This is a genomic window from Sorangium aterium, assembly GCF_028368935.1.
In the GTDB taxonomy this organism is placed as follows: domain Bacteria; phylum Myxococcota_A; class Polyangia; order Polyangiales; family Polyangiaceae; genus Sorangium; species Sorangium atrum.
Genome location: NZ_JAQNDK010000001.1, coordinates 1,148,745 through 1,264,087 on the forward strand (window position 1 = coordinate 1,148,745; position 115,343 = coordinate 1,264,087).

89 protein-coding genes and 1 pseudogene (1 of these 90 only partly in view) are annotated in these 115,343 nt (G+C 72.3%); 36 read left to right on the plus strand and 54 right to left on the minus strand.

What is annotated here, in order from left to right; translation table 11 throughout:
* The first annotated feature begins 30 nt into the window (after nt 1-30).
* Nucleotides 31-1,239, plus strand: coding sequence for a hypothetical protein (locus POL72_RS04195; RefSeq protein ID WP_272093702.1), 1,209 nt, complete (start codon nt 31-33; stop codon nt 1,237-1,239).
* Nucleotides 1,240-1,304: 65 nt separating this feature from the next.
* On the opposite strand, the gene POL72_RS04200 is transcribed toward POL72_RS04195, so the two are convergent.
* Both POL72_RS04200 and POL72_RS04205 read right to left on the minus strand, forming a co-directional pair.
* Nucleotides 1,305-2,483, minus strand: a complete 1,179-nt coding sequence (locus tag POL72_RS04200) for a cytochrome P450 (RefSeq protein ID WP_272093703.1) — start codon at nt 2,481-2,483, stop codon at nt 1,305-1,307.
* 308 nt (nt 2,484-2,791) lie between these two features.
* Complete coding sequence (locus tag POL72_RS04205; RefSeq protein WP_272093704.1) at nt 2,792-4,135, minus strand: flavin-dependent oxidoreductase; 1,344 nt, start codon at nt 4,133-4,135, stop codon at nt 2,792-2,794.
* A gap of 56 nt (nt 4,136-4,191) precedes the next feature.
* Here POL72_RS04205 and POL72_RS04210 point away from each other — a divergent pair, with 56 nt between their 5' ends.
* Nucleotides 4,192-5,802, plus strand: a complete 1,611-nt coding sequence (locus tag POL72_RS04210; RefSeq protein ID WP_272093705.1) for a ferritin-like domain-containing protein — start codon at nt 4,192-4,194, stop codon at nt 5,800-5,802.
* On the opposite strand, the gene POL72_RS04215 is transcribed toward POL72_RS04210, so the two are convergent.
* On the minus strand, nt 5,763-7,235 hold the full coding sequence (locus tag POL72_RS04215) for a hypothetical protein (RefSeq protein ID WP_272093706.1): 1,473 nt from the start codon (nt 7,233-7,235) through the stop codon (nt 5,763-5,765). The two genes, POL72_RS04210 and POL72_RS04215, sit on opposite strands and share 40 nt — an antisense overlap.
* Nucleotides 7,235-7,948 (minus strand): hypothetical protein, encoded by a 714-nt coding sequence (locus tag POL72_RS04220; protein WP_272093707.1) that lies wholly within the window; start codon nt 7,946-7,948, stop codon nt 7,235-7,237. The genes POL72_RS04215 and POL72_RS04220 overlap by 1 nt, the downstream gene beginning before the upstream one ends.
* Before the next feature lie 336 nt (nt 7,949-8,284).
* Between POL72_RS04220 and POL72_RS04225 the strand changes: the two genes are divergently transcribed.
* Nucleotides 8,285-9,325: a hypothetical protein gene (locus tag POL72_RS04225; RefSeq protein ID WP_272093708.1), complete on the plus strand. Its 1,041-nt coding sequence runs from the start codon at nt 8,285-8,287 to the stop codon at nt 9,323-9,325.
* Between the two features lie 79 nt (nt 9,326-9,404).
* On the opposite strand, the gene POL72_RS04230 is transcribed toward POL72_RS04225, so the two are convergent.
* From POL72_RS04230 to POL72_RS04280, 11 genes are all read right to left on the minus strand, one after another.
* Nucleotides 9,405-9,941, minus strand: coding sequence for an FHA domain-containing protein (locus POL72_RS04230; protein ID WP_272093709.1), 537 nt, complete (start codon nt 9,939-9,941; stop codon nt 9,405-9,407).
* Between the two features lie 266 nt (nt 9,942-10,207).
* The gene (locus POL72_RS04235; protein ID WP_272093710.1) at nt 10,208-11,446 is read right to left on the minus strand and encodes a pectate lyase family protein; all 1,239 of its coding nucleotides are present in this window, start codon (nt 11,444-11,446) and stop codon (nt 10,208-10,210) included.
* A 358-nt stretch (nt 11,447-11,804) separates the two neighbouring features.
* Nucleotides 11,805-12,452 (minus strand): carbohydrate-binding protein, encoded by a 648-nt coding sequence (locus POL72_RS04240; RefSeq protein WP_272093711.1) that lies wholly within the window; start codon nt 12,450-12,452, stop codon nt 11,805-11,807.
* A gap of 104 nt (nt 12,453-12,556) precedes the next feature.
* Nucleotides 12,557-13,264: an SDR family NAD(P)-dependent oxidoreductase gene (locus POL72_RS04245; RefSeq protein ID WP_272093712.1), complete on the minus strand. Its 708-nt coding sequence runs from the start codon at nt 13,262-13,264 to the stop codon at nt 12,557-12,559.
* Nucleotides 13,265-13,376: 112 nt separating this feature from the next.
* Nucleotides 13,377-14,531, minus strand: a complete 1,155-nt coding sequence (locus tag POL72_RS04250) for a PAS domain-containing protein (protein ID WP_272093713.1) — start codon at nt 14,529-14,531, stop codon at nt 13,377-13,379.
* 87 nt (nt 14,532-14,618) lie between these two features.
* Entirely contained in the window at nt 14,619-15,347 is a 729-nt protein-coding gene (locus tag POL72_RS04255) for a TFIIB-type zinc ribbon-containing protein (RefSeq protein WP_272093714.1), read from the minus strand.
* Between the two features lie 100 nt (nt 15,348-15,447).
* The gene (locus POL72_RS04260; RefSeq protein WP_272093715.1) at nt 15,448-15,936 is read right to left on the minus strand and encodes a hypothetical protein; all 489 of its coding nucleotides are present in this window, start codon (nt 15,934-15,936) and stop codon (nt 15,448-15,450) included.
* 327 nt (nt 15,937-16,263) lie between these two features.
* On the minus strand, nt 16,264-17,475 hold the full coding sequence (locus POL72_RS04265; RefSeq protein ID WP_272093716.1) for an ABC transporter permease: 1,212 nt from the start codon (nt 17,473-17,475) through the stop codon (nt 16,264-16,266).
* Nucleotides 17,469-18,200, minus strand: coding sequence for an ABC transporter ATP-binding protein (locus POL72_RS04270; RefSeq protein ID WP_272093717.1), 732 nt, complete (start codon nt 18,198-18,200; stop codon nt 17,469-17,471). The genes POL72_RS04265 and POL72_RS04270 overlap by 7 nt, the downstream gene beginning before the upstream one ends.
* Before the next feature lies 1 nt (nt 18,201).
* Nucleotides 18,202-19,458, minus strand: a complete 1,257-nt coding sequence (locus POL72_RS04275) for an efflux RND transporter periplasmic adaptor subunit (protein ID WP_272093718.1) — start codon at nt 19,456-19,458, stop codon at nt 18,202-18,204.
* Nucleotides 19,455-20,972: a TolC family protein gene (locus POL72_RS04280; protein WP_272093719.1), complete on the minus strand. Its 1,518-nt coding sequence runs from the start codon at nt 20,970-20,972 to the stop codon at nt 19,455-19,457. The genes POL72_RS04275 and POL72_RS04280 overlap by 4 nt, the downstream gene beginning before the upstream one ends.
* Nucleotides 20,973-21,088: 116 nt before the next feature.
* On the opposite strand from POL72_RS04280, the gene POL72_RS04285 reads away from it, so the two are divergent.
* From POL72_RS04285 to ppnP, 5 genes are all read left to right on the plus strand, one after another.
* Nucleotides 21,089-21,835: a response regulator transcription factor gene (locus tag POL72_RS04285; protein WP_272093720.1), complete on the plus strand. Its 747-nt coding sequence runs from the start codon at nt 21,089-21,091 to the stop codon at nt 21,833-21,835.
* Nucleotides 21,836-21,860: 25 nt separating this feature from the next.
* Nucleotides 21,861-23,216, plus strand: a complete 1,356-nt coding sequence (locus POL72_RS04290; RefSeq protein ID WP_272093721.1) for an ATP-binding protein — start codon at nt 21,861-21,863, stop codon at nt 23,214-23,216.
* A gap of 559 nt (nt 23,217-23,775) precedes the next feature.
* The gene (locus POL72_RS04295; RefSeq protein WP_272093722.1) at nt 23,776-24,648 is read left to right on the plus strand and encodes a hypothetical protein; all 873 of its coding nucleotides are present in this window, start codon (nt 23,776-23,778) and stop codon (nt 24,646-24,648) included.
* Nucleotides 24,649-24,899: 251 nt separating this feature from the next.
* Nucleotides 24,900-25,988 carry a DUF2252 family protein gene (locus POL72_RS04300; protein WP_272093723.1) on the plus strand — a complete coding sequence of 363 codons (1,089 nt, stop codon included), beginning with the start codon at nt 24,900-24,902 and terminating at the stop codon, nt 25,986-25,988.
* A gap of 157 nt (nt 25,989-26,145) precedes the next feature.
* Nucleotides 26,146-26,427, plus strand: a complete 282-nt coding sequence (gene ppnP, locus POL72_RS04305) for a pyrimidine/purine nucleoside phosphorylase (protein WP_272093724.1) — start codon at nt 26,146-26,148, stop codon at nt 26,425-26,427.
* A gap of 13 nt (nt 26,428-26,440) precedes the next feature.
* Here the strand turns inward: ppnP and POL72_RS04310 are convergent, their stop codons facing one another.
* Complete coding sequence (locus POL72_RS04310; protein ID WP_272093725.1) at nt 26,441-30,301, minus strand: serine/threonine-protein kinase; 3,861 nt, start codon at nt 30,299-30,301, stop codon at nt 26,441-26,443.
* A 768-nt stretch (nt 30,302-31,069) separates the two neighbouring features.
* Here POL72_RS04310 and POL72_RS04315 point away from each other — a divergent pair.
* From POL72_RS04315 to POL72_RS04335, 5 genes are all read left to right on the plus strand, one after another.
* Entirely contained in the window at nt 31,070-31,960 is an 891-nt protein-coding gene (locus POL72_RS04315) for a serine/threonine-protein kinase (protein WP_272095910.1), read from the plus strand.
* Between the two features lie 846 nt (nt 31,961-32,806).
* Nucleotides 32,807-33,958: a CgeB family protein gene (locus POL72_RS04320; protein WP_272093726.1), complete on the plus strand. Its 1,152-nt coding sequence runs from the start codon at nt 32,807-32,809 to the stop codon at nt 33,956-33,958.
* 65 nt (nt 33,959-34,023) lie between these two features.
* A complete protein-coding gene (gene rlmN, locus POL72_RS04325; protein WP_272093727.1) occupies nt 34,024-35,187 on the plus strand; it encodes a dual-specificity RNA methyltransferase RlmN in 1,164 nt (387 codons plus the stop codon).
* 91 nt (nt 35,188-35,278) lie between these two features.
* Nucleotides 35,279-36,679, plus strand: coding sequence for an acetyl-CoA carboxylase biotin carboxylase subunit (locus POL72_RS04330; RefSeq protein ID WP_272093728.1), 1,401 nt, complete (start codon nt 35,279-35,281; stop codon nt 36,677-36,679).
* A 175-nt stretch (nt 36,680-36,854) separates the two neighbouring features.
* On the plus strand, nt 36,855-38,630 hold the full coding sequence (locus POL72_RS04335; protein ID WP_272093729.1) for a phospho-sugar mutase: 1,776 nt from the start codon (nt 36,855-36,857) through the stop codon (nt 38,628-38,630).
* A 14-nt stretch (nt 38,631-38,644) separates the two neighbouring features.
* On the opposite strand, the gene POL72_RS04340 is transcribed toward POL72_RS04335, so the two are convergent.
* The gene (locus POL72_RS04340) at nt 38,645-39,421 is read right to left on the minus strand and encodes a chlorite dismutase family protein (protein ID WP_272093730.1); all 777 of its coding nucleotides are present in this window, start codon (nt 39,419-39,421) and stop codon (nt 38,645-38,647) included.
* A gap of 491 nt (nt 39,422-39,912) precedes the next feature.
* Between POL72_RS04340 and POL72_RS04345 the strand changes: the two genes are divergently transcribed.
* Nucleotides 39,913-40,518 carry a hypothetical protein gene (locus POL72_RS04345; RefSeq protein WP_272093731.1) on the plus strand — a complete coding sequence of 202 codons (606 nt, stop codon included), beginning with the start codon at nt 39,913-39,915 and terminating at the stop codon, nt 40,516-40,518.
* 296 nt (nt 40,519-40,814) lie between these two features.
* Nucleotides 40,815-41,561, plus strand: coding sequence for an iron-containing redox enzyme family protein (locus tag POL72_RS04350; protein WP_272093732.1), 747 nt, complete (start codon nt 40,815-40,817; stop codon nt 41,559-41,561).
* Nucleotides 41,562-41,836: 275 nt separating this feature from the next.
* Here POL72_RS04350 and POL72_RS04355 read toward each other — a convergent pair whose 3' ends face one another.
* The 5 genes from POL72_RS04355 to POL72_RS04375 all read right to left on the minus strand — a co-directional run bounded on the left by POL72_RS04355 (nt 41,837) and on the right by POL72_RS04375 (nt 47,635).
* Complete coding sequence (locus POL72_RS04355) at nt 41,837-42,220, minus strand: response regulator transcription factor (protein WP_272093733.1); 384 nt, start codon at nt 42,218-42,220, stop codon at nt 41,837-41,839.
* Nucleotides 42,221-42,458: 238 nt separating this feature from the next.
* Nucleotides 42,459-44,069 carry a 3-dehydroquinate synthase gene (gene aroB, locus POL72_RS04360; protein ID WP_272093734.1) on the minus strand — a complete coding sequence of 537 codons (1,611 nt, stop codon included), beginning with the start codon at nt 44,067-44,069 and terminating at the stop codon, nt 42,459-42,461.
* Nucleotides 44,070-44,074: 5 nt separating this feature from the next.
* The gene (gene aroC, locus POL72_RS04365; protein ID WP_272093735.1) at nt 44,075-45,259 is read right to left on the minus strand and encodes a chorismate synthase; all 1,185 of its coding nucleotides are present in this window, start codon (nt 45,257-45,259) and stop codon (nt 44,075-44,077) included.
* Nucleotides 45,260-45,311: 52 nt separating this feature from the next.
* Nucleotides 45,312-46,241, minus strand: a complete 930-nt coding sequence (gene murI / locus POL72_RS04370) for a glutamate racemase (RefSeq protein WP_272093736.1) — start codon at nt 46,239-46,241, stop codon at nt 45,312-45,314.
* Nucleotides 46,238-47,635 (minus strand): homoserine dehydrogenase, encoded by a 1,398-nt coding sequence (locus POL72_RS04375; protein WP_272093737.1) that lies wholly within the window; start codon nt 47,633-47,635, stop codon nt 46,238-46,240. Before POL72_RS04375 ends, murI begins: the two co-directional genes overlap by 4 nt.
* A gap of 56 nt (nt 47,636-47,691) precedes the next feature.
* Between POL72_RS04375 and POL72_RS04380 the strand changes: the two genes are divergently transcribed.
* The 3 genes from POL72_RS04380 to ribA all read left to right on the plus strand — a co-directional run bounded on the left by POL72_RS04380 (nt 47,692) and on the right by ribA (nt 52,663).
* On the plus strand, nt 47,692-49,620 hold the full coding sequence (locus POL72_RS04380) for a type VI secretion system contractile sheath domain-containing protein (RefSeq protein WP_272093738.1): 1,929 nt from the start codon (nt 47,692-47,694) through the stop codon (nt 49,618-49,620).
* A 588-nt stretch (nt 49,621-50,208) separates the two neighbouring features.
* Nucleotides 50,209-51,660: an NAD(P)/FAD-dependent oxidoreductase gene (locus tag POL72_RS04385; protein WP_272093739.1), complete on the plus strand. Its 1,452-nt coding sequence runs from the start codon at nt 50,209-50,211 to the stop codon at nt 51,658-51,660.
* A 235-nt stretch (nt 51,661-51,895) separates the two neighbouring features.
* Nucleotides 51,896-52,663, plus strand: a complete 768-nt coding sequence (ribA, locus tag POL72_RS04390) for a GTP cyclohydrolase II (protein WP_272093740.1) — start codon at nt 51,896-51,898, stop codon at nt 52,661-52,663.
* A 110-nt stretch (nt 52,664-52,773) separates the two neighbouring features.
* Here the strand turns inward: ribA and POL72_RS04395 are convergent, their stop codons facing one another.
* From POL72_RS04395 to POL72_RS04405, 3 genes are all read right to left on the minus strand, one after another.
* A complete protein-coding gene (locus tag POL72_RS04395; protein ID WP_272093741.1) occupies nt 52,774-53,283 on the minus strand; it encodes a hypothetical protein in 510 nt (169 codons plus the stop codon).
* Between the two features lie 287 nt (nt 53,284-53,570).
* Nucleotides 53,571-54,434 (minus strand): phosphatase PAP2 family protein, encoded by an 864-nt coding sequence (locus tag POL72_RS04400; protein ID WP_272093742.1) that lies wholly within the window; start codon nt 54,432-54,434, stop codon nt 53,571-53,573.
* Nucleotides 54,435-54,486: 52 nt separating this feature from the next.
* A complete protein-coding gene (locus POL72_RS04405) occupies nt 54,487-55,065 on the minus strand; it encodes a TetR/AcrR family transcriptional regulator (RefSeq protein WP_272093743.1) in 579 nt (192 codons plus the stop codon).
* A gap of 354 nt (nt 55,066-55,419) precedes the next feature.
* Here POL72_RS04405 and POL72_RS04410 point away from each other — a divergent pair, with 354 nt between their 5' ends.
* On the plus strand, nt 55,420-56,622 hold the full coding sequence (locus POL72_RS04410; protein ID WP_272093744.1) for an acyl-CoA dehydrogenase family protein: 1,203 nt from the start codon (nt 55,420-55,422) through the stop codon (nt 56,620-56,622).
* A 148-nt stretch (nt 56,623-56,770) separates the two neighbouring features.
* Here POL72_RS04410 and POL72_RS04415 read toward each other — a convergent pair whose 3' ends face one another.
* The 4 genes from POL72_RS04415 to POL72_RS04430 form a co-directional block, all read right to left on the minus strand.
* Nucleotides 56,771-57,298 carry a hypothetical protein gene (locus POL72_RS04415; RefSeq protein WP_272093745.1) on the minus strand — a complete coding sequence of 176 codons (528 nt, stop codon included), beginning with the start codon at nt 57,296-57,298 and terminating at the stop codon, nt 56,771-56,773.
* A gap of 145 nt (nt 57,299-57,443) precedes the next feature.
* Nucleotides 57,444-58,019 (minus strand): glutathione S-transferase family protein, encoded by a 576-nt coding sequence (locus POL72_RS04420; RefSeq protein ID WP_272093746.1) that lies wholly within the window; start codon nt 58,017-58,019, stop codon nt 57,444-57,446.
* Between the two features lie 102 nt (nt 58,020-58,121).
* Entirely contained in the window at nt 58,122-58,793 is a 672-nt protein-coding gene (locus tag POL72_RS04425; protein ID WP_272093747.1) for a class I SAM-dependent methyltransferase, read from the minus strand.
* Nucleotides 58,794-58,919: 126 nt separating this feature from the next.
* Nucleotides 58,920-59,459, minus strand: a complete 540-nt coding sequence (locus POL72_RS04430; protein WP_308738106.1) for a DUF1348 family protein — start codon at nt 59,457-59,459, stop codon at nt 58,920-58,922.
* Between the two features lie 287 nt (nt 59,460-59,746).
* Here POL72_RS04430 and POL72_RS04435 point away from each other — a divergent pair, with 287 nt between their 5' ends.
* Nucleotides 59,747-60,133, plus strand: coding sequence for an MAPEG family protein (locus POL72_RS04435; RefSeq protein ID WP_272093748.1), 387 nt, complete (start codon nt 59,747-59,749; stop codon nt 60,131-60,133).
* A 39-nt stretch (nt 60,134-60,172) separates the two neighbouring features.
* On the opposite strand, the gene POL72_RS04440 is transcribed toward POL72_RS04435, so the two are convergent.
* From POL72_RS04440 to POL72_RS04455, 4 genes are all read right to left on the minus strand, one after another.
* Nucleotides 60,173-61,240: an MBL fold metallo-hydrolase gene (locus POL72_RS04440; protein WP_272093749.1), complete on the minus strand. Its 1,068-nt coding sequence runs from the start codon at nt 61,238-61,240 to the stop codon at nt 60,173-60,175.
* Nucleotides 61,237-61,812, minus strand: coding sequence for a TetR/AcrR family transcriptional regulator (locus tag POL72_RS04445; protein ID WP_272093750.1), 576 nt, complete (start codon nt 61,810-61,812; stop codon nt 61,237-61,239). Before POL72_RS04445 ends, POL72_RS04440 begins: the two co-directional genes overlap by 4 nt.
* 411 nt (nt 61,813-62,223) lie before the next feature.
* Nucleotides 62,224-63,759 (minus strand): dockerin, encoded by a 1,536-nt coding sequence (locus POL72_RS04450; RefSeq protein WP_272093751.1) that lies wholly within the window; start codon nt 63,757-63,759, stop codon nt 62,224-62,226.
* Between the two features lie 123 nt (nt 63,760-63,882).
* Nucleotides 63,883-64,047, minus strand: a complete 165-nt coding sequence (locus POL72_RS04455) for a hypothetical protein (protein WP_272093752.1) — start codon at nt 64,045-64,047, stop codon at nt 63,883-63,885.
* Between the two features lie 200 nt (nt 64,048-64,247).
* Here POL72_RS04455 and POL72_RS04460 point away from each other — a divergent pair, with 200 nt between their 5' ends.
* On the plus strand, nt 64,248-66,461 hold the full coding sequence (locus tag POL72_RS04460; RefSeq protein WP_272093753.1) for a hypothetical protein: 2,214 nt from the start codon (nt 64,248-64,250) through the stop codon (nt 66,459-66,461).
* Between the two features lie 52 nt (nt 66,462-66,513).
* Here POL72_RS04460 and POL72_RS04465 read toward each other — a convergent pair whose 3' ends face one another.
* Together POL72_RS04465 and POL72_RS04470 are read right to left on the minus strand one after the other, a co-directional pair.
* A complete protein-coding gene (locus tag POL72_RS04465; RefSeq protein WP_272093754.1) occupies nt 66,514-68,169 on the minus strand; it encodes a bifunctional metallophosphatase/5'-nucleotidase in 1,656 nt (551 codons plus the stop codon).
* Between the two features lie 196 nt (nt 68,170-68,365).
* A complete protein-coding gene (locus POL72_RS04470; protein ID WP_272093755.1) occupies nt 68,366-68,752 on the minus strand; it encodes a VOC family protein in 387 nt (128 codons plus the stop codon).
* A gap of 550 nt (nt 68,753-69,302) precedes the next feature.
* Here POL72_RS04470 and POL72_RS04475 point away from each other — a divergent pair.
* The 3 genes and pseudogenes from POL72_RS04475 to POL72_RS51130 all read left to right on the plus strand — a co-directional run.
* Nucleotides 69,303-69,614 (plus strand): hypothetical protein, encoded by a 312-nt coding sequence (locus POL72_RS04475; RefSeq protein ID WP_272093756.1) that lies wholly within the window; start codon nt 69,303-69,305, stop codon nt 69,612-69,614.
* A 13-nt stretch (nt 69,615-69,627) separates the two neighbouring features.
* Nucleotides 69,628-70,053 carry a DUF6968 family protein gene (locus POL72_RS51560; RefSeq protein ID WP_373372158.1) on the plus strand — a complete coding sequence of 142 codons (426 nt, stop codon included), beginning with the start codon at nt 69,628-69,630 and terminating at the stop codon, nt 70,051-70,053.
* 62 nt (nt 70,054-70,115) lie between these two features.
* Nucleotides 70,116-70,238 (plus strand): annotated as a pseudogene (locus POL72_RS51130) (transposase); the annotation flags it as partial.
* Between the two features lie 606 nt (nt 70,239-70,844).
* On the opposite strand, the gene POL72_RS04485 reads toward POL72_RS51130, so the two are convergent.
* From POL72_RS04485 to POL72_RS04515, 7 genes are all read right to left on the minus strand, one after another.
* Entirely contained in the window at nt 70,845-71,675 is an 831-nt protein-coding gene (locus POL72_RS04485; RefSeq protein ID WP_272093757.1) for a hypothetical protein, read from the minus strand.
* A gap of 269 nt (nt 71,676-71,944) precedes the next feature.
* Entirely contained in the window at nt 71,945-72,343 is a 399-nt protein-coding gene (locus POL72_RS04490; protein WP_272093758.1) for a DUF6531 domain-containing protein, read from the minus strand.
* Nucleotides 72,344-72,486: 143 nt separating this feature from the next.
* A complete protein-coding gene (locus POL72_RS04495) occupies nt 72,487-74,022 on the minus strand; it encodes a sensor histidine kinase (RefSeq protein WP_272093759.1) in 1,536 nt (511 codons plus the stop codon).
* 12 nt (nt 74,023-74,034) lie between these two features.
* Nucleotides 74,035-74,733: a response regulator gene (locus POL72_RS04500; RefSeq protein WP_272093760.1), complete on the minus strand. Its 699-nt coding sequence runs from the start codon at nt 74,731-74,733 to the stop codon at nt 74,035-74,037.
* The gene (locus tag POL72_RS04505) at nt 74,730-75,422 is read right to left on the minus strand and encodes a hypothetical protein (protein ID WP_272093761.1); all 693 of its coding nucleotides are present in this window, start codon (nt 75,420-75,422) and stop codon (nt 74,730-74,732) included. The genes POL72_RS04500 and POL72_RS04505 overlap by 4 nt, the downstream gene beginning before the upstream one ends.
* On the minus strand, nt 75,419-76,324 hold the full coding sequence (locus POL72_RS04510; protein WP_272093762.1) for a hypothetical protein: 906 nt from the start codon (nt 76,322-76,324) through the stop codon (nt 75,419-75,421). The genes POL72_RS04505 and POL72_RS04510 overlap by 4 nt, the downstream gene beginning before the upstream one ends.
* Entirely contained in the window at nt 76,321-77,040 is a 720-nt protein-coding gene (locus POL72_RS04515) for a hypothetical protein (protein ID WP_272093763.1), read from the minus strand. Before POL72_RS04515 ends, POL72_RS04510 begins: the two co-directional genes overlap by 4 nt.
* A gap of 357 nt (nt 77,041-77,397) precedes the next feature.
* Here POL72_RS04515 and POL72_RS04520 point away from each other — a divergent pair, with 357 nt between their 5' ends.
* On the plus strand, nt 77,398-78,573 hold the full coding sequence (locus POL72_RS04520) for an LLM class flavin-dependent oxidoreductase (protein WP_272093764.1): 1,176 nt from the start codon (nt 77,398-77,400) through the stop codon (nt 78,571-78,573).
* 191 nt (nt 78,574-78,764) lie between these two features.
* The gene (locus POL72_RS04525; protein WP_272093765.1) at nt 78,765-80,582 is read left to right on the plus strand and encodes a M23 family metallopeptidase; all 1,818 of its coding nucleotides are present in this window, start codon (nt 78,765-78,767) and stop codon (nt 80,580-80,582) included.
* Nucleotides 80,583-80,645: 63 nt separating this feature from the next.
* On the opposite strand, the gene POL72_RS04530 is transcribed toward POL72_RS04525, so the two are convergent.
* Together POL72_RS04530 and POL72_RS04535 are read right to left on the minus strand one after the other, a co-directional pair.
* A complete protein-coding gene (locus tag POL72_RS04530; RefSeq protein ID WP_272093766.1) occupies nt 80,646-81,257 on the minus strand; it encodes a hypothetical protein in 612 nt (203 codons plus the stop codon).
* 189 nt (nt 81,258-81,446) lie between these two features.
* Nucleotides 81,447-81,707, minus strand: coding sequence for a hypothetical protein (locus tag POL72_RS04535; protein ID WP_272093767.1), 261 nt, complete (start codon nt 81,705-81,707; stop codon nt 81,447-81,449).
* Nucleotides 81,708-82,077: 370 nt separating this feature from the next.
* Between POL72_RS04535 and leuA the strand changes: the two genes are divergently transcribed.
* Nucleotides 82,078-83,769, plus strand: a complete 1,692-nt coding sequence (gene leuA, locus POL72_RS04540; RefSeq protein ID WP_272093768.1) for a 2-isopropylmalate synthase — start codon at nt 82,078-82,080, stop codon at nt 83,767-83,769.
* A gap of 408 nt (nt 83,770-84,177) precedes the next feature.
* Complete coding sequence (locus tag POL72_RS04545) at nt 84,178-85,749, plus strand: glycoside hydrolase family 43 protein (protein WP_272093769.1); 1,572 nt, start codon at nt 84,178-84,180, stop codon at nt 85,747-85,749.
* Nucleotides 85,750-85,837: 88 nt separating this feature from the next.
* Here POL72_RS04545 and POL72_RS04550 read toward each other — a convergent pair whose 3' ends face one another.
* A complete protein-coding gene (locus POL72_RS04550; protein ID WP_272093770.1) occupies nt 85,838-87,922 on the minus strand; it encodes a TonB-dependent receptor in 2,085 nt (694 codons plus the stop codon).
* Between the two features lie 552 nt (nt 87,923-88,474).
* Between POL72_RS04550 and POL72_RS04555 the strand changes: the two genes are divergently transcribed.
* The 5 genes from POL72_RS04555 (at nt 88,475) to POL72_RS04575 (ending at nt 94,981) form a co-directional block, all read left to right on the plus strand.
* Complete coding sequence (locus POL72_RS04555; protein ID WP_272093771.1) at nt 88,475-89,635, plus strand: Kelch repeat-containing protein; 1,161 nt, start codon at nt 88,475-88,477, stop codon at nt 89,633-89,635.
* Between the two features lie 89 nt (nt 89,636-89,724).
* Nucleotides 89,725-90,471 (plus strand): RNA polymerase sigma factor, encoded by a 747-nt coding sequence (locus POL72_RS04560; protein ID WP_272093772.1) that lies wholly within the window; start codon nt 89,725-89,727, stop codon nt 90,469-90,471.
* A gap of 28 nt (nt 90,472-90,499) precedes the next feature.
* On the plus strand, nt 90,500-91,528 hold the full coding sequence (locus POL72_RS04565; protein WP_272093773.1) for a hypothetical protein: 1,029 nt from the start codon (nt 90,500-90,502) through the stop codon (nt 91,526-91,528).
* On the plus strand, nt 91,525-94,401 hold the full coding sequence (locus POL72_RS51135; RefSeq protein WP_272093774.1) for a CHAT domain-containing protein: 2,877 nt from the start codon (nt 91,525-91,527) through the stop codon (nt 94,399-94,401). Before POL72_RS04565 ends, POL72_RS51135 begins: the two co-directional genes overlap by 4 nt.
* Nucleotides 94,402-94,660: 259 nt before the next feature.
* Entirely contained in the window at nt 94,661-94,981 is a 321-nt protein-coding gene (locus POL72_RS04575) for a hypothetical protein (RefSeq protein WP_272093775.1), read from the plus strand.
* Nucleotides 94,982-95,304: 323 nt separating this feature from the next.
* Here POL72_RS04575 and POL72_RS04580 read toward each other — a convergent pair whose 3' ends face one another.
* The 6 genes from POL72_RS04580 to POL72_RS04605 form a co-directional block, all read right to left on the minus strand.
* Nucleotides 95,305-95,598: a hypothetical protein gene (locus POL72_RS04580; protein WP_272093776.1), complete on the minus strand. Its 294-nt coding sequence runs from the start codon at nt 95,596-95,598 to the stop codon at nt 95,305-95,307.
* Between the two features lie 103 nt (nt 95,599-95,701).
* Nucleotides 95,702-97,357 (minus strand): LamG domain-containing protein, encoded by a 1,656-nt coding sequence (locus tag POL72_RS04585; protein WP_272093777.1) that lies wholly within the window; start codon nt 97,355-97,357, stop codon nt 95,702-95,704.
* Nucleotides 97,358-97,617: 260 nt separating this feature from the next.
* Nucleotides 97,618-99,096 carry a cytochrome P450 gene (locus POL72_RS04590; RefSeq protein WP_272093778.1) on the minus strand — a complete coding sequence of 493 codons (1,479 nt, stop codon included), beginning with the start codon at nt 99,094-99,096 and terminating at the stop codon, nt 97,618-97,620.
* A 94-nt stretch (nt 99,097-99,190) separates the two neighbouring features.
* Nucleotides 99,191-100,738: an SDR family oxidoreductase gene (locus POL72_RS04595; RefSeq protein WP_272093779.1), complete on the minus strand. Its 1,548-nt coding sequence runs from the start codon at nt 100,736-100,738 to the stop codon at nt 99,191-99,193.
* A 30-nt stretch (nt 100,739-100,768) separates the two neighbouring features.
* Nucleotides 100,769-101,503: a 4'-phosphopantetheinyl transferase family protein gene (locus POL72_RS04600; protein ID WP_272093780.1), complete on the minus strand. Its 735-nt coding sequence runs from the start codon at nt 101,501-101,503 to the stop codon at nt 100,769-100,771.
* The gene (locus tag POL72_RS04605; RefSeq protein ID WP_272093781.1) at nt 101,500-108,189 is read right to left on the minus strand and encodes a type I polyketide synthase; all 6,690 of its coding nucleotides are present in this window, start codon (nt 108,187-108,189) and stop codon (nt 101,500-101,502) included. Before POL72_RS04605 ends, POL72_RS04600 begins: the two co-directional genes overlap by 4 nt.
* 414 nt (nt 108,190-108,603) lie before the next feature.
* Here POL72_RS04605 and POL72_RS04610 point away from each other — a divergent pair, with 414 nt between their 5' ends.
* Nucleotides 108,604-109,125: a MarR family winged helix-turn-helix transcriptional regulator gene (locus tag POL72_RS04610; protein WP_272093782.1), complete on the plus strand. Its 522-nt coding sequence runs from the start codon at nt 108,604-108,606 to the stop codon at nt 109,123-109,125.
* Nucleotides 109,126-109,185: 60 nt separating this feature from the next.
* Here the strand turns inward: POL72_RS04610 and POL72_RS04615 are convergent, their stop codons facing one another.
* Entirely contained in the window at nt 109,186-111,072 is a 1,887-nt protein-coding gene (locus POL72_RS04615) for a sialidase family protein (RefSeq protein WP_272093783.1), read from the minus strand.
* A 518-nt stretch (nt 111,073-111,590) separates the two neighbouring features.
* Between POL72_RS04615 and POL72_RS04620 the strand changes: the two genes are divergently transcribed.
* Nucleotides 111,591-112,208, plus strand: coding sequence for an ECF-type sigma factor (locus POL72_RS04620; RefSeq protein ID WP_272093784.1), 618 nt, complete (start codon nt 111,591-111,593; stop codon nt 112,206-112,208).
* Nucleotides 112,192-113,784 carry a serine/threonine-protein kinase gene (locus POL72_RS04625; RefSeq protein ID WP_272093785.1) on the plus strand — a complete coding sequence of 531 codons (1,593 nt, stop codon included), beginning with the start codon at nt 112,192-112,194 and terminating at the stop codon, nt 113,782-113,784. Before POL72_RS04620 ends, POL72_RS04625 begins: the two co-directional genes overlap by 17 nt.
* 88 nt (nt 113,785-113,872) lie before the next feature.
* Here the strand turns inward: POL72_RS04625 and POL72_RS04630 are convergent, their stop codons facing one another.
* Both POL72_RS04630 and POL72_RS04635 read right to left on the minus strand, forming a co-directional pair.
* Nucleotides 113,873-115,033 (minus strand): homogentisate 1,2-dioxygenase, encoded by a 1,161-nt coding sequence (locus POL72_RS04630; RefSeq protein WP_272093786.1) that lies wholly within the window; start codon nt 115,031-115,033, stop codon nt 113,873-113,875.
* Nucleotides 115,033-115,343 carry the final stretch of a 4-hydroxyphenylpyruvate dioxygenase family protein gene (locus POL72_RS04635; RefSeq protein ID WP_272093787.1) on the minus strand. Its footprint extends 841 nt past the window's final position, so 311 of the gene's 1,152 nt are visible here — the last part of the coding sequence; its start codon lies beyond the right edge, outside the window — the gene reads right to left on this strand; its stop codon occupies nt 115,033-115,035. Before POL72_RS04635 ends, POL72_RS04630 begins: the two co-directional genes overlap by 1 nt.

Consider the following 115,343-nt stretch of genomic DNA (forward strand, 5'->3'; position numbering starts at 1 on the left):
GGCATCGAGGCTCCGCCGACGAGGATGACCATGAGGAGCGCAGGCTATGTGGTGCTGTTCGCGATCGCCGGCTGCTCGCAGGGGGTGTGTCGGAGCATCGGGAGCGCGCCAGGCGCGGCGCCGAGCCCGGGAGCAGCTGCCGAGGACCCCGTGACGGCGGCCCTGGACAACAGCGGCGAGCAGCAGGCCCTGGACGAGGAGATCGCCCCGCTGCGCAAGGGCGGGCGCAACCTCGTCGCGGAGCCGCCGGACGACGCGGAGCAGGCGACGTACGCCGCATGGATCGCGGCGGCAGGGCTCGCCGCGCAGAACAGGCGGCCGCCTCCGGCTGCACCACCGGGGTTCGCGCTGCGGGCCGTCCCCGGGCGCGACCTGTGGGTGCTCTCCGAGGACGGCACGCGCCGCCGCGGGGCAGCCGCCGTCGTGCTGCGCGTAGGAGCGGCCATGCCGCTGCTCGTCGAGGCGCCGCACACGTTCTTCGATCAGGGGACGCTGCCCGTCGCGCTGGCCATCTTCGAGGCGCAACGGGCGCGCGCGCTGATCGTGAATACGTCGCACCGGTACGGCGGGCGACCCAACCCACGCGGCGCCAGCGTGGACGATGAGGGCGCAGGCGGCGGACGCGCAGACCTGGGTACCGCTGTCGGGGGCGGGCGCAGCCCGGGTCACACCGCGGAGGATGACGAGAGCTTGGAAGGCGCAGGTGGCAAGGACGGCGGTGACGGCAAACCCACGCAGGACGGCTCCCAGGGCATTGGCGGCAGCGCTCGTGGAGAGGACCGTGCTTCCCGAGAGCGGCTGATTGCGTCGCTCGCCTTCGCAGACGTCGCCCACGCCGAGCGCTCGTTCTTCCTTTCGGTGCACAGGGCGCTGCTCCAGACCTTCCCCGGCACGCCCACGGTGCAGCTGCACGGCTTTCAAGACCGCTCGGCTCCGAACGCCGCCGTCATCGCCAGCGCGGTGGGGCATGGCGCCGCGCTGGAGCGGCTGCTCACGCCTCTACGGCCGATCATCAACGAGGGAAAGGTCCTCGCCTACCCCACGGAGATCGACAGGCTGGGCGGTGCCACGAACGTGCAAGCACGCTGGTCGCGCCAGATGGGCGCGCCCTTCTACCATGTTGAGCTGTCCCGAACGCTGCGCGACAAGCTGGTCGTGGACACAGATCTCCGGCGCCGCTTCGCGGCGGCCTTCGCGGGGCTCACGGTCGGAACAAGTCAGACGCGCGACCCGGGGTGATCGCATCCGCACCGCTGTGGCTAGCTCGGGTCGCGCGCGCCGCGCGCCGCGCGCCGTCGCGAAAATTACACGAGCAACGCCGGAATCTGGTCGGGCCCGAACGCGGCCGCGCCGCGCGGCGCCGTCGAGAACGTCGGCCGCAGGGTCGGATCGGCCCGGAGCGCCGGAAACCGCTCGAGCAGGAGCGACACGCCGATCCTCGCCTCCATCCGCGCCAGCGGCGCCCCGACACAGTAGTGCAGACCGCCGCCGAAGTTCAGCATTCCCACGGGTCGTCGATGGATGTCGAAGATCTCCGGGCGGGGGTAGATCTCCTCGTCGTAATGGCGAGCCATCAGCGACAGGTAGAGGATCGTCCCCGCAGCCAGCGTTTCGCCGCCTATCGTCGCCTCACGCTCGACGAACCGCACGATGCCCGCCACGCTGCTGCACCAGCGGGTCGACTCCTCGATGGCCTGCGGCAGGAGCGAAGGTTGCTGCCGCAGCTGGTTCATCGACTCGGGGTGGGCGAGCAGCGCCACGAGCAGGTTGGCCAGCATCCAGCTGGTCGTCTCGTAGCTGGCGAGGATCAACGTGAGCACGACCCCCTCGCACGCCTCCACACCGCCCAGCCCCTCCGCGACGATCGCCCGCGCGATCTCGCCGAGCAGCGTATCGCTCGGGTGCGCCACCTCGCGCTCAGCGATCTCCCGGAGCTGCGCCTCCATCGCGGCGTGGGCACTCCGCCCCTCGGCCATGACGACGGGATCCTGCGGCATCACGACGCTGCGGATCATCTTGCGGATCAGCACGTCGTTCTCGGCGATCCGCTCCTCCGGGAGCCCGAAGAGGGCGCTCGTCACGCCCATGGGCATCGACATCGCAAAATCATCAAAGAGATCCGCCTGCTCCTTCCGCGCGAGCCGCTCCACGACCCTGCGCGCCACCGGGGTCACGATCGCCTCCTCGTAGCGGGAGATCACGCGTGGGGAGAGGACCGCGTTGAAGAGCCGCCGCATGCGCGTGTGCGACTCACCGCCGAGCGTCACGAGCGTCCCTTTCATGATCCCGTTGTCGTAGGCCCGGGTGCTGAAGGTCTCGCTGTCGCGCAGCACCGCGGTCACGTCGGCGCCGCGGAGCACGACTGGCACGCCGAGTCCCTCGTCGAAATAGACGGAGTGCTCCCTCGCCGCAGCGGCGAGGTGGATCGCGAACGCCGAAGGGTCTTTCGAGGTGAAAGAAAATAGATTCTTACGAGGCAGCATACATAAAACTTAGTATTCCATATCGAAACGCGAATCAAGCCGCTTTGCCGTGACCTCGACTGGGACATAGGTGGGGAAGAGCCGGTATTGCGGACGCTCCTCCCACGTTGGCTTCGAGCGCGGGCCCTGTGGGTGAGGCCCCCGGACGAGCCGAGATCCGTCCATGGTGATTCGTCGAATCCCTGGCGACGTCGAAAAGCTGCTCGACTCGGGAGCTCTGCTCGACCCGGGAGGAAGGCGGCGAGTGTCGCGGACCGGAGGCGCGGTTCCCCGATGGCGGCAGCGAAGCCCGCCGATCGTCGCGCCGATCACCGAGAGGATGAATGGATTCCATCGCCTGCTTCGAGAAAGCGCGCGCTCCACGACGGCCGGGCGTTGAGCTCCTCGACGTCGGTTCCAATCATCTTCGTGTAGCTGCGGCCCATCTCCTCCAGCTCTTCCCCGCTCAGCACGTCCTCGATCCGGGTGAAGCCCGCCGGCGCTCGCTGCTCCACCATCGAGAGGACCCGGTCGGCGCCCATCGCACGGTTCGCGAGGACGAGGGTGCTCGTCGGCGGACGGCGCGCGGCTTCATAGCCGGCGAGCGCCTCTTCGGGGGTGCTCGTCTGGGCGAGGTGCCAGGCCAGCACGCGAGCATCGAGGATCGCCTGGGAGGCGCCGTTGGAACCGACAGGGTACATGGGGTGCGCCGCGTCGCCGAGCAGGGTGACCCGGCCAGCGCCCCACGACGGCAGCGGATCGCGATCGATCATGGGATACTCGAAGATGACGGGCGCCGCGGCGATGAGCGCCGGAATGTCGAGCCAGGAGAAGCGCCACGCCGCGAAGTGGGGCAGCACGTCCTCCACGCGTCCTCGCCGGTTCCAGCTCCCCGGCGCGACCGCCGCCCCCTCGTGCAGCCGCACCTCCGCCACCCAGTTGATCGCGGCCCGCCCGCCGAGCTCCGCGCGGCGGGAGATCGGGTAAGCGACGAACTTGGCGGCCACGTTGCTGCCGGCCATGATCATGGTGCGCCCCGAGAGGAAGGGCTCGCCCTCGGTCACGCCACGCCACATGTGAATCCCGTTCCACCGGGGCGGCCCCTCCGCCGGGTGGAGCTGCGCGCGAACCACGGAGTGGATGCCGTCGGCCCCGACGAGCACGTCCGCAGGGGCCACGTGGCGCTCACCGGTCCGCCGATCCCGCACCGTGACCTGCACCTCGGATGCCGTCTGCTCGAACCCCTCCACCGCCGACCCGACGCGCACGCTGGAGGCCCCCAGGCGCCGCTGCACCGCCGCGAGCAGCATCAACTGGAGCTCACCGCGGTGGATCGACACCTGTGGCCAGCGATACCCGGCGGAGATCCCCCGCGGCTGGCCCCATATCCGGCCCCCGAACCGATCGTGGTGCACGACCTCGGCGGTCGGGATCCCTGTCGCCAGCAGCGCATCAGCGAGGCCAAGCTCGGTCAGCTCTCGCACGGCGTGAGGCAGGAGGTTGATGCCGACACCGAGCGGCCTGATCTCTCGCGCGGCCTCCACGACGCTCGCATCGATGCCGGCCGCGTGCAGGCTCAGGGCCGCCGTCAGCCCGCCGATGCCGCCCCCCGCGATCAACACCCGCATCGCGCGACGCTCGCACGGCGCGCCGGACGCGGCAACGGCGCTCATGGCGCCCGCCACCGCGGCGCCGAACCCGGGTAAGATCCTCGAAAGAGGGACATACCATGCGATTGCTCGTCTCGATGGACTCTTGGGGTGCGAGGCTGCTGTCGGTGCTGGCGATCGCGCCTGCGCTGAGTTGCGGTGGAACCGTCACGCCCGGTGAAGGCACAGGCGGAGGCACCTCCAGCAGCTCAGGTGAAGGCACCTCCAGCGCCACAGGCGAAGACACCGCCAGCAGCTCAGGCGAAGGCACCTCCAGCAGCTCAGGTGAAGGCACCTCCAGCAGCTCAGGAGGCCTGCCACCGGAAGGGTTTCCGTTCGCTTGCGACGATCCGGAGCCCATCGTCGTCGCGGACCGGAACACCGGGTACGTGCGCTGCGCCGGCGGCTGGATCCACCGCGCGGAGGTCGTCACCTGTCCGAGCCCGCTCCCGCGCGCCAAGGCCTGCGCGGACCCGAGCGGCGCGACGGGGAACTGCAAATCCGACGCCGACTGCACCGAGCAGCCACACGGCTACTGCGACGTCATGACCGGCGGCGAGGTGGCGCCAGGGTGCTTCTGCCAGTACGGATGCACGACCGACGCCGATTGCGGCGAGGGGCAGATCTGCCTGTGCGGCGATCCGGTCGGGCGGTGCGCGCTCTCGCGGTGCACCAGCGACCAGGACTGTGGACTGTTGCTCTGCTCCAGCTACGTCCTGCACCCCGGATGCGGCGGGACCGCCTTCGCGTGCCAGACGCCCGCCGACGAGTGCGCCAGCGACCAGGACTGCTCAGGGGACACGCAATGCTCGCTCGAGGCCCTGCGGCACGCCTGCACCGAGCAGAACTGCGTGATCGGCAGGCCGTTCCTCGTGGATGGCGTCGTGCGCACCGCGCAGCCGGCCGCGCGCGACGACTGGCGGACCACAGCTCCCGACGCGCCGCCTCGCCTGGAGGAGCTGTCCTCCGAGCAACGGGCGGCCCTCGCCGAGCACTGGACCCGCGCCGCCCTCCTCGAGCACGCGTCCATCGCCGCGTTCGCGCGCTTCGCGCTGCAGCTCCTGTCGCTCGGCGCGCCGCCGGAGCTCGTCGGCGCCGCGCAGGCGGCCATGGGCGACGAGGCCGACCACGCGCGCGCGTGCTTCGAGCTGGCCAGCGCGTTCGCCGGCCGCGGCGTCGGCCCGGGGCCCCTCGCCATCGAGGGCGCCCTCGGCGGCGAAGGCGCCCGCGAGATCCTCGTGACGACCCTCCGCGAGGGGTGCATCGGCGAGACCGTCGCCGCGATCGAGGCGGCAGAGGCCGCCCTCCACGCGACCGATCCCGCGGTCCGGCGCGCGCTCGAGAAGATCGCCGAGGACGAGACGCGGCACGCCGAGCTCGCCTTCCGGTTCACGGCCTGGGCCCTCGACCGCGATCCCTCCCTGGCGAGCGCCGTCGTCGACGAGCTCGCCACGGCCTCCTCGGATCTCCCCGCCCCGAGCGAGGCGAGCCACAGCGGCCCGCTGCTCGGCTTCGGCGTGCTCTCCCCGCAGCACCGGCGCGCGATCCGGGAGCGCGCGCTCGCTCAGGTCATCGCGCCCTGCGCGCGGGCGCTGCTCTCGCGCGGCGGAGACGGCATCGAGCGCAGCCGCCCGCGCCCGCCGCACGGCCGTCAGAGCGAGGAGACCGACAGCTTGGCGACGAACAGCTGACCGTCCGCGGCCTCGACAGGGCAGTTCAGGAGCGCGAAGTCGGCGCTGGACGTGCCCGCGAGGAACACGTCCGTTCCGGAGACGGCGAGCGCCAGGATCCGCTGGAGCGCAGGGCCGCCGAGCGCGCCCAGCCACTCGACCTCGCCGTCCGTGGCCCGGAGCCGCGCGAGGAAGGCGTCTCCCTCGCCGGCCTCCCCGCCGATCTCGACGTCAGCGATCTTCATCTGCTGCTCGAACTGCCCGGCCACGACGAGCTTTCCGAGCTCGTCGACCCCGACGACCTGCGCCGATTGAGCCCCGCTGCCCCCGAGCTGCTTGGCCCACGTGGCGACGCCGTTCCGGTCGAGGTGCGCGGCGAAGCCGTCCTCTCCGGTGGAGGCGATCTCTCCGGTGAGATCGATCTGCCCATCGAACGAGCCGGTCAGGACGACGCCGGCCTCGTGCAACGCCACGGCGCTGATGCGCTGATCGCCGCGGAGGGCGGAGTAGTGTCGATACCAGACGTCCGCCCCCTCGGCGCTCCATCCATCGCAGATCCACGACGCCGGAAACGACGCCAGGAAAGCGTCGATCCCGTCCGAGGCCGCGCCGCCGGGCGGCAGCGCGCTCTCGAAGCCAGGGAAGCCCACGTTCACCCGTCCCTCGAAATCGGAGGCCACGAAGGCGTCGCCGGAGGCCACACGGAGGTCGCGAGGCCAGTAACGCGCTCCCTCACGGCCCGCAAAGACGCCGCTGCACGGATTCAGGAGGGTCTGTCCATCGTAGCTGGAGAACCCGATGTCCGACCCGCCCTGGAGCGACGTCAGGACGAAGACGCGGTCGCCCTCCGCCGCGACCGCCTTCGCCTCGTCAAGGCCGCTGGACCCGTGCGTCACGCACACCGCGACCCCGTCGGGATCGCTCGTGTCGAGCCGCGCCACGAACGCGTCGCCCTCGCCGGCGCCCTCGGGCAGCCCGCAGTCCGCGCCGAACGACAGGCTGCCCGTGAAGCCGCCCGCCACGTAGACGCTGCCGCCGCCCAGCGTGATCGCGGTCGCCTGGTGGACGTGGGTCGCGGTGTCGTTCTCCGCGTTCCCGAAGCGCCCGCTCCATATGTGGTTCCCGTCCCGCGCGAGGTGCGCCACGAAGACGTCCTTGCCGACGCCTCCCGCCGTGAGCGGCGCGCCGCCGGCGACGGTGAGATCCCCCTTGAAGCCGCCCGCCAGCCACAGGGTGCCGTCCTCGTCGGCCGCGATCCCGCCGAGCGTGGTCTCGGCGTCACCGAAGGACATCGCCCACTGGCACGTATAGCCGGGCTCGCTGAACGAGCCGCCCCCGACGCCCTGCTCGTCGATGAGCTGAATGCCGACGATCTCCGCGCATCCCGCGCTGCCCGCCGCCAGGAGAGAGCTCGCCAGCCACAGCCGGGCGCGCCGTTCGAGCCTCATCGACATCAGAACACCCCGACGACGGAGCCACCGACGACGCCCGGAGCGAGCTGGACGCTGGCGGCCGCGCGCGGCCCGTCCGAGGGCAGCGTCAGCCAGAGGACGGCCGTTCCGGCGAGCGCCACGCTCGCGGCGATGAAGGAGAAATCGGACACGGTCGCATACGACATCGCCTTGCTGGCCAGATCGGGCACCGGCTGCGCGCAGTCCCGGTAGCGCCTCGGGTTCGCGCACGCCGTCTTCGCCTCGTCATCGACCTTGTCCCACGTGGCGATCGCCAGGCCACCGAAGCTGCTTCCGAGCGCGATGCCCGCCAGCGTGAGCCCGCCCGTCACCCACATCAGGCTCCGGTGAATCGGATCCGGCCTTACGCCGTAGGGCGTGGGCCTGCGCGGCTCCATGTCGCCGGCGGAAGGTGCGGGATCCTGCGCTGCTGCGCTGGGCGCGAGCGCCCTCCCGGGGACCTCGACGCCCTCTCCCGGCCGCGTCGCCTGGTGCTTCTCCGGCTCGACAGGGCGGGCCGCGCCGGCCCCCTTCGCGGGCGACCCCTCGGCCTGCGCGCGCGCTGCGGCGGTCGGCTCCGCCTGGGCCGCGCCCGCCTGCGCCCAGGCGGCCAGCGTCACGAGGAGCCCGAGCGCTGGGCGACCGAGCCCCCTTCGCCTCGCGCGCCCCACCCCCTTTGCGGAGCGCCGGGAGCCTCTGGTGATCGCTTCAGGCATCGAGTCCCCTGGAAGGTCGGCGAGCGACACCTGCTTCAGGTCCCCGCGCTGGACCACGACGACCGATAACAGGGCACCGCGACGAGCGCCAGACGAAAGACCCCCCACGCCAGCCACGACGCCACGCCCTTGCGCTCATGTTGCCGCCCGCTGCGCCCGTCGCGCCCCTTGCGCCCCTTGCGCCGCCTTGCACCGCGTTCCCGCTTCGACGCACGCGGCCTTTGCGCTAGCGTTCCGCTCGCGGTTCCCCTCGGTTTCTCTCGGTTCCGGTCTCGCCCCTCGCTCCCCAGGTCGTCGAGCGTACCGGCTGGAGCGCCCTCGCGAACAGGTGCCCTGATGCCCTCCGTGCCAGCCCCCAAGAAGAAGCGGTCCAAGAAGAGCGCGCGCTCGCTGCCTCGCAGGGACGAGGAGTGGATCGGCGGCTTCTTCTCCCTGCGCGCGTTCGTGCACGAGGGCGACGACGCGTACCGCCCCGAGGCGGTCGTCTGGATGACCGAGCGAGGCTTCGTCCTGAGCTGCGCCGCGCTGCGCCCCGGCGACGTCGTGACGGGCGCGGTCGACAGCTTCGAGGCCGCCGCCAGCGGGCCCCTGGAGGGCAAGCCGCGCCTGCCCGAGCGCGTGCGCGTGGCCTCGCCGGCGCTCGCGGAGGCCCTGCGGGCGCGGCTCGGCCCGGAGGTCGAGGTCCGCGTCGCGCCCACGCCCGAGATCGACGTCGTGGCCGAGGACCTGGAGGCCCACCTCGGCGCGCGGGACGGCCGCCTGACGCCGAGCTTCCTCGGGGGCGGCATCGAGGCGCCGGCGATGGCCTCGTTCTTCCGCGCGGCGGCCGCGCTCTACCGCGCGACGCCCTGGAAGGCGGTGCCCAGCGACGCCGACATCATGGCGCTGTCGATCCCGTCGCTCGGCGCGCGCGATCTCGCGCTGTGCGTCGTCGGGCAGGCTGGCCAGAGCCACGGCGTCCTCCTGTTCGAGAGCGCGCGCGGGTTCGAGCTCTACCTGGCCGAGACCGCCAAGCTGCCGGACGCGCCGCCCGCGTCGCTGCCGGCGAGCTTCTTCTCGCTGAGCTTCGATCGCGCGAGCGACCTGCACCCCGCGCTGCGCGCCGAGGTCGCCGAGCAGCGCTGGGAGCTGGCCGACCCGGACGCCTACCCCACGCTCGCGATGGTCGACGAGGACCTCATCGGCCGCAAGCCGACGCCGAAGGAGCTCACGGCCTCTGAGGCGCTCGCGCTCGGCCTCGTCGAGCTGATGAAGCGGCGCAAGGAGATCACGAAGGCGTTCCGCGGCGGCCCCCCGGTGGACGCGAGCTACGTCGTGGAGACGCACGCGGGCCCGGTGGAGGTGCTCTTCCGCGCGCCCCACCCGGAGCGGAGCTGATCCCGGCCGCGGGCGCCGGCGAATCAGTGAAGGCTCGGGCGATCCGACGAGCGAGCGGAGCAGCGGCGAAGCCGCGTCCTCAGCGAGCGGCGAGCCGGTAGAGATCGGCGTTCACGATGAACTCGCAGACGACGTTGCCGAGCTGGATCATGTCGCCGCTGCGGAGGGGCACGCCGTCCCCGGACGGCGTCAGGAGCCGGTCGTTCAGGAAGGTCCCGTTGGTGCTCTTTCTCGCGTGGAGCAGCGGGGTGTCCGCGACCAGCACCGAGATGTGGGCGTGGACCTTGGAGACGGACGCGTCGCGGAGCACGATATCGCTGTTCAGCGCCCGCCCGATGAGGATGCGATCCTGCCAGGGGCTCTCGGGGCGCTTCGCCACCGGCAGGAGCTCGCAGCCGTGCGACGTGGCGATCATCCCTGACGAGATCCGGTGGCGCGACGTGGTCGGCTGGCCGCTCATGCCAGGCGAGGTCCCGGCGACGAGGGTCTTGAACGACGGAGGGGGCTGGTCATCGGGGCCGAGCTCCCGGAGCAGCCAGGCGTGCGGGTACTTCCGATCGAACGCCATCCGTGAGATCGCCCGGGTCTGAGCACAAAGCGCCGCGAAGGTCAACATGACGAGATCTTCCCCCAGGTTCCGGGCCGTTCGAGAGAGCCGAGCTCCCCGAGCGGCGATCGCCCACTCCGGCGGGGCCTGATAGGCCCTTATACATCAGGAGGCGACGGAATCACCGGACGCCACGAGACACCGTCGAGACGACCTACGGCGCTGAGCTGACTACATCGTCGGCGCTCGCCATACTCGGCTCCCGCGCGGGCAGCTCCGCGCGCGGCGCCGGCCGCCGAGACGCGCGGGACGAGGGGCGCGCCGGCAGCGGGGCTTCAGGGCAGGTTCGCCAGCGGATCCGTCTTGCCGACGCCCGCGTGCTCCAGGACGAGGGCCTTGACGGAGGCCGCGCGGTCGAGCGGGTACTCGTACGGCGCGGTCCAGGAGCAGTCTTCACCCGACGCCTGCGTCCCGGTGGTCTCCTCGAACAGGTTGTCGATGCGGTGCGTACCGCCGGCCGGGCTGTCCAGGGTGGTGATGGGGTTCTTCACCTTGTAGAAGTGATTGCCCTCCACCCTCAGGCAGGCGCCGACCCGCGAGTTCACCCCCGACGCGAGGACGTCCTCGAAGTAGTTGTTGAAGACGTGCCCGTTGCCGCCGCGGTAGCTCGGGACGCGGGAGTTCACGTTGCGGAAGCGGTTGTGATGGAAGGTGATGCGGCGGTCGCTGTCGTCCTTGTCCGACGAGCCGACCAGCATGCCCTTCCAGTGGTCGTGCAGGTAGCTCCACGAGATCGTGATGTTCGAGGACTCGTGGGTCGCGTCGATGAGGCCATCGTACTTGTCCTTGTCGGAGTTCACGGCGGGAGACTCGGCCCAGAGCTCGCAGTGGTCGATCCAGACGTTGTGGCTCTCGTCCATGTGGATGCCGTCGCCGTTGCCGCTGCTGGCCAGCACGTGGTGGATCTTCAGGTTGCGGACGATGATGTTGGAGGACCTCCTTAGATTGAGCCCGATCCCCTCCAGCTCTCCGCTCGACCCGACCCCCACGAGGGTCTTGTCGGAGGTGACGTCCACGTCGTCGCCGCTGCCGCTGATCTTGCCGGTGATCTGGATGATCAAGGCGCCGTCCCTCGCGGCCTCCCTCCTCAGGGCGTCGAGCGAGCTCACGGAGACGACCTGCCCGCCCTTGCCGCCGGTGGTGCCGTCGCCGGTCGTGGCATAGCCGTAGAGCCTGAAGTCGACGGCGCCGGGGTCGCCGCCGGCGCCGCTGCCAGAGCCGCCCTCACCGCTGCTGGAGCTTCCGGTGCCTTCGTCCGAGCCGCCCTCACCGCTGCCGGAGCCGCCCTCACCGCCGCCGGAGCCCCCGGTCGCGCCGCTGGCGCTGCCGGTGCCGCTGCCCGCGCCGGTCCCGCCGGAGCCGGCGGCGCCGACGCTCGCCGTGGAGCCTGCGCTCCCGCTGCTCGTCGGCTGACCCGCATCGTCTTCCGGCGCTGACGTCTCCGAGCCGCACCCGACCACCGAAACGCCGAGCGCGATCAGCGCAGCCCAAGCGACTCGAGATTCGCACTTCATGAGCAAGTCACCTTTCCGTGATGAACCAAGGCCAAGCAGCTCGCGCGACGCGGGCGGAGGCGCCGGACAGCACACAAGCCGTTCGCTGGAGCTCCACAGCAACGCACATGCCATCAGTTCAGGACGAACCGGCCCTGTCTCGATCGCACGGTTCCACCGCATTTCCCGCAGGAATCTCTGCAGCGCCGCGCCTCTCCTCCGGAGGCTCCGGGGCGGCGTCACGACCGAGGCTGTCAACCACGGGTTGACACGGTGGACACGTGCGACACCGCGTCATCAGTCCTGACGATGTCCGAGGCCCGCGATATCGAGCGCCGCGGCGTGGCCCCGGGCTCGGCGCCGCGGCTGGCCCCGGGGATCAGGGGCCGATTCGAACGAGCTCGACCCAGTCGAGCCTGGCCGCGTCCTCGCGGCACCCGAACGAGACGATGTGCATCCCGGGCCCGAGCGCGAACTTGAGCAGCAGGCCTGTCGCGTCCTTCGAGTCGTGAACGTAATCTTCGTGGAACTCGGTCCCGTTGAAGTCGTACCTGGTCCCGAGCTCCGGCTCATGGTCCACGCGGACCAGGAACGAGTTGTCCGTGCTCTCGTCGGGCCCCGTGGCGACCCTGGCCCTGATCTGGTACGTGCCGGCCTCGCCGATCTCGAACGAGCAGTCGACCCGGTCGCTCTCGCAATTCGCCTCCTCGGGGACAGCCACGTACGTCCCGCCGCTCGCCAGCGGGTCGTCCACACGCTCGAAGCGGCCGGAGAGCTCGCAGTCCTCGGCCTCGATCCTGATCCTGGACAGGCTGCCCCCCCCTCCCGTGGGCGCCGACGACGCGTCCCACTCGGCAGACAACCCTTCCAGCGAGCACGCGCAGGCAAGCACCGGCAAGAGCGCCCCCCAGCGCCCCCACCGCGCTTCACGCGCGACGGCTGCCGCCGCGAGCGCCGTGGGAGCCTCCCCCGCGCTGCGGCCCGCGCGAGGTCTCGTGTCCGCCCCAGGTCCCGAGATCTCGTTCATCTCCCACGACGCTAGCAAGACGCGCACCGCCGGCGCGGCACAAGTTGTCGAGCCGGCGCGATTCACGCAGGGCGCGCGGACGTCAGGGGCACGCCCCGCGCGCTTCAGCTCGCGGCGGGACGCGCGTAATCCTGCGCGCGGAAGAGCACCCCGTGGACCTCACCGTCGAGCAGCGCCGGGACGAGCGCCCCAGGAAGCACCGACTCGACGTCGTTCGGCGCCTTCGGCCCGCCGAGATCGGTCCGCAGCCACCCCGGGTCGAGGAGGTTCATCAGCACGCCCGTGCCACGGAGCGAAGGCGCCATGTCGCGCACGAACTTGTCGAGCGCGGCCTTCGACGCCGCGTAGGCCATCAGCTCGGGCTGATCCTGGATCCCGGAGGTCACCTGGACGATGCGCCCGAAGCGGCGCTCCAGCATCGTCGGCAGCAACCGGTGCGTGATCCGTATCGGGCTGATGACGTTCACCTCGAAGCTGAGCCGGTAATCGTCCGCCGGCGTCTGCAGGTACGAGGCGCGGAACGGCGTCATGATGGCGGCGTTGTTGAACAGGAGGTCGATCCCGCCCGACGCCGCGATGGCGTCGTCCAGCATGCGATCGACCGCCGCCTGATCCGACAGCTCGCCCGAGACGGCGCTCACCCGGATCCCCTTGCCAGCGAGCTCCCCTTCGAGCTCGCGCGTGTGCGCCCCGTCGCGGCTGTGCAGGACGACGTTGCAGCCGAGGTCCGCGAGGCCGCGCGCGATCCGCTTTCCGATACCCCGGCTCGCGCCGGTGACCAGCGCCCACTTTCCACGAATGTTAAGCGTCATGACGGCCCTTATGGCAGAGGCCGTCCGGCCTGGCAGCTCGAAAAGCGCTGCGGCGGGCGCAGGCGCCGGCGGACGCCGCCGCGCGTCCCGATCGCGCCGCGCGCGCCGGCGCCTACGCCCGCCGCCGCGCGTCTCCGCGCGCGCGCTTCCGGCTGACCTCCAGGCCGCGGCCGAGGCTGCGCAGGACGAGCAGGTCCTCGCCGAGGTCGACGTCGACGAGCGCGCGCGCGACCTCCGGGCGGACGCCGGTGAGGATCGGCCTGGAGCCGAGCAGCTGGATCGCGTGCGCCAGCCGCTCCAGGGCCGCGGCGCCGTCCGGATCGAGCGCCTCCGCGCCGGTGACGTCGAGGACCACGTGCGACGCCCGATGCGCCACGATCGCGGGGAGGAGCCGCTCTCCCAGCTCGCTGCCGCGCTCCGCGTCGAGGCGCCCGATGAGCGGCACCGCGAGCGTGCCCCGGCCGACGTCGAGGATCGGCGCGGAGAGGTTGAGGATCTGCCGCCGTTGCTCCTCCACGAGGGCGAGCGAGCGGTTCAGCTGGTCGATGAGCCGGCCCTGCTCCTCGACCTGCCCCTCGGCGCGCCGCTGCGCCGTGACGTCGAGCTGCTGCACGAGCACCGCGCGCGCGCCGGTCACGGGATCGGTCGTCGGGCGCGCCTCCACCTGGTGCCACCGCTCGCCGTCGGTCGTGACGACCCGCACCTCCCCTGCCCACGGCGCCTCGGCGTCGATCGCGCCATGGACCGCCGCGCTCACGCCCTCGTCCGGGAACGCCGCGTCGATCGTCGGCGCGTCGCCGAAGGCGCGCAGGGCCGCGGGGTTGTGGAAGAGCACCTCCCCCTCCCGGTCGACGAGGCTGACCAGCACCGACGAGTGGCGGACCGCCTCCACGCCGCGCACCATCGACGCGCCGACGCTGGCGGCCTGGGGGAGCGCCTGGAACAGGATCGCGAGCCGCCCGTCATCGAGGTCGATCGGCTGCCCGTGGAGCGTCACCGTCGCGGGCGCCCCGCGCGGGTAGAGCGTCCAGTCCTCCAGGACCGTGCCCCCTTCCGCGAGGACGCGGAGGTAGCCATCGAGCCGCGCGCGGACGGCCGGCGACAGGTCCGAGAGGTCGCGGGAGAGCAGCTCGGCGCGATCCGTCGCGCGCCAGAACTCGATGGCCTTCGCGTTCGCCCAGGGGAAGCGGTGCCGACCGTGGTCGTAGACCCAGGTCGGCAGGACGGACAGATCGAGAGCCGACAGGCGCTGGTCGAGGGACGTCATCTCGTGGCGGCACGTCATACGACGCCCCCGTCCGTCCTGCACGCCCCTTGCCGTCTCTTCACCCGCGCGGCCGGCGCGCGCGGACGCTCAGCGGGTGATTCGCCACAAGAGCTCGAGCAGCTCCGCCACGGCGGCCCGCCGGTGTTCCCAGCGGGATTCCCAGGACGAGGCCGCCACGACGGCGCTCGCCCGGCGCGCCGTCTCCCTGGCGATCTCGGCCTCCCGGCGCGACCTCGCTTCTTCCTCGATCTGCTGCTGCCGCGCCCTCGCGGTGCCGCCCGACGCCGCGAAGGCGAGGAGCTGCGGGAGCTCGCCCCGGTCGAACCAGGTGCCGTGTTCCCTGCAGATGTCGACGATGATGCCGCTCTTGCCTGCGAAGTTCTTGCGGTTCATCCGCTGGCCGCACGCCGGGCACCGGACGTAGCGCACGCGGACGTCGACGTGCTCCGGGCGCTGCGGCGGCGGCCTCGGCGCGCTCGTCCCATAGCTCTCCCGGCGCTCCAGGAGGTCCCGCAGGAGCGCGTGGTCGACGAGCTGGCCGCCGCACCGGCTGCAGTCGCGCAGGAGGCCGGCCGCGGCGCGGAACGCCGAGAAGGGCACGCCGCAATCGGAGCAGAGGAGGGCGTCGGGCTCGGGGATGGGCTCCAGGCCGAGCTCGTGCCCGCAGCCGTCGCAGCGCTCCGCGTCGGGGAGGTTCAGCTGGTAGCAGCCGCCGCAGCGCACGGTGGCGAGCGGCCGCTGGCACCCGGGGTAACAGAGCCCCTCCGCGTTGATCAGGAGGCCGCAGCTCGGGCACGTGCTGCGATCGGCGCGCACCCCGGGAGTCTAGACGCCCGGAGCGCTCACGAGAAGCGCCGAGACAGGCGCCCTCGCCCCGGGCGCCGGGGCGGCCTTCACGTCGCCGGGCCTCTCGGGCTCAGCGCTGCCTGGCGGGGCGCATGAAGGGATTGGGATGGGAGCTCCGGGGGCGGCTGTGCGGCGGCGCGCTGGACCGGCGCGCCTGCTTTCCGAGCTCCTCGAGGAGAACTCCCACGGCGGCGTCGTCGTCCTGAAGCACGACGACATGGTCGTTGCTCTCCTCACGCAGGAGCCGGTTCACCTGGAGGGCGCCGACCGCCGTCCGCACGACGATGGCGACGCAGGCGAACTCGCTGACGAGCATGCTGCGCGTGCGCATCGTCGCGGCCTCGAACGCCGGATCGTTGTTCATGGGCGCCCGGCGGAGGTCGATCAGGTGGCCGAGGCTCCAGCGATCCAGCGACTCGTAGACCTTGAGCGCGTCGGAGTGGACCCGGATGAAATCGTCGGGCGACGGATAGGGGAGCTCGGAGCGGGTGCTGCGGACGATCGACATCTCCTGATCGAGTGTGACCGTCAGATGATCGTTCTGCAGCAGGACATCCATCCCACCACAGGATAGCGAGCCGGCGCCGCGCCGGCACTGAAAAGCAATGGCGAGCTCAGCGCTGCGCCGGCAAACACTGCGTGATCGGCCGGAACGGACCGCCGCGCACAGGCGTGGGTCCGGGTGTGCGTGGAGCGATGAGCGGCCCAGAACGAGCGGTGTCTGCGTTCCCTCGCGACGGGCGCGGGCTGCGGGAATGAGCCTCCTTCAGACCAGGGAGTTGGTTCTCGGGACGACGAGCAGCGGTCATGTGTCCCGGTCATGCTTCTCTATCGTCCAGCACGCCCGAGACTCCCCCCTTCAACCCGTACCTTTCCCATCGCCCGCTCACTCGAACCGCAGCGCCTCCACCGGATCGAGCCTCGACGCGCGCCTGGCAGGCCCCACGCCGAACGTGATCCCGATGAGGATCGACACCCCGAGCGCCAGCCCGACCGCGTAGGGCGGCACGATGGTGGCCCACTCCCCGAACCGCGACAGCAGCACCGCCGCCCCGTACCCGAGGCCCACCCCGGCCACGCCGCCCGCGAGCGACACCACGACCGCCTCGACAAGGAACTGCCGCAGGATGTCCCCGCGCCGCGCCCCGACGGCCATCCGCACGCCGATCTCGCGCGTCCGTTCCCGCACCGAGACCAGCATGATGTTCATGATCCCGATGCCCCCCACGATCAGCGACACCGCCGCCACGCTGCCGAGCAGCATCGTGAAGGTGCCCGTGATCTGCCCCATCGTCGCCAGCATCTCGGCCTGCGACCGCACCTCGAAATCGCTCGCCTGATCCGCGCGCAGCCGGTGGCGCAGGCGGAGCAGCTGATCGAGCTGCGCGATCACCACCTCGGACCGATCCTCGCTCGCCAGCTGCAGCGAGATCGTCGACAGGTGATCTTGCCCGAACAGCACCGACCGGTGCGTCGACATCGGCACGAACACCCCGTCGTCCGGCGAGCCCATGCCCGACCCCTTCTCCGTCAGCACCCCGACCACCCGGAACGCGTTCCCGTTGATCTGGAGCCGCGTCCCGAGCGGAGACGCGCTCACGTTAGCCGCGTAGAGCTGACGCGCGACATTGGCCCCGAGCACGACCACGCGCGCCCGCTGCTGCTCGTCAAGGTCGGAGAACGAGACGCCGCTCGCCACCGACAGCGAGCGGACCTCGAGGTACGCCGGCGTGATCCCCGTCACGGACGCGTTCAGGTTGCTCGCCATGTACCGCAGCTGCGCGCTGCCGCTCCGCTCCGGGGCGACCGCCGCCACGCCGGCGAGCCCCTTGAGCGCCTCGGCGTCGCCCTCGGTCAGCGTCTTCACCGTGCCCGACCGCACCCCGCTCGCCGACGCGGACCCCGGGCGCACCATCAGCAGGTTCGCGCCCAGCGACCGGATCCGCCCCTCGACGCTGCTGCGCGCGCCCTCCCCGATCCCGAGCACCGCCACGACCGCCGCGGTCCCGATGATCATGCCGAGCATCGTCAGCAGCGTGCGCAGTCGGTTCGAGGCGAGCGAGCGCCACGCGCTCTTCGCCGTCTCCTTGATCAGCATGCCGCCTCCATCTCGCCCGCGTGGAACGCCGACACCACGTCGCCCGAAGGGCCGTCGGCCACGATGTGCCCGTCCCTCATGTGGATGGCGCGCGAGAGCGACCGCGCCACGCCGAGGTCGTGGGTCACCATGATCAGCGTCGTCCCGTCCGCGTTCAGCGACAGGAGCAGCTCCAGCACGTCGCGCCCCGTCTTGCTGTCGAGCGCGCCCGTCGGCTCGTCGCACAGCAGGATCGACGGCCGCGTCACGATCGCCCGCGCGATCGCGACGCGCTGCCGCTGCCCGCCGGAGAGCTCCGACGGCAGGTGCCGCGCGCGCGCCGCGAGCCCCACGCGCTCGAGCGCGCCCTCCGCGAGCGCGCGGCTGTTCTTCACCGCCCCGTAGAGCAGCGGCAGCTCGACGTTCTCCGCCGCCGTCATCCGCGGCAGCAGGTTGAAGCTCTGGAACACGAACCCGATGTGGCGGTTCCTGAGCGCCGCGAGCTCGTCGTCGTCGAGCTCCGCCACGTTGCGCCCCCCGAGCCGGTACGTGCCCTCCGTCGGCCGATCCAGGCACCCGAGGATGTTCAGCAGGCTCGACTTCCCGCAGCCGGAGGGCCCGATGATCGCGACCGACTCGCCCCGGCGCACCTCGAAGCCGATCCGGTCGACCGCCCGCACCGCGAGGTCCTCGCGATCGGCGTGGTACACCTTCGAGAGCCCGCTCACGAGGACCGGGACGTCCATCTCAGCGCCCTCCTCGGCTGGCGCCGGCGCCCATCCCCATGCCCATCCCCCGCATCGGGTTCTGGCCGCCGCCCTGCCGCTGCCCCTGCCCCTGCGGCCCCGCCGCGCTCGAGACGGGCGCGCTCGCGAGCACGTCGTCGCCCTCGCTCAGCCCCGCGGTCACGACCATCTGCGAGCCGTCCGTCGCCCCGGTTTGGATCGGCCGCTCCTCGCCGCTCGCGAGCCGCACGAACCGCCGCTTGCCCTGCGACTGCACGGCCAGGAGCGGCACGAGCAGCACGTCCTTCTGCTCCGCGGTCACGATCTCCACGTCCGCGCTCATCCCCGACCGGAGCAGCGACGCGTCCTTGTCCTTGACGACGATCTCGACGTCGAAGGTCACGACGCTCGACACCTCCTTGCCGAGCGGGCTCACGCGGTCGACGACGCCCTGGAACACCCGGTCCCCGTAGGCGTCGACGCGGATGTCGACCCGCTGGCCCGGCGCGACGCGCCCGATCTGCGCCTCGTCGATCGCGCCGATGATGCGCAGGTTCGACAGATCGGCGAGCGTCATCACGGAGCTGCCGCCGCTCACGTTGGTGAGCGCCGACGAGACGAGCGTCCCCTTCTCCACGGCCACGTCGAGCACCGTCCCGGCGATCGGCGCGTAGATCTGCGTCTCCTTCAGGCGCGTCTCGGCGTCCTGCACCGCCAGCTCGGCCGCCTTGAGCTGCGCCTGCGTCGAGCTCAGCTGCGCCCGCCGCAGCGTGATGTTGGCGCCCGCGACCTTCGTCGAGTGCGCCGCCGTGCGGGCCGCGTCGGTCGACCCGAGGCCCATCTCGGCGCTCTTCTCGGCGACCTCCTGGCTCGTCTGGCTGTTCTTGCGCTCGAGCTCGGCGACCGCGACCGACGCGTTCGCCGCGGCGAGATCGGCCTTCACGCGGTCGCGCGCCACGCGCGCCGCGGCGAGGTCGCGCTCCGCGTCGGTCGGGTCCAGGCGCACGAGGAGCTGCCCCGCCTCGACCGTGTCGCCCTCCTTGACGAGCACCTCGATGACCTGGCCCGGCGCGCGCGACTTCACCTCGACCTGCACGTCGGGCTCGATCTTCCCGGACGCGGCGGCGGTCTCGGTCAGGCTCCCGCGGCGGATCTCGACGGTGGGGCCGGCGGGGGTCTTCTCGGGCTGCTTGTACCAGGCGTACCCGCCGATCGCGAAGCTCGCCACGGCCAACGCGGCCACGCCGGACATCAGGTAGCGCTTCTTGTTCCTGTTCATGACGACCTCCTGGGGAGCACCGACGCGAAGCGGACGAGCAGCGCGCCCGTCTCGTGATCGAGCTGGAGGCGCGACGTCAGCTCCGTCACCGCGGCCCGCAGCCTGCGGAGCTCCGCCTCCCTCCGCGTCTGCTCCGCCTGCACCACGTCCGCCGACGTCGCGGTCCCGAGCGAGAGCCGCTGCCGCTCGGCCTCGGCCAGCTCGCCCGCCATGCGCGCCGTCTCGGTGGCCAGCGCGACCTGCTCGGCCGCGGCCTCGAGGCTCGCGCGCAGCGAGCTGACGTCCGCCGCGATCGCCTCGGCGCGCGCCTGGTACCGCGCCTCCGCGGCCGCGAGCTGCGTGCGCGCGCGGGCCGCGTCCGCGGACGCCCGCCCGCCGCCGAGCGGCAGCTCGACCTCGATCCCGCCCAGCACCCCGAACGCGGGCCGGCCGCCCGGCAGCGAGAGCCCCGGCAGGCCGTCGCGCACCCACTGCCCGTCCATCGAGGCCGTCGCGAACAGGTCGAGGCGGATCTGGTCCGCGTCCTCCGCCGCGCTCACCCGCGCGCGCTGCGCGTCGAGGTCGGCGCGCAGGGCCGCGAGCTCCAGGGACCGCTCGCTCGCCGCGCGCACGAGCGCGTCGGCCGACGGCAGCGCCCCGAGGGACGGCGGCGCGCCGGTCGGGGCGAGCGACGCGGCGCTCGCCGGGGCCATGCCGAGCGCGCGCCCGAGCGCGATGGCCCGCGCCGCGCGCGTCGCCCGCGCCTGCGACAGCGCGTCCGCGATCGACGCCGCCGAGGTCGAGAAGCGCAGGACGTCGACCTTCGTGCCGGTGCCGAGGGTCTCGGCGCGCGCCTTCGCGTCGGCGAGCAGCCGCTGCGCGGCCGCGAGCGCCTGCTCCTGCACGAGGATCGCCTGCTCCGCGTACCAGAGCTCCCAGTAGGCCCCGAGCACGTCGAGCGCGGTCTGGCTCGCCGCGAGCTCGCGCTCCTGCTCCGCGGCGACGGCCGACGCCTGCGCCTGCGCGTACGGCGCGAGGACCGCGTCGGTCCCGGCCCCCCGCAGGAGCGGCTGCCGCGCGGAGACGTACGCCTGGGCGCCGTAGTTCGGCCCCGGGGTCCCGTCCGCGGGCGAGCGCCCCGACGCGCCCACCTCGAGGCTCGTCCCGACGTCGGTCGTGTACCGCAGCGCCACGTTCGACGCGACGGACGTGCCGCCGGAGCGCCGGAGCGCGCCGGCGCCGTTGCCCGGGGCGCCGCCGTTGGCGTCGGCGACCCTGCCGTAGCTTTCCTGGTACTGTCCGGTCACCGAGGCCGAGAGCGTGGGCTTACGGGCGCCCTCCTCGGCGGCGACGGCCTGCCGCGCCGCGGTGGCCTCGAGCAGCGCCGCGCGGAGGGACGGGTTCTGGGAGGCTGCGCGGCGGACCGCCTCCTCGGCGGTGAGCGTCTCGGCGCGCGCCGCGACGCTCAGCGAGCACGTGGCGGCGAGGGCGAGAGACGCCAGCCACGGCAAGGGAACGGAGCGAGTCAACGTCATGCACCGCAACCTAGAGGGCAGTGTCTCAAGAGGTGTCCTGGTCGTGTAAAGATTCGTCAAGACGCCTCTTGACCAGGCCTTACACGGCGGTGCGACAGCCGCGCTACAGTCGCGACATGACGGATCCGCCCCAGATCCTGGTCATCGACGACGACGCCGAGCTCTGCGAGCTCCTGGCCGAGCTGCTCGGTCAGGAGGGTTACGCGGTGGAGAGCGCGCGCGACGCGATCTCCGGCCTCGCGCGAGCGCAGGAGGAGAAGGAGAGGCCGTTCACGCTCGTGGTGCTCGACGTGATGCTGCCTGGGCTCAACGGGTTCGAGGTCCTCACGCGGCTGCGGCAGACCTCGCGCGTCCCTGTCCTGATGCTCACCGCGCGGGGCGAGGACGTCGACCGCATCGTCGGCCTCGAGATGGGCGCCGACGACTACCTGCCGAAGCCGTTCAACCCGCGCGAGCTGGTCGCCCGCGTGCGCGCGCTCCACCGGCGCGCCTCTCACGCCGGCGCGGCGGCTGGGCCGGGCGCGGCCGCCGGCGCTTCCGCCGCGGAGGCGCAGGGCGCGCTGACGGTCGACGATCTCGAGGTGCTCCCCGCCGCGCGGCGCGTCCGTGTCCGCGGCGAGGAGGTCCGGCTCACGACGGCCGAGTTCGACCTGCTCGAGGTCCTGGCGCGGCAGGCGGGGACGGTGGTCTCGCGCGAAGATCTCGCGCGGCGCGTCCTCGGCCGCCGGCTCGCGGCGTACGACCGCGGCATCGACATGCACGTCTCGAACCTCCGCCGCAAGCTCGGGCCTGGGCCGGGCGGCGGCGAGCGCATCAAGACGGTCCGCAACGCGGGCTACATCCTCGCGAGGGAGCGCGCGTGAAGCGCTTCCTCCCCGGAGGGCGTCCGTGAAGAGCCTATTTTTGCGCCTCCTCGTCTCGCTGTGGCTCGCCATGGCGCTGCTCGTCGGCCTGCTCGCTGTCATCCACGGCTGGGCGTTCTCCGCCGAGCCGAGCGGGCTGCGCCGCCGCCTCAACACGCGCAGCGTCGAGCTCCGGGCGGAGAGCGCGCTCGCCTGCGCGCGGGACGGGCTCCCCGGCTGCGAGCAGCGCCTCGCGCCGCTCGATCCGCGGGATCAGCGCGTCGCTGTGTACCGGGCCAGCGCGCTCGTGATGGGCGACCCCATCGAGGGCGCGCCGCTCGTCGAGGACAAGGCGAGGCGCTCGGGCGACGGCATCGCCATCGAGCTCGGCGAGGAGCGGGAGCTCGTCGCGGTCGTCCTGCGCCGCGACCCTGCCCTCGCCGCGGTCGCGGCCGGTCCGGTCCGGTCGCCGTGGATGTTCTTCATCGTGCCGGAGACGCTGCCGCAGCGGCTCCTCGCGATCGTCGCCGTCACCGGGCTCGTCGCGGTGCTCCTCGCGCGGTACCTGTCCCGTCCGATCCGCATCCTGCGCGGCGCCACGCAGCGGATGGCCGCGGGCGATCTCTCGGTGCGCGTCTCGCAGAAGCTCGCGGGCGCGGACGGCGAGACGCTGGCGCTCGGGAGCGACATGGACCGGATGGCCGAGCGCATCGACGAGCTCCTGGAGACGCAGCGCCGGCTCCTGCGCGACGTCTCGCACGAGCTCCGATCGCCGCTCGCGCGGCTCAACATCGCGCTCGAGCTCGTCCGCCGGCGCTCGCCGCCGGACGTGGCGCCGGCGTTCGACCGGATCGAGCGGGAGACGGAGCGGCTCAACGGGATGATCGGCGAGCTGCTCACGCTGAGCCGCCTGGAGTCGGGCCGGGGCATGGAGCGCACCGAGCGGGTCGATCTCACGGCGCTCCTGGAGCAGCTGGTCGAGGACGCCGCGTTCGAGGCCGAGCAGCGGGGTTGCTCGGTCGAGCTCGGGGCGCGCGACGCGTGCTCGCTGGACGGGAACGAGGAGCTCCTGCGGCGCGCCATCGAGAACGTCGTGCGCAACGCGGTGCGCTTCACCGAGCCGGGCACGGCGGTCCGCATCGATCTCGAGTGCTCCGGCGGGACGGCCGAGGTGCGCGTCCGCGATCGCGGCCCTGGCATCCCGGAGGGCGCGCTCGGGGACATCTGGAGGCCGTTCTACCGGGTCGACGACCACAGGGCGCGCGGCGCGGGCGGCACGGGGATCGGGCTGGCCATCACGCACCGGGCGGTGCGGATCCACGGCGGCGAGGTCGAGGCGAGGAACGCGGACGGCGGCGGCCTCGAGGTCGCGCTGCGGCTGCCGGTCGGCGCGGGGGGCTGAGCAGAGGGCCGGCGGGCAGGATCGACCGGCCCCCCCTCTCGAGGCCATTCGTTTCGATCCCAGATCGACCCGCCGCCCCCCCGAGCCAGCCTCGCCACGTCGCGACCGCTCCGCGCCGCCTTCCTAGGCCACCCCACCTCGGTCCCACACCGATCCGCCCCCCTTCCGAGCCGGTCCCGCCACGTCGCGACCTCTCCGCGCCGCCTTCCGAGGCCGCCTCTCTCGGTCCTGCACCAGCCCCCCCCATCCCGAGGCGACACCGTCACGTCGCGACCGCTGCCGGCCGCCTTTCGAGGCGACCTCTCTCGGTCCCGCACCGACCCGCCCGCGTCCCAAGGCGATCTCCAGCCCGAGACACCCACTCCAGGCTCACCGCCTCTACGCTCCCCCGATCCAGAACGATTCAAATCGCGTGCAAGAGCTCAGCTCCGGCGCGAGCGCCGCACGAAACCAGCGCAGCACTGCCCTTGACGGACGACACGGCAGGACTTCCCTTGTCTGTCCGTCAGCAATGCGCCCTCAGGCATTGCCCTTATCACCCCATCAGGAGGTGTCTCTCATGCTGAAGCATCTGAATATCGACGAGATGGTCGCGCTCCTCTCCCCGTGGGTCGAGGACCGGGAGCAACGCCGGCTGTTCCTGGCGATCCCCGAGATCGCGGCGCTCCACCCGCGGGTCGTGGAGGCCCACGACGCAGTGCTCGCGGTCCAGCCGAGCAGCCGCGGGGGCCGGATGTCGTCGAAGCTGCGCGCCATCGTCGACGAGACAAGCGAGGTCGACAGGCGCCACGACCACCTCGCGCGGGCCGTATCGTACGGAATCGATGCGCACCGCGAGCTCTGCCTCGCCGAGGAGCCCTCCGACGCAGTCCGTGCCGCGCAGTGTGATGCCGTCCAGAGACAGCTCTTCCCGGGCGGCCTGTCCATCGTCAACGCCTCGACGCTCGCCGAGGTGGGCAACACCACGCGCATCGCCCGCCTCCTCGAGGACGACCCTGCCGTCAGCAACTTCCTCAAGTCCGTCCCCACCCACGGCAAGGCGTCGCTGCTCGATGTCGTGAAGCGCTGGCTCGCCAAGGGCCGGGAGCTCCAGACGCTCGAGCGCGCCCGCGCAGAGCTCGAGGCCACCGAGACCACCACCCCCGCCAGCAAGACCACGATCCAGGCCGCGCGCAGCCAGTGGTTCAAGATCGTGGCGCTGGTGCTCTCCAACCTCGAGCTCTCCCGCGCTCCGGCGCGCGATATCGAGATCATCCGCGGGCCCGTGCTCCGGGCCTCGAGCCGCGCGGGCAAGCGCTACGCGAACAGCAAGCCGGCGCAGGCTCCGCAGGAGGAGGACGAGGCGGGCATCCCCGCAACCGAGCCGAGCGGAGCCCCGCCCGGCGCGTCGGACGAAGGCAAGCGCGGCGACGCGAGCGCGATGCCCGGATAGCCCTGCCGCTGCCCGGCGCGACGACACCCGCGCCGGGCAGCGCCGCCATCGACACACCATCACGAGAGGGTCGTAGGGGCGGGACTCGACCTCTTGCTCCTGCTCCGCCCACGCGCGGGGCCGCCTGTCCGTCCGAGCGGCAGCCCCCAGGTCCGCCTGGAATCATGCGAAGATCTGACTGGGAGACCGTTCCGCCTCTCTCGTGGACACCAGACTCGCTCGGGGCGCGCGCCGCGCGAGGAGGGAGACCGATGCAACCCATCCAGGAGGGCGATCTCCGCCCCGTCAAGACACTCACCAAGTCGTTCTTCCGGGCGGTGAACCCGCACCTCGATGCCGACGAGTTCGAGGAGAAGTGGCGGGCAGCCATGAAGTCGCCCCTCCGCTTCATGCGGAGCTTTCCTCAGGCGTGGCACGTCGATCTCCTCGACGTGCCGCGGAGCAAGGTGCCCGGCGGCCGCTGCCTCTGCTTCGGCGACGCGCACCCCGAGAACTTCGGCTTCGTCACGTTCGAGGAAGGTCCACGCTACGTCTTCAACGATCTCGACGACGCGGGCACCGGCCTCGCCGCGCTGGACGCGCTCCGGTACTTCACGACGCTCCGGCTCCTCCTCGACGCCGCCAAGGTCACCGAAGGCCTCGTGGAGCTCTACGAGGACATCGTTCAGGGGAACGAGCCGCCGCGCGAGCTCTCCGCGGCGATGATCCCCGACATCGCGGCCAGCGACGCGCACGAGCTCGCGAAATGGACGGACGGCGAGGCGTTCCGGTTCGACGAGCCCGGGCTCAAGCTCTCGCGCGTGCACGCGGACACCGGCCAGCAGCTCGTCGAGGCCCTCGGCGGGCTCGCGTCGAACGCCCATCTCCAGATGATCGAGGTCGCCCGCCGGGCGCGGGAGGGCGGCGGCTCGGGCGGCCTCGACCGTTACTACGTCCTCGCGCGCGAGGAGCGGCGCGAGGGCCTGCGCCTGCTCGAGCTCAAGGAGACCACCCACGCCGCCACGAGCTGGAGCAACTTCCTGCACGAGGAAGAGGGGCGCCTCGATCACGCCAAGGCGTCGATATGGCGGGGGCTCACGGCCCCCTACCACGTCGAGGTGCAGGTGGGCCGGACCGTGTACCTGCTCCGCGATCGCCTCGGCCGTGCCTCGTTCGACCTCGAACATCTCGGCAAGCGCGACCTCCGGGCGGTGCTCGAGGTGCAGGTGAGCATCCTCGCCCGGCAGCACGCCGCTTCGTTCGCGGACCTCGACCTGCGCGCGCTCGACGACTGGCTCAAGGCGAGCCTCGATGTCACCGCCGAGCGCTGGTCGAAGGCCCATGACGACGCGCGCGGCTGACCGCCGCGGCTCCGCTCGCCGGGCAAAGGGGCACGGAGGCGCTGAAGCACGGAGGCGCTGAAGCATGGAAGGAGACGCCCAGCACGCCTGTCGCGCCCTGCGGCGAGCCCGCCTGTCCGGGCTGGTCTCTCGCGGCGGGACGCGGTAGGAGGGCGCCATGCTCAAGCACAACAGCTACTTCAACGGCAACGTCCAGAGCGTCGGCTTCGAGCGCCACGGGCGCCGGCAGACGGTGGGTGTCATCGACACCGGCGAGTTCCACTTCTCGACCGAGGCGCCGGAGCGGATGACGGTCGTCGCCGGCGAGCTCGCGATCCGCATCGACGGCTCCACGGAGTGGCGCGCCTATCCGGCAGGGACGTCGTTCGAGGTGGCGGGCAAGAGCGGCTTCGACGTCAGGGCCACGCAGCCCACCGGCTACTTCTGCGAGTTCCTCTGAGCGCGCCGGCGACCTAGGCCTCATCGAGCCAGCGCCGCTCTAGCTCCAGCGTGGCCACGTTGTCCGGCACATTGCCGAGGAACTTCCCGCGCCACACCGGATCGACGATCTTCCGCGCTCGCTCGATCAGGCGCTCCCGCGCCGAGGCGATGGCCATCATCGCCTCCCGCCCGTGGCCGCAGGCCGAGAGCGCCTCGGCGTGCGAGAGGCGCACCAGCGACTCGCCCACCTCGGCCCCCATCGACTCCAGCAGGCAGAGCGCCTCGGTCGTCGCCGCGAGCGCGTCCACCGCCTGCCCCGCGTCGAGCAGCGTCCGCCCGAGCACCGCGTACGCGAAGGCCCGCAACGGCGGCGCGCCGTACAGGATCGCGACCGCGGCGCGCGCCTCGCGCTCGGCGCCCCCGAGATCGCCCGCCTGGAGCACGATCCTCGCGAGGCACGCCCGCCCGGCGCCCTCCCCGCGCGCGTCGCCGAGGCGCTGGGAGGTCGCGATCGCCTCCTCCGCCGTCCGCTGCGCCTCCTCGACGAGGCCACGCTGCGCGAGCACCGGACCGAGGTTGAGGAGCGCGCCCAGCCGGGCGTCCGAGAGCCCCATCCGCTCCGCGTCCGCGAGCGACGCGCGCAGCGCCGCCTCGGCGCCCTCGAAATCGCCGAGCTCCGCGTAGCAGGAGCCCAGGTTGTTCCTCGCCCAGCAGGCGTTGCGCCGATCGCCCGCGTGCTCGAACGCCGCGAGCGCCGCCTCGAAGCCCGCGAGGCACGCGCCGGGATCGCCGATCGCCATCGCCCGGTACGCGCGCGCCTCGTGGAGCCGCGCCAGCACCTCGACCTCCTGCTCGGTCTCCTCGGCGTCCTGCTCGATCCCGTCGAGCAGCTCGTCCGCGAGCTGGTACCGCCCCCCGAACACGAGCCGCCCGGCGCCCGCGCAGAGGCACACGCTGCGCGCGGGGCGCGCGGACCGCCGCGCCTCGGTGCCCTGCGCCAGGCGCAGCAGGCCCTCGACCTGGTCGTGGTTGCCGCGCTTCGAGGCCGCGAGGATCACCTGCGTGAGCGCGGAAAACCACGGCCCCGATCCGGGCGCGAGCCGCTCGAGGGCCTCGGTCCCCCGCCGCTCCGCCAGCGCGAACTCGCCGCGCCAGAGGTGCGCCTCCGCCTGGCAGAGCCGCAGCGCCCCGGCCGTCGCCTTCGAGGCGCCGCGCGCGATGCCGCGCTCGACGCGCTCGATCGCCGCGCCCAGGTCGCTCCCGAGCAGCGCCTGCTCGGCCGCGCGCAGGGTCGCCGCCGCGGCCCGCGCCGGCTCGCCGCCGCGCTCGAAGTGCTCGGCCAGGGCCATCGGATCCGCCACGCCCGTCCGCTCGAGCCACTCGCCGGCGAGCCGGTGGCCGAGCCGGCGATCGTGATCGGTCAGCATCCCGTACGCCGCCTCGCGCACGAGCGCGTGCCGGAACCGGTACTCGGCCGCCTCCGGCGCGCCTTCCACGGAACGCCGGACGATGAGCTCCCGCACCTCGAGCTCGGCGAGCAGCGGCTCGACCTCCGCCCGGCCGACCAGCGCGGCGACCCCGCTCCGCGAGAAGGTCTCGCCGAAGATCGCCCCGGCCCGCAGCGCCCGCCGCGCGCCCACGTCGAGCGCGTCGAGCTCCGCCTGCACCATCGCCAGCACCGTCTCCGGCAGGTCCACGCCCTTGCCCGCCGCCGCCGCGCGGATCTGCTCCTCCAGGTAGAAGGCGTTGCCGTCCGCGCGCTCGACGAGCGTCGCCACGAGCGCCGGGCTCTCGCGCTCGCCGAGCACCTGGCGCACGAGGCGCTCGCTCGACCGGCGCGAGATCCCCGCGAGGCGGAGCTTGTGCCCGCGCCGCTCGTCCCACAGCTTCGGGAAGAGCTCGTGCACCTCGGGCCGGCCGAGCGCCATGACCATGAACGGCCGGTCCTTCAGGTTCCGGAGCGCGGCGTCGACCATCGTGACCGTGGGCAGGTCGCCCCAGTGCAGGTCCTCGAGCAGGAGGAGGACAGGCTGCACCGCGCACTCGGCGCGCAGGAAGTCCTCCCAGGCGAGGCGCAGCTGATCGCCCATGAGCATCGGGTTGCGCCGCGCCGCCCGGAGCTGCACGTCGTCGTCCGGGAACGGCGCGCCGACGAGCTCGCCGAGGAACGGCGCGACCCGCGCGGCGTCGAGCGCCGCGTGCCGCTCGACCCGCGCCCGCACCTTGCGCCGCCGCTCCTCGACGGGATCGGCCTCGGTGAGGCCGATCGCCCGACGGAGCGCGTGCGCGAGCAGGCCGAAGGCCGACCCGGCGCTCATCGGATCCACCTGGCCGAGCCACACCTCGACCGGCTCGCCGTCCTCCCGGATCGCGCGGACGAGCTCGTGGCGGAGCCGCGACTTGCCGATGCCCGCCGGCCCCGTGACGAGCACGACGCTCGGGGTCGACTCCTCGATGCAGCGGGCGAGCTCGTCCCGGATCAGCGCGAGCTCCCGCTCGCGCCCGACGCACGACGTCGCCTTGCCGAGCACGTGGGGCGGCGCCTCGGGCTCCTCGCGCGCGCCGTGGAGCCACGGACCGCCCCCATCGGACGTGATCTCGAACCGCGTGCCGAGCAGGCCCGCCGTCACCTCGTCGATGCGGATCGCCGGGGCGCGGGACGCCGCGCGGCCCTCGGGGAGCAGCTGGACCACGCGGTCGATGAGGTCGCCGATCGGCATGCGCGAGGCGATCTCCGCCCTGCCCGTGACGACCGCGACCGGCGCGCCGCCGAGGAGCGCCTGGACGGCGAGCGCGCAGCGGGCGGCCCGGGCCGCGAGGTCGGTCGTCGCGCCGGCGCCGGCCAGCACGACGAGCGGCAGCCGCGCGTCGACGAGCTCGAGCTGGCCCTTGTAGCGCGCCGCCGTGGTCGAGAGCGCCTGCGCGCGCGCCTGCTCGTCGACCTCGGGGAGGGACGGATCGGCGGTGGAGAGGCCGTCGCGCGCGAGGACGAGGCACATCACCTTGCGCTCGCCGGTCGTGAGCTCCGGCGGGCGGACGGACATCGCGGGCGGGCGGACGGAGATCGCCGCGGGATCCATGAGCGCGGCGAGCTCGATCGCGACCGCGTTGCCGTCGCTCGGCCGCCCCTCGGGCGATTTCGACAGCATCCGCTGGACCAGCTCGTCGAGCGCCTCGGGCACGTCGTCGCGGAGCCACCGGAGCGACGGCGGCTCCTCGATCAGCACCTTGACGAGCACGGCGAGCCCGCGCGCGCCGCGGAACGGGGCGCGCCCCGAGATGCACTTGTAGAGCAGGCAGCCGAGCGCGAAGACGTCGGCGCGCGCGTCGACGTGCGCCTCGCCGCGGGCCTGCTCCGGCGCCATGTAGCCGGGGGTGCCGAGGATGGCGCCGGGCATGGTGAGCTGCTGATCGATGCCAGACATCCGGACGACGCCGAAATCGATGAGCGTGATGCGGTCGATGGTGCCGCCGACGAGGAGCAGGTTGCTCGGCTTGAGGTCGCGGTGGACGACGCCGAGCCGGTGCACGGAGCCGAGCGTGGTCGCGACGCGCCGGGCGAGCTTGAGGCTCTCCTCCAGGGTGAACGCCTGCCGGGCGAGGCGCTGGGAGAGGGTCTCGCCGGTGAGCCACTCCATGGCGAGGTAGGGGTGGCCGTGCTCCGTGCGGCCGTGCGAGATGTACCGCACCACCCCCGGCACCCGCAGCGTGGCGAGCGCCTGCGCCTCGCGCGCGAGGCGGTTCGAGTCCTGCGAGGCGGCGTTCTGGAGGACCTTGAGGGCGATGGTCTCGCCGGTCTTGAGATCGCGCGAGCGGAAGACGTGGCCCATGCCGCCGGCGCCCGCGAGCTCCATGATCTCGAACCGGCCGTCGATGACGTCTCCCGCTCGCATTGCCTGCCGTCGCTCCGGATCGTCCGCCCTGTGTGGGAGCTACGCGAAGTTCACCTGGATGGCCAGCGGTTCGGGGTTACGGGCGTGTCACCGGAAGCGGGCGTCGCGAGGCGCCGCCGCCGTCATGCAATCACCACCGATTGCCGCGCTCAGCTGCGCATCGTCACCAGAGAGCGCGGCCAGGGGCAACTCTGCAGCGTCGAAGCGCCCGGCGGTCTCCGGTCCAGCGCCACCTGGGCAGTCCGGTGCTCCGCCGCCGTCCACCGGAGCGCGGTCGGACGAGGCCCCCGCTCGGCCCTCCGGCGGCGCGCGACGATGGCAATGCGGCACACCGGCGCGGCCGTGGCGGCCCACCCGCTGAGACCGGTGCGGCGCTGGGTGGGCCAGTGGATCGGTCGCTGGCCGCTCCCGCCGCCGCGACGCGCCTCGGCCGGCGGCCCGCGCTCCGGCTCCCCCGGGACCGCGTTCGCCCCGCTGTCCCGCGGGCCGCGCGTGGCCCACGCGTCGCCCACGCGTGGCCCACGCACGATTTCCCGTGCCCCGCGGCTTTTTCGTCCAGGCGACCTCGGGTGCGGCGGGCGGCCGATGTGAAGCGGCGCTCCCCGGGTCCCAAAAACGAGGCGTGGGAGCCGTTCGTCGTGTGACGCTGCGCGCGGCGCTTCCTCTGTCGCGTCTGCGTGATAAATGAGCTTGTCTGGGGAGAGGGGGGAGGCGACCGGAACGCGCTGGACCCCCTTTGTCAAGCGAAGGAGGCCGCTCTTGTCAATCGTGCCCGGAACCGTTCTGCTCCAGCGCTACCGCGTGGTACGTCATCTCCGCCGCGAAGGCCTCGGTGAGGTGTTCAGCGCCGAGGACGCGAGCACCGGCCGGCGCGTCGCGGTCAAGGTGCTCGGTGAGCCCCCGGTGCGCCAGGAGCCGGGAGGCGTGCTCAACACGCCAGAGCGCATGCCCCAGCAGGAGGCCGAGGCGCGCTTCCGGCGCGAGGCGGCGGCGTGCGAGCGGCTGCGGGGCCCACACACACTGCCCTCGCTCGACGGCGGCAAGGACCTGGTGCACGGTCCTCTCCTCGTGTTCGAGCTGCGCGAGGGGGAGCCGCTCAGCGAGCGCATCGCCCGGCAGGGGCCTCTCCCGTTCAGCGCCGTTCACCGGCTGGGCGAGCAGCTCTGGTCGGCGATCGCCGAGCTGCACGAGATTGGCATCATCCACCGCGACATCAGCTCCACGAACGTGCTCCTCGACCAGGGTCCTGACGGCGAGCGGCTGACGCTCCTGGATCTCGGCTCGTGCAAGCTCCCTCCCGGGCTCTCCGACGCGGAGCCGACGTTACCGAGCCGGTGTCTCGGCGATTTCAGGTTCGCGCCGCCCGAGCAGCTCACGAAGGGGAAGACGGTGGATCACCGGGCCGATCTCTATGCGGCCATGACGGTGATCTTTCACGCGCTCACCGGCGAGCTCCCCTACGCCGCGCGCAATCTGATGATGCTCGCCGATCTCAAGACGCGGACGCCGCCGCGCCGCCTGGGCAGCCTGATGCCTCCGCCGGTCGACCGGGAGATCGAGGTGTTCGTGAACAGGGGCCTGGCGCACAGCCCGGACCGCCGCTTCGCGAACATCGCCGAGGTGATCCAGGGCTGGCAGGCGCTGAGCCCCGCCACCTGAACGTCTCGACGGCCCTCGCGCGGCCGCACCACCGCTGAAGGCTGGACACCCGGCCTGCCGATTCCACCGCAGCACCCCGCATCGACGGGAAGGCACCCGGACAGCGCCGCGCGCTTCCTGCCTTCCTGCTCCCCTGCCCGATTTCTCCGCGACGCCAGGCGCCCCTGCCCGGCCGAGGCCGCCGGTTCGTCGGCGAGCTCAGCTGGACGGCGGAATCCCCGGCCGAGAGCCGCGCCCGCTCACCGCGGCGTACGCGTCCGACAGCGCGCGCCGGCCTGGGCGGCGCTTCGCCAGCGCTGCCCCGGCGTTCCGGAGCAGGGCTCCCCCGTCGACGCTCCGTTCGACCAGCAGCCGTCACCGACCATTGCGACAACGTCCCTCTTTTTCTCATCATCATCGCTTCCCAACAGCGTTTACCGCACAGGCCGGTTCCTCTGCGATGCGAGGACGGTTGCCGTCGGGTGCTTTACCCGAACGAGCCGCGTTATCCCGGAGCAAGCGGCGATTCCGCGCGCTTCGTCGTCACGAGAAAAGGGCGGACCTTACCGCCTGGCGTCTGACGAGGAATACGCACCTTCGATCGAGAAACTGCATCTCACAGCATTGCAGAGGGTGAGCACGCATGTTAATCCCGGGTGCGCTCGTCGCCGCGCCCTCTCGCGCGGCGCCAGGGCAACTGGATCGGCGTGCCGCTCGTCCTGCGCACGTTGCACATGTTGCGCATGTTGCGCGTGTGTCCGCGAGGCGTCTTTCGCCTCTCCGGGGCCGCCGCGGTGTACCTCGGGGCCGGCTCATTCCGGGCCGGCACGCCGTCTGGGATCTCTCAACCCTTGCCGCGACCACGCTATGACGACAACTACCTACCGCTATGTCTTCCTGGGGCTCTCCATCACGTCTTCGTGGGGCAACGGCCACGCCACGACGTACAGAGCGCTCCTCCGTGCGCTCGCGTCGCGCGGCCACCGGGTGCTCTTTCTGGAGCGGAACCTCCCCATCTACGATCAGCACCGCGACCTGCCCAACCCGCCTTACGGCACGACCGAGCAGTACTCGAGCATTACCGAGCTCCGCGATAGATTCTCACGCGCCGTGCGCGAAGCCGATCTCGTGATCGTCGGCTCCTTCGTACCGGAAGGGGCGACGGTCGGGGCGTGGATCACCGAAGAGGCCCGCGGAAAGGCCGCTTTCTACGATCTGGACACGCCCGTCACGCTCGGCCGGCTGGCGCACGGGGATCACGCGTACCTGACGCCGGCGCTGATCCCGCGGTATGATCTCTATCTGTCGGCGACGGGGGGCCCGACGCTGGAGCGGCTGGAGCGCAGCCACGGCGCGGTGCGCGCGCGGGCGCTCTACTGCTCGGCGGACACGGACGTGTACCATCCCCAGCCGGCGCCGATGCGCTGGGATCTCGGCTACCTCGGGACCTACAGCGACGACCGGCAGGCGGCCGTCGAGCGGCTCCTCCTCGAGCCGGCGCGGCGCATGCGCCGCGGGCGCTTCGGGGTGGCGGGCGCGCAGTACCCGACGTCGCTCGCGTGGCCGGAGAACGTCTCCCGGACGGAGCACCTCCCGCCGGACGAGCACCGCATCTTCTACAACTCCCAGCGCTTCACGCTGAACCTGACCCGCCGTGCGATGGTGGAGTCCGGGTGGTCGCCAAGCGCGCGCCTGTTCGAGGCGGCCGCGTGCGGGACCCCTGTCCTGAGCGACACCTGGCCGGGTATCGAGACGTTCTTCCAGCCCGGCGAGGAGATCCTGCTCGTGCGCTCGCCGGAGGACGTGCTCCGGAAGCTGAGGGAGATGAAGGAGGACAAACGCCTGACGGTGGGCCAGCGGGCGAGGCAGCGCGTCTTCGCCGAGCACACAGCGATGCACCGGGCCGAGGCGTTCGAGCGCTACACCCGCGAGGTGCTCGAGGCCGCCAGCCGGACGCGCGCGCGCCGCGAGCGCGACGGGCAGCTCACCGCCGCGCAGGTCGACAGCCAGAGCGGCTGACGCTCTGGCCTGGCCGCCCGCCTGCTCCCCTTGCCGCTGGGGGCGGCGCGCAGTAGGCCAGGCAGGTGCGCTCCACACCGCTTCACCCCGTCGCCCGGCTGCCTGAAGAGTGGTCGGCCTCGCTGGCTGCCCGCGGAGAGCGGTCGTTCGCGGCGAAGCAGGTATTCCACTGGATCCATCGCCGCGGCGTCCTCGATCCGGCCGCGATGACGAACCTCCCGGCGCGGCTGCGCGAGCACCTCGCCGCGGAGGGGCTGGGCGAGGTGCTGACGCCCGAGCGGGTTCATCGCTCCGAGGACGGCACGCGCAAGCTGCTCCTGCGCCTCCGCGACGGCGCGACCATCGAGACGGTCCTGCTCCCGTCGGTGTCGGGCCCCGGCTCGCAGGCGCAGCTCGACGCCGACGCGGCGGCTGCCGACGACGAGGACGACGATGCGGCCGCCGAGGCGGACGCCGCGCCGCGCGTCCGCGTCACCCAGTGCATCTCGACGCAGGTCGGCTGCGCCATGGGGTGCAGCTTCTGCGCGAGCGGCGTGGCGGGGCTCAAGCGCCACCTCGGGGCCGAGGAGATCGCGGGCCAGGTGCTCCTCGGGCGGGCGATGCTCGACGAGGGCGAGGAGCTCCGCAACGTCGTGTACATGGGCATGGGCGAGCCGCTCCACAACTACGAGGCGACCGCTCGCTCGCTGCGCCTGCTGACGCACCCGGAAGGAATCAACCTCTCGACGCGGCGGGTCACGGTGTCCACGTCGGGCCTCGTGCCCGAGATCGCGCGGCTCGGAGCGGATTTTGGCGGGCAGATCGCGCTCGCGATATCGCTGCACGCCGCGGACGACGAGACCCGCTCGGCGCTGATGCCCATCAACCGCAAGCACCCGCTCGACGAGCTGCTCGCGGCGCTGCGCGCTTACCCGCTGCCGCGGCGCCGGCGCATCACCATCGAATACACGCTCGTCGCCGGGCAGAACGACGATCCCGCCGAGGCGCGGCGGCTGGCGAAGCTGCTGCGCGGGCTCCCGGTGAAGATCAACCTCATCCCGATGAACCCGATCGAGGCCTCCTCGCTGGGTCCGCCGGCCCAGGAGCGCGTGGCGGCCTTCCAGGAGGTGCTCACCCAGGCGGGATACTCCTGCTTCGTTCGCCGCCGGCGCGGCGATGACGTCTCGGCGGCTTGCGGGCAGCTCGTGCTGCTCGGGGCCAAGCCGAAGGTGCGGCGGGCGCTCGGCTGATCGCGCGCGCAGCCTCCCGGGAGCGCGCGAGCGAGCGCCGCCTGCAGCGGGCGTCTTGACGCGCCGCCGCGCGGGGGCGTAGCTGTCGGCCGTGTTGAAGAAGATCCTCGTCGCCAACCGTGGAGAGATCGCCTGCCGCGTCCTCCGGACCTGCAAACGGCTCGGGATCGCGACGGTCGCCGTCTATTCCGACGCGGACGCGAGCGCGCCGCACGTCGCGATGGCCGACGAGGCGGTGCGCATCGGGCCGCCGCCGGTCCGGGACAGCTACCTGGTCATCCATGCGATCGTCGAGGCGGCCCGCGCGACGGGCGCCGACGGCATCCATCCCGGGTACGGGCTGCTCAGCGAGAACCAGGCGTTCGCCGAGGCCGTCGTCGAGGCCGGCGTCACGTTCATCGGGCCGCCGCCCGCGGTGCTCCATGCCTTCGGCGACAAGATCCTCGCGCGGGATCACGCGCGCGGGGCCGGCGTGTTCCCGCCGCCGGGCACGGGCGGACCGGTCGACCCCGCCGACGTCGAGGCCGCCCAGCGCGCCGCCGAGAGCATCGGCTTCCCGCTGCTCGTCAAGGCCGCGGGCGGCGGCGGCGGCATCGGCATGCAGATCGTCACCGATCCGGGCAAGCTGTCGCGCGCCCTCACCGCGTGCTCCGACCGCGGCCGCGCGGCGTTCGGGGACCCGCGCGTGTACATGGAGCGGTACATCGAGCGCCCGCGCCACATCGAGGTGCAGGTGCTCTGCGACGGCCGGGGCGGCGCCGTCGCGCTCGGCGAGCGCGAGTGCAGCGCGCAGCGCCGGCACCAGAAGATCGTCGAGGAGACCCCGTCACCGGCCGCGTTCTTCCAGGGAGCAGCGGGCGAGGCCCGCCGGAAAGAGCTCCACGAGAGCGCCCTCCGGGTCGTGACCGCCGCCGGCTACGTCGGCGCTGGCACCGTCGAGTTCGTCGCGGCGGAGAGCGGCGAGCTCTTCTTCCTGGAGGTCAACGCGCGGCTCCAGGTCGAGCACTGCGTCACGGAGATGTGCACCGGGCTCGACCTTGTCGAGCACCAGATCCGCATCGCGTCGGGCGAGCCGCTCGCGCCGGAGGTCCTCGGCCACACCTACCGCGGCCACGCCATCGAGGCGCGCCTCTACGCGGAGGATCCGGCGAAGAAGTTCGCCCCCCAGCCCGGCCGCGTCACGGCGCTCCGCTGGCCGGACGCGGGCGACGACCTGCGGATCGAGACCGGCGTCGCCGAGGGGATCGAGGTGACGCCGTTCTACGACCCGCTGCTCGCCAAGATCGTCGCTCACGGCCCGACCCGCGACGAGGCGATCGCCCGCCTCGACCGGGCGCTCGCCGAGACGACGATCGAGCTCACCGGTCCGGCCGGGCCCGCCGCGACCAACCTCGCGTTCCTCCGGCAGATCCTGCAGGACGGCGATTTCCGCGGCGGGCAGTACGACACGCGCTTCGCCGAGGCGCTCGCCGCCGGCAAGAAGCCCGGATGACGCCCGGCCGAGCAGGCTGAGCGGGCTGAGCGGTCCGAGCTGGCCGGGAGCCGCCGGCTACGTCGGCGCCGGTCCGGGCGGGCCACCGCGCGTCGTTCGCCGCCCGCGCCGCCGCCGCGCTGAATCGCGCGTGGTCGTGGTGCAAACCACGGCCCGCATGAACTAAATACCAGGGGTGAGCCACGACTTCGTCCTAGAGCCCGCCGAACGCTGGCTTGCCCACGACCCCGATCCGGAGACCCAGAGCGAGCTGCGCCGGCTCATCGACGCGGCCAGGGCGGGCGAGGACGGCGTCCGCGCCGAGCTCGCCGAGCGCTTCGCCGGTCCTCTGGAGTTCGGCACCGCGGGCATCCGCGGCGTGCTCGGGGCCGGCGAGAGCCGGATGAACCGCGCCGTCATCCTCCGCACGACCGCGGGCCTCGCCCGTCACCTCCTCGAAGCGATCGGCGACAAGGCGCGGAGCGCCGGCGTCGTCATCGGCTACGACGGCCGCCGGATGAGCCGCGAGTTCGCGGAGGACACCGCCTGCGCCCTCGCCGCCGCGGGCATCCCGAGCCACCTCTCGCCCGTCCCCTGCCCCACGCCGATCGCCGCGTTCGCTGTCGGCCACCTCGGCGCGGCCGCGGGCGTGATGGTGACGGCGAGCCACAACCCGCCCGAGTACAACGGCTTCAAGGTGTACTGGGACAACGGCGCGCAGATCATCCCACCTCACGACACAAGCATCGCCACGGCGATCGACGCCTCACCGCCGGCGGATCAGGTCCCCCGGATGCCCCTCGACGAGGCGAGGAGGCTCGGGCTCGTGCGCGACTTCCCCGAGGCGCTGGAACGGGACTACCTCGGCGCGATCGGCGGCCTCGCGGTGCGGAGCGACGGGGATCGCGACCTCTGCATCGTCTACACGCCGCTTCACGGCGTCGGCGACCGCCTCGTCCACCGGGCGCTCGGCGAGGCCGGCTTCACGCGCGTGGCGAGCGTGCCCGAGCAGGCCGAGCCGGACGGCGCGTTCCCCACGGTCGCGTTCCCGAACCCCGAGGAGAAGGGCGCCATGGACCTGGCGTTCGCCCTCGCGAAGCAGGAGGGCGCCGACCTCGTCCTCGCCAACGATCCCGACGTCGACCGGCTCGCCGTGGCGGTGAGGCGCCCAGACGGCGAGTACGAGCAGCTCACGGGCAACCAGGTCGGCGTGCTCCTCGGCCATTACCTGCTCACCGAGGGGCGGGCGCAGGGCGAGGACGGGCGCCGGCTCGTGCTGGCCTCCTGCGTCTCGACCCCGATGCTCGGCGTGATCGCCGCGGCGCTCGGGGTTCATTACGAGGAGACGCTGACCGGGTTCAAGTGGATCGCCAACCGGGCGATGGACATCGAGCGCTCGACCGGCGCCCGCTTCGTGTTCGGCTTCGAGGAGGCGCTCGGCTACACCGTCGGCCCGGTCGTGCGCGACAAGGATGGCATCAGCGCCGCGGCGCTGGTCGCCGAGCTCGCGGCGGTGCGCAAGGCCGAGGGCAGGACGCTGCTCGACGAGCTCCAGGCGATCACCCGCAAGTACGGCCTCTACATGAGCGGGCAGCGCTCGTACACCCTGCGCGGCGTCGACGGCCTCGAGAAGATCGCCGCGATCATGGCCGCGCTGAGGAAGAGCCCGCCGGCCGCGATCGGCGGCGTCCCCGTGGTGGCGTGGCGCGATTTCGAGGCGCGCACGCGCACCACGAGCGACGGCCTTGTCGAGCCGCTCGTGCTGCCTCCGAGCAACGTGCTCGTGTACGAGCTCGACGGCGGGAGCCGGCTCATCGCCCGCCCGAGCGGCACGGAGCCGAAGATCAAGTTCTACTTCGACGTGCGCGAGGAGGTCGCCGCGGACGAGCCGCTGGGCGACGCCGAGGCCCGCGCGACGGCGCGGCTCGACGCCCTGGCCCGGGCGTTCTCGGGCCTCGCCGGCATCGGCTGAGAGGAACGGCCCCGTCAGCCGCCCGGGCTGCGGAAGGCGGCGCGGCCGACGAAGAACGGGCCCATCTGGCTGATGAACTCCGAGGTCTGGCGGGTCTTCCGCATCGTCTGCACGATGTGGGAGAGCGGGTGGAGCTCCTTGCCCACGAGCCCGATCACGAACTCGTTGTCGCGGGCGTCGAGGCCGTGGCACGCGAGGCGGATGTCGTGGGCGAGGTCCTGGGCGCCATAGGCCCTGCCGATGGTGCCGTGCTCGCGCAGGATGCTCCCTTGCTCGCGCCCCTCGAGCTTGGAGAACGCGCCGCTGCGGCGGAGCGGATACCACACGGCCCACGGCCAGGCGGGGTTCGAGACGGTCTCCGCCGGGCGCCGGAGCAGCCAGAAGTCGAGGTCCTGCTCGTAGCCGGTCGAGTACGTGCGCCCCAGCATCGTGAAATCGGGGCGAAGCTCCAGGGCCCGGAGCTCGTTGCGGTTGAGCGCCGGGCGGACGGTCTGGACGAAGAAGGCGGGGTCCTCCGCCCATGTGAGCACAGCGATCCCGCGCGGATCGTTGATGTCCTCGTAGACGACCGCGCCGACGCGCTGGGACGAGAGCGCCTGGCCGGCTGCGCGGGTAAGCTCCGCCGGATCGGCGTCGTCGCGGCAACGGAACACGAGCAGCTGCATGAACAGCCGGCGGTCGATGACCTGCGGCCGGCCGTCGCGCGGCGCCCCCCGCTCGGCGACGTCGATGTGCGGCAGCTCGGGCTCCGCGTGGCCGGCGGCGGGCCGGCCCGTGGTGGGTTCGCTCATGGGCGTAGGGGTACCGAGGTTCGCGGAGGACGGCAACTGCCAGGCGCAGCACCTCCGCAGGCGACGCGCAGCCCCCGCCGCGAGCGCCCGTCGCCGCTGCGAGCCCCCGTCACCGCCACGAGCGCCCGTCGACGGCCACGACGCCACGACGACGACGAGCGCGGCACGAAATCACGTAATGCGCATTACACCATTGCGTGTGTTGACGCCTGCGGCGGTCGCCTGGGGTCTGGCGTCTCGGGTCGAAAGGAGAGCTGGACAACCGGCGTGATCTTGCCCAGGGCCACGTCGGCTCGTGTCGTACGGCTGCTCCCACGTAATCATCTCTTGCCATCGAGCCCGACTCACGCTCCCCTGCGAGGTACAACCACGACTCCTGAAGTTGCCCCGACGATGTGCTCCTGGGCAGGGTTTCCCGCCCGGGGGCACGTGCGCCACGCCCGCGATCGGGCTCAGCTTCGCCAGGGCCTTCCCGCCGCAGGTTCGCCGCGATGAAGACGCACGAGACGAAGACCAAGACCTCGATCCCCGCCGGCAGATGCAAAGGAACGTTGCTGGTCAACCTCCGGTCGTTCGTCACGACGAACCGCGACGCCGGTGCGTGGGAGCGCCTGGTGACGTCGCTGCCCAAGTCAGACCGGGACGTACTCTATCAGCCGCTGCTGGTGAGCAGCTGGTATCCGATCGGCGTCTGGAACCGGGCCCTGCGAACGCACGTGCGGACTGCGAGCGACCAGGCCGCCGAGATCAAGCGGTTTGCCCGCTACGTCGCGGATCGCGACCTCAATACGGTGTTGAAGTTCGCGCTCTCGATCGCGATGCCGGACACGATCGTCGCCCGGACTGGAATGTTCTGGTCGCGCTACTTCGACTCCGGGAAGGTCTTCCCGCGCATGGTGAAGCCGCGGGAATGGGTGCTGACCATCACAGGCCCGACCGGCGACGACGAGGGGCCCTCCGCGATGAACTGCGGAGAAGGTGTCTGCGGCTGGGTGGAGCAGGCGCTCCTCCTGTGCGGCGCGTCCACCCCAAAGGTAACCCACCAGCGGTGCCGGTTCCGCGGCGCGACCGAGTGCCTCTCCGAGGTCGTATGGTGAGCGACCTGAGCGAGATCGGCCCTCTTGTCGTTGCGGCGGCGCCCGCGTTTGTCTATTGACTTGCTCCTTCCCCCTGATCCAGACTGGATGCAGGCGGGACACATGTACACGAAGCCTCTCATCGTGAGGTCGTCGTGCTGGCCCTCTCTTCTCTCGTGCTCGGGGGTCAGCATCGTGCCTGCGCCGCGGATTGTCTCCTGACGGCCGCTGGCCGGTCAGCTTGAGGTGATTCGGTGGGGTAGAGACCGGCGGGCAGCCACGAGGGAGATTGACCCAGAAACCCTCCAGGTAATTTCATGCTGTCACCTCGCTCGCAGCGTCACAAGGAAGTCAAGGACAGCCTCAAGGCGACGCCGCACCCGGTCTGGATCGACGACATGCTCGAGTCCCTGGCCGACCAGTGGAAGGCCGCGGTCTACACGCCGCCGATCGCGCGAACGCTGACGGAGCCGATCGATCACGAGACCTGGAGCGTGCTCCTCCGGGAGTTCTTCTGTGTGGTCGAGGCGTTCCCGAAGTACATGGGGCTCAGCCTTGCCAAGACGACGTACGGCCAGTCACCGCGCGACTTCCTGGTGCGCGACTGGCTCATCGGCAACATCCGGGTCGAGGCGTTGCACGTGCGCTGGTACCTCGACTGGGCGGCGGGGCACGGGATCAGCACCGCGGAGATCACGAGCCACCGCCCGAGCCCGGAGGTGGCGTCGCTCTTCGACTGGCTCTGGTCGATCTCCTACCGCGGCTCGCTCGCGGAGGCGGTCGGCGCCGTGAACTACGCGATCGAGGGGATCACCGGCGAGTGGTCTCGCGTGGTGCTGCCGGCCTTCACGAAGCTCTATGGCGAGGGGAGCAAGTCGCTGACGTGGCTCGCGGCGCACGCGAACTACGATGACGCGCACCCGCGCGAGGCGCTCGAGATCGTCAAGCTCGCGACCACCTCTGGCGAGGAGATGCGCCGGGTGCAGTCGAGCATCAGCCGCTCCCTCGAGCTGTTCGAGCGCGCCTTCAAGGCCGTCAGCGTCCCGAGCCGCGGCGGCAGCTGACGCGCCCCCCGCGCCAGCGCCCCGCCGCTGCGCCGGGCCCCGACGGAGATACGAGATCTCCGAAGAAACCTCACAGACCCCAAGGCGAGCGCCACACGGCGACGGCGCGTGACCGCGGCGAAAACCGCCGGGATTCCTACCCAGCCGCACCACGCAGCACGCGAGAAACCGACTGGCGCGAGGAGAGAAACCTCGGAAATGCCGAGAGCGCCAGTCTGTCTCCTCCCCTTCTCTTGGCCTCTTCAGTCCCCCGGGGCAGAGCGGCGGTCACCCGCTCAGCGGCCGTAGACGGCTTTGCGGACCTTTTTCTTGAGATCGTCGAGCACGAAGGGCTTCGTGATGTAATGGCGAGCGCCCGCCTGGATGCCGGCGATGACGTCCATCGGATCCGACTTGGCGGTCAGGAAGATGATCGGCACCCGGCGCGTCGGCTCGTGCTCGCGGAGCCGCTTCGTCATGCTCACCCCGTCGAGCTTCGGCATCATGATGTCCACGATCACCAGATCGGGACGCGGCTCCTGCTGGGCCAGCGCGAGCCCATCGAGCCCGTTCGTCGCGACCACGGTGTCGAACTCGTCGCCGAGGAACCGGGCGATCATCGCCGCCGTGTCCTGCTCGTCCTCCACCACCAGGATTCTCTTCTTCGTCGCGGTCACCATCGGCGCCGGGAAAGATAGCGCGGAGCGGACGATGCGGGCGGTGTGCCGGGATTTTTTTCCGAAGAACGTTGGAAACACATCGATTTATTCACCGACAGCGCAAGCGCCGTCTGCGCCGGAGGCGCTCAGCGACGAGGGCCTTCGACGCACGCAGCCCCGAAAGCATCTCGGGAGAGAACGCCCGGGACCAAACGAGGTCGCGCGTCCGGAGGCGGGAGGCGGAGGTGGCGTGAAGGGATCAGGTCGCGCCGGCGGCGGCGCGCTCGAGGAGCGAGGCGAGGCGATCGAGCGGCATCGGCTCCACGAACGTGCTGCCGATGTCCCGCATCAGCACCGTCCGGACCGACGAGCCCCGGCGCTTCTTGTCGAGCGACAGGAAGCGCAGCGCGGCGGAGACCGGCTCGTCCTCGATCCGGGTGGGCAGGCCGAGCCGCGCGAGCAGGCGGGTCGCCCGGTCGGCCGCCCCGCGGTCGGTCACGCCGAGCGCGCAGCCGACGCGGAACATGGCCACCATGCCGAGCGCCACCGCCTCGCCGTGGGCCAGCCGGACGAACCCGCCCTCAGCCTCGAGGGCGTGCCCGAGCGTGTGGCCGAGGTTCAGGAGGGCGCGGTCGCCCGACTCGCGCTCGTCGCGGGAAACGATGGCCGCCTTCACGGCGATCGAGCGGCGGATGACCTCGGCGAGCACGCCGAGGTCGCGCGCGAGGAGGCGGTCGGCCTCGCGCTCGAGCAGCGTGAGCAGCTCCGGATCGCCGATGCAGGCCGACTTCACCACCTCCGCGAACCCGCTCCGGTAGGCGCGGTCGGTCTCGGTGGCGAGCGCCGCCGGGCTCGCGACGACCGCGGACGGCTGGTGGAACGTTCCGACGGCGTTCTTCGCGGGTCCGAGGTCGACCCCGGTCTTGCCGCCGACCGAGGCGTCGACCATCGAGAGGAGCGTGGTCGGCGCCGCGACCCAGCGGACGCCCCGGAGCAGCGTGGACGCAGCGAAGCCGCCGATGTCGGTCACCACGCCCCCGCCGTGCGCGAGCACCACCGCGCCGCGGTCGGCGCCGGCGTCGATCATCGCCGTCAGCGCCGCCTCGACGGCCGCGAGCCGCTTGTGCTCCTCGCCGGGCTTGAGCACCGTGACGGCCGCGGCCGGCGTCCCCTGCGCCGCGAGCGCGGCGAGCAGCGGCGCGCCCCAGAGGCGGCTCACGTTCTCGTCCGTGACGACGAAGACGGACGTCGGCGCCAGCGCGGCGATGGCGTCCGCCGTGGACGCCGCCCCGTCGGAGGCGATGCGCACCGCGTAGCTCTTGTCGCCGAGCGGCACGAAGAGCGGGCGATCCGCGTAGGCGCGGAGGACCCGCGCCGCGACGTCCGCGGGGGAGACGCCGTCGGTCACGACGCGCGCGTGGGCATCGGCATAGACGGGGGCGCGCGCGGCCAGGAGCTCGCGGATGCGCGCCTCGCGATCCGGCGCGCCGTCGAGGAGCGGGCGGTTGCCGTTCGGCGTGCGCGCGGCGATCGTGCGCGAGGTGGCGGTGAGCGCGACGACGCAGCCGCGCTCGAGCGCCTCGGCGCGGAGCGCGGGATCGACGAGGGCGCCGCCGCCGAGGGCGATGATGCGCGGGCCGCGCGCCGCGAGGAGCCGGCGCAGGGTCGCCGCCTCCAGCGCGCGGAAGCCAGCCTCGCCGCGCGTGGCGAAGAGCGACGGGACGCTCTCGCCGGCCTCCTCGACGATGGCGTCGTCGAGATCGAGGAACGGGAGCCTCGTGCGCGCGGCGGCGATGCGGCCCACGGTGGACTTGCCTGCCCCCATGAAGCCGGTGAGCAGGAGCGGAGGTGCGTCGGGAGGGAATTCCATGGCCTTCAGTAAGAGCGGACCTGCTGGAGGTAGCTGTCGACGTTGCGCGACAGCTCGGTGAGGCTGTCGCCGCCGAATTTCTCGAGCAGGGCGGCGGCGAGCGTGATCGCGACCATCGCCTCGCCGACGACGGAGGCGGCCGCGACGGCGCAGACGTCGCTGCGCTCGAAGGCGGCGTCGAACTGCTCCTTGGTGCGCACGTCGACGGAGGGGAGCGCGCGCTTGAGCGTCGCGATCGGCTTCATGGCGGCGCGGCAGATGAGCGGCATGCCGTTCGTGATGCCGCCCTCGAGGCCGCCGGCGCGGTTCGACGGGCGGGTGAAGGCGTGCGCCCCCTGATCGTAGGCGATGGGGTCGTGCACCTCGGAGCCCGAGATGCGCGCGGCCTCGAAGCCGATGCCGATCTCGACGCCCTTGATCGCCTGGATGCTCATCAGCGCCTGCGCGAGCCGGCCGTCGAGCTTGCGGTCCCACTGCACGTGGCTCCCGAGCCCGGGCGGCAGGCCCGTGGCGATCACCTCGAAGACGCCGCCGAGCGTGTCGCCCCGGTGCGCCGCCTCGCGGATGGCGTCGCGCATCGCCTGCGCGGCAGCGGCGTCGACGCACGCGAGATCCGAGGCGCGGGCGCGCTCCCGGAGCTCGGCGAGCGGGAGCTCCCCCCCGCCCGAGGCGGCGGAGGTCGGCGACGACACCGGGCCGATCGACAGGACGTGGGCGAAGACCTCGACGCCGACGGACCGGAGGAGCTTGCGGCAGACGCCGCCCACCGCGACCCGCGCCGCGGTCTCGCGCGCGCTCGCCCGCTCGAGCACGTCGCGCAGGTCCCGCCGGGCGTACTTCAGGCCGCCGGCCAGATCCGCGTGGCCGGGGCGCGGGCGGGTCAGCGCCTCGGGCGGCTCGGGGAACGGCTCGGGGCCCATCCGCCCGGCCCAGCTCGCGTGATCGCGGTTCTCGATCACCATGGCGATGGGGCCGCCGAGCGTCTCGCCGCCGCGCACGCCGGCGACGAGGCGGACGCGATCGGTCTCGATCTTCATCCGCCCGCCGCGCCCGTAGCCGCGCTGCCGCCGCGCCAGATCCTCGTCGATGTCCTCGGCAAGGAGCGGCATGCCCGCCGGAATACCCTCGACGGTCGCCACGAGCTCCGGCCCGTGCGACTCGCCGGCCGAAAGCCACCTGAGCTGCGTCATCGTGTGGAAAACCTCCTCTGCGCCCGGAGCCCCGAGCGAAGCTTGCTGCGTATTACAGGTCGATCTGCTCCACGTCGACGCTTTGGGCGGAAAAATTGGAAGAATGGCCAGCGGCGTCCCCGCCAACCTGGGTCGGGGAGCGGACAGCATCGCCAACCTGGGTCGAGGAGCTGGCGGCGCCGTCCGCGACGACCGGCTCCCCGAGGAACCTGGCCGCCACGGTGGCGAAGCTCTTCGGTAGATCCGTGACGAGGAGCGAGAGAGCGCCCGGCGTGCTCCGGGAGGTCGCGAGCCCCCGCTCGGCGAGGAACGAGGCCACCTCCTCCGCGGTCGCCGACGCGCTGTCCACGATCGGGAGGGGGCCGCCGGCGAGCGATGCCGTCTCGGCCTCGATCGCGGCGCGGAGCAGCGGGAAGTGCGTGCACCCGAGCACGATCGAGCGGGCTCCCGCGCCGATGAGCGGCTCCAGGTACCGCCGCGCGACGAGCCGCGGGACCTCGCCCTCGACCCATCCCTCCTCCGCCAGCGAGACGAGCAGCGGGGCCGCCTGGCCGGCGACCTCGGTGCGGGTGCTGAGCGACGCCACGGCGCGGGGATAGGCGCCGGACGCGATGGTCCCGGCCGTCCCGAGCACGCCGATCGTCGCGCCGCGCGACGCGGCGACGGCGGCGCGGGCGCCGGGCAGGATGACCCCGAGGACGGGCAGATCCAGCTCGACCCGGAGCATGTCGATCGCGACGGCGCTCACCGTGTTGCACGCGACAACGATCGCCTTGACGCCGCGGCCGATGAGCACGCGCGCGCAGCCGAGCGCGTAGCGGACCACCGTCTCCGGCGACCGCGTGCCGTACGGGACGCGCGCCGTGTCGCCCAGGTAGACGATGTCCTCGGCCGGGCAGCGCCTGCGCAGCGCGCGCACGACCGTGAGGCCGCCGAGGCCCGAGTCGAACACGCCGAGCGGCGCGTCGCCGTGGGACGTCACGGCTCCTCGATGCGGAACAGGTGCACCGGCTCGCGGAGGAACTGCTCGCGCGCGATCGCGTCGAGCGCGTTCCGCACGAGCCCTTCCCGCGCGTCGTGCGTGATGAGCACGACGTCCACCGCGGGCTGAGGAGCGGGCGCCGCGCCCGAGCTCGAGTTCGTCGGCCCCTGCTGCACGATCTGCTCGATGCTGACGCCCGCGTCGCCCAGCGCGCCGGCGAGGCGCCCCATGACGCCCGGCCGGTCCTCGACCGCGAAGCGCAGGTAGTACCGGGAGACGATCTCGCCGAGCGGGCGGACCGCGCGGGGCTTGATCGACATGCCGCGGCCCTGCATGCCCGCGACGCCCGACGCGATCGAGCGCGCGACGTCGAGGATGTCGGAGACGACGCTGACCGCGGTCGGCAGGTCGCCGGCGCCGCGGCCGTAGACGAGCGACGGGCCGACGGCGCGCCCCTCGAGCAGCACGGCGTTGAGCACGCCGGAGACGTTGGCGAGCACGCTCTCCTTCGGGATCAGCGTGGGGTGCACGCGCAGCTCGATAGAATCGCCGAGGTCGCGGCCGATCGCGAGGTGCTTGATGGTGTAGCCGAACCGATCGGCGTAGCGGTGGTCGGCCTCCTCGATGCTCCGGATCCCGGAGGTGTGCACGTCGGCGCTGTCGACCTGCGCCCCGAAGGCGAGCATCGCCAGGACGATCAGCTTGTGCGCCGCGTCGTGGCCGTCGACGTCGAGCGACGGGTCGGCCTCGGCGTAGCCGAGCGTCTGCGCCTCGCGCAGCGCGGCGTCGAACGACGCGCCCGTGTCGCGCATGCGCGTGAGGATGTAGTTACAGGTGCCGTTCAGGATCGCGGTGACGCGCTCGACCCAGTCGCTCGCGAACGCATCCCGGAGCGTCCGGATGATCGGGATGCCGCCGCCGACCGCCCCCTCGAACGCGAGATCGACCTGGCGCGCCGAGGCGCGCGCGAGGAGCGCGGGGCCGTGGGCGGCGAGCAGCAGCTTGTTCGCGGTGACCACGCCCTTGCCGCGGTCGATGGCGCGCTCGATCAGCGCGCGCGCGGGCGTCTCGCCGCCCATCACCTCGACGACGACGTCGATCGTGGGGTCGTCGACCACCTCCTCGGGGTTCGTGGTGAGCAGGTCGCGATCCAGGGCGGCGACGCGCTCCTTCTCGAGGTCGCGCACGACCACGCGCTTCACGACGAGGGGGACGCCCGCGCGCTCCGCCAGGTAACCGGAGTTCTCGGCCAGGAGGCGCAGGACGCCGCCGCCGACCGTCCCGCAGCCGAGGAGCCCGATCTGGATCGGGGCGCCCCCGCGAAGGCGCCTGCGATCGCTGGCGGCGTGGGGTTCAGGGTTCAAGTTCAAGGGCGGACCGCCTTCCGTCTTCATGCGCGCGGAGCTTAGCGCTTCTCGCGCCGAGAGGTGACGCCTATGCTGCGCTGGCCATGACGGAAAAGGGCGTTCTGGGCGACGAGTTCAGGTTCCACGTCGGCGAGGACGGGGGCGCCACGGAACGGGGGCCGCTGCTCCCGCTGCGCGTTCTCGTCGTCGCCGATCTCACCCCGCGCGATCCACACAACGCCGGCGCGAGCCCGCCCTCGGGCGCGATCCGCGTCGACGCGGGCCGCTTCGATAACCTCTTCACGATGCTCCGGCCACGGCTCGCGATCGAGGTGCCGAGCGTGCTCGCGGCGGGCCGGGCGGTGCGCGTCGACCTCGCGCCCGCCGGGCTGAAGAGCTTCCGGCCCGACGCGCTGTGCGCCGAGGTGCCGCTGCTGCGCTCGCTGCTCGACGGCCGCCGGGTCCTGGATCGGCTGCGCGACGGCTCGGCCACGCTCGACCAGGCGCGCGCCGAGCTCGATCGGCTCTGGGGCGGCTCCCCGCTGGTGCGCGACATCCTGGGCCTCCTCCCGGAGCGCCGGGACGCGTCGCCCGGCCGGTCCGCGTCGCCCGTCGCGGACCGGCCCGCGGCGCCGGCGCCCGCGCCCGGCTCGGACGTGGACGCGCTGCTCTCGATGGTCGACCTCGGCGGGGGCGAGGGCGCCGAGGCGGCGCCCCCACCGGCGACGCCGGGCAGCCTCGACGAGAAGCCGGCGGAGGGAGGGCGGTTCTCGGAGCTCATCGCGACCGTGGCGGCGAGCGCCCGCCCGCGCGCTGGCGGGCCCGCTCGGCCCGCGGAGGCGATCGCGCAGATCGAGCGCGCGATCGGCGCGCAGCTCGGCGCGATCCTGCAGCACCCCGAGGTGCGGCGCCTCGAGGAGGCGTGGCGCGGGCTGAGCCTGCTCGTGGAGCGCGCGAAGGGGGCGGAGGGCGTCCGGTTCGACGTCGTGAGCGCGCGGCCCGACGAGGCGGCCTCCGCGCTCGCGCGGGTGCTCGCGCAGACGGCGAGCTCCGAGCCGCCGGCGTCGGCCGCCATCGTGGACGTCGCGATCGACGGCAGCGCCGCGTCGCTCGCGCGGCTCGAGGAGATCGCGCGCGTCGCCGAGGCGCACGCGCTCCCCGCCGTGGTGAACGGCGACGCGCGCCTGCTCGGGGTCGACGATCTCGGCGGCGTCGAGCGGCTCGACAACAAGGCCGCGCTGTTCCGGGCGCCGCACCGCGCGCCGTGGCGCTCCGCTGCAGCGCGGCATGGCGCGCGGTGGGTCGCGATCGCGATGAACCGCGTGCTCGGCCGGACGCCGTACGACCGGTCGACCTCCCGGATCCGGGAAGCGGCGATCGCCGAGCAGCCCGGCGATGAGGGCGGCCGCGTCTGGATCTCGCCGGCGTACGTCGTCGGCGCGCTGATCGCGGGGAGCTTCCGCGAGACCGCGTGGCCCTGCCACGTGACGGGCGCGAAGGGCGGCGGGACGCTCGGGGACCTGCCGGTGCACGAGGTCAAGGGCGCCTACGAGGGCGAGGAGGGCGTCGCGATCCCGACCGAGGCGTTCGTGTCGACGGACACCCAGCGCGAGCTCTCGAAGAGCGGCGTGCTCCTGCTCGCGTCGGCCCCGAACAGCGACGCGGTGTATGTCCTCGCCGCGCCGACGGCCTACGTCCCGCCGGAGAAGCTCACGTACGACAGCCCCACGGCCGAGCCGGAGGAGCGCCTCGAGCGCGTCTCGCTCGTCGATCAGCTCTTCGTCGCGCGCGTCGTCCAGTTCCTGCGCGCGCTCTGCTCGAAGCTGCCCCCGGAGAGCGACCCGGCGGAGGTCCAGCCGGTCGTCGAGGGCGCCCTCTGGGCGCTGTTCGAGAACGCGCCGCCCGCAAGCGTCGAGCTCACCGTGAAGGCCGCCCGCGTCGAGGGCGGCGCGCAGATCGCGGTCACGGTGCGCCCGCGCCGCTTCCTCGGCGTAGGGCTCGACGAGGTGTCGCTCGAGATGCCGCTCGGCTGAGCCCACAGCGCCGGATTGACGCCGCCCGGCGCGCGGGGGAGGATCGCCGGCATGCGGCTCCGCGTTGCGATCCTCCTCGCAGTCCTGAGCACCCTCGTGACCACGTGCCAGCGGCCGGCGGCCCCGCAGGCGCCGACGTCCGACTGCGGCTGCCGCAAGAAGTAGCCCGCCGCCCATCGCGGCGACGACGGGCCACGTCGCGCGGCTCCGGGCGCACGGCATTGTGATGCGCGTCGAGCGCCTCTCGCGAAGACGCGAGGACCGGTGCGTGAGCGGTGCTCTCTCTCACACGCGCCGCGGAACGGCCACCCGCCAGCGGGGGGCGGCGCGTCGATACGGCCTCTCCGCGCCGGCCGCATCGGAGGTCCTGCTTTGATGGCGACGAAGAGCGCAGGAGTGATCGTCGCTTTCACCTCGACGGAGCGCGGCGAGTTGCGTAGTTGCGCAGCTGCTCAGTCGGGCAGCAGCGCGTCGCGCGCGATGTGCGCAGCGCGCGCAACGCGCGTTGACCGCCTCATCACGAAGCGAGCATTGCGCCGGCCTTGCAATCCCCAGGGACGGCCCGAGGATTGCAATCCTGGCGGCTTCATGAAGCCTTGCACCCAGGAGGACATCCGCTCGAGTCGCCCGTTCGCCGGCCGCAGGGCGGTGGTGATCGGTGGGAGCATCGGGGGCCTGGTCGCAGCCCGCGTGCTCGCCGACCATTTCGGCGAGGTGGCCGTCGTCGAGCGCGACGCCATCCCGGATGACCTCCGCGAGGCCCGCAAGGGCGTGCCCCAGGCTCGCCAGCTCCACGGGCTGCTCGCCCAGGGAGAGCGCATCCTGAACGACCTGTTCCCCGGCTTCACCGGGGAGTTGCTCCAGGACGGAGCCATCGCATACGACTTCGGGCTCGGCCTGGCCTGGCACCACCACGGCGCCTGGAAGCCGCGCTTCGAGACGGGGGTGCGGACCGTGTGCATGACCCGTCCGCTGCTGGAGGCGCACGTGCGCCGCCGCGCGTTCGCGCTGCCCAGGGTGCGGCGCCTCGACCAGCGCGAGGTGGTGGAGCTCTCGGCGTCTCCCGATCGCTCCCGGATCACGGGCGTCGTGGTCCGGCAACGCGACGAGGGCGGCCGGATCGAGCGGCTGCCGGCGGAGCTCGTGGTGGACGCCAGCGGGCGCGGCTCGCGCGCGCCGGCGTGGCTCGAGGCGCTCGGCTACCGGCGGCCCGACGAGTCGACCATCCAGGTCCGGGTGGGGTATGCCAGCCGGCAGTACCGGCCGCGGGATCCGGCGCAGCTCCCGTGGAAGTCGCTGTACGTCCTCGGCTCGCCGTCCGACAGCCGGCGGTTCGGCTGCATTGCGCCGATCGAGGGGGGGCGCTGGATCGTGGTGCTGGCGGGCCTTTTCGGCGATCACCCGCCCGCCGATCCCGAGGGCTTCCTGGAGTTCGCCCGGGGCCTGCCCAACGACGCGCTCTACCGGGCGCTGCTCGGGGCCGAGCCGGTGACGGACGTCGCCGTCTCCAAGTTCCCGGCGCACCTCCGGCGGCACTACGAGCGCATGGCGCGGATGCCCGAGGGGCTCGCCGTGCTTGGCGACGCGCTCGCCAGCTTCAACCCCGTTTACGGCCAGGGGATGACGTCGGCCTGCCTCCAGGCGCTGGCGCTCGACGCCGTGCTCAAGGAGCAGCGCCGCCGCGCGGGGCGCGGCGCGATGTCGGGCCTCGGCCGCCGTTACCACGCGGCCGCGGCGAAGGCGGTCGACCTGCCGTGGCGGATGTCCACAGGGGAAGACCTCGCCTACCCCGAGACCATGGGCCGGCGGCCGTTCCTCCAGCCGATCATGCGCTGGTACACCGGGATGCTGCACCGGGCCGCGCAGGTCGATCGCGAGGTCTACGTGCGCTTCGTGCGCGCGTTGCACATGCTCGACGGGCCGGAGGCGCTCCTGGATCCTCGCCTGATCCTGCGCGTGCTGCGCGCGGGGCGGTCCGCGTCGCTGCCCGAGGTGGCCGCGGCCGGCGCGGCCCACCGACGGCGGCCCGAAGACGCCTGAACAGCTGAGCCCGCCGCTTCGCTCCGGCGCGCGACGTCGGCGACGGCTTCGCACCGCGCGAGGGCCGGTGTCGGCAGGACGAACGCGCCGTGATGCCGTGTCGACAGGCCTCCTCCGTCGGAAGGCCGCCTGGCGCGGCGACGGGGCGTTGCCTGGTCGTCGTGTTCTGGTAAGAAGTGCGCGCCTTTACCCACGACGGATCGGCTCGCGAGGCGGCTCCTCGCGGAGGCAGGACATGACCGACTCGATGAACCCGCTGCTGGAGCTCGTCGCCCGCGATCGAGAGCACGACTGCGACGGGGTTGGCCACGTGAACGTCTGCGTGCGGGTGGTCGGCGTCGCCGAGCTGCCGACGCGCGCCGGGCACTTCCGCATCGTCGCGTTCTGGAACAACCGAGACGCCAAGGAGCACATCGCGATGGTGCACGGCGACGTCATCGGCGCCTCGAACGTGCCGACGCGGCTGCACTCCGAGTGCGTGACAGGCGACGTCATGGGCTCGCTGCGCTGCGACTGCCGCGATCAGCTCCTCGAGGGGTTGAAGAAGATCAAGAGCATGGATCGGGGCATCCTGCTCTATCTGCGCCAGGAGGGACGAGGGATCGGGCTCATCAACAAGATCCGGGCGTACGCGCTGCAGGACCAGGGGCTCGACACGGTCGAGGCGAACCTGGCGCTCGGCTTCAGGGACGATGAGCGCGACTACGCCGTCGCGGCGCACATGCTGCGCAGCCTGAACGTGAGATCGATCGAGCTCATCACGAACAACCCCAACAAGGTCCAGCAGCTGACGCAATACGGAGTTTCTGTGGTCGGGCGCGTCCCGCACGTGATACCGCCGAACGATCACAACCGCTTCTACCTGGAGACCAAGGCGAAGCGCTCGGGACATTTCATCGACACGTGGGGCAAGCCGCACCTGGTCGAGCAGAGCGATCCCGTCGTGGTCGACGGGATGTCGCCGCCGGAATCCGAGCCGGCCGAGCCGGCGCCCGCGGGCTGAGGTCCCCGCGGGCGCGGGGGGCCCAGGCTCGGCAGCCTTTGCGGCGGCGAGCCTCCGATCGATGCCCGTCCGGCGCTACGGGGGCGCCGCGCGGCGCTGTCGAGATGGCCTCATGGCGCGGCGCCGGTCAGGCGGCGCACCCGGTCCGCGTGGGGGCTCGCCGGGAAATGCGAGAGGAACGCCCCGGCGCGGGTGCGCGCCTGGTCGGCGCGCCCGCTGCGCAGCAGCGCGTCGATCGCGACGATCTCCCGATCGGCCGCGAGGCGCCCCTCGGGGAACTCGGCCTGGTGCTCGTCGAGCAGGGCGAGCGGCGCCTCCGGCGATCGCGCGAACACCGCCCTGATCTCCGCGAGCCGCCCGGCCTCCCGGAGCAGCTCGTCGCGCTCCAGCAGCGCGGCCGCCGTCGCGGCGGGCCGAAGCGTGGGCTCGCCCTGACCGGCGTTCGCCTGGGGCAGCTCCCGGCCCACGCCGGGCGCGGACCGAGGCGGCAGCTCGACGCCGGGCGCCGGCACGGGCGCCCCGAGCGCTTGATCGCTGCAACCTGCGAGGAGGGCGAGGAGCGGGGCGGCCAGGCCTCCCGCGATCCACCGGGTGTGTGACGAATGGTGAACGACATGCATGTCGTCGACTCCTTCATGGGGCCGAGCTGGCGGACCCCCGTCGAGACGGGCGCGCGAAAGCGCGCGTGCCCATTGCGGGACCGCAGCTCGCCGTCGCCATGGCCGCCAGAGCGGCACGGCGTATTCGACGTAGTGGGCTCGCGCTCCAGCAACGACGGCTCGAGCGCAAGCATTCCTAGCTGACAGGGATAGTGTAAAAATGAACTATCGGTTTGTCAACACTGCTTACTTACGCCGTCCGAAAGCAGCGCTGCCACTTGTCTATGGCCGAATTCGCCCTACTCGGCTCAGAAGGCCCCGGCGACGCCCACGCCTGCGCCGCCGCCCGCCGGCGCGAGCGAGACGCGAAAACGCGGCGTGCCAGGACCGGCAACGCCCGGGCGGGGTGCATGAAACAGAGCCGGGATCAGCACGCCGGAGGCGGCGCCGAACACGGCGCCCGTGAGCACGTCGGTGAAATAATGGCGATCGCCGGCGATGCGCAGGTAGCCGGAGAGCGCGGCGAGCGCCATTCCGTTCGCCCATACCCACGGCGCCGCGCGATAGCCGCGCATCGACGCCACGGTGCCGCTCGCGGCGGCGAGAGAGAAGACGGCCGTCGAGTGGCCGGAGAAGAACGAGAGATCGTCGTCGTTCGGGACGGGGCCCGAGGCCCCCTCGCCCGCGCGGAGCACATCCAGGTTGTCGTAATGGGAATAGGGCCGCTGGCGGCCGACGATGTATTTGGTGATCTGGTTCAGGTCCATCGCCACCACCATCGCCTCTGTGACGATCACGAGATCGGCGGCGATGTTGTCGGAGCGGCCGTCGTACCACGCGGCGAGCGCGGTGAGGCCCAGCGCTGCGGCGGGCGCGACGCCGAGGACCATCACGTTGCTGACATCATGAGCGGTGTTCGGGTTGTCTCTCCAGACCAGCTCGTCGCGGATCGACGTGTCGAGCGCGTTGGCCTCGCACCAGCGGCACGACGCGGGGGCGAGGCCCTTCTTCGCGAGCTCGGACGCGATCCATGAGGCGCCGCCGACGACGGTGATCGGCAGATCGATCTCGGGCAGGTACGTGAGCTCGGGAGACGGGTCGGCGGCGGCGGACGGCGAGGACGAGACGGCGACGAGGAAGGCAGGCAGAGCGAGCGCGGCGGGGGCACGCATGAGGGGCGCGAGCGTAGCCGGGGCCGAGGGGCACGGGAATCCGTCGCGGACGTCAGACGCGCGACGGCCCCGGCGCGGCGAGGAGCAGCCCGTCGAGCAGGCGCGCGTGGGCGTCGTCCACCAGGTCCCGGAGCGCCGCCGGCCCGGCCTTGGCCAGGGCCCCCGACGCCGCGAGGGTCGCGAGGCCGTGGTGCATCGCCCAGATCGGGACCGCGAGCGCCCGCGGATCGCCGGGCGGGAACGCGCCGGCGCGCTGCGCCTCCTCGATGAACCCGAGGAGCACGCCCAGGTTCTGCGCGGTGGCCGCCGTGACCCGCGGGTCGTCCACGTCCACCTCGCCAGAGTACATCACGTGGAAGGGCGCGGGGTGCTCCAGCGCGAAGGCGACGTAGGCGAAGCCGGCCGCCAGGAAACGCGCCCGGAGGTCGCCCCCGGCGCCCTCGAGGGCGGCCGAGATCCGCGCGCCGAGCGCCGCGCTCGCCTGGACGGCGAGCTCGGTCATCAGGGCGCGCTTGTCCGCGAAGTGGCGGTAAGGCGCGGCGTGCGAGACGCCGATGCGCCGCGCGACCTCGCGCAGCGTGAAGCTCGCGTTCCCTTGCTCCTCAATGAGCGAGAGCGCCTCCTCCAGCACGGCGCGCCGCAGGTCGCCGTGGTGGTAGGGCCGGTCGACGGGGGGCGACGCTGGCGCGGGTGAAGGGCGCGACGCGGGTGCGGGTGAGGTGCGCGCGCGCGGACGGCGGCGCCTTGCGGGGGAAGCCACAGCGCAGCCGCACGATACCACGAAGGCCGCGGTCCACCGAGCCGCCGTGCACCGAGCCGCGGGGCGCAGGGCAGCGGGGGCAGGGCCGCGAGCTCACGAGCCGCAGGCGGTCGCGAAGAAAATGTAGGCAGCGGAAACTTTCCCATGTTGTCAGTGTCATCATCAGGCGCGCGGGCGGCCCGGTGGGGCCGGCGCGCTGCACCCGATCCAGGAAAGGAGCCCCGTATGTCCGAGCCCCGTCGATCCCCCGAGCGCGAACGCCTCCTCGCCGCCGTGGAGCGCGTCCGCGGCGTCGCCGCCGCCCACGCCGAGGCCTCCGAGCGGCTGCGCACGCTCGCGCCCGCGGTCGTCGACGCCCTGCAGTCGAGCGGCCTGCTCGCTATGGCCGCGCCGCGCGCGCTCGGCGGCGTCGAGAGCGACCCGCTGACGCAGGTCCAGGTCTTCGAGGCGATGGCGCGCGCGGACGCCTCGGCGGGGTGGTCGCTGATGATCAGCGTGCTGCTCGCCGCGCTCGCCGGGGGCACGCTGCCGGACGAGGGGGCCCGTCAGGTGTTCTCAGGGCCGTTCCCGACGTTCGCAGGGCTCCAGGTGCCGACCGGCCTCGCGCGGCGCGTCTCTGGGGGGTACGTGCTCGAGGGCCGCTGGGCCTTCGGCAGCGGCGTGCGGCACGCGTCGTGGGTGTTCACCTGCGCCATCGCGGCGCCGGAGGGCGGGGCCCCTCCGGCGGGGCCGCCCGAGATGATCAGCCTCGCCATTCCGCGCGAGCAGGTGGTGATCGAGGACACGTGGGACGTGGCCGGCCTGCGTGGCACGGGGAGCGACCACTACCGGATCGAGGGCGCGCTCGTGCCCGAGGCGCGGACGTGCCCCTTCCCGGCGGCTCCGCAGCGGCGCGGCGGCGCGCTGCATTCGCTGCCGCTGATTGCCCTGCTCGCGGCCGGTCACGTCGGCTTCGCGCTCGGCGTCGGGCGGCGCGCGCTCGACGAGATCGCCGCGGTCGCCCCGCGCCGCGTGAAGGCCTGGCCGCAGCTCGCGCTGGGCAGCCACGCGGCCTTCCACATGGACCTCGGGCGCGCGGAGGCGAAGCTCGCGGCGGCGCGGGCCTATGCGTTCGACGCGCTCGGGCGGATGTGGGACCAGGCGCGCGCTGGAGAGGCGCTCTCGGTCGAGGACTGGGCGGCGATCCGGCTCGTCCAGACGTATGCGACCGACGTCGCCGCGGAGGTCGCGAGCTTCGCCTACCGGGCCGGCGGCGGGGGCGCGCTCTACGCGGCGAGCCCGCTGCAGCGGTGCTTCCGGGACATCCACGCGGCGACGCAGCACATCGCCGCGACCGACGACGCCTACGAGTTCGCGGGGCGCGCGCGGCTCGGGATCGCCGAGCTGCACCCGATGCTCGCGCCGCGACCGCCCGCGGGCCGTCCTTGAACACGTTCCCGAAGTGAGCAGACCCGGCTCTCGAAGCCGCCGATGGGCCGGCAGGTCGCCGGATCGAGCCCATGGAGCGCAAGAGCGCGATCGAGGAGGGCGGGATCTACGGGAGTCGTATCATCCGCTCCAGAAGGCGGCCCCGCGCTCAGGGCTGGCTGCCTTCCGGCGGGCACGCGACCCTCTGGGGCGGCGGCGGGTTGCACATGATGACCACGGGAGGGCCTCCGTCGCGAGAGGGCGGAAGCCGCGGGCAGGTGTTCGGGAGAAACTGCCTGCATGTGCCGTCCGGGCCCCGGACCACCCTCGCTCCCTGCGCGGGGTGCGGAAGCGGTCCCTCCTCGCCCTGCGCCGCCGCCGCCCCCCCGCCGTGGGACGCACCCGACGCGGCCGGCGCCGACGTCGTCCCGGCGTCCTGCGACGTCTCCGGTGCCGCCGCGTCCTGCGTCTCCGTCGTCCCGGCGTCGCTGGGCGCCTCCGCATCCCCCACGCCAGACGAATACGTTTGCGGGCGATCCGGGCGCGGCGGGTTGGAGAACAGCTCCGGCGGGTTGGCGATCAGCTCCGGCGGATCGGGCGGCGGCTGGGCCGTGCCACAAGCCGCTGCGCTGCCGGCCACCGTGACGACGAACGAGGACGCGAGCACACGGCGGCGCCGGCGCGGCGAGAGCTTCATGGCGACCATCCTAGGCCCACGGACCAACCGACGTCACCCGAACGGCGATCGCTGCGGCGCGCTCGGCGCGACATCGCATAGCGCCGCCGAGCTCGACGAGGCCGTCAACCTCGTCAACCTCGAGCGCCGCAGCCAGGCGCTGCGCTCATTTCCCCATCTTCATCGCATGCGGACGCGCCTGCAAGCGATCGATGTAGGCCTCCAACCTGGGCCGCCCCGTCGCGTTTCCCCACAGGCGCGCCCACATGAACATCGAGCCGATCATCACATCGGCCGCGGTGAACCGGTCGCCGAACAGATAAGGCCCATCCCCGACCTCGCCTTCGATCACGTCCATGGCCGTGGCGAAATCCGTCCAGCCCCGCTGGGGTCCCGTCTCGAGCTTCATCAGGTGATCGCCCATCGACGGCTCGAGCTGCGACGTCGAGTAGACCATCAACGACAGATAACGCCCCCGCTGCGGCTCGCCGATCCGCGGCGCCAGCCTGGCTTCGGGAAACTTGTCCGCCAGATAGAGACAGATCGCCGCGTTCTCGAAGAGCCTGGTGTCGCCATCCACAAGCGCGGGCAGCTTGCCAGCCGGGTTGATCTTCAGGAACTCCGGCGCCTTGTGCTCCCGCTTCTCGAGGCTGATGGGGACGAGGTCGTACGTGGCACCGCACTCATCCAGCATCCACTTGGTGATCGCTGCACGGCTCTTGGGGTTGTAGTAGAGCTTCATTGCAATCTCCCTCGCAGGTTTGATGGGACGGCCCGGAGCATGGCAGAACGCAACGATGGGTTCTACAGCGGAGTGCAGATTTGTGTGCTACGGACTCAGCCGCTAGCCAGGCGCTCGAGGCGTGCGCCTGAGCTGCAAGGAAAGGAGCCGCGGCGCGTCGCTCCTGAGCGCCTCCGCGTCGCGCCACTCGCCCAGGTGAACGAGCGCGAACCCGGCCCCCAGGCCCGCATTGACGTACTCGGAGACGTCGTGCAGAAACGCTGTCACACGCTCTGGCTGGCCCGTCTCCGGGTCGACGAAATTGGCCTGCCCCCCGCGCATCTGTCGCACGGGGTGCAGCTCGCACAGGTAGAGCTCGCCTCCCGCGCGCAAGACGCGGGCGGCCTCGGCGAAGACCGCGTCGATGTGCTCGATGTGCTCCAGCACGAGCATGGCAATCACGACGTCGGACGAGCCCTCCGCGAGGGGCCAGGAATCGCGGATGTCGTGCTGCACGAAGCGGACGCGGGGAGAATGCACGCGGGCCCTCGCGCGACGCAACATCCCCTCGGAGAAATCGAGCGCGAGTACGCTCCTCGCGTGCTCGTCGAGCCACTGCGTGTTGCGCCCGGTGCCGCAGCCGATCTCGAGCACGTCCCGGCCGGCCAGCGCCAGGCCGCGCTTCCGGAGGACCTCGGCCGCCAGCTCGCGGGTCCGGTTGAAATCGTCATCGTACGTCGCGGCCCAGCGATCGTAGGCCGTGGCGATCTCGGGTTTGTCTGGAGAGCTGGACATGAGCTCGCTCGGACTCCTGTGTCGTTCACCCGCCCAAGGAAACGCCGTCAACCAGGATCGCGAAGGCCTCCCGGTCTGCCGAACGCCCTCGACGCCGGGGAGTCTATCGGGGGGACGGCGGCCATGTCAACAGCACATCACCCGAGCATTCCAGTGGCGAGACCCACCGCAGAGGCGCTCTCGGACCGGCGCAGCGACAGCCGCTACAAGCCGAGCTCGCTCAGCCCAGGATGCTCGTCGGGCCGCCCCGAGCGGCCAGTGGAACTTCCGCTCCTCTGCCGCGATCCGCACGTCATTGATGCTCGCCTCGCGCCGCCGCATCAGCCCCTGCCCATCGAACTCCCACTGCTCGTTGCCGTGGGACCGGTACCAGTTCCCGCTGTCGTCGCGCCATTCATAGGCGAAGCGCGCCGCGATCCGGTCACCGGTGAACGCCCAGACCTCCTTGATCAGGCGGTAGTCCAGCTCCCGCTGCCATTTTCGGCGCAGAAACGCCTCGATCGCCGCCCGTCCCTGGAAGAACTCGGCCCGGTTCCGCCAGCGGCTATCGACTGTGTATGCCTGAGCCACGCGCGCGGGATCCCGACTGTTCCAGGCATCCTCCGCCAGCCGCGCTTTCCGGGCGGCGGTCTCTGCGGTGAAGGGCGGCAGCGGCGGGCGCGACACGACAGGATCTTCGCTCAAGGTGCACCTGAACGAACCTTCCTCGAATCCCCCGTCCCCGGCAACCCCTTTCCACGCGGAGCTCCTCAGGGCCGTACCGCGGACCGGCCGCCCCCGTCCTGCCACCGGCGCGCGTCCGTCGCTCGAGCGCGCCGCCCCCGCGGGGCCGCCTGGCCGCTCCGGCGCACGCGCCGTCGGAGCCGCCGCGACGCTTGGCGCTCGTCCCGGCGGCGAGAGCTCGTTAGAGTCGCTCCACGCTCCGAGGAGCCTGTGCGCTCGAGAGGGATCCGATGACCATTCCGATGACTTGCGTCTTCATCTCACTTCTCTTGATCTACGTGGCCCGCCTGTTCGTCGCCAAGGCGCAGTCACAGCAGCCCGAGGGCCTGGACAACCACAACCCGCGCGACCAGCAGGCCAAGCTCACCGGCGTCGGGCGCCGCGCCCTCGCCGCCCACCAGAACGGCTTCGAGGCGTTTGCGCCCTTCGCCGCCGGCGTCTTCACGGCCCACCTCGCGGGCGCCGACGCTCGCTGGAGCGCCATCCTCGCCGTCACCCACGTCGCCGCGCGCGTTCTCGTCATGTACCTCGCCGACAAGGCGTCTGCCCGGACCGCGGTCTGGATCATCAGCTTCGCCGCCACGGTGGGCCTCTTCCTCCTGAAGTGGCTGGTCTGAACGCCGCAGCGCCGGCGCGGCGGGGGCGCCGCGGCAGGCTCAGCGCGGCAGGGGCATCCACGCGCCGTCCGTCGGGACGTGGATCTGCGCGGGCAGGTTCTTCGCGGCGGCGCGCTGGGTGAACGCCGTCACCGGCTCGCGGTAATGGGCGAACGTGGTGTGGTGGATAGGGATCACATGGCGGGCGCGGAGCAGCGCGGCGGCGGCGACCGCCTCTTCCGCGTCCATCGTGCGGAGGCCGCGCGCGCCGTCGACGCCGACCGCGCCGAGGTGCGGTAGCCACAGATCGATGGGCGCAAAGCGAGCCGCCACCGCGCGCATCGGGTCGGTGAAGACCGAATCGCCGGTCCAGTAGATCGAATAGGGCGTCGCGCCCTCCCAGCGGAGCACATACCCGTTGCCCTTGCCGAGCGTCGCGTCGAGCGCCGCGTCGTGGGTGTGGTTCGCGGGCACGGCGAGGATCCGCAGGCGCCCGGCGCGGGTCGGGAGGACGGTCTCCTGGTCCCAATCGAGCGGCGTCAGCTTCGTGAATCCGGCGGCGCGCGCCGCCTCGACCGCGTCGGGGGGGAGGACGAAGGTGACGTCCTTCGGGAGCGTCTCCTTCGCGACGGCGTCGAAATGGTCAGCATGGTTATGGCTGAGGAGGATGACGTCGAGGTGCCCGAGCGGCTCCGCCGGAGGATCGGTGTAGCGGGCGATCGGCGCGTTCTCGACGCCTGTCGACGGGTGTTTGGGGAGCACGAACGCCGCTGGCCCGCGCGGGCCAAGGACGGGATCGGTGAGCAGCCGGAGGCCGTCGCGCTCGAGGATCGCCGTCGGGCCGCCGCGCCACTGGAAGCGCCCGCTCGAGGCCTCGGCCGCGGGGGCCGGCGGCGTGATCGCGGCCGCCGAGCCGGCCGGCGGCGCGCTGGCTCCGCCGCGGTCCGGCGAAGCACAGGCCGTCAGGGAGAGCGCGAGCAGCGCGGCGACGATCGACCCCACGGGCGCCAGCGGCTTGCGCGGGCGACCCGTCGAGGGCGCGCCCGCGCCGGGCTCCGCCTCGGCGGGCTGCGGGAGCTGCTCGGCACGTCCATTCCACCTGCTCGGGACACCCGTCATCCGGTTCATCGTCGTCGCCTTCCTGGCCGCGCGGTTGCAATGAGGTTCTCGGCGAGGGACCGCGCGCGCGCGGCGGCGCCCGGTCCCCCCTCGCGGACGGCGGTCACGATCGCGCCGTCGATCAGCAACAGGAGCTGCGGCGAAAGCGCGTCGGCGGCCGGCACGCCGGCCTCGCGCAAGAGCCGCTCGAAATAGTCGATGAGCCGCAGCTTGTGGCGCTGCGCGGCCTCGTGCGCGGGGTGGCTCCGGTTCGCGACCTCGACCATCGTGTTGAGGAACGCGCAGCCGCGAAAGTCGTCCGCGGCGAACAGCTCGGCGAGCGCGTCGAAGACCGCGAGCGGCCGGTCCCGCGGATCGCCCGCGAGCGCCTCGACGCGCCCGGCCAGCCACGCGCGAAAGCGCGCGTCGCGCGCCTCGAGCACCGCCACAAGCAGCTCGTCCTTCGTCCGGAAGTGCCGGTAGAACGTGGCCTTGGCGACGTCCGCCTCGGCGATCAGGCGATCGACGCCGACGGCGCGGTACCCCTCGGCGTAGAAGAGGCGCTCCGCGACCTCGAGGATATGGCTACGCGCATCCCGCACGACCCTGCTTTAGACAGACAGGTCTGTCTTGTCAAGGGCTGCCGGCGCGCGGTCCGCCGAGAAGGCCGGCGACGCGCGCCCGAGGTGCTGCCCCGAGGCGCCGCCGGAAGGCACCAACCAGCCCTGCGGCACGGTCTCCACGAGCGTGCGGTTCAGGCGATAGGCCGGATCCGGACGGGCGCGGCCGACCACCGCGACGAGCGCCTCGTCGGCAGCCCCGCTCGAATGCGATCGACAGCGACGCTCGGACGAGGAGAGGTCGAACCACCGAGGCACCAAGAGAAGAGGAGGACTCTATTGTTTCTTCTTCCGGCGTCCTCGGCGCCTCAGCTCTGGCCCTGTGCGTCGAGCACCCGGCGCGGCCGAGCGCCGGTGCGCGGCGGACAACCCCCTCACACCGGCGCCGCGCCGTCAGGGGACGCTCATCTCGAACGCCACGCTGTAGTTCGGCTGAGCCTTGCCCGTCGTCGATCCGACGAACGGATCGGAGTCGCGCAGCTGACCCCAGCGGATCGTGCCGCCCGTCATCGACGTCCCGTCGGTCGTCATCGCATAACCGACCATCACGCCGGACGCGGGGAGGTTCCGCGCGGTGATCTGCACCGAATCGCCGGCGATCTCCACGCCGCTGATCTGGATCCGGGTGTTGCCGCTCCAGAGCTCGAAGCCGCGGCCCTGCGCCCACTCCGTGAACGCGGTCTGGTGGGGAGACGGCAGCGCGCTGTCCCAGGCGAGCGGCGGCACCGGGACATGGAAGTGCACGGTGACGACGTTGCCGCTGCGCTCGACGCGCGTCGGCTGGAGCGGCTGCCAGTCCTTCCCGAGGACGACCTTCTCGAAGTAGATCTGGCCGAATTTCTCGCCGAGCTGCTGGTACCCGTTCGCGTTCAGGTGGATGTGATCGTTCGCATACGGGTACTGGTACTTCGGACCCGAGCAGACGATATCGCCAGGGTGATCCACGCCGACGCGCCACTGCGCCTGCGTCGACGTCGACCGCGTGCCAGCGTCGGTGTGCACCGAGTTCTGCTGGGACACGAGCAGGGGGATGCTCCGCGACTGGCCGGTGATCCGGAGGACATCCTGGTTGTAGTCGGACCACAGCTTTGCCAGCTCGTCCCCGTAGGTCGCGCTGCCGGCGTCGGCCTCGCCGTGCGTGATCACGATGGCGCCGACGCCGTACGTCTTGCCGGCCTCCCTGGCGAGCCGCGCGATGGCCTCCGCCTCGAACAGCGTCGCCGCGTAGGCGCGGCCCATCGACGTGTCGCCCGAGGCCGTCTGGGTGGCCCCCTTCCGGAGGACGCTCATCGGCTGCCCGCTCTCCCCGACGACGGTGTGCACCGTGATGTGATCGCCGCCAGCGGCGGCCTCCGCGAGGGACGAGATCTGGTCGGCCATCGCCGTGTGGGGCGTCTCGCCATAGATGTTCTTCGGGTAAGCGCTGGGGTAGGTCGTCGCGAACGCGCGGATCGGCTCGACGAGCGGCACCAGGGTGAGGGACGTCTTCGCCGCGTCGAAGGGGGGCACGCTCGTGTCCCCGAGGGACAGCTTCAGGTTGTGAAAGCGCTGCGTCGTGGTGCGAGGGGGCGTGCCCTCCGCGCCGACCGAGAGGCTCTGTCCCGTACCGACGATGCCGGTCCAGTCCCAGAGCGGCGCCGGCGGCGCGCCGCCGCCCCCTTCGCCTGCACCGCCGGTGCCCGGCGCGCCCCCGCCCCCTTCGCCTGCACCGCCGGTGCCCGGCGCGCCGCCGGAGCCGCTCGCGCTGCTCGTCGCGCCCTGACCGCCGGCGCCGCCGGAGCCGCTCGCGCTGCTCGTCGCGCCCTGACCGCCGGCGCCCTGACCGCCGGCGCCGGAGGACGACCCGTCCGACGAGTCGCATCCGAACGCCGCGAGGAGGAGAGCGAGAGTGCCTGACGAACCAAGGCTCAAGAACGAAGATTGTCGCATGATGGCTCCTTGCCGCTGCACGAGCGGACCGGGTGATTGCGCGGCCCGGAGCGTCGCTCGTCAGGCCGCGTGGAGGAAACCAGGACCGGCCATACCACGGAGGCGCAGAAAAACTGAACCGATTCAGTTGATGGGGACCTCCACCTCGGTCGGAAGCTCCGCCGGGGCGTCGAGCTCGGGGGGCAACCGCCCTCGAGGGTCGACGGCGCGGCGGCGGGGACCAAGCCAGGCGCTCACCTTCTCCCGCCTCGGCGGCCCGGAGCTGGTGCGCCGGAAGGAGCGCGCCATGTCTGCACGCCGTGATCGAGGGCTGGCTCGGTGCGACAGTACACATCTCCGAGCACGTGCTACGGTCGCTCCCGATGCATGCCAATGCAGCGTTGCACGACGCCCTCGCGGAGTTTTTCGCTCTCTTTTCATCAAGTTTCCTCCAACGAGCGAGCGAAGTCCCCCCGTTCACCGCGAGGCTCGTCGGGACGTCGATCGAAGTGACCCTCCAGGCAGGCGAGGGCGGGACGACTGTCATCCGCCAGCGAGGCTCCGCCCTCTATCTCCTCGCCGGGCGGCTCTGGGCCGAGGCCCGCGTGAGCGAGGGGCACGGCCTCCGCTGCCTGCTGCCGACGCTCACCCCTTACCCCCTCAGCTTCTCCACGCAATGGAACAACTGGCAGAACCTCCAGCAGGCGGCGCTGCCCGCGGTGGGCCGGATCGCGCTCGCGCTCGATGACGATGCGCACGAAGAGGCGGTCCTCCTCCTCCGGCACGTCCTTGACGTCGACTCCGGCTATTGGCTCGAGCTCGAGCGCGCCGTGCCGAACGGGCTCCGGAAAGAGGTCCTCGCGAAGCTGTCCGAGCTCGAGGAGCGGACCCGCTCGACCTCCTCGCTCGGCGGCCACCTGAAAGCGCTCGCGCCTCACGCCGGCAGCAGCGATCCTCGCGAGCGCCTCTTCGTGGCCAAGCACTATCGAAGCACCACGAAGCACCTCTCGAACGACAATCACCTCACGTTCATGAAGAACATCCAGCCTGCGCTCGAGGCGTGGCTGAACGAGGGGGACGGCGCCGTCTTCGAGACGGCTGTCGGGATCGCCGAGATGATCGGGTACAAGCTGTTCGAGCGCGGCGCTTACGCCGAGGCCGAGCCGTGGCTGTCGGCGGCGCTCGACGCGGGGATCGCAAGCGCCGAGCTGCTCCGCGCCCGCTGGGAATGCCGGCTCTACCGCGGGGACGAGCGCGCCGCCGCGGAGGACTGGCGCGCGGCCGAGCCGATCGACGACCCGGCGCACGGGCTCTCGCTCGGCTTCTTTCATCGTGGCGACCGGCAAGATCGAAGGGCGATGGGGCTCGCGCGGGTGGCGCGATCCCTCGGGAAGCTCGCGGGCGGGGAGGACCCCTGCCGCGATCGCCCGAAGACAAGAAAAGCCAAGGCCATCTCCGAGACAGAGCGTTCGTCGCTCCTCGCGACGGCGCGCGTGCTCGCCGAGGAGGCGGTCGCGCTCGTCGACGAGCGCGCTCGAGGCGACGAGGCGCGCGCCCGCGCCGGCCAGGGGGTCACGGATCGCGGCTTCGAGGCGCGCATCTTCGCCGCGCGGGCCTTGGTCCGCGAAGGATCGGGAGACACCGCCGGCGCGCTCGACGATTATCGCCGGGCGCGGACGCTCGCCACCGCCGCCGGGCTCTCCTGGCAAGGCGATCTCCACGGGGAGGACATCCGGCGCCTCGAGCGCTCAGGCAAGGCGAACGGCGGCGCGATCCCGGAGAGCTTCGACCCCGATTGGTTCCTCGCGAGCGAGCGCAGCGACGGCGAACGCAGCCGAGCGGCCGCCGTCTGGTGCGCGCAACCCTGGCGGGTGGTCCCCGGCGCTCGCGAGCGCGGCGCGTCGATTTCGATCGCGTTCGCCCTGGTCAAGGCCATCGTCGATCACTCGGCCGCCCTGTGGAAGCTCGGCGAGGCGGACGGCGTGAAGCTGCCCGATCGGCTCGAGCTCGCGCAGCGGGCTCGACCGCTCCTCGATCGCTTCGCCGACCGGCGCGACGCCGACCGCCTGGAGAGCGTCCTCGACGACGCGCACGAGATCGCGTTCGATGTCCTGCCCCGCCATGAAAAGGCCGAGCGCGCCGGCTTCTTCGCCTTCCTGCGAGCGCTCGGCGACGCCGAGGCGATCGACGAGGAGCGGGTCCTCTCCGCGCTCGGCGACGACGCGTGGAGCCGCGTGAGGCGGCATCTCGAGGCCAGGCTCGACAGGCTCGACCCGCTGCGCGACGTCTTCGACGCGACGGTCCACGCCGGCGCGCCGATGGAGGCGGTCGGCGCGGCGCTCGCCGCCTACCAGCAGCTCTTCCGGAACGATTGGGGATCGTTTGCCACGCCGCGGCCGGCGTGGGTGAAGCTCGCCAAGCCGCTCGATCGGGCGGACGGCGCGAAGCTCGCCCCGGCGCTGATCGAGCTCATCCGCCGCGAACAATCCGTGCCAGGTCATTACGGCCTGGCGCGCCTGCCGGCGAAGTCCCTCTGGCCGCTCTTCTACGCATGGCACCCCTCGACCGAGGCATTCCTGCTCGAGGTGCTCGCGCGGAAGCTCGACAATGGAAAGAGCCTTTCCTCGACGCAACGCAAGACGCGCCACGAATGCCTCTCCTGGTTTGCCGACGAGAAAAAGCTCGCCAAGCTCGGCGCGGCGCTGGCGAGGAGAGGCCGGTAGCAGCTCGTCAGGGTCGCCTCGAAACCGAAGCATGATCCCTGGGCCCGATCGATCATCTCTGTGTGCGCGCCGGCGCCGGCTTCTCGCCGAGCTTCTTCTCGAGCGGCGCCCCCTCCGCGCTCTTTTTCTTTTCGATCCAGGCGATCACCGCGTCTCGCCACGAGAGCCCCGTCCCCACGGGCTTCGGATCCTGCGCCGCGAAGACGGCGCCGTCACCGCCCCCGTACATGAAATCGGTGATGATGACCGTGTAGCGCTTCTTCGGATCCATCGGCTTGCCGCCCACGGACCAGCTTCCGTTGGGCGCTTTCTTCGCGCCGGACACGATGAACGACTTCGCCTCGAGATCCTCCGCGAGCGACGCGCCGTCGATGGATACCTTCACCAGGCGGTTGTCGAACGGGAGCACGCTCCAGATCGTCGCGTGCGTGATCGGCCCCCGCGGGATGGTTTGTCGCACGCCGCCTCGGTTCATGATCGCCACGTCGCCGCCCAGCTCGTGGAGCCAGGCGTCGCTCACGATCTTGCCGACGGCCTCCTCCGGCCCGATCCCCCCCTCCGAATAGCCGATGACCTTCCCGAGCGCGCTGTCGACCATCGTTTTCCACGCCGTGACGAGCCGCGCGAGCGGAGGATCCGCTGGGACTTGCGGATCGGTCGCCACGTCGACGATGGAATGGCTGACGGTGACCAGGCGGGCCTGCGGGGGATTGTCGGGGTTGATGGTGATGGCGACGCGGGCGTACTGGTGCAGGCGCCAGCCGGGGCTGATGACGGGCGTGTCGCCCGCGCGCGCGTCGATTCTCCTGTGGCAATGGCCCCCTCCGACGAACGCGAGCCGCCACTCCGGGTGTTTCTCCACGATGGGCACGAGGTTGTCGGGGCATTCGTGCGCGGTCACGACGACGACGTCGGCCGCTCCCTTCTCCCGCGCTTCGTGGATCGCTTTGTCGAGCGAGGCCTCGGTGGGCTCAAACGTGATCCCCTTGAAGCGCTCGGCCATCGCCGCCTTCAGCGTATCTGCTGCGGCGAGCCCCACGACGCCGATCTTCACGCCCTTGCGCTCGAAGACCTCGTACTGCCGGATGGCGAGCTCGCCTGCGAGCTTCGCGTCGTCGATCTTCACGTTCGCCGCGAGGTAATGCAATCGCGCGAGGTCACGGAGCTTCGTGAATTGAGGCACGCCGAAATCGAACTCGTGATTGCCGAACGCCGAGGCGGCATAACCCATGCGACCCATCGCGCTCGCCATGGACTCGCCGTTGAAATACGTCGAGATGGCGGGGCCGGTGAAATTGTCGCCGCCCGAGAGGAGGAGCGTGCGCGGTGAGGTGCAGTCCTCGGGCGCGGCGGGCGTGAGCGCTCCTGCCGCCTCGATGCCCGCGGGAACGGGCCCTGGGCAATGCCCTTCGTACTTCACGAGCCTCCCGAGCAGCTCGGCCGCGCCTCCGCGGCTCACGCCGTCGTTGGACAGACTCTCGATCCAGCCGTGCTCGTCCGACGTGTAGAGCAGCGTGACGGTGACGTTGCCCCGCGGCTTCACGGCGAGCGGCGGCGGCGTCTCGCTCGGGGGTGTCGCTGCGCCCGCCTCCGTCGAGGAACCCGGCGGTTTCGGGGGTGCTGCCGGGCCCCCCTGAGGCTGGGCAGGGCCGCAAGCCAGGGGAAGCAGGACGGTGCACGAGCCAACGAGCAGGGCAAGCGGGCGCATGGTCGAGCACGATAGTCCAGGCCGGGCGTCGTCGGAACCTCAACCTCGGTGGGCCGGAACCTCAACCTCGGTGGGCGGCGGTGGTGCCTCAGCCTGGGCAGAGCCGGAACCTCAACCTCGGAACCTCAACCTCGGTGGGCGGCGGTGGTGCCTCAACCTGGGTCGGGTCTCGGCGCGTCCCAGCGGCGCGTCGCCGTCAACTGTCAGCGCGCGCCGCGGGGAGCGGGCGGCGCCGGCAGCTCACCTCGACGAGGACGTCGCCGGGCGCCTTGAAATAGAACATCACGCCGCGGCCGTTCTCGCTCACGGGGCCGCTGTCGATGCCGGCCGCGACGATCGCCGCGTGTTTGTCGTACACAGTGGCCACGTCGCCGACGATGAAGCCGATGTGGAAGCCCTCCGGATAAGGGCCGTCCGCCTCGCGCCGGCGCTGGAGGACGAGCGTGAAGTCGCCGGGCCCCGTCAGGATGGCGATCGCCGGCGAGTGCCGGTTGCCGTGGACCTCGAACTGGAAGTGCCGCTCGAAGAACGCGGCCGTTTCGAGGACGTCGGGGACCTGGAGATCGATGTGATTGAGCTGCATGGGAGCCTCCACGGAGGACGCACGTGCGTCCAGGTGCCGTGGGACCTCACTCCGTGGTGGAGGGGACATGGGCTCCCGTCATGGGAGTGGCCGGGGCTCGCCTGAACCGGCCTACCTCTTTCGGCGAGGGAGAAGATAGCGAAGCGATCGCGACCTGGCAACGTCCCGCGAGACGTCGACGCGCCGGCGTGGCGGTCGAGGGGGGGGCGCTGCGCGCGCTCGGCGAGGCGAGGGGGTGGGCAAGCCGGCTCGGCGCGCGGTCGTTGCCGGGCGGGCGGCGCAGAGAGCGGGGAGCGGCGGTGCTAGCGCGGCGGGCATGGCGACCCCGATCGACCATCGATGGCGCCTCGCATCCCGCCCCGCGAGGCTCGTCGCGGAGGCGACCTTTCGCTGGGTCGAGGAGCGGGCTCCGGCCATCAGCGCCGAGGGACAGCCTCCAGGAGGGGCGTTCCGCTGCCAACGTACGCGCCGGCACTCCGCATCAGCGGTGTTTTCAAGGAGCATCAGCGGCACACCTCGGCTGGCGCAGACGTCGCAAGCGGGAGCAGCCATGAGCGGCAAGCGTTTGATCGCCAGTTTTGCCTTGCTCTCGCTCTCATCCTGCGTAGGTGATTTGAGCGAGAACGCGGCCGACGAGACGAGCGAGGAGCCGAGCTGTGCAACTGCAAGCGAGGGAGCGGACGAGGCCAAGCCGCGAGATACGTTCGAGCTTACCCTGTGCATTGCCATCGCCGCGGACAGGGTGGCGGTCAAGGAGGCATTCTGTCGCTCGCTCACGGAAAGTGACCAACGGGGACGTTGCTGGTCGCATCGCTTCGACAGGCCCATCAAGTGGATCAACTGGTGCATCTACGAATTTTAGCTACCCTGCGTGGGTGGCTCGACAAAAATACAAGGTCATAGCCGTTCGTCGGTATAGCGTCGAAGGTGAATCAGGCCGGGAGATCGTTCTAAAGATCGGCGAACCAATACAGCCGGCCTCACCCAGCGGCTCGTGGACGTGCCCTGTTTTTCTTGATGGGCTGGAGCCAGACATCCAGTATGCCGAAGGGGTCGACGCCGTCCAGGCAATCCAGAGTGCCATGCGGCATGCGCGACACGCGCTAGACAATTGCGGGCTGCCGATCACATGGCTGGGTCAGGAGCCCGGAGACATCGGGCTGCCGCTTCCTATAGATGGTCCGTTTGGGCTCTGGTTTCAGCGCAGACTCGAAAAGCTCGTAGATGATGAAACCGAGCGCGTGGGCGAGATCGTGGCTGCGGTTCTCAAGGAGCGCGCACGGAGGAAGCGCGGGCCTTGAGGCTCGATCGGTCTGGTGCTCCCCCGCTTCCGCGGACACCCCGACGGCACCAGGAGGTAGGGATAGGACGGAGAAGGCGGAGGGCGTTCACGTCCAAGTTCAAGGCGGAGGCGGTACGGCTGGCGAAGGCGGGCGACCGGAGCATCGGACACGTGGCGAAGGACCTCGACCCGACCGAGGTGGCGGAACCTCAACCCCGGTGAGTGACGGCGGTGGCGGCGGTGGCTCCACCTGGGTCGGGCCTCAACGGCCGAGGCGATGGGAGGTCGGCCAGCGGTCGCTCTTCGGTGCGATCCGGAGGGGTCCGGCGCCCCCGTGAACGCTCTGCATTGCGGTCCGGAGGGGGTCCTGCACCCCGGCTGGCGCTCTGGATTGCGGTCCGGAGGGTTCCGGACCCCTCCATCTGGCACAATGAGCTGCGCATCCGGGGGTCGATGGCACAGAAAAACGATATGAACAGCGATGTTTGACGCAACTTGACCCCGGTGAGACGCTCTGGAGAGCGCCGCAGGGGGGTCCGGACCCCGGTGTGTCGCAATGCATTGCGGTTGAGCCAGTGTCGGACCCCCTTCAACTGGCACAGATCGAGGCCGAGGCGGCACAGGGTGAGGCGCTCGTCGCCCGGGAATATGCCGGAGGACGTCGATGGGCACCGGCCGGCGGCGGCGAGAGCCACGCCGTCCGGAGCGTACGGGAGGGTCTGCGGGGGCTTGGCCCCAGGACGGGAGCACGAGGAGGGGACGAGGCGGCAGGAGATTGCGGCGCCGGCGGCGCGCGTCAGGCAGCCGGGATCAGCTATCGGCGGGCGTGGCGGTCGGCGCGCCGGGTTGGAGGGGAACACCGAGCGGGGCGGGCGCCGCGGTGTCGCCCTCGGGCTTGTCGTTCTTCCGGGGCGCGCCGCGGCCGCTCGACCCGACGCTCCAGCTCGCGAGCGGCGCGAGCAGCCGGTCGGAGAGTTCCTGCGTCTCCGGCTCGTCGGGCTCGACGGAGCCCATCACCTTGATCACGTAGGCGCGCAGCGCCTCGGTGAAGGCGGCGAGCGCGTCGCGCACGCTGGGCGGCGCCGCCGCGGCCGTGGCCGCGGGCGCGGTGACGCCGAGCGCCTTGCCGTACGCCGCGTGCGCGGCCTCCAGGGCGGAGAGGAAGCGCTTGCCGCCCAGCGCCTCGATGCGCGCGTCGAGGCCGCTCTTGCGGATGCGCTGGATCCGGAGCTCGCTCTCGGACCACTCCAGAACATACGTGAGCTGGAGGAACTTGAGCCCTCCGGTGAAGAGCGCCGCCTTCAGCGCGCTCGCCTCGGCGGCCTCGGGCGCGCCGGTCGGCAGCTTGGTGTACGCGGTCAGGAAGTCGTGGAGACCGCTCCAGCAATTGTCGAGGACGCGATCGCACTGGACAGCATCCTCGCTCGCCTCCCCTCCCTCGGAAAGCGACACCTGATCGCGCAGCGCCGACGCGAGGTCGTCGTGGCGTGACGCCAGCGCGGCGAGCACCCGCGCGACCCCCTTCGCGAGCTGCTTCTTGGCCGGCTTCGCCGCCGTGAGCAGCTGCTCGCCGAGCGCCATCGCCCCCACGGCCGTGAAGCGGGGGAGCTGGATCACTTCCGATGCGGTGTATTTGCTCATGAGATCACCCTCGTCCGCGGCAGAAGCGCGGGATTGCGCTGGAATGCCAGACGGGCCATCGTGCTCTATCGATGAAATGAAGATGGTTGTCCAGGGATATTTTGACGTGAAGGCGATTTGGAGAAGAAGGTGCGGTGTCGAATTCCTGCTGTGTGGGGGCGAGCTCGGACGAAGGATCGGTGAGAAGGGTGAGAGATGTTGCGGGGATAGCGGGGTTGGCACTGATCTAGCAAACGCGGCGGACGCGCCGCTTCGTCAGCAGCCGTGGTTCAGCGGGGTGAGCCAGCCCGGAGCACGGAGGAGAAGCGCCCGGCAGGCGTCACGATGACGTGGTCGCGAAGGGGTACGTCGGCGCGCGCGATTTCGAGCGGCAGCGGGCCCGGCAGCTCGACGTCGAGCGCGGGATTCGTGAAGACGTTCCCCGTGACTACATCGACGGGGTCACCCTTCGACGCCTTGCCGCTCTTCTTTCCTTTGTGGTGCCGCGGGCACGAGCCACCGTTGGGATCACCAGTCCCGTTGCCGCAAGCGCCTTTGCCACCGCCACCGGTGCCCTTGCCGCCATTCTTGCCATTGGCCTTCTGGTTGCCCCTGCTGCCCTTGCCGCCCTTGCCGCCGCTGCCCCCTCCGCCCCCACCACCGCCGAGGACGAAGACACCGGGGTTCATCCCGGGAATCGCAGGGATATTGGGGACAGGGGCCGTGCGCATGTGCTACCGATTACGGCAGCCCGCCCCGTGCGTCAAACCGCCTGCCGGCGCGCGAACACGCGTCCGCGCGGCGCGGCGCGAGCATCCCTTCCCCGCGCTCCTCACTGCCGCACCGGCAGCTCCACCACGAAGCTCGCCCCCTCCCCCGGCGCGCTCTCCACGGTCACCGCCCCGCCGTGCGCCTCGACGACGCTCTTCACGATGGCGAGCCCCAGCCCCGTCCCGTCGCGGCCCTCGTCGGTCGTGAAGAACCTGTCGAAGATCCTCGGCAGGTGCTGCGGCGGCACCCCCGGCCCGCGGTCACGCACCGAGATCCTCGCCGTCCTCTCCCCTTCCCGCCGCTCCCCGCCCTCCACGGTCACCACCACCGCCTCTCCCGGCGGCGAGAACTTCACCGCGTTGTCGACGAGGTTCAAGAGCGCCGTCTCCAGGTCCGTTTGCCGCGCCCGGAGCAGCCGTGTCCGCATCTCGTACCGCAGCTCCACCGGCTGCCCCGGGCTCGCGCGCCGCTCCACCACGCGCGCCACGAGCGCCTCCAGATCGAGCACCGTCATCGCCTCGCTCGAGGCCTCGATCCGGCTCAGCTCCAGGAGCCTCGACACGAGCCGGTCGAGCCGCGCCACGTCGAGCTCGATGTTCCGCAGGAAGCGCCGCCGCGCCTCGAGATCGTCCGCCGCCCCCTCGTCGAGCAGCTCGGCGGCGCCCCGGATCGACGTCAGCGGCGACTTGAACTCGTGCGCCACATCGGCCGCGAAATCCGAGATGTACCGCAGCCTCGCCCCCAGCCGCTCATTCATCGCGGCGAACGACTCGCCAAGCTCGCGGATCTCGCCGGTCCCCGACACGGGCACCACGACGTCGCGCTCGCCGGCCGCGATGCGCTTCGCCGCGCGCGACAGCTTGCCGAGCGGCCTCGAGATCGACCACGCGAGCGCCAGCGTGACGAGGCCGGTGAACAGGCTCGCGACCACGAGGACCTTGGTGAGTCCCGAGCGGATCCGGTAGAGCTCGACCAGCACCGGCTGCGTCGAGCGGACCACGTAGACCGCGCCGACCACCTGGCCGCCCCACCGGATCGGCTCGGCCAGGAACAGAAACACCGCCAGCTCCTGCTGCCGGACACGCGTCCGCGCCGCGCGGCGCCCGGCGAGCGCCTCGCGCACCTCCGGACGATCCGGGACCTCGGACCAGCGCTCGCGCGCGCCCTTTCCGATCGGCTGCACGTTGTCGGCGAGCTCCCGGAAGTCCGCCGAGCTCGGGCGACGGCCTGCCGTCGGCATGAGCGCGGGGGCCGCCGGCTCGGGCCCCTCGGGCGGGCCGTTCTCGTGCGAGTCCACGACGACCGCGCCCGCCCTGTCGAGGATCCGGACGCGCGTGCGCGTGTGCGTCGCGGCCTGGGTCAAGACGTAGCGGTGATCGAGCGCGCCAAGCTCGACACCCCGGTCGAGATCCGACCCGAGCATCGCCGCGACCAGGACCGCCTGGTTCGCCATGTCGCGCTCCAGCGAGCCGAGGAGCTGCCGCTCGTAGAGGCGCGCGAACTCGAGCCCCGCCACCGGCACGAGCAGCACCACCAGGTTCACGACCAGCAGCCGGACGCGGATCCGGCCGAGCTCCCAGCGCAGGCGCTCGATCATGGCGAGACCCGGCTACGCCCCCTGCAGCTTGTAGCCGACGCCGTGGACGGTCGCGATCGGATCGCCGCCAACCACGCGAAACTTCGCGCGAATCCGGCGAACGTGCGTGTCGATGGTGCGCTCCGTGATCAGGTTGTCGTAGCGGTAGGCCCGCTGCATGAGCTGCCCGCGCGAGAGCACCACCCCGGGCCGCTCGAGCAGCGCGCCGAGCACGCCGAGCTCCGTCGCCGTGAGCGACACCAGTTGCCCCATGTAGCGCGCCTCGTGACGCTCGGTGTCGACCTCGATCGGGCCGTGGCGGAGGACCGCGGCGCGCGCCTCCGCCGGTGCGGGCGCGGGAGGCGGCGCCTCGGTCCGCCGGAGCAGCGCGCGCACCCGCGCCACGAGCTCGCGCGGCGAGAACGGCTTCGTGAGGTAGTCGTCGCCGCCGAGCTCCAGGCCGACGATCCGGTCGACCTCGTCGGCGCGCGCCGACAGGAACAGGATCGGCGTCCTGCTCCCGGCGCGCAGCCGCCGGCACACCTCGAGGCCGTCGAGCTCGGGGAGCATCACGTCGAGCACCACGAGGTCCACCGTGCCCGCCCCCGCCGCCTCGACGGCGGCGCGCCCGTCGGCCACCGCCGTCACGGCGTACCCCTCCTTTTGCAGGGCGTAGAGCAGCACCTCGCGGATGCGCGCCTCATCGTCGACGACCAGGATGTGCTTGCTCACGTCGCGATCGGTCCCTCTGTTCCGGCGCCGTGCGCGTCGATCGCCGCGCCGAGGCCCTCCACGCGCGCCCAGACCTCGGACACGATACCACCGACGCCCTCGACCGAGGATCCGGCGAAGCGCGCCAGCACGAGCTGCGTGCGCAGCGCCTGGACGAGATCCGCGAGCTCCTCGAGGGCGCGGGCGTCGCGGTCGCGCATGGCCCGCAGGCGCCGGATGTTCTCGAGGTGGAGGTGCGCCGTCGCCAGCGACCGCGCGCCCGCGCCGCCGCCGCCCCGCTCGATCTCCGCGACGCGCGCCGCGGCGGCGCCCTCGTCGAAGCCGCTCTGGCGCAGCAGCGCGTCGAGCTCCGCATGCCGGGAGGCGGCGCGCGCCACCTCGGCCTCGATCCGCGAGGCCGCTTCGCGCGAGAGGAGCGCCTCGAACGAGGTGCCGGCGCAGGCGCTGACCCCCTCGCGCAGCGCGCCCTGGACGCGCGCGGCGGCCTCGCCCGCGGCGCCGCTCACGCGCTCGCTCCCCTCCCCGCGGCCCGCCGTGAGCGCGATGGGCGCCCAGATGGGCCAGAGCGGCACGCAGAGCGCCGCGGAGAGGGCGGCGCGGCGGCGTCCCTCGGGGGAAGCGCGGTACACCGCCACAGCGCACGCGAGCCCAGCGATCAGGTACAGCACCGAGAGATCGCGGAGGCTCATGGCGCCTCCTTCACCCGGTCGCCGCGCTCGGCGCCCCGATCGAGGCCGTCCAGGCCCGCGCCGTCCGCCGGCGGGATCTCCCGCCGGGTCGCGCCGTCCGCCGGCGAAATCTCCCGCTGGGTCGCGCCGTCCGCCGGCGGGACCTCCCGTACGGTCGCGCCGTCCGCCGGCGGGTCATCGACCGGAGCCACGCCATCGCGCCAGGGTCCCTCCCATGGGCGCAGCCCGCCGTGCGAGCGCAGATCGTCGTCGTAGGTGAGCGCGGAGCGAAAGCTCTTCACGAGCGCGTCGGAGAAGCTCCCCTCGCGGGCGCGCAGGAACGGGACCTCCTTCTCGCTCGGCCGCCCGAGGTAGGGCCGGAGGATCCAGGCGGCCTGGCCGCCGACGGCGAAGAAGACCGCCATGAAAGCGACCGCGGTGAGCCAGCGGCCCCGGCCCGCGCCGATGCCCCGCACGAGCACGCCGAGCGCCGCGAGGCCGGCGACGGCGTAGGCGAGCCAGGCGGCGACCGAGGACGCGTGGTAGCCGAGCCCCACGTCGATGGCCAGCCAGAGCACCGGCGCGAACGCGAGCAGCACCAGCGATGAGCGGCCCGCCGACGCGAGCGCAAGCGCGATGACGGACCGCATGGGCCACGGACGCCCGAGCACGGCCGAGAACGCGTGGAGCGCCGGGACCGACAGCGCGAGCGTGATCAGCATCGCCAGCGGCACCTTGACGGCCGCAAAGACGATCTGCTCGCTGCCGCGGAAGCTCCCGATCACGCCGCCGAACACGGCCGAGCCGAGGGCAATCGCGCCGAGCGACGCGAGCGCGATGGCGCGGATGTCCCTGTCTTCTCGGCAGCTCGCGGCCACCTCGGAGGGCGCCCGGAGGAGACGGCTCACGACGGAGGCGCTCACAGGCCACCCCCCTTCAGGATCGGGAGCATCCCCCACCACACGCGCAGCGCGAGCACCACGGCGAACGCCGCGAACAAGACGAGCGCCGCGGTCGTCCCCGATACACCGGCGAGATCGTCTTTGCGCTGAAGCACCGCGCCGAGGTCGCGCAGCAGGATGCAGATGCCGACGGCGCCGCCCACCGCGAGGCCGAGCAGCCCCATGAGGGCCGCGGTCGCGTCCGCGCCGCTCGTCACGACGAAGAGCGCCGAGGCGGGCGCGAGGCCGCCGAGCACGAGGCCCGTCGCGGCGGCGGCGCGCGCCGTCGCCGACAGCGCGCGCGGCGGGTCGAGCGGCGCGTCGAAGAGCGTCAGCACGATCGTGAGCGCCGGAACGCCGACGCAGGCGACGGCGATCAGCGCCGCAGGGACGCCGGCCGCGTGGCGGACGAACGACACGCCGCCCTGCCGCGCGCCGAGCGAGAGGCCGTACAGCGAGGCGAGGCCGAGGCCAACGCCGAACCGGGACAGCTCCTCGCGGAGCGAGACCGAAGGCCGCTCCGCGAGGAGGGCAGCCGTCCAGCTGCGGTGCCCCGCGCCCGCGGTGGGCTCCGCAGCGGGGCTAGACACGGGGGCCGCGGGGGCGTCGCCCCGACGCTCCACGGGCTCTTCTGCGCCGGTGTCCGTGCCGGACTCGGGCGATGACGTTACGGGGAGACAGGTAGCTTGCGCCTGCACGAGGACCTCCATCGGGGTGAGCGCTGCGCGGCCTGGTCACGGCCGCCGCAGACCTCGATGGACGTACCCCCCGGGTGAGGCGCACCCGCGCGCCCGACGAGGAACAAACACGGAGAGGTTGTGGCGAAGATGTGGCGATCGCCCGCGGCCTCCGGAGCGCCCCGTGGCCCGGAGCGCCGGCCCCGAGGAGCCCTCAACAGGAAGTCTCCCGCGACGGTCTACACGCACATCACAGCCTCTGAGCGCCCGATGCCGGCGATCCGTCGACATGTACATCGGTGTGCGGCAAACCACACATTGCCGTTTTGTACGCGACGGATCGATGCTTGGCGCGCAGCACTCGCGAGGGAGGAAGTAATGAAGATCGACCTGTTCACAGAGATGCAGAGTCCCCGTCCGTGGTCGGAGGACCACGAGCACCGGATCATCATGAACACCCTCGAGCAGGCGAAGCTCGCCGATCGGCTCGGGTACGGCTGCTGGTGGCAGGTCGAGCACCATACGGCCGAGGAGTTCAGCTACTCGTCGGCGCCGGAGGTGATGCTCGCGGCGATCTCGCAGCACACGACGTCGATGCGGCTCGGGCACGCCTCGGTGCTGTCGCCGTTCCGGTTCAACCACCCCATCCGCGTCGCCGAGCGCGCGGCGATGCTCGATCACCTGAGCGGCGGGCGCCTGGAGCTCGGCCTGGCCCGCTCGACCATCCCGGAGTGGCGCACGTTCAACATCCCTCCGGACCGGACGCGCGATCAGATGCAGCAGGCGTTCGAGATGATCCCGAAGATGTGGACGCAGGAGCGGTTCTCCTGGAAGAGCGAGGACGCCGAGATCAACAACGTGCCCATCATCCCGAAGCCGTACCAGAAGCCCCACCCGCCCCTCTGGCAGGCCTGCTCGAGCCTGGCCTCGTTCGAGCAGGCCGGGCGCAACGGGGTCGGCGCGCTCGGCGTCACGCTGTGGGCGCCGCCCGACCAGGTGAAGGAGTGGATCGGCATCTACCGCGAGGCCATCCGCCGGTGCGAGCGGCCCGTGGGCGCCTTCATCAACAACCAGGTCGGGTTCTTCACGTTCGCTCACTGTGCCGAGACGGACCAGCAAGCCATGGAGAACGGCGCCGCCTCCGCGGCCGCGTGGTACACGAACGGGTCCTTCACGTTCTTCGAGGCGAAGGAGCACTTCCTGCGGACCCACGCCGAGGAGCAGGCGCTGGCCAAGGACCCGGCGGGCGGCGGCCTCGTGGGCCAGCTCCTGCGCGACCGCGCGGGAAAGACGCCGGCCGAGACCAAGGCCAACGCCGTCCTCGCCCGCATCATGCAGAACGAAGACGTCCCGAACGAGGAGGTGTTCGACGCCCTGAAGGAGCAGAACTCGCTCATCGTCGGCAGCCCGGAGACGTGCCGGCAAAAGATTAAGTTCTACCAGGACCTCGGCATCGATCGCCTGCTGAGTTTCCAGCAGGTCGGGCGCCTGTCGCACGAGCAGGTCATGAGCAGCATCCGCCAGATCGGCAAGCTCATCCCCGAGTTCGAGTAGAACGGCAAACAGGTCGAAGATCGTCTGATTCCACGGCCAGAGGCGCGCGCCGGCAGGGGCGTAGGCCGCAGCCTCCAGGGGCTGCAGGCAGCAGCCTCCAGGGGCTGCCCTGCGGGGGCATCCGGCGCGCGCGCTGCGCGGAGAGGCGTGGGTGCGAGGCGGCGGCACGTGAGGTGCAATGCGCCCACGGCATGAACACGCGCCCCCTCTTCTATCGAATCCTCACCGCGGCGACGATCCTCTCGGGCTGCGCCTATGACGAGCTCACGACGGAGAGCGTCGAGAGCGTGAGTGAAGCCTACCGTGTGAACGACGCCGCCCTGGCCTGCGGGACGCCGAACACCAACCTCGGCGAAGACCTGAATACGAGCGGAGCGAACGCCGAGCTCCAGGAGTGGACGGACAGCCTCCAGGCCATGCCGAGCTCGGCCACCAAGACCGACCTCTTGAACCGGCTGCTGACGAACATCCAGGGGCCGGCGACGGCGTTCCCCGACGCCGCGGCCCGGGAGACGTTCCTGCGCAACGTGCGCGCGCCGCTGCCCATGAGCCTGCCCTACGGCCCCCAGAGCACAGGGAACCAGGTCAGCCTGGGGCAGGGCTGGATCTACGGCGGCGGCGGCAGCCACCGGGGCCTGGACATCGGGCGCGCCGCCTCGGGCTCGGAGGATCCGAGCTTCGATGTCCTGGCCGTGGCGGACGGCAGGGTCATCGGCGTGTACTTCGACGGACCTCCCGGCGGCGGCGGCAACACCGTCATCATCGAGCACACGGGCGAGAACGGGAAGAAGATCTACTCGCTTTACATGCACCTGCGGAACGGAGCGACGAACGACGCAAGCGCCGTGAAGAACATCAGCTGCGGCGCCTCGGTGGCGTGCCAGCGCTATCAGCTGGCCGCGAACAAGTCTCCCCTGGCGAAATGGTGGGGCAAGGAGTCGGACACGATCCCCGTGAAGCCCGGCCAGCTCGTCAAGCGGGGGACCAAGATCGCGCGGGCGGGGAGCAGCATGACGGTCATGGACACCCTGGACGCGAACGGCGTCTCCTCGGCCGACTGGGGCAACATGCACTTGCACGTCTACATCGCCGTCCCCAAGGGCACCACGGCGCCGAACGACAAGATCGCGGTAGAAGTGGACGCCTTCGGCGCGTACCAGAAGGCCAACGGCTGCTATGTCGAGGATCCGCTCACGGAGACCGATCAGCCGACGTACTACTCGCGGCTGTTCGCGCCGTTCCTGCCCGACTTCCACGACCTCGGCTGGAAGCCGTTCACCGACTACCCGGATTACCTGAGCGGGATGGGCTATGCCCCGGCGACGCTCAGCTTCTACAACGAGGGCGGCTTCAAGGTGACGGGCTCCTACCAGCACTCGACGACCGGCTTTTTCCTGCAGGTCGGCGTCGGCGGCTCCAAGATCGCCGAGAACGACGGCGCGAACGAGGCGTGGGTGCCGCGCGAGACCCGGATCCGGATCGACGGCAGCGGAAGCCCCGTCTACGACTTCACCGCCACGCCCAGGCAGTCCGGCGAGCAGACGGCGTTCTGGCACCAGCTCACCCAGGCCCAGCTCGACAGCCTGTACAACGTCTATGTCGTCAATGGCGGCTATGGCATCGGCGACTTCTTCCCGTACCGCGTGGCCGGCGTGCAGTACTATGCGGTGCTGTTCACGACGAGCGCGAGCACATCGAACTGGCTGACGTACGGCCGGTCGGCGGCGCTGGTCCAGAGCGACATCGCGGGCATCCCCGCGGGCCTGCAGGTCGGCCAGGTGGTCGCCGACACCACGTGGAGCCCGGCGAAGTTCAGCATGCTCGCGGTCCCCGCCGCGGGCTGCGCGCCGCACGCGTACGTCGACACGTCGACCCTGGTATACCCGGTGTACGCCGCCCAGGAGGCCTCGCTCGGGTACAAGCTGCAAAGCGTGCAGGTGTACAGCGGCGGCTCCAGGTTCAACGCGGTGTTCGGGAAGGCGTCGGGCGCCTGCCACGCGCACCCCTGACGGCGGCAAGGGGCAACAGATCCGCCGCCGTCACGGTCGAGCGGCATAGGGAAGGTCGCTCGATCAAAACCGACCGACGAGGCCGAGGCCGGCGCTGCTCGGGCCGAGCGCCACCGGCGCCGGGAGCACGAACGGCTGGCTGACGTCGTCGCGGACCAGCACACTTCGCGGCACGAGGAGACCCGGGACGAGCAGGGCGGCTCCCGTGATCTGGACGAGCCCGTCGAGGACGAGCGCCATGGTCTCGAGGTCGTCCTGCCGGGTCGTGGCCAGCGTGATGAAGGGGCCCGCGCACGGCACGAACAGCGCCGCATACCCCGGGGATCCACGGTACACCGCGTCGCCGCCGCCGATCGCGGTGAACAGGTAGACGGTTCCGAAGACGATCGCGCCGCTGATCAAGAGCCCCTTCCGGACGCGCGTCTCCGGATGATAGCCGGGCAGCACCGGCTCGCCCTCCCTCCAGGGGAGCACCTTCGGGCCCACCGCGGGCAGGGCGCCGTGGAAGCCCGGAGGCGGAGGAGCCTGCGGCGCAGGCAGGGATTGTGTCTGCATGGCCGGCGCAGCAGGCGGTGCGCCGTCGTCCGCGCGCGCCTGCCCGGAGCCGGAGGCAGAGACAACGACCCCGGTCGCGACAGCGAGCGACCATCGTTCAAGCGATCGTCGATTCCACATGTCAATCCACCCTCGCTCGCGCTCTCGCATGCGCCGTGACCTCGCGCCCGGAGCGAGCGACAGACGAGGATACACGAGGAGGCTTTGATCGTAGTCTTAACATTCACACTGGCATCCGCGCCCCGCGCCCCGCGCGTCGCAGCACGAGTGTGCGCGCACGCACATGCACCGTCCATGTCCGTCGCGCCGCTACGCACCGGTGGAGCGCGCGATCTCACCCTTCGCGATCGCGTGCAGGCAGGCCGGCACCGCCCGCGCCCCGCTCACGCGCAGGCGCGCGACCATCTGCTCGGTGAGCTTCTGCCAGCCCGGGAGCCCCGCGGCGGCAGAGACGCCGGCCCCCGCGAACACGACGAGCTGCCCGCTCTCGTAGGCCTTGCGGAGGTCCTGGAGCGCCGGGTCGATCGGCACGTCGATATCGCTGCTCGCTCGATCCGCAGCCATCGTCATCGACACTGCGCTACATCTTTGTCGAGCCAGCCGGCATCGCTGTGCTCCGCCCGTTGCGCGCCGGACGAGCGCGGGACGAGCGCCAGCAGCCGCTGCAAGATCACAACGATGCGCGACACGCCTGGCCGCCTCGTATCGCGGCGCTGGACAGGCGCGCGAATGTTCGCTAGGCTGCACCTCGATGTCCGTCCCTCGCGCGCGCTCCCTACGCCCCTGCCTAGGCCTACGGCCCGGGGGCCTTTGCGCGCGCTGCTGACGACGTCGCTCCTCGCAGTACGGCCCCCGTCGGTTTTCTTGGTCCCGATGGGGGTCCCCCGCATCGTCGTCGTGTCGTGACGACTCCCATCGCTAGCTTTCAGGGAGTCCTGTCATGTCCACGATGCCTGTCCACAAGTACAAGCCCTTTCAGCCCATCCATCTGCCCGATCGCCGCTGGCCCGGCCGCGTGATCGAGAGAGCGCCGCGCTGGTGCAGCGTTGACCTGCGCGACGGCAACCAGGCCCTGGTCGAGCCCATGGGCCTCGAGCGCAAGCTCCGTATGTGGCACGAGCTCCTGCGCATGGGGTTCAAGGAGATCGAGGTGGGCTTCCCCAGCGCGTCGCAGCCCGATTTCGACTTCGTGCGCTGGATCATCGATCAGGGGCTCATCCCGGACGACGTGACGATCCAGGTGCTCACGCAGGCGCGCGCCGAGCTGATCGAGCGCACGTTCGAGGCCATCCGCGGGGCGCGCCGCGCCATCGTCCACCTCTACAACTCCACCTCCACGCTCCAGCGGCGCGTGGTGTTCGGCCTGGACCGCGCGGGCATCGCCGAGATCGCCGTGCGGGGGGCCCGGCTGGTGAAGGAGCTCGCGGCGCGGTTGCCCGGGACCGAGGTCGCGCTGGAGTACTCCCCCGAGAGCTTCACGGGCACCGAGCTCGATTTCGCGAAGGAGATCTGCGAGGCCGTGATGGACGTCTGGGAGCCCACCCCATCACGGAAGATCATTCTGAACCTGCCCGCCACCGTCGAGATGTCGACGCCCAACGTCTACGCGGATCAGATCGAGTGGATGCACAGGAACCTGAAGCAGCGCGACAGCATCGTGCTGAGCGTGCACCCGCACAACGACCGCGGCACCGCCGTGGCCGCGGCGGAGCTGGCCGTGATGGCGGGCGCCGATCGCGTCGAGGGCACGCTGTTCGGCAACGGCGAGCGCACGGGCAACGTCGACGTCGTGACGCTGGCGCTCAACCTGATGTCCCAGGGCGTGGATCCCGAGCTCGAGATCCATGATGTCCAGTCGATCAAGGAGACGGTCGAGCACTGCAACCGCCTGCCGGTCCACCCGCGCCACCCGTACGTCGGCGAGCTCGTGTACACGGCCTTCTCCGGCTCGCACCAGGACGCGATCAAGAAGGGGTTCAAGGCGCTGCGCGAGGGCGGGAGCCCGCTCTGGGAGGTGCCGTACCTGCCCATCGATCCGCAGGACGTCGGGCGCAGCTACGAGGCGGTGATCCGCGTGAACAGCCAGTCGGGCAAGGGCGGCGTGGCCTACGTGCTCGAGCACGACCACGGCTACACGCTGCCGAGGGGGCTCGCCGTCGAGGTGAGCCAGGCCGTGCAGCGCAGGGCGGAGCGGACCGAGGGCGAGGTGCAGAAGGCAGAGATCCTGGCGATCTTCGAGCGGGAGTACGTGAACCGCGCGGGGCCGCTCCGCGTCACCCGGCACAGGCGCGTCGGCCAGGGCGCAGACGAACGACACGAGTTCCATGTGCAGATCCGGGGCGTCGCCCACGCGCTGAGCGCCGCCGGCGGCAGCCCGGTCGAGGCGTTCGCGAGCGCGCTCTCGCGCCACGCGGGGATCGCGATCGCGGTGGACGAGCACGCGGCGCACGCGCTCCCGAGGAGCGCCGGCGACGAGACGGCGGCGTACGTGGCCATCTCGGTCGGGCGCAAGCGCAGCTTCGGGGCGGGGACGCACGGGGACGCCGACATGGCGTCGCTCGCCGCCGTCGCGTCCGCGTGGAACCGCGCGCGGCCGGCGGACGCGGCGCAGCTCGCGACGGCAGCGGCGTGAGCTGGCGCGCGGTCGCTCGACGCGCTCAACGCGCTCGACCCCACCGGAGGCGCCCGCGCAGCAGGACGAAGCGTCTGGACGTGGGCGCGCACGGTGCTACCCTCGCGCGCCGACGGCGGAGCTCCTCCGGCGGGTCCCGCTGCGCGGCCACGGACCGCAGATGCGGGAACCAGCAGGGGCGACGTTGCAGACGCCACGTTCCCCTATGATGCCTTCGCCCCCCACGCCGCATCCCGAGCTCGCGCTGCACCCCGAGCTGCCTGTGGCGACGCACCTCCGGTGCCTCACGCCGGCGCGCGAGCGGCGGCGCATGGGCGGGGTGCGTCCCCACGATGCCGAGCGTATCCGTCGAGCGCTGGAAGCAGGACTGGCTGCGCTGGAACACAACGAGACAATCAAGGTGAGTGAATGAGCAAGGTTGAAAATCCGGCACTGAGAGGGTTCAACCCCGATCCGTCGATCGTGCGCGTGGGGGACGACTACTACATCGCGACCTCGACGTTCGAGTGGTTCCCGGGCGTCCAGATCTCCCATTCGAAAGACCTCGTCAACTGGCGGGTGGTCGCGCGGCCGCTGGAGCGGTACTCGCAGCTGGACATGCGCGGCAACCCGAACTCCGGCGGGATCTGGGCGCCGTGCCTGACCTACGCAGACGGCTTGTTTCACCTCATTTACACCAACTCGCGACGCTGGGCGGGGGCGTTCAAGGACGTATACAACTACCTGGTCACCGCGCCTTCCATCACCGGTCCGTGGTCGGAGCCCATCTACCTGAACAGCTCGGGGTTCGATCCTTCGCTGTTCCACGACGACGACGGCCGCAAGTGGCTCGTGAACATGGTGTGGGATCACCGGCCGGGCAACAACGCGTTCGGTGGGATCTTGCTCCAGGAGTACAGCCCCAAGGAGCAGAAGCTCGTGGGTCCGGTGGAGAACATCTTCCGAGGCACCGCGCTGGGGCTCGTGGAGGGGCCGCACCTCTACAAGCGAGATGGCTACTACTACCTGCTGACCGCGGAGGGGGGCACGTTCATCACGCACGCCGCGACGGTCGCGCGCTCTCGCTCGATTCACGGCCCCTACGAGGTCATGCCGAACAATCCGCTCATCTCCAGCGCGTCCCGCCCCGATGTGCGGCTCCAGAGCGCCGGCCACGGTAGCTTCGTGGAGAACAAGGACGGCTCGTGGGCGTTCGCGCACCTGTGCCGTCGGCCGTTGCAGAATGGCCGGTCGACGCTGGGGCGTGAGACGGCGCTCCAGGGCATCACCTGGGTCGAGGGGTGGCCTCGGCTGACCTCGGGCGGGCAGGTTCCGCTGGACGTTTACGAGGGGCCGAACCTGGCTCGCCACGAGTGGCCGAAGACGCCCGAGCGCGACGACTTCGATAAGCCCACGCTGGGCATCGAGTGGCAGTCGCCGCGCGTGCTGCCGGCAGACGTGAGCAGCCTCGCCGCCCGACCCGGGTACCTGCGCCTGATTGGACGCGAGAGCATCACGTCGAACTTCGAGCAGAGCCTCGTCGCGCGGCGCCAGCAGGCCAAACATGTGCAAGCGACGACGTGCATGCAATTCGCCCCTCAGCACTTCCAGCAGATGGCGGGCATCGTCGCGTTCTACAGCACGGACTCGTTCTACTACCTCTACGTCTCACGGGCGGACCACGCCGAGAAGGCCCTGGCGCTCATGAAGTGCGAGCGGGGGAACCTGACGTTCCCGATCGAGAAGGAGTACGTGCTGGACGGGGCGGAGAACATCTTCCTGCGGCTCGAGATCAAGGACGATCGGATATCGTTCTTCTACTCCCGGGATGGCGTCACCTTCCACGCGGTGGGGTGGGAGCACGACGCGTCCATCCTGTCGGACGAACACGCGGTGCCCTGTGGGTTCACGGGCAATTTCGTCGGGATGGCGTGCCAGGACCTGGCCGGCACACGCCTGCACGCGGACTTCGACTGGTTCGACTACCGCGAGATCGGTTGACGCCCGAACAGGAAGACGGCAGCAGCCTCGCGCTGGGCTGACGGCTGATCCCGTATCCCACGAACCTGCACCCCGCTCCCGCAGCCGGCTAATAGGCCGGCTCCGGCTCGCGCTCCTTGCCGCGGAGGTGGATCTGGAGCGTCAGCATCCACGCGATCGGCGCCGCGACGAGCACGTGCGGCGACGGCAGCGAGGGCGCGCTGTCCTTCACGAAGCTCGAGGCGTAGACGTACTGCGCGTCGTAATACGGAAGGCCCAGGAGGTTCGTGCCGTTCAGGGCGAGCTCCATGCCGCGCCACCCGACCGCGGCGACGGCATCGAGGCTGACCGCGTCCTTGCCGTCCCGCCCGCCCGGGAGGGAGCGACCCGCCATGCCCTCGACGCCGGCGCCCACGCGGACGGTCACCTCCTTGCCAGAGAGCCGGCCGACCACCCCCGAGGCGAAGACGTCGTCGCGCAGGACGAACGCCGGCGCATAGGGCACCGGGTCGCCCTCCGCGAAGCGCGCGTCGGAGCCGGTGAAGCGAGCGTGGGTGTACGTGCCGCTCAGGTGCGCGCCGAACGGGCCGGAGCGCGCGCTCATCACGACCTGCGCGCCGGCGCGCACCGACGGCGGGGCCTCGATGTTCTGCCGCGACGCCGCGTCGAACACGCGGTCATTGCCGAGCCACGAGCCGAACCCCACCGCCGAGCCCTGGAAGGTCTTGCCCTCCTTGAGCCGGACGCCGGCCTCGACGCTGCGCACCTTGGTGAACGGCACGCGCTCGCCCTCGTCGAGGTCGCGCGCCTGCGGGGAACGGAACCCCTCGCCGTAGCTCGCCACGAGGTGCACGCCGCCGCTGACCGCGATGTCGGCCATGGCCTTGCTCGACACGACGAAGCCCTGCGCGGTGCGCTCGAGCCCGGCGTTGCTGGTGCGATCCTGCACGCTGTACGAGAGCGAGTCGAGGCGCGCGCCGCCACGGACGACCACGCGCCGGATCGGGTAGAGCGAGAGATCGGCATACGCGGCCACGTTCGTGGCGTCGATCGTCGCGTCGACGAGCGCGGCGTTCTTCGTGCCGTCCTCGAACAGGCGGGTGTCGGTCTGGTCGACCGAGTCCACGCGCGCGTAGGCGCCCATCTCGATGGAATCGCGCTTCGACGTGATCTCGACGCCATGGCGGTAAAGCACCGTGAGGCCGAAGGTCGAGGCGTCGTTCACCATCTCGCTGTCGTCGCTCTCGACGATCGGCTCGCCGGCGAGCTGGTCGAGCGCGTACCCGGTGAGGTTCTGGTGAAACGTCGTCTTGGTCTTTCCCGCGAAGCCGCCGATGCCCATCGTGCCCTCGCCGAGGCTCCACAGGACATCGGATCCTACGAGCGCCTGCGATGTCCGATCGCGGCCGAGCGGCCGCTGCGCCGCGTAGGGGTAGGCGCCCCGCTCCACGGGGCCCTGCGGCAGGTAGCCGGGAAAGTCGAAGCGCGCCGATCCGATGGCCACCGTCGCGCGGAACTGGACCTGGTTGGTGCCCCCGCCGAGCTGCCCGACGAAGGAGCTGCGCTCGCCGCCGCGCGCGCCGCCCGGCCCGTCCATGGCGTCGGTCTCGAAGGCCGCGAACGTGTCCATCATCTCGTCGTGCTCGGGCGCAAACGCGATGAGGAGACGCCTCGTCCCGAACGAGCCGACTCCCCCCTTCAGCCAGAAGCCCGGCGCCTCCAGGCCGAGATCCATGTGGAGCGAGCCGGCGACGCCGAAGTCGCCTTGCCTCGGATCGTGAGGGCCGCTGGCGATCCGGATCGACCGGACCACCTCCGGCATGATGAGGCGCATGTCGGCATAACCAGGAGCACGGATGTGCGAGACCTGGTTCATCGGGATGTTGCCGGCGAAGATCTCGACGTCCTGACCGGAGGTGCCGTCGAAGCCGCGCAGCGACAGGTGCGGCGCGCGACCGGGCAGGCCGCGATCGCTCACGAAGACGCCCGGGAGGACCCGCAGCACGTCGGCGCCCGAGCCGTGCGGCGCCGCGGCGAGGACCTGCGCGTCCGCCTCGACGTCGGAGGCGCTCCGGGCCGGCGGCTTCGCCCGCACCCTCACCTCGATGGGCTCGTCCTTGGGGGCGCAAGCGTCGATCTCGGCCTGGGTCGCCGCCTCGCGGACGCACCGCTCGTAGCCGTCGGCGCGGGCCACCGCCGGCCATGACGAGGCACAAAGGAGCGGGACGGCGGCGGCCAGCGGTCCTGCCGGCCCGAGCCGCCGTGATGGCCATCCCCTCGAGCCCCGTCCCCGGCGGTGCCTCATGAGGCGATGATACCGACGACGAGGGCGGAGCTTGGGAGGGAAACGCCCGTCGTAACCCTGCGCTCGCCCCGCCGCCGGAGGTGCGTCTCGAGCTCGAGGTCCCTGTTCAGGAGGCGCTTCCAGGAATGGCATCGCGTAGGCGAGGAGTATTTGTCAACCCACGCTGGGGCACGACAGATGCTCGTGGAGAGGAGAAGACAACCAAGGCCGATAGCGGTCCTTTGGCCTGGCCGCGCTCGTGGAGCCGCGGCAGTTTGAGGTTGTCGGGAAACCTGCCGTGCTGTAGCGTGTCGCCGTCGACGAGCAGGTTTTCGCCTCGTTTGGCAGACATCGCTCGTGCCATCGCGGGGCTGCGCTCACGCCGGTCCGTGTGTGACCATCGCCGTGGCCTCCAGGCCCACGGCGCGAGCCCGCCGTTGCCTGAACAAGGAGATAGCCCGGATGACACGCAGGGTTCACCTTCGGATCGTTCTCATCGCTTCTTTCTTTCTCTTGCTCTCGTTCGCCGGGATTCGCCCGAGCGCCGCCCGGTCGAGCCTGCCCTACTGGACCGAGATTCCGCAGGGCGGCGCCATCCCCGACGCGATATGGGACGGCGCGAGCGCCTATCACCAGGGCCTCTTCTACATCTTCGGCGGATTGAACGGGACCTACCCGAATGACGAGCCCGTGGCCGATTTCAGCGCCTTCGACGTCGACACGCTCACCTGGTACGACCTCGGCCAGTACCCGGGCGGGCCGTCCGCCAGGGCCGAGTCGATGATGTGGTGCGTCGCCGAGGATGACGCGCTGATCGTCTCCGGCGGGAGAGGTCCTTTCCGGCGCGGGCTCGACCTCACGCACCAGGACACGTTCCGGTTCGATCCGGTGCATGGGTGGACGCAGATCTCGCAGAGCGCGGCCCAGATCGGGCGCGCCAACCGCTCCACGGAGGCGGTCGCCGTGCGGGAGAAGGGCAAGCACAAGACCGTCGCGTATGCCTTTTCGGGCTCGTCGTCGACGCTGCCGGCCTTCATCAACCGTCCGGACGGGCTCCAGCACGACCTGGTCCGCTACAAGAACGGCTGGAAGCAGGTCGCGACCGGCTCGCCCGGCCCGCGCGCTCGAGCCCATCACCCGCTCGTCTACGCCCAGGGCTGGAACGCCCTGCTGGTCTACGGCGGATACACGAACGACGCCGTGAACGGGACCGGCCTGTTCACGCCGGAGAACTACCTCGGCGACCTCTGGATGTTCGACGTCGGCACGGAGACCTGGGATCAGCTCGTCTTCGACGAGGCCGGCGGACCGGGCCACCGCGACAACGCGAAGCTGATCGCCGATGAGCACAACGACCGCATCTGGCTCTTCGGGGGAAGCCAGTTCGACGGTACCACCCTGTCCGATCTCTGGTACTTCGATCTCCACGCCGGGACCTGGACTCGCGTGGACACCGCGATGACGGGGCCGGCGCCGGCGCCGAGGTTCGGCCAGTTCTACTTCTCCCGCAAGACCGCCACGGCCTACGAGCTCTACATCTTCGGGGGAGCGACCGCGGAGTTCGCGCCGGTGCTGCTCAACGACATGTGGAGATTGACGATCCCCCTCGCCTGCGGCGGCTGATCGCGGGCGATCCCGGTGGGCTCGCTCGTGGACGAGCTGGCGGGCCAGCCGGATTGACGGGCGTGTGGCGCGCGTTTATCCGTGCGCTGATGGCCCCGAGCTCTCCCTTGCCCGCGCAGCCGCGGACGATCGATGAGGACGCGCGGCGGGGATCGGCGGGCGCCGCCGCCCCGGGCCCGGAGGCCGCGCTCATCGCGCGGGCCGTGGCCGGGGAGCCGGCCGCGGTGAGGGCGCTCGTGGATCTGCTGACGCCCACCATCCAGGAGCGGGTGATGCGGCCGCTGCTCCGCCGGCGGCGGGCCGCGGGGCACCGCGACGTCCGGCAGGAGGTCGAGGACCTGACCCAGAGCGTGTTCCTCGCGCTCTTCGCGGACCGCGGGCGCACGCTGCGCCAGTGGGACGCCGGCCGGGGGCTGCCGCTCGCGAGCTTCGTGGGGCTCGTGGCGGAGCGTGAGGCGTGCTCGATCCTGCGCAGCCGCCGCCGGAACCCCTGGACCGAGCAGCCCACCGAGGACGACGCGCTCGAGCGCGTGGACGGCGCCTCCGTGTCGCCGGAGCCCGCGGCGATCTCGCGCGAGCTGCTCGCGGCGATCGCCAGGAAGCTCCGCGATCGCCTGAGCGAGCGCGGGGTGGAGCTCTTCTATCTGCTGCTCGTCGACGAGCGATCGACCGAGGAAGCCTGCACCATCACCGGCATGACCGCGGACGCCGTGTACGCGTGGCGGAGCCGCATCGCCCGGCTCGTCCGGCAGATCGCCGCGGAGCTCGCGGCCGAGGCGGAGCCGAGAGGACACGGCGCCTCGCCGAGCGCCGCGAGCCCGGGAGGGGGACGATGAAGAGCGCTGCGAGCCCGGGAGGGGGACGATGAACGACGACGATCTGCTGAAGGCGCTGGCGCGCGTCGCGCGCGAGCAGGACCGGGCGAGCGATCCACGCTGGTCAGCGAGGGCGCTGGGGACGCTCGCGGCCGGCGAGCGCGATGCGCTGGAGGCGGAGGCGCAGCGCACCCCGGAGGACCGCGAGGCGTGGGAGGCGTCACGCCCGCTGGACGGCGAGGCGCGAGCGCGGATCGCCGACCGCATCCTGGCCGGGCTGCAGGCGAGCGCGGGCGAGCGAGGCGCGGAGACGGCAGGCGCCGCCGCGGCGACTGGCGCAGAGACGACCGGCGCCGCCGCGGCGACTGGCGCGGGGACGGTAGGCGCGGAGGCGGTAGGCCCGCCACCTCCGGGACAGCACACGGCGGCGGCGCGCGGCGGCGAGGTGCTCCCGCTCCCGCGAAAGCCGGACAGGGCGCCCTGGCGGACCGCAGCGACGGCCCTGGCCGCGGCCGCCGCGGCGGTCCTCATCGTGCGGCTCTCGCTGGAGGGCGACAAGCACCACCCGCGCGGCCTGCTCGACGATCCGGGCGCGTTGGCCATGCTCCCGGTGCCCGCCTACGCCATGACGCTCGCCGGCGGCGAGGTCAGCGAGCGCTCCGCCTCCAGCGGCGCCGACGCGACCGCGCGGCTCGGGCCCGGATCGAGGCTCGAGATCACCCTGCGGCCCGCAACCCGGGTCGACGGCCCCGTCGCCCTACGCGCCTTCCTGATCCAGGGCGAAACGGCGCGCCCCTGGGATGTGCACGCAGACCTCTCGGAGCAGGGCGCGGCGCGCATCGAAGGCGACACGGAGAAGCTCTTCTCCGGAGTGCCCGAGGGCGAGTGGGAGATCGCGATCGCGATCGGACGGCCAGCGGCGCTGCCAGACAGCGCGGCCGGACTGGCGGACGCACGGCCGTCTGAGAAAAAAGATAAACCATTCCGAATTTTACGCTTCAAAGTCCTCCTCCTGCCGCGCGCAGCGCCGCTCCCCCTCCCCACCGCCCGACCCGCAGCGCCCTCCAAGGACCCGTGACGCGCTGGCGAGCGCTCCGGCCCGCGCTGGGCGCAGCGATCCTCGGCGCGGCGGCGCTGGCGCCGGGATGCGACGCGCGCCGCCCGACGGGGACCGCAGCCCAGGCGACCACCGGGGCGTCCGTGGCCCCGGCGACCGCCGCGGCGCCCGCGCCGCCGCTCGAGGTGGAGTTCGCCGGCTGCAGCGCCGTGCACGTCGGCCCCGCCTGCGCGCTGCCCGACGACCGGACCCTCCGCATCTGGGTGAAGGCCCCTGCGGACGCCCGCGTCGCGATCGCCGTCGACGCGGCCGTCGTGGCGGACGCCCCGCTCGCCTCGCTCGATGGAGCGCGCGTCCAGGGAGGCGTGCTGGCGCGCGTCCCCGTCGCCGAAGGCGCCCGCGCCCTCTCGGTGACCGCCGAGCGGGGCGGCGGGCGCGCGTCGTTCCGCCTGGAGCTCCGCCCGGCCGTCGACGCACCCGGGCTGAAGGAGGCCGAGACGCTGCGCCGGCGCGGCGATCTCGACGCGGCTTCCTCGGCGCTCGACGCGCTGGCGTCCGACGCGGACCCCGCCGTCCAGGCCCTGGCGATCGGCAAGCGCGCGCGCGTGGACCTCGCGCGCGGCAGGATCCCGGAGGCGATCGCGGGCTTCGAGGCGTCGATCCGGGCGCACCGGGAGGCGGGGCGGATCTCCGACGAGTTCCTCGACCGCTTCGCGCTGTCGTACGCCCTCCTCTTCAACGGGCGCAGGTTCGCGGAGGCGCGGGCGGCACTCGACGCGCTCGGGCCGCTCGAGGCGAGCCACCCCGAGGGGCGCGCGGTGAAGCCGTACTACGCGGCGCTGCTCTCGTCCGAGGCCGGCGACCTGCGCGCGGCGCTCCGGCAGCTGGACGCGTCAGCGGCGGGCGCGGAGCGCCTCGGCCTGAGCGACCACCGGCTGCACGTGCTCCAGGAGCGCGCCGACGTGCTCCAGACCCTGGGGCGACCGCTGGAGGCGCAGGCGCTGCTGCGCGACGTGCAGGCGTCCTCCCCCGCCGGGAGGGCCCCGTGCGAGCGAGCCTCCCTCCTGAACGACCTCGGCTGGAACGCGCTGCAGGTCGCGTGGGCGAGCAGCGGATCCAGCGAGCCGCGTGCGGGCGCCGAGCGGCCTCGAGCTCTCACGGACACCGAATCGCCGCTCATGGCGGCGCTCGAGCTGTACGGGGCCGCGTGCCCGAAGCCGGCGAAGCGCGCGAACGCGCTGACGAACCTGGCCCTCGCCAAGCTGGAAGCGGGCCAGGCGAGCGCGGCGCGCGCCCTCCTCGACGAGGCCCGGCGGACGGACGCGCGCCCCGACGCCGGCGTGGCGATGTACTGGCTCGAAATCGAGGGGCGCGTCGCGCTGGGCAGCGGCGATCCCGCGAGCGCGCTCCAGATCTACGGCCGGCTCGCGCGGCTCGCGGACGCGAGCGAGCTGCCGGAAGGCCGCTACCGCGCGGCGCTCGGCCGCGGGCGGGCGCTCGAGGCGATGGGGCGGCTCGACGCGGCCGCCCAGGCCTACGAGCAAGCGGAGGAGTTGCGGGGCGACCTCGGCGCGCTCGTGCCGCTCGGGCAGGGCCGGGGCGGTTACCTCGGCCGCCTCGAGGAGAGCGCGCGGCGGCTCGTCGACCTCCTGCTCCGGCGCGATCCGCGCCGCGCCGTGCGCGCCGCCCGGCGGTCGCGCGCGCGGGCGCTCGCGATGCTCGGCTGGATCGACCGGATCGAGGCGCTCGGCGGCGAGGAGCGGGCGCGCTGGGAGCGCGCCCTCGCGGCGTACCGCGAGGCGCGGGCGGCCTTCGACGAGGAGGGGCGCGACGACTGGCGGCTCTCGTCCGACGAGCTCGAGGCGGTCCGGGTGGCCCGGGCGTCGCGCGGGCGGTCGATCCGCGCGCGGCTGGAGGAGGCGCTGCTCCTGGTGCGACAGGGGGAGCCCGCGGCGGTGGAGGTCGAGGCGGCGCCGGCGCTGGAAGAGGGCGAGCTGATGCTCGTGGTCCATCCGATCCGCGAAGGATGGGCCGGCTTCGCAATCACCCGCGACGGCGTCGTGGCCCAGCGGCTGCCGGCGCTCGACGCCTCCGCGCCGGCCGCGGCGCTGGCCCCGCGGCTGCTCGCGCCGTTCGATGCGCAGCTGCGCGCCGCGACGCGCCTCCGCGTCGCCGCCCATGGCGAGCTCGCTCGCGTCGACTTCCACGCCCTGCCCTGGGACGGCGCGCCGCTCGTCGCGCGCATGCCGGTGACGTATGGCCTGGATCTCCCCCGGCGCGGCGCGCGGCCCGCGGAGGGCGCCGGCGCGGGGCAAGCGCCGGAGCGCGCGCTCGTCGTCGCGGATCCGCGGCGCGATCTGCCGGCCGCGCGGCGCGAGGCGGACGCTGTCGCGGCGGCGCTCTCCGGGAAGGGGCTGCGCGTCGAGCGGCTGTCGGGCGGGCTCGCCACGCGCCGAGCGGTGGCCAACGCGCTGGAGGAGCCCGGGCTCGCGCTCTTCCATTACGCGGGCCACGGCGTCTTCGGGGGCCTCGACGGCTGGGACAGCAGCCTCGCGCTCTCCGGCGGGAGCGAGCTCGCCGTGGGCGACATCCTGGCGCTGCGCCGGGCGCCCGCGCGGGCGGTCCTGTCCGGCTGCGATACGGCGCGCACGGAGGCCGCGTCCGGGGCGCGGGGGCTCGGGCTCGGCCTGGCCCAGGCGCTGCTGATCGCCGGCGCGCGCTCGGTGATCGCGGCGACGCGCCCGGTCGACGACGCCCTGGCGGAGCGGGTGATGGCCGCGCTCTACGCCGGCGAGCGAGGAGAGCCGGGCGAGCAGCTCCGCGAGGCCAGCCTCGCGGCGCTGCGCGCGGATCCGTCGAGCGACTGGGCGAGCTTCCGGGCGCTCGTCCCCTGACCGATCGGGAGAGGGATCGAGCTGTGTCTGTCAGAGGCCAGAGGGCGACGGCGAAGAGAAGATCGACCCCGGAAACGGTATACGGAGGATCTGAACGATGCGTACCTCGATTCTTGGTCTGAGCACCCTTGTCCTCACCGCGTGCGGTCCATCGATGGACGCCACGCCTGTCGAGTCGGTCGCGGACACCGGACAGGCGGCGCAAGCGCTGTCATCCGGTGCGCGGCCGCAGCCGCAACGCCGGATCAAGGACGAGCCCATGCAACCGGCAGATCCTCAGTGCGGCGCGTGCGCGGCGTACGTCCTGAGCACTCGGACGCTGTACCTGTTCATCGCCCAGAAGGAATCGATGCCCAACGTCTCGATGACGCTCTACTCGACGAGGGGTGTACCGCTCGCGACCTACAAGGTCGCTCCGAAGCCCGACGGCTCCGCGAAGGCCATCTACGCCCTGGACCAGGGGCTCGCCAAAGACGTGGGATGGGCCAGCGTGCGATGGATGGACCAGGGCGCAACGCAGGAGCTCCGCGCAGGCGTGCAGACGACGTGGAGCGGGTGGGCCGTCCTGGGCCAGCAATGACGGTCGGAGGCTGAAGAGAGGGCGGGCGCAGGGCTGTCGGAGCGAAGAGCGACGGCCCGCGCCGCATCGGCGCTGCACGAGAGACGGCGACGGCGCCTGCCATGGTTGGCGGGCGCCGTCGCTCAAGCGAGGCGGACTCGGCAGGCTCCGCGCGGCGTCACGAGGCCAGGCACCTCACGTAGCTCGCAAGGCATGTCGCGTCTCGCGCCTGCCGGTGGCGGTCGCACTCCATGTAGCAGGGGGAAACGCTGACAAGACACACGCCCGTGGCGCGGTCGCAGTACTGCTGCTCGCAGCGCTCATAGCACGCGGCCCGGTACCCTTCATTCGCGGCCCGGCATACAGCGAGCGCGGCGTCGCACGCCGCGCGGCTCCGGTTCGGCGGGTGCATCCGTGCCATGCGGCTCCCCCGCCACGCCCGAGATCTCGCCCGGCGTGTCCATCGCGGTGGCCTGCTCACCGAGCGCGCCCGCCTGGGCCCACGCCTCGTCGAGGGGGTCCGGCGCCGGGTCCGTCGGTTGCCCAGCGTCGACCATGCAGCCGGTGAGCGCGGCCGCGAGGGTGCCCGTGAGCGCGGTCGCGAGGACGCGAGTGTGTCTGTCTAGATACGAGAGCATACGTTACTCCTGTACTCTGTGTGATTGCATATTCAACGAGCCTCTGGCCGCGGCGATGACGAGCCTTGTCAGCGCCGCGGCGTCACCTCGAGAACCGTCCCCTTCACGGATGGAAGTTCACCGGCACCTTGTTGCTCGCACCGCTCGCGTTGCGCACGCGGATGTACCCGGGGCCGACGCCGCGCGGGACCCGCACCGTGAGGTTCGTCGGACTGAGGCTGGTCAGGCTGGCGAGGACGGTGTGCGTGGCGTCCACGAACTCGACCTGCGTGCCGATCCCGAAGCCCGAGCCGGTCAGGCTCACGGTCGTGTCCCAGTGCATGACGTCGGCGTTGTTGAAGTCGAGCCAGAGCCCGCCGCGCACGAAGACGCCGGACGAGAGCATCGGGCTCTCCTGGAGGATCATCTGCTCGTGATCGAGGAAGTCGGTCGTCGGATAGTCGCCGTGCCACGCCATGATCGTCGTGCCCGAGTAGCCGTCCGGGTGGTGCAGGCCGAACGAGTGCCCGAGCTCGTGGGCGACGGTCCCCTTCGGCACGCCGCCGCTGCACTGCCACGTGGCGTATCCGCAATGGAGCGCGAGCGGCTCCCGCACGCCGGAGAGGGGCTCAAGCACCCAGTCGCCCACGAGGGCGTATCCGGTGTAGTCGCCCTGGAGGTTGGCGCCCGCCCAGCCGCCGCCGCCCTGCCCGAAGACCAGCGTGGACTGCCGCGCAGGGAAGCCGCCGACGGCCTGTGACACCGCGTTGAGCCAGTTCGGGAGCTCCTGCGGGTTGCTCTGGCAGGCGCTCGTCGGCGTCGGGCCGCAGCGCATGGTCAGGTAGTTCTGGGACGAGCGCACCGGCTGGACGAAGCCCACCAGGTGGAACGAGCCGCCCGACTCCTCGCGGTACCAGCCGCGCAGCTCGTCGAGGTACGTGTTGATGGCGTCGACGTACTCCTGGTGATACGGCTGGTCGCTCGGATAGACGTAATACGCCCTCACCGGGTAGACCTCGCCCGCCGCGAGCTGCGCCACCTGCGCGTCGCTCAGGGACTGCTGGTAGAGGCGGACCTCGTCGATCAGCCCATCGTACGCGTTCCAGCTGGGGTGTCCGCCGATGACGATCGGCCGCGTCGATTGCTGAAGCGCGCCGGACGCGGGCGTCGACGCGCGGAGCACGCCGTTGACGTAGAGCTTGAGCGCCGCGCCGTCGTACACGCCGGCGACGTGCGCCCACGCGTTGGCGACGGCCGGGGCCTGGACGATCGCGCGCCGGCCGGCGCCGCCGTCGGGGAAGGCCACGGAGAAGAAGTACTTGCCGTTGTCGATGCCGAGCAGGAACGAATCCGCGGCGTACCACTGGTTGACGATGGTGCGACTCCCCGTCACGCTCCGCGGGTTGACCCAGGCCGCCGCGGTGATCCGGTCCTGGAAGTGGAGGTAGCTCCTCCCCTCGCTGCTGATCTCGACCCGATCCCCTGCCCCGTCGAAGTCGCCGGCCGACAGGGACCATCCGGGGCTGCAAAGGCGGCGGCCGGACATCACGCCGAACGCCCCCCGGCCCGAGTCCTCGCGAACGCGCGTGATCGCGCCGGCCGCGCAGGTGTCGAAGCTCCAGTAGGCCGCCGGCGTCGGCAGGCTGGCCCGGTCCGCCACGAGCGGGCTGGAGGCCTCAGCGATCGCCTCGTCTCCAGGCTCATCCGCAGGGCCGGCCGCGACGCACCCCGCGAGGCTCGCCGCCAGGGTGAGGACGATCGTTCGAGCTACCGTGTGCATGGGAGTCCGCATGGGAATGGATGCCTTTCTCGCCTGGCGCGCGCGCTCCTCGTCGGAATGCGGAGCGCGCCGGCCGTGCCAGTGCCGTGGAAGAAGGCAGCGCTCAGGATTTCGTCCCGAGCCGTCCGCCTGCCTGCCTGTTACTTCGCCGCGGCTCCCCGGGGCCTGACATGGGCCGAGAAAAAAAGATGGCGGGGGCTCCGCCCGGGAGGAGAGGCCGGGTGGTCGCGCCGCCGGCCAGGTGCGCCGAGCCCAGGCCCTCAGGCCCGGGCGCTGTACGGGCAGCCGTGAGCTCTCATGGCGGCCGCCGCGGGCTCCGTCACCACGGGCTCCGCAGCGGGCGCCCCCCGCCCCGCCGGCGCCGCGCGTACGACGCTCGACGGCTCCCGCCGCTTCAGGATCATGCGCATCCCGTTCACCGGCTGGAGCGAGATGAAGCCGCGGCAACGCGGGTCGAAGCCGGGGACCAGCAGGAGCCGGTAGCGCTGGAGCGCCATCGCGACCATGATCTTGCCCTCCAGCTGCCCCATGAACTCGCCAAGGCAGATCCGCTGACCGGCGCCGAAGGGGATGAAGGCGAGCTTGTCGTCCGCGCTCCGCCGGTGGTTCGCGAAGCGCTCGGGCTTGAACTCCAGCGGATCGCTCCAGAACTCCGGGTGCCGGTGCGTGACCCACGGGACGATGGCCACCGTCGACCCCGCGGCGACCTGGTAACCGCCGATGACGTCGTCCTCCAGCGGGCTGCGGAGGATGAACGGCACGGACGGCAGGAGCCGGAGGCACTCGTTGAAGACCATGGTGAGGTAAGGCATCGACTCGATGTCCTTCGCCGTCGGAGACCGGCCGCCGAGGACGCGGTCGATCTCGTCGGTGAGGCGGGCGTACACCTCGGGGTGCTGCGCGACCTGGTACAGCGCCCACGAGGCGGTGACGCTCGATGTCTCGTGGCCGACCATCAGGATGGTCTTGATCTCGTCCCGCAGCTGCGCGCGGTCCATCTTGGCGCCGGTCTCGGGATCGACCGAGTTCATGAGGCGGACGAGCACGTTGTCCTCCCCACCGGCGCCGCGCTGGTAGCCGTCGATGATGCCGTCGATCACGGTGTGCACGCGGTCCATGGCCCGGCGGAAGCGCAGGTGGCTGGGCAGCGGCCAGGACAGGGGCGGGTTGACCAAGGAGTACATCCGCTTGAGCGCGATCGACAGCGCATATTTGAACGCCTCGCGGACGGTGTCCGTGTGGGCCTCCAGCGCCGCGCCGAAGAACGCCTCGCCCGCGATACCGAACGTCACGTCCATCATGTCGTCGTTGATGTCGCGCTCGAACTCGCCCGGCTGGGCGTCCCAGCGCCGCAGCACCGCTTCCATGTGTTCGACGATGATGGGGACGAACTTGAGCGTGTTGGCGTGGTTGAACTGGGGCTGGACGTGCCTTCGCTGGCGCCGCCAGAGCTCGCCCTCGCTGTTCACGAGGCCCCAGCCGAGCACGGGGGCGAGCTCGTGGTAGCGCTTCCCCTTGGGGTAGTTCCGGACGTTCGTGCGAAGGACGTGCGCGATGTCGTTCGGGTGAAACGCCATGACGAAGTCCTCGGCCCCGGGCGCCCGCAGGCGCACGACGTCGCCATACCGCGCGAAGAGGTCCTCGTAATGACGCATGTTACCGGTCCTGAAGTTCGCCAGGTACCGCAGGCTGGCGAGCGGGCCAGGGCCCGGGGGCTGCCGATCGAGCGTGGCACTCATGATTCCTCCTTCTTCGCGAGCTCCAGGGAAGCTGACGTGAGCTGGTCAGCGCGGGCCTGCGCCGAGCGCGCCCCGACGCCGCCGATCGCCGCGGTCAGATGCACAGCGAGCCTCCGCCGTCGACGGTGAGGGTCGCGCCGTTGATCCTCCGCGCACCGTCCGAGAGCAGCAGCAGGACGGCCTCGGCGACATCGTCCTCGGTGCAGAGCCGGCCGCCCGGCGTGCGCGACTCCCAGTACGGGAGGATCCGCTCGTGATCCGGGTAGTTGCTCGTCACGTGGCCGTAGATCGGCCCGGCGGAGACGCAGTTGACCTGCACGTTGCGCGGGGCGAGCTCGACGGCGAGCGCGCGCGTCAGGGACTCCACCGCGGCCTTCACGGCGCCCATGGCGCCGAAGTGCTCGAGGTACCTCGACGAGCCGTTCGACGAGAGCGCGACGATCCGCCCGCCGCCGTGGCGCTCCATCAGGCGCGCCGCGCGCATGGCGCAGAGGTGGTAGCCGATGACGTTCGTGCGGAAGGCCAGCTCCCAGTGCTCCGGGGTCGTCTGCTCGAGGGGGCCGAAGCGGCCGTTCGACGCGTTGCTGACGAAGTGGTGCAGCTCGCCGACCTCGCGCGCGATCGAATCGAAGAGCCTGTCGATGTGCGCGGGGTTGGCGACCGAGCCCCAGACGTGCACCGCGTCGCCGCCGGCCCCGCGGATCTCGTCGGCGACCGCCTCGCCGTCGTCCCGCGAGTGGAAGCTGTTGACGACGACCCGCGCGCCGGCGCGCCCGAGCTTCGCGGCGATGGCGCGGCCCAGCCCGCGGCTCGATCCGGTCACGAGGACCGTCTTGCCCGCGAGCGCCACCCCGGGGGCAGGGAGCGCCCGCTGCGCCGCACGGGCCGCGGGCGCGCGCGCCGCGGCGACCTGCGCGGGCGGCGCGGAGTCGACGAGGCGCGCGAGATCGCCGACCGTGCGGGCCTCGTCGAGCGCCGCCTCGAGCACGGCCGGCTGGGCGCCGCGCTGCCAGAGGAGCGCGCGGAGCTCGTCGCGCCGGCGGCGGTCGACCCCGAGGTCCTCCTCGAGCCGCGCGTCGGGGACGAGCAGATCGACCGGGTGGCGGGTCGCGTCCGCCAGCGCCTGGACCACGACATGGAACGCCTCGCCGGCGTGGCCATTGGCGTGGTTTCCGGCCTCGACGTGGCCATTGGCGTACCTTCCGGCCTCCCGATGGCCGTTGGCATGCCCTCGGGCTTCCACATGGCCATTGGCGTGCTTCGCTGCCTCCGCATGGCCATTGGCGTCGTTTCCGGTCTCCACGTGACCATTGGCGTGCTTCGCTGCCTCCGCATGGCCATTGACGTGGTTTCCGGTCTCCACGTGACCATCGGCGTGCTCTCCGGCCTCCGCGCTGGCCGCGATCGTTCGCGACAGGAACTCGCTGACGCGGGCCACCGTGCGCAGCTCGTCGGGCGCCGCCTTGAGGGCGTTCGGGAGACCGAAATCCGCGCGCAGCGTCGCGAGGATCTCGCCGCGCTTCACGGAGTCGATACCGAGGTCCTGCTCCAGATCGGCGTTGGCGACGACGACCTCGTCGGGGTAGCGCGTCATGCGCACGAAAACGGAGCGGACATGGTCGAGAAGATCATGAGATTGCATCGTCGAAACCTCGTGTTTGGTGAGTTCCATTCATCCGAGAGCCGCGGCCGGCGGGACGGGGACGGCCGCGACGAGCGCGAACGCACCGGTCAGCACGGCCCGGCCGAAGAACTGCCCGCCCCGCGCGCCCAGCGCGAAGGAGCGGACCGAGGGCGGCGCCAGGCGCGCGCCCCCCGGCGGGAACGCGACGTCGATGTCCCGGAACGAGAACCGCGCCGGCAGCGCGAGCGCCCCCGTCTTGTAGAGCGCCTCCTTGGCGCTCCAGAGCAGCGTCTCGAGCGCGGCGCGCGGGGCGCCCGTCGCGGCGCCGCGCTCGAGGGCCTCGCGCTCGCGCGGGGTGAAGTGCTCGTCGGCGAAGGCCGCCGCGCGCGCCTCGACCCGCTCCACGTCGACGCCGACCGCGCGCGCCGTGGTGACCGCGGCCGCCGCGAGCTCGCCCGCGTGCGAGAGCGACAGCGCGAACGCGCCGTCCTCGAAGCACGGGCGACGACCGCACGGCCCCGTCACCGCGCAGGCGAGGTAGTCCGCGCGCGGGTGCGCCTCGAGCGCGGTCGCGTCCAGCGCGACCAGCGGCGCGCCACGGCCGGCGGCGAGCTCGAGGCGCAGCCACTTCGCCGCGACGCGCGCGCACGCGGACTGCGCCCGCCGGGCCGGGACGCGCTGCGCTGCGCACGCGCGGCGCTCGCTGGCCGTCAGGTAGGGCTCGAGCCGCGCCGCGGCCTCGGCGTCCGCGCGCGCGACCGCGATCGCGAGCGGCGGCGTCACAGCGCCCCCAGCATCGGCGTCGCCTGCGCCGCGGTGCGGGCGTCCGCGGCCACGCGCCCCATGACGCGCCCCTCGAGCCCCTCGACCTCCAGAAGCACGCCACCCGAGGGGTCGAGCGCCTGCGCCCACGCGCCGAGGACGCGGTCGCCCGCCACGGCCGGGACCGTGGCGACGAGCCGGATGGGGACGCCCGCGTCGCGAAGCGCGAGGTCGTTGGCCGCCGTCCCGAAGCGGATCCGGTCGACGCCGCCGGCGGCGCACACCGGGAACGCGCCCGCCTCGTCGCGGCGCAGCGTGCCCAGCGACAGGAGCGCGTCGAGCAGGAGGAACGGCGTGGCGGCCGCGCGCTGCCGCGCGAGGGCGCCGTCGGTCGGGAGGCGGAACCGGGCCTCTTTGAGCGCGGCCCCGAGCGCGAAGGTGCCGAGGTGATCGAACCAGCCCGCGTGCCGGACCGGCGAGCCAGGGCCCGCGTACGGGTCGCGCACCAGGGGCCCGTCGACCCGCCCGGCGTGACGCGGGGCGAGGCCGGCGCGGCGGACGTGGCTCGGGCCGAGCTCGACCACGCATGTCGCGAAGACCACGCCGGCGCGGAGGGTCACGCCCGACCGGTGGACGAAGTCGCCGCGCACCTCGACGGCGCACGCGACGTGGCCGCCGGGGAGCCGCTCGCTGCGGGTCGTCACCGTGCGCACGGCGCGCGGCGCGTCGTCGGCGAGGCGCAGGAACTCGAGGAAGCGCACGTCGCGAACCTCGCGGACGAGCGCCCCGCCGCCCGAGGTCGCAAGCGCGTGCCGGACGGCCAGGTCGACGAGGAACGCCCCGGCCGCGACGGCGCTCGAGCGCGCCCGGTGGTCTGAGAGCCACGGATCGACGCGTGGATCGAGCGTCCACGCGCTCTCGGGCGCGCTCCCCGGCGCGCCGTCCGCCACAGCCGCCGCGACGATGCGCGGGGCGAAGCGCTCGATCTCGCCGTCGCTGAGCAGGACCAGGGCCGCGCCGGCGGGCGGCTCGGCGACGAGGTCGAGGAAGATCCGCCTCCCCTCCTCCGGCTCGACGCCCCGGAGCCCGCGCGCCGCGCCGAGCGCGCTGTACTCGGACCCGGCGGTCATGCCGACGCCGTTCCAGCCGAGCCACGCGATGCTCGACCACGGGCCTGCGCCCGCCTCGGCGGCGAAGTACGCCGCGGCGCGGTTCATCGCCTCGTTGGCTGCGCCGTAGTCCGGCTGCCCGTCATTGCCGAGGACGCTGAACGCCGACGTGACGAGGTGGACGTGCGGGCGCGCGGCGGGCAGGTGGCGCGCGAGGGCGCGGCGGAGGTGGGCGAGGCCGGCGAGCTTCGTGTCGACGATCCGCTCGAACAGCTCCAGCGACTTCGACGTGAGCCGGCTCGACACCTGGATGCCGGCGCCGTGCACGACCAGATCGACCCGGCCGTACGCCGCCGCGACCGCCGCGACGGCGCGGTCGACGTCCTCGCCGCGCGTCACGTCGACGGCGTGGTAGTCGACGACGCGGCGGCCGGCGCCCACGGCGCGCAGCTGGGCGAGGACCCGGTGCGCCTCGCGCGCCGCGCGGAGGCGCGCGTAGCGCTCGCGCAGGACGCCCATCCGCAGGCCCGGGCCCTCGCGCAGGGCCTCGGCGTAGAAGTCCCGCTCGTACGCGTCGAACTCCGCGTCGGTCATCGCGAGCGCGCGGGCCGAAGCGTCCTCCAGCCGCGAGCGGCCGAGGAGCACGGCGCGGCAGCCGAAGCGGTCGAGCAGGCCCTCGACGAGCTCCGCCGTGATGCCGCGCGCACCGCCCGTCACGAGCACGACCGAATCGGCGCCGAGCTGCGGCACGGCGCGCGCGCGCGGCCTCGCGGAGGCGCGGGCGAGCTGCACGGTGTGCCGCGCGCCGCCGAGATCGACCACCTCCTCGGGAACGGCGGGCCGGGCGCGCCGCCACTCCCCGGAGAGCGCGCCGAGCGCGGCCGCGACGTCGCGCGCGTCGGTGTGGACGACGCGCACGTCGCCGCCCGGGAGCTCGCGCGCCAGGGACTTCACGAAGCCGCCGACCGCGCCGCTCACCGGCGCGAGCCGCCCGTGGAGGTCCACGGCGGAGGCGACGACGGCGGCGAAGGCCACCTCGCCGCGCGCGATGGCGCCGTGGTAGCGGCGCGCAGCGCCGAACAGCGCGCGCAGCACGGGCCTGTACGAGCCCGGCGCGCCGTCGACGAACGCGAGCGCGTCGGTGGCGCGGGTGAGCACGACGACCGCGTCGACGTCCTCGGGGGCCAGGGCCGCGAACGACGCGCCGAGCCGCGCTTCATCGCGGGCGTCGAGCGAGGGCGCACCGCCGGACGCCTCGGCCCCCGGCGCCGCGAGGTCGCGCGGGCTACCGGGCTCGGCCGTGTCGGGCGCATCCTCGACGGCGAGCGCGAGGATGCGCGCGCGCTCCTCGTCGGAGCGAGCGGCGCGCCGCACCTCCGCGGCGAGCGCCGCGTCGGTGCAGACGTAGAGGACGCGGGACGGGACGCGCGCCGCCGGCCCCGCCGCCGGCGCGGGGGCGATCTCGGGGACGAAGCCGTGGATCGGCGTGCCCGTCGCGAAGCCCGAGGCCGCTCGCGCCGGCGCGACGGACGCGGTCTCGGGGGGCGTGACCTGGACGGCGCGGGGATCGGACGGCCAGCGCACCAGGGCAGCGCCGTGCGCGCGCGCGCCGCGGATCGCCGCGTGGAGCTCGACGGCGCCTTCGGCCCCGCGCAGCCACGCGCTCGATCCGCCGACCGTAAGCTCGCGGGCGGCGGGGCGCGACCCCTCCGCCGCGCCGGCGACGAGGTGCAGGCGAGCGAGCACCGGCCAGGCGTGGCGCGCCGCGGTGTCCTCGGTGCACAGCGCGACCAGCAGCGCCGCCTCGCCGACCGGCCGCGGGTCATGGGTAGCGGACGCGCCCCGCGCGACGTCGTCGCTGAAGGCGTTGACGGCCCCCGCGAGCACGACGTCGCAGTCCTCGTCGAGCACGAGATCGGCGGCCGCGAGCGCGTCGAGCAGCGAGGTCGCCGAGGTGTCGACGACGAAGTTCGGCCCGCGCAGGCCGAAGACGTTGGCGATGCGCCCGGAGATGACGTTGGGCATGTTGCCCGGCTGCGTGTACGGCCCCGTCGCCGGCGAGCCCGCGCGGAGCGCGTCGGCCGTCGCGGAGGCCAGCGCGGGGCCGACGCCGCGCGCGCGGAGCGCCCGCGCCACGCGGTCGGCGAAGATGCGCTCGTTGGCGCGGGCGCCGCGGCGCGTCTTGCCCTCGTGGCCGACGACGACGCCGATGCGCTCGCAGAGCTCGCGCGCGGGCAGCGCCGCGAGCGCCTCCTCCGCGGCCATCGCCGCGAGCAGCTGCGTCGGGTCCATCGCCTCGAGGGCGTCCGGGAGGACGGGCGCGCGGGCCGGCAGCCGGAGCGCGCCCTCGTCGAACGCGAGCACGTCCGAGGGGGCGCCCGCGGTCGCGCCGCCTGTGGCTGGGAACACGGCCCCGAGCCCGACGACACACAGCGCGCGGCATCCTCCGCGCGGGCGCGGACGCGCGGGGTGGCGGTCTGGGCGGTGCTCCTCGACGACGAGGTGGGCGTTGGTGCCGCCGAAGCCGAAGCTGTCGAGCGCGGCGCGCAGCGGGGCTCCGCCCTCGGCGATCCAGGGGGCGGCCGCCGTCGGGATGGCGAACGGCGAGCCCGCCAGATCGATGCGCGCGCTCGGCGCCTGGAACCCGTGCTGCGGGAAGAGCGTGCGCTCGCGGATCGCGAGCACGACCTTGATGAGCGACGCGACGCCCGCGGTCCAGCCCGTGTGGCCGAGCAGCGACTTGACGCTGCCCAGGGTGATGCGCGGGGCGCCCGCGCCGCCGGCGTCGCTCGCGAACACCTCGGCGAGCGCCTGGAACTCGGTGGCGTCGCCGACCGGGGTCGCCGTGGCGTGCGCCTCGACGTACTGCACGCTCCGCGCCTCGACGCCGGCCCGCGCGTGGGCGCGCCGCATCGCCAGGGCCTGCCCGCGGCGCTGTGGCACCGTGACCGACGGGCTCGGGCCGTCGCTCGACAGGCCGCTGCCCAGGAGCACGGCGTCGACCCGATCGCCCCGCGATCGGGCGTCGTCGAGCCGCTCGAGCACGACGACCGCGGCGCCCTCGCCGAACACGACGCCGTCCGCGGACGCGTCGAAGGGGCGGCTGCCGGTCGCGGAGAGCCCGCCGAACTGCGAGAACTGGCACGCGTTCGTCGGGCCGGGCTGGTAGGCGCCGCCGGCGATCACGACGTCGGCGAGGCCGCGGCGGAGCATCGCGGCGCCCAGGTGCACCGCGTGCATCGACGACGCGCAGGCCGCGTCGACGACGACGGTGCGCGCGCCCTCCCCCACCACGTCGCGCACGACGCGCGCGAGCGGCTCGAGGTGGCCGCGGCACGCCGCGCGCCGCCCGGCGTCGAGCCCGAGCTCGGCCGCCAGCGCGCCCGCCGCGGCGGCGCGGGCCGCCTCGTCCGCGGCGGCGCGCTCGAGCGCGCGCTCGACGCCGAGCAGCAGCGTGGCCTCGTCGTGCTCGATCGAGCCGTCGGCCGTGGACCCGAGGAGGCACACGATCCGCAGGGGCGCGCCGTCGCGGAGCACGGCCGCGTTCGATCGGGCCTCGGCGAGCGCGCACGCCAGCATGCGGGCCGTCTTGGGCAGCCGATCGAGCGTGCGCGCGTCGTAACCTGTCTGCTCGGCGTACGGGCCGAGGGCGTCGACCGTGCCGACCAGCAGGCTGTACGTCTTGTCGGCGGCGCGGCCGCGGCTCAGGAAGTCGGTCGCGAGCTCCGGGTGTCGCTCGCCGGTGTCGGCGATCCCGCACGTGCCCGCGAGCAGCTGCGCGAGGTAGGCGTCGACGCCGCCGGCCCCCGGCAGCACAGCGCCCATGCCCACGATCGCGATCGCCGTGGCACCCGCAGCGGCGGCGTCGTCCTCGCGCGGGCTCGCGGCGGCGGCGGGGCTCGCGGAGCTCGCGGCGGCGGGGCTCGCGACCTCGCGCGGGCGGCGGCCGTCCGGCTCTTCCTCCGGGAGCGGCGCGACCGCCGTGAGCGCGCGCCCCGCGGCGCGCAGCGCGTCGATCACGCGCCGGTGCTCGGCCACGACGTCCTCTCCGGCCCGGAACGTCGAGATCACCCGCAGATCGGGCCCGGGCGGCGCGCTCCGCCGCGCGAGCGCGGTCAGGGCGCCGCCGCCGCCGCACTCGACGAAGGTGCGGACCCCCGCCGCGTGGAGGTCCTGCACGGCCGCCTCGAAGTCGAGCGGCGTCACGAGGTGCATGGGGAGCAGGCGCGCGGGCGCGAGCGGGCCGTCGCCGTAGTGGACGCGATCGATCGGCGAGTACGTGGCCACCGCGGGCCGCGCCGCGCCGGCGCGCCCGAGGGCGCTCGCGAACGGACCGACCGCCGGCGCGAGCAGCGGCGAGTGGAAGGCGTAGCGGCTCGCGAGCACCGTCGCGCGAACGCCGGCGCCGGTGAGCCGCCGCTCGAGCGCGGCGATGCCGTCCGCCGTGCCCGACGCGACCGCCTGATCGGCCGCGTTGACCACCGCGACGAACACGTCGTCCCGGCCGAGCGCATGCACCTCGTCGCGCAGGCGCTCCGCGCCGGTGTGGGCGGCGAGCATGCGGCCGGGCGGAGCGCCGCGGAGGGCGAGCACCCGGCGGCACACGACCTCGGCGGCCGTCGCCAGGGGAAACGCGCCGCCCGCGGCCAGCGCGGCGATCTCCCCGAGGCTGTGCCCCGCCACGATGTCCGGCTCGAGCCCGGCGGACCGGAGCAGCGCGACGGCGACGTGGTCCTGGACGAGGATCCCGAGCTGATCGAGATCGACGCACGCCTCGAGGGCGGCCCGCGCCTCCGCCTCGCCGGCGGTCACGAGCGCTGCGAGCGAGGCGCCGAGCAGCTCGCGCGCCGCGGGCTCGGCCGCGGCGACGGCCTCGCGCGCGGCATCAAAGCGCGCGTGGAGCGCTCGCAGGAGCCGGAGGTCGAACGAGCCTTGGCCCGGCAGGAGCAGCGCGATCTTGCCGGCGACGCCGGCGCCGTCCACGCCCGCCGCGGCCTCCCCGGAGCGCCCCGGCGCGGCCGCCGCGGCCTCCGCGTCCCACCGCGCCCTGTGCGGGCGCGCCTCGTGGAGCGGCCCCCGAGCGACCTCGGCGGCGTGCCGGAGCACGCGCTCGGGGAAGAGCTCGCGCAGCGCGGAGCCGCCGCGCAGGCAGAGCTCGACGAAGCGCTGGTGCGGCACGCGCTCGTCGAGGGCCCCGACGTGCGCCGTCACCGACCTGGGCAGCGGCGCGAGCTCGTCGCTCGCCGAGGAGACGGCGACGATGCGCTGGTAGCCGCACGCCACGGGCTCGCCGTCGAAGCGGACCGTGCGGAAGTATCCGTACGCGCTCGAGCGCGTCACCGCGCCGAGGGTCATGAAGATCGCGACGCGCTCGCCCACGCGCACCGGCGCGAGGTTCCGGCTGTACCCCTCGGTGGTGAGCAGCCGGATCGCGGCGCGATCCTCCTCGTGCGGGAGCGTGCCGTCCGCGGCCTCGGCGAAGTAGAGCGTCTCGCGCGCGATGCATTGGAAGCGGAAGTTCGTGAGGTAGTGATGGCTGCCATAGGCCATGCTGTCCTCGAACTTCACGCAGTACGGAACGACGAAGAACTCGCCCATAGATCCTCTCCACGCAGCCCGCCCGCGCGCGGCGTCGACGCACGGCTGGCACCGGGTGCCAGCCGATGTCTCGTGCGCTCCTCACCGTTGCGCCGCTCGGGCTGTTCGAATAAGTGTACCTACACGTAAATGCGCAGAGCGCGCCGCAGGCCTATGGCCCCCGTCCGCGCGGGTGATGCCGCGATGCTCGCCTCAACGCCGCCATGGCCCTGGCGACTGATGACCGATCGATTCCAGCGATCGGCCAGCGCGCGCCGGGGCCGCCAGGACCGCCGACGCCGAGCAGGCGGTCGAGCAGACGAGGCGGATCCACGTCGTCGAGGACGAGATAGGTGTAGCTACACCTGAACGGATGTCAAGCCGCGATCCTGGCCGTGATTTGACGGACCCGGTCGAAACGGTGTAGATACACTGGTGACTGATTTTGCCCGCGCCGCCCAGATCATCGCGAGCCAGTGCGCCCTCGTGCGCGTCCGCCGCGCGTCGCGCGCGCTGACGCGGCTCTACGACGAGAGCCTGCGCGCGGTGGGGCTCCAGTCGACGCAGCTCACGATGCTCGCCGCGGTCGCGACGTGCGGCGACGAGGGCGTGCAGCTCAGCGCGCTCGCGGACGGGCTCGTCATGGATCGCACGACGCTCACGAGGAACCTCGTGCCGCTCGAGAAGGCGGGCCTGCTCCGCGTGGCGAGGGCGCCCGACGACGCGCGCGTCCGCATCATCTCCCTCACGCGCCAGGGCGAGCGCGCCATCGAGGCGGCGTTCCCGCTGTGGGAGCGGACGCAGAAGCACGTCCGGGAGCAGCTCGGCGAGGGCAGGGCCGACGCGCTCCGCGAGGAGCTCGGCCGCGTCGTGGCCCTGGCCACGCGGCCCGAGAAGGCGCCGGCGCACGAGCGGACCGAGCAAAAGTCGCGGCAGGGCAAGCGCAAGGCGAAGTGACGATCACCGGCGGCGCGATGAGCACGGCGAGGCGCCGATGGAGCGCCGTACGACGCGCGCTCAGCGCGCCTTGAAGGCCTGGAAGAAGACGTCCGCCTGCGAGTGCGTCTGACCCGCGATCGGGTCCGCGGGGCTCCTGGGCTCCGTGATGAGATTGCGCAGGTCTCCCCAGGCCGAATAGAGCCTCTGCCGCTCCGACGTGACGTCGAGATACTCGCCGAGGTTGTAACAGGGCGCGACGACCCGATCGAAGTTCGTCGTCGGGTAGTTGGCACCGACAGGCACGTCCAGCGGGATGTTCGTCGGCGAGAGGCGGAAGGAGGTGTCCGTCACCTGTTGCCTGTCGCCCTCGCCGAAGGATTCCCCGTATTCGAACGAGCTCGCCATCTCCACGTCAACGGACCTGTCGCGGTTCTGCGTATAGTAAACGATGTGCACGTCGCTCCGGCGCTTGCCGATGGTCACGGCCGGGAGCACGTGATGGATGTTCTCCCCGGCCCCGGAGGTGACGGGGATCGGCGACGTCCACGTCCGCCCGCGGTCATCCGAGCGAATGAGGAAGACGTTCGAGCCCGATCCCGCTTCGCCGAAGATCTCGCTGGTGGAGGCCGACCAGGCCAGGTAAACGATACCGCGGCGCACCGCGAGCGTCGGCTGAACGATGAGGCGCGAGGCGTGCACGTAGGTGGGCAGACCGAATCGCCCCCTGCGGCGCGGCCCGTCGGTGATGGCCAGGCGTGGACCGCCGACGTTGCCGCAATCGATGAGCTCGCCGGGCTGAACCACGGGCAGGAGGGTCGGGTCCGGGGCTCCCGCGAGATTGAACTCCACAAACTCGAACGTCTCGCCGGCGTCACGGGACACCAGCATCCGGATGAAATCGGCGTCCGAACCGCTGTACTGAAGGAATGGCAGGTAGAGCGTGCCGTCGTGGCGATCCACGACGGGGTTCGTGAACTGGATCGCGTTCTGCGGCAGCGTGGGATCCGGGTTCGCTTCGGGGGCGAAGACGACCTTGGATGTCCAGGTCTCACCGCCGTCGGTCGAGCGCGCGAAACGGAGCTCGGTCCGGACGGGCGCCTCCGGGGGCTGGTAGCTGGTCCAGGTCACGTAGAGGTTGTCCCGGCGCCGGCGCACCGGGTCGGGGCCCACGGCCAGCCAGCTCTTGTCGGCGCCGTCGTCCTGGGCCACGAGCACCGCCTCGCTCCATGTTCGGCCGCCGTCGGTCGACCTGTTGGCCTGCACACCCAGCCGGCCCTCCGCGTCCGCGGTGAGCCCGGCGAAATGGAAGACCCCACGGCGATCCTCGCGCACGACAGGATCACCGAGCGTGGTCGTGCTCCCGGGCAGCGGAGGAATGAAGCCGCTCTTCCAGGTCACGCCGCCGTCGTTCGAGGTCGAGAAGCCGGAGCCAAAAAAAGTTTTGGGCACGATGGTGTTGTCGACCAGAACAGGCGTCACGCCGGCGGACGTGTTGTAGGCAACAACGATGTTGTGGTCATGCGCGGCGATCGAGGTCTCGCTCTGGGTCACCAGGACGAAGGGGCGTGTCGGCGGGTTGGTGCGAAACTTATAAATCTTGTCGAGCGCCGGATCGTTGACCTGAACGTTCTCTCCGATCGTCCGGATCGGCGGCGCGTATTCCGACCAGAGGGCCATCGGTCGCTCGGCGATCGTCGCCCGCGCGCGGTCTTCGAGCGTCGCGGGCGCGCCGAGGCCCGCGGCGCGAGTCGACAGCGCGACTCCGCTCTTCACCACGCTCCCGAGCGCGCGATCGTGGCCCTCGGCGAGCGGCGCCATGTCGAGCTCCGGTCCTTGCGAGCACGCCGAAAGCGCGGTCAGGGCAGCGAAGAGTGGTGCAATATAAACGATGTTCGCTCGTAAGGAACGCATCCTACCTCCTTGGGCTGGGCGCTCCGTCGAGCACACGCTCGCGCTCGCGCTCATCGCCCGCGTCGAAGCGGCAACGCGGAGCTGCCGCCAATAGAGCGTTCCGCGGCAATCTGCGCTCGGCGACGGCTCCTTTCCCGGCCGAGCGATCGCGAGCTCGCGGAAAGCCCTGCTTACTACTCCGCACGGCGGAGTCGCGCAACTCACAAAACACGCGATATCCATCTTCGATTCGGACACTCGCTGAAGCGCGGACGCTCCTGGAGGGTCGCTGCGCAGGGATGAACAGACTGAAGATCTCGTCGCCCCCGATCATCGACGCTGCGACGCCGAGCACCTCCAGCGTCGAGGTGACCGCGACGTCGAGGCGGCCACCGCGGCGCCGCCCGGCTTGGCCGCTGGGGCGGGGCTCCGCGGCGGGCGAGCATGGTCCCTTGACGGCTGCCGCCGGTCGGCCGGCGGGACGGCGCGGCGCGCTGGCGTCCCGCCCCGGACTGTTGTCACGGCGCGGCACGCGGTCGGGCTCGTCGGCCCGGCCGTATGGTGTACGCTCCGGCCTGAGCGAGGCGCCCCCCATGAACGCGAGCGATCGACGCGCCCCCGGACCGAGCGCCGGCGAGGCCATCACGGGCCTCCTGCACGCCGCCCAGGAGGGCCAGAAGGACGCCGCAGACGCCCTCCTCCGCGCCGTCTATGCCGAGCTCAAGACGATCGCGCTGGCCCGCGTCCGCCACCTCCGCGCCGGGCAGACCCTCGGCCCCACCGCGCTCGTCCACGAGGCGTACGAGAAGCTCTTCCGGGACGGCGAGGCCCGCTTCCAGAGCCGCGCTCATTTCTTCGGCGCCGCCTCCCAGGCCATGCGCGACCTCCTCGTCGACTACGCGCGCCACAAGGCCGCCCGGAAGCGGGGCGGAGACCGGGAGCGCGCCCCCGAGGAGGACATCCACGAGCTGCCGCTCGCGCTCGATCTCCCCGTCGAGGACCTCCTCGCCCTCGACGAGGCCCTGCGCAAGATGAGCCAGGAGCACCCGCGCAAGGCCGAGATCGTGATGCTGCGCTACTTCGCGGGCCTGACCGAGGACGAGATCGCCGAGCTCTCGGGCGTGACGACGCGCACGGTCGAGCGCGACTGGCGCTTCGCGAAGGCGTGGCTCTACCGGGCGCTCCACGGCGGCGATGAGCCCGCCCCTTGATCCGAGCGAGGTAGAGGCGCTCTTCGAGGCGGCGCTCGACGAGCGCCACGAGCGCCGCCGGGCGTTCCTGGAGGCCCGGTGCGCGGGCCGCCCTGAGCTCCTCCGGGAGGTGTGGAGCCTGCTCCGGAGCGACGGCGCGCAGCCGGACGGGTTCTTGAAAGGCGCCGCAATCGCCCTCCCGGACCGCGACGAATCGCTGAGCCCCGGCGCGCGCATCGGGCGGTTCACGGTGCTCGCCAAGGCCGGACAGGGCGGGATGGGCGTCGTCTATTCGGCCTACGACGCGGAGCTCGACCGCCGCGTCGCCCTCAAGCTCATCGCGCCGGGGGGGTTCGATCCCGAGGATCGGGCCCGCCTCGTGCGCGAGGCGCAGGTGATGGCCAGGCTCTCGCACCCGAACGTCGTCCCCATCTACGAGATCGGCGAGCACGAGCGGGGCGTGTTCGTGGCGATGGAGTTCGTCGACGGCCGGACGCTCCGCGACCTGCGCGGCGAGCAACCCCGCGCGTGGGAGGCCGCGCTCGCCGCGGGGATCCAGGCCGGCCGCGGCCTCGCGGCGGCGCACCAGGAGGGGCTCGTCCACCGCGACGTCAAGCCGGACAACATCCTGATCGGCAAGGACGGCCGGGCGCGCATCGCCGATTTCGGGCTCGCGCGCCTCCATGTCGAGGAGGACCGGCCCCTCTCCGGCGGGGGCTCCGGCGCCGAGATCCCCGGGGAGGACGCGCTCCGCGCGCAGCTCACGGCCGGGAGCGCGTTCATGGGGACGCCCGCGTACATGGCCCCCGAGCAGGCCGAGCGGAGGCCGGCGACGGCGAGGAGCGATCAATGGAGCTTCTGCGCGACGCTCTACGAGGCGCTCTACGGGGAGCCGCCGTTCGAGGGGGAGGACGTCCGAGCGCGGCTCGACGGGGCGCGGCGCGATCTCCTGAGGCCGGCGCCGGCCGGCTCGAAGGTACCGGCGCGGGTCCGGGGCGCGCTCGCGCGCGGGCTCCGCGCCCGGCCCGAGGAGCGGTGGCCGAGGCTCGACGATCTGCTGAGCGTCCTCGCCGATGAGCTGGCGAGGAGCTCCGAGTTCGATCTCACGGTCTCCAGGCGCGAGCGCATCCGCTTCGGCCTCCTGATCGGCGCCCTCGGCGTCGTGATGGCGACGGTGGGCATCGGCCGCGTCGTCCCGGTGGTCCGCCCCGTGGACCTGTTCGCGATGGGCTGCGTCACGGCGCTCGCGGGGCTCACGCTGCTCCGGGTGTTCCGCCGCCCTCTCTCGAAGAGCGCGGTGAACCGGCGGATCGGCCACGTGGTGAAGGTGCTGCTCGTCGCGATGCTCCTTCACCGGGCGCTCGCAGTGATCACGGACGAGCCCGTGGAGCGCGCGCTCGCGACGAACCTGCTCCTCTTCGCGACCGTCCACGCGACGGCCGCGCCGAGCCTGCCGAGGGCGAGCTGGATAGCCGCCGCCCTCTGCGCGGCGTGCTCGGCGGCCGCCGCGGTCTTCCCGGAGCACGCCGCCGCGATCTACGTCACGGGCGTGCTGGGCTCGCTGACGCTCGCCATCGTGGTGTGGCACCGCGAGTAGCGCGTCATCGCCTGTCCCTGTCGATTCACGGCGTCCGGCTCGCGCTGGAACCCAACGAGATGGTCGTCGGCCGAGCGCCTGACCCCGATCATGGGCCGGCGATGAAGCTGTCCTGGTAGCCCGGGTCCTCCACCGCGAGCGCGGCCGCGGTGGCCGAGAGCGGGCGGATCGTGTCGAGCATGACCGCAAGCTCGCTCGTCTCGCGGGCCCCGAGGCTCGCCTCGTACGCGCCGGGGTGCGGCCCGTGCGGGACGCCGGCGGGGTGGTGCGAGATGCTGCCGGGGCCGACGCCGCGGCGTGAGGTGAAGTTGCCGCGGCAGTAGAACAGGAACTCGTCGCAATCGACCGACGAGTGCGGGTACGGGCACGGGATCGCCTCCGGGTGGAAGTCGACAGGGCGCGGCACGAAGCTGCAGACCAGGGCGCCCCGCGCGGCGAACGTCCCGTGCCAGTCCGGAGGCAGGTGCACGAGCCCGACGCGCGCCTGGAAGCGCAGGATCGGGAACGCGAACGGGTACACCGTCCCGTCCCAGCCGACGACGTCGAGCGGCGAGCGCTCGAGGGTGAAGCCGTGGAAGGCGCCGCCGCGCTTCACGACGAGCGCGCGGATGCCCTCGTCGAGAGGGCCGACGAACGTGGGCCGCCGGAAATCGCGGTGCGAGTACGGCGCGTCCATCCGCAGCTGGCCGACCTCGTTGCGCCACTTGCGCGGGAGGTGGATGTCCTCGGCCTCGATCGAGAGCCAGCGCTGGGGCGCGGCGTCCGGGAGGAAGCGGTAGAAGAGCCCCTTCGGGATGACGACGTAGTCGTCCTGCTCGAAGCGCAGATCGCCGAGCATCGTGCGCAGGACGCCGCCCCCGTGGAAGATGAAGAACAGCTCGTCGGCGTCGGCGTTCGCGAAGTACACAGGATCGGCCGCGTCCGGCTGGACGAGCCCGATCACCGCGTCGTCGTTGAAGAGCAGCGGCACGCGGCAGTCGACAGCGGGCCCGCCCCGCCGCGGCAGATCCTGCGACCGGTAGTGCCGCTTGGCGAGCGGGCGCGCCGCCGCGGCGACCGGCAGCGTGAAGCCGTGCGCGGCCTCCGCGACCCGGTGCTCGTGCGGCCGGCGATCGTGGTAGGCGATCGTGTAGGGGCCGTCGAAGCCCGCCCGCGTCAGGCACTCCTCGTAGCGGAGATCCCCCGCCTCGCTCCGGAGGGCAATGTGGTGCTTGGGCGGGACGATCCCGGCGACGACGCGATCGAGCATCAGCCGCTCCCGTCCGCTCTTTGCTGCCGCTCGATGCTCTCGAACAGCGCCCGGAAATTGCCGGCGCCGAAGCCGCGGTCCCCCTTGCGCTGGATGAGCTCGAAGAAGAACGGCCCCGCGTCGGGATCGCGGTGCGTGCCTGACGACTCCTTCAGAAAGATCTGGAGGAGGTACGACCGCGCGCCGTCACCGTCGACGAGCACCTCGAGCTCCCGCAGCGCCGCCGCGTCCTCGTCGATCTGCCCGATGCCGAGCTCCCGCAAGCGCTCGGGCAGCATGTCGTAATAGGCGGCCGGGGTCGGCATGAACT

Coding starts and splice junctions, on each gene's coding strand:
- POL72_RS04195 (WP_272093702.1), top strand. CDS start 31: ATGAGGAGCGCAGGCTATGTGGTGCTGTTCGCGATCGCCGGCTGCTCG.
- POL72_RS04200 (WP_272093703.1), bottom strand. CDS start 2,483: ATGCTGCCTCGTAAGAATCTATTTTCTTTCACCTCGAAAGACCCTTCG.
- POL72_RS04205 (WP_272093704.1), bottom strand. CDS start 4,135: ATGAGCGCCGTTGCCGCGTCCGGCGCGCCGTGCGAGCGTCGCGCGATG.
- POL72_RS04210 (WP_272093705.1), top strand. CDS start 4,192: ATGCGATTGCTCGTCTCGATGGACTCTTGGGGTGCGAGGCTGCTGTCG.
- POL72_RS04215 (WP_272093706.1), bottom strand. CDS start 7,235: ATGTCGATGAGGCTCGAACGGCGCGCCCGGCTGTGGCTGGCGAGCTCT.
- POL72_RS04220 (WP_272093707.1), bottom strand. CDS start 7,948: ATGCCTGAAGCGATCACCAGAGGCTCCCGGCGCTCCGCAAAGGGGGTG.
- POL72_RS04225 (WP_272093708.1), top strand. CDS start 8,285: ATGCCCTCCGTGCCAGCCCCCAAGAAGAAGCGGTCCAAGAAGAGCGCG.
- POL72_RS04230 (WP_272093709.1), bottom strand. CDS start 9,941: ATGTTGACCTTCGCGGCGCTTTGTGCTCAGACCCGGGCGATCTCACGG.
- POL72_RS04235 (WP_272093710.1), bottom strand. CDS start 11,446: ATGAAGTGCGAATCTCGAGTCGCTTGGGCTGCGCTGATCGCGCTCGGC.
- POL72_RS04240 (WP_272093711.1), bottom strand. CDS start 12,452: ATGAACGAGATCTCGGGACCTGGGGCGGACACGAGACCTCGCGCGGGC.
- POL72_RS04245 (WP_272093712.1), bottom strand. CDS start 13,264: ATGACGCTTAACATTCGTGGAAAGTGGGCGCTGGTCACCGGCGCGAGC.
- POL72_RS04250 (WP_272093713.1), bottom strand. CDS start 14,531: ATGACGTCCCTCGACCAGCGCCTGTCGGCTCTCGATCTGTCCGTCCTG.
- POL72_RS04260 (WP_272093715.1), bottom strand. CDS start 15,936: ATGGATGTCCTGCTGCAGAACGATCATCTGACGGTCACACTCGATCAG.
- POL72_RS04265 (WP_272093716.1), bottom strand. CDS start 17,475: ATGCTGATCAAGGAGACGGCGAAGAGCGCGTGGCGCTCGCTCGCCTCG.
- POL72_RS04270 (WP_272093717.1), bottom strand. CDS start 18,200: ATGGACGTCCCGGTCCTCGTGAGCGGGCTCTCGAAGGTGTACCACGCC.
- POL72_RS04275 (WP_272093718.1), bottom strand. CDS start 19,458: ATGAACAGGAACAAGAAGCGCTACCTGATGTCCGGCGTGGCCGCGTTG.
- POL72_RS04280 (WP_272093719.1), bottom strand. CDS start 20,972: ATGACGTTGACTCGCTCCGTTCCCTTGCCGTGGCTGGCGTCTCTCGCC.
- POL72_RS04285 (WP_272093720.1), top strand. CDS start 21,089: ATGACGGATCCGCCCCAGATCCTGGTCATCGACGACGACGCCGAGCTC.
- POL72_RS04295 (WP_272093722.1), top strand. CDS start 23,776: ATGCTGAAGCATCTGAATATCGACGAGATGGTCGCGCTCCTCTCCCCG.
- POL72_RS04300 (WP_272093723.1), top strand. CDS start 24,900: ATGCAACCCATCCAGGAGGGCGATCTCCGCCCCGTCAAGACACTCACC.
- ppnP (WP_272093724.1), top strand. CDS start 26,146: ATGCTCAAGCACAACAGCTACTTCAACGGCAACGTCCAGAGCGTCGGC.
- POL72_RS04310 (WP_272093725.1), bottom strand. CDS start 30,301: ATGCGAGCGGGAGACGTCATCGACGGCCGGTTCGAGATCATGGAGCTC.
- POL72_RS04320 (WP_272093726.1), top strand. CDS start 32,807: ATGACGACAACTACCTACCGCTATGTCTTCCTGGGGCTCTCCATCACG.
- POL72_RS04340 (WP_272093730.1), bottom strand. CDS start 39,421: ATGAGCGAACCCACCACGGGCCGGCCCGCCGCCGGCCACGCGGAGCCC.
- POL72_RS04345 (WP_272093731.1), top strand. CDS start 39,913: ATGAAGACGCACGAGACGAAGACCAAGACCTCGATCCCCGCCGGCAGA.
- POL72_RS04350 (WP_272093732.1), top strand. CDS start 40,815: ATGCTGTCACCTCGCTCGCAGCGTCACAAGGAAGTCAAGGACAGCCTC.
- POL72_RS04355 (WP_272093733.1), bottom strand. CDS start 42,220: ATGGTGACCGCGACGAAGAAGAGAATCCTGGTGGTGGAGGACGAGCAG.
- aroB (WP_272093734.1), bottom strand. CDS start 44,069: ATGGAATTCCCTCCCGACGCACCTCCGCTCCTGCTCACCGGCTTCATG.
- aroC (WP_272093735.1), bottom strand. CDS start 45,259: ATGACGCAGCTCAGGTGGCTTTCGGCCGGCGAGTCGCACGGGCCGGAG.
- POL72_RS04375 (WP_272093737.1), bottom strand. CDS start 47,635: ATGAAGACGGAAGGCGGTCCGCCCTTGAACTTGAACCCTGAACCCCAC.
- POL72_RS04380 (WP_272093738.1), top strand. CDS start 47,692: ATGACGGAAAAGGGCGTTCTGGGCGACGAGTTCAGGTTCCACGTCGGC.
- POL72_RS04385 (WP_272093739.1), top strand. CDS start 50,209: ATGAAGCCTTGCACCCAGGAGGACATCCGCTCGAGTCGCCCGTTCGCC.
- ribA (WP_272093740.1), top strand. CDS start 51,896: ATGACCGACTCGATGAACCCGCTGCTGGAGCTCGTCGCCCGCGATCGA.
- POL72_RS04395 (WP_272093741.1), bottom strand. CDS start 53,283: ATGCATGTCGTTCACCATTCGTCACACACCCGGTGGATCGCGGGAGGC.
- POL72_RS04400 (WP_272093742.1), bottom strand. CDS start 54,434: ATGCGTGCCCCCGCCGCGCTCGCTCTGCCTGCCTTCCTCGTCGCCGTC.
- POL72_RS04410 (WP_272093744.1), top strand. CDS start 55,420: ATGTCCGAGCCCCGTCGATCCCCCGAGCGCGAACGCCTCCTCGCCGCC.
- POL72_RS04415 (WP_272093745.1), bottom strand. CDS start 57,298: ATGAAGCTCTCGCCGCGCCGGCGCCGCCGTGTGCTCGCGTCCTCGTTC.
- POL72_RS04420 (WP_272093746.1), bottom strand. CDS start 58,019: ATGAAGCTCTACTACAACCCCAAGAGCCGTGCAGCGATCACCAAGTGG.
- POL72_RS04425 (WP_272093747.1), bottom strand. CDS start 58,793: ATGTCCAGCTCTCCAGACAAACCCGAGATCGCCACGGCCTACGATCGC.
- POL72_RS04435 (WP_272093748.1), top strand. CDS start 59,747: ATGACCATTCCGATGACTTGCGTCTTCATCTCACTTCTCTTGATCTAC.
- POL72_RS04440 (WP_272093749.1), bottom strand. CDS start 61,240: ATGAACCGGATGACGGGTGTCCCGAGCAGGTGGAATGGACGTGCCGAG.
- POL72_RS04450 (WP_272093751.1), bottom strand. CDS start 63,759: ATGCGACAATCTTCGTTCTTGAGCCTTGGTTCGTCAGGCACTCTCGCT.
- POL72_RS04455 (WP_272093752.1), bottom strand. CDS start 64,047: ATGGCGCGCTCCTTCCGGCGCACCAGCTCCGGGCCGCCGAGGCGGGAG.
- POL72_RS04465 (WP_272093754.1), bottom strand. CDS start 68,169: ATGCGCCCGCTTGCCCTGCTCGTTGGCTCGTGCACCGTCCTGCTTCCC.
- POL72_RS04470 (WP_272093755.1), bottom strand. CDS start 68,752: ATGCAGCTCAATCACATCGATCTCCAGGTCCCCGACGTCCTCGAAACG.
- POL72_RS04475 (WP_272093756.1), top strand. CDS start 69,303: ATGAGCGGCAAGCGTTTGATCGCCAGTTTTGCCTTGCTCTCGCTCTCA.
- POL72_RS04485 (WP_272093757.1), bottom strand. CDS start 71,675: ATGAGCAAATACACCGCATCGGAAGTGATCCAGCTCCCCCGCTTCACG.
- POL72_RS04490 (WP_272093758.1), bottom strand. CDS start 72,343: ATGAACCCCGGTGTCTTCGTCCTCGGCGGTGGTGGGGGCGGAGGGGGC.
- POL72_RS04495 (WP_272093759.1), bottom strand. CDS start 74,022: ATGATCGAGCGCCTGCGCTGGGAGCTCGGCCGGATCCGCGTCCGGCTG.
- POL72_RS04505 (WP_272093761.1), bottom strand. CDS start 75,422: ATGAGCCTCCGCGATCTCTCGGTGCTGTACCTGATCGCTGGGCTCGCG.
- POL72_RS04520 (WP_272093764.1), top strand. CDS start 77,398: ATGAAGATCGACCTGTTCACAGAGATGCAGAGTCCCCGTCCGTGGTCG.
- POL72_RS04525 (WP_272093765.1), top strand. CDS start 78,765: ATGAACACGCGCCCCCTCTTCTATCGAATCCTCACCGCGGCGACGATC.
- POL72_RS04530 (WP_272093766.1), bottom strand. CDS start 81,257: ATGTGGAATCGACGATCGCTTGAACGATGGTCGCTCGCTGTCGCGACC.
- POL72_RS04535 (WP_272093767.1), bottom strand. CDS start 81,707: ATGACGATGGCTGCGGATCGAGCGAGCAGCGATATCGACGTGCCGATC.
- leuA (WP_272093768.1), top strand. CDS start 82,078: ATGTCCACGATGCCTGTCCACAAGTACAAGCCCTTTCAGCCCATCCAT.
- POL72_RS04545 (WP_272093769.1), top strand. CDS start 84,178: ATGAGCAAGGTTGAAAATCCGGCACTGAGAGGGTTCAACCCCGATCCG.
- POL72_RS04555 (WP_272093771.1), top strand. CDS start 88,475: ATGACACGCAGGGTTCACCTTCGGATCGTTCTCATCGCTTCTTTCTTT.
- POL72_RS04560 (WP_272093772.1), top strand. CDS start 89,725: ATGGCCCCGAGCTCTCCCTTGCCCGCGCAGCCGCGGACGATCGATGAG.
- POL72_RS04565 (WP_272093773.1), top strand. CDS start 90,500: ATGAACGACGACGATCTGCTGAAGGCGCTGGCGCGCGTCGCGCGCGAG.
- POL72_RS04575 (WP_272093775.1), top strand. CDS start 94,661: ATGCAACCGGCAGATCCTCAGTGCGGCGCGTGCGCGGCGTACGTCCTG.
- POL72_RS04580 (WP_272093776.1), bottom strand. CDS start 95,598: ATGCTCTCGTATCTAGACAGACACACTCGCGTCCTCGCGACCGCGCTC.
- POL72_RS04585 (WP_272093777.1), bottom strand. CDS start 97,357: ATGCACACGGTAGCTCGAACGATCGTCCTCACCCTGGCGGCGAGCCTC.
- POL72_RS04590 (WP_272093778.1), bottom strand. CDS start 99,096: ATGAGTGCCACGCTCGATCGGCAGCCCCCGGGCCCTGGCCCGCTCGCC.
- POL72_RS04595 (WP_272093779.1), bottom strand. CDS start 100,738: ATGCAATCTCATGATCTTCTCGACCATGTCCGCTCCGTTTTCGTGCGC.
- POL72_RS04605 (WP_272093781.1), bottom strand. CDS start 108,189: ATGGGCGAGTTCTTCGTCGTTCCGTACTGCGTGAAGTTCGAGGACAGC.
- POL72_RS04615 (WP_272093783.1), bottom strand. CDS start 111,072: ATGAGCGCGAGCGCGAGCGTGTGCTCGACGGAGCGCCCAGCCCAAGGA.
- POL72_RS04620 (WP_272093784.1), top strand. CDS start 111,591: ATGAACGCGAGCGATCGACGCGCCCCCGGACCGAGCGCCGGCGAGGCC.
- POL72_RS04625 (WP_272093785.1), top strand. CDS start 112,192: ATGAGCCCGCCCCTTGATCCGAGCGAGGTAGAGGCGCTCTTCGAGGCG.
- POL72_RS04630 (WP_272093786.1), bottom strand. CDS start 115,033: ATGCTCGATCGCGTCGTCGCCGGGATCGTCCCGCCCAAGCACCACATT.